Source organism: Rhizobium sp. TRM96647, assembly GCF_025780115.1.
Taxonomy (GTDB): domain Bacteria; phylum Pseudomonadota; class Alphaproteobacteria; order Rhizobiales; family Rhizobiaceae; genus Mycoplana.
Genome location: NZ_JAOXHF010000012.1, coordinates 111,761 through 222,658, shown reverse-complemented (window position 1 = coordinate 222,658; position 110,898 = coordinate 111,761). Strand labels below are relative to the sequence as shown.

At 66.0% G+C, this 110,898-nt stretch carries 95 protein-coding genes, 1 tRNA gene and 1 pseudogene (1 of these 97 running past the window's edge); 55 read left to right on the top strand and 42 right to left on the bottom strand.

The annotated features are described in order from the left end of the window. Positions 1-71: 71 nt before the first annotated feature. Both OCK02_RS20545 and istB read left to right on the top strand, forming a co-directional pair. Positions 72-1,007 (top strand): annotated as a pseudogene (locus OCK02_RS20545) (Mu transposase domain-containing protein); the annotation flags it as partial. Continuing rightward, positions 997-1,809 (top strand): IS21-like element helper ATPase IstB, encoded by an 813-nt coding sequence (istB, locus tag OCK02_RS20540; protein WP_263814629.1) that lies wholly within the window; start codon positions 997-999, stop codon positions 1,807-1,809. The pseudogene OCK02_RS20545 and the gene istB, both read left to right, overlap by 11 nt. A gap of 47 nt (positions 1,810-1,856) precedes the next feature. On the opposite strand, the gene OCK02_RS20535 is transcribed toward istB, so the two are convergent. Then, positions 1,857-4,394: a DEAD/DEAH box helicase gene (locus OCK02_RS20535; protein WP_263814628.1), complete on the bottom strand. Its 2,538-nt coding sequence runs from the start codon at positions 4,392-4,394 to the stop codon at positions 1,857-1,859. Positions 4,395-4,631: 237 nt separating this feature from the next. On the opposite strand from OCK02_RS20535, the gene OCK02_RS20530 reads away from it, so the two are divergent. From OCK02_RS20530 to OCK02_RS20465, 14 genes are all read left to right on the top strand, one after another. Next, positions 4,632-6,737, top strand: coding sequence for a glycoside hydrolase/phage tail family protein (locus OCK02_RS20530; RefSeq protein ID WP_263814627.1), 2,106 nt, complete (start codon positions 4,632-4,634; stop codon positions 6,735-6,737). Positions 6,738-6,754: 17 nt separating this feature from the next. Then, complete coding sequence (locus tag OCK02_RS20525; RefSeq protein ID WP_263814626.1) at positions 6,755-6,964, top strand: hypothetical protein; 210 nt, start codon at positions 6,755-6,757, stop codon at positions 6,962-6,964. Positions 6,965-7,084: 120 nt separating this feature from the next. Continuing rightward, entirely contained in the window at positions 7,085-7,330 is a 246-nt protein-coding gene (locus OCK02_RS20520) for a hypothetical protein (protein WP_230803235.1), read from the top strand. Between the two features lie 153 nt (positions 7,331-7,483). Further along, positions 7,484-8,155: a two-component system response regulator FeuP gene (gene feuP / locus OCK02_RS20515; protein WP_230803237.1), complete on the top strand. Its 672-nt coding sequence runs from the start codon at positions 7,484-7,486 to the stop codon at positions 8,153-8,155. Then, the gene (locus OCK02_RS20510) at positions 8,145-9,566 is read left to right on the top strand and encodes a sensor histidine kinase (RefSeq protein WP_263814625.1); all 1,422 of its coding nucleotides are present in this window, start codon (positions 8,145-8,147) and stop codon (positions 9,564-9,566) included. Before feuP ends, OCK02_RS20510 begins: the two co-directional genes overlap by 11 nt. A gap of 90 nt (positions 9,567-9,656) precedes the next feature. Beyond that, positions 9,657-10,109: a hypothetical protein gene (locus OCK02_RS20505; protein ID WP_263814624.1), complete on the top strand. Its 453-nt coding sequence runs from the start codon at positions 9,657-9,659 to the stop codon at positions 10,107-10,109. A gap of 128 nt (positions 10,110-10,237) precedes the next feature. Continuing rightward, positions 10,238-11,419 carry a c-type cytochrome biogenesis protein CcmI gene (ccmI, locus tag OCK02_RS20500; protein ID WP_263814639.1) on the top strand — a complete coding sequence of 394 codons (1,182 nt, stop codon included), beginning with the start codon at positions 10,238-10,240 and terminating at the stop codon, positions 11,417-11,419. Further along, positions 11,416-11,868, top strand: coding sequence for a cytochrome c maturation protein CcmE (ccmE, locus tag OCK02_RS20495; protein WP_263814623.1), 453 nt, complete (start codon positions 11,416-11,418; stop codon positions 11,866-11,868). Before ccmI ends, ccmE begins: the two co-directional genes overlap by 4 nt. Continuing rightward, entirely contained in the window at positions 11,865-13,856 is a 1,992-nt protein-coding gene (locus OCK02_RS20490; RefSeq protein WP_263814622.1) for a heme lyase CcmF/NrfE family subunit, read from the top strand. The genes ccmE and OCK02_RS20490 overlap by 4 nt, the downstream gene beginning before the upstream one ends. 152 nt (positions 13,857-14,008) lie before the next feature. Continuing rightward, positions 14,009-14,494, top strand: coding sequence for a cytochrome c-type biogenesis protein CcmH (locus OCK02_RS20485; protein WP_263814638.1), 486 nt, complete (start codon positions 14,009-14,011; stop codon positions 14,492-14,494). A 220-nt stretch (positions 14,495-14,714) separates the two neighbouring features. Beyond that, positions 14,715-16,307 carry a Do family serine endopeptidase gene (locus tag OCK02_RS20480; RefSeq protein ID WP_263814621.1) on the top strand — a complete coding sequence of 531 codons (1,593 nt, stop codon included), beginning with the start codon at positions 14,715-14,717 and terminating at the stop codon, positions 16,305-16,307. 119 nt (positions 16,308-16,426) lie between these two features. Beyond that, entirely contained in the window at positions 16,427-17,110 is a 684-nt protein-coding gene (locus OCK02_RS20475; RefSeq protein ID WP_263814620.1) for a response regulator transcription factor, read from the top strand. Between the two features lies 1 nt (position 17,111). After that, positions 17,112-18,557 (top strand): sensor histidine kinase, encoded by a 1,446-nt coding sequence (locus OCK02_RS20470; RefSeq protein WP_263814619.1) that lies wholly within the window; start codon positions 17,112-17,114, stop codon positions 18,555-18,557. Positions 18,558-18,690: 133 nt separating this feature from the next. Next, positions 18,691-21,642 carry a bifunctional [glutamine synthetase] adenylyltransferase/[glutamine synthetase]-adenylyl-L-tyrosine phosphorylase gene (locus tag OCK02_RS20465; RefSeq protein WP_263814618.1) on the top strand — a complete coding sequence of 984 codons (2,952 nt, stop codon included), beginning with the start codon at positions 18,691-18,693 and terminating at the stop codon, positions 21,640-21,642. Between the two features lie 46 nt (positions 21,643-21,688). Here OCK02_RS20465 and OCK02_RS20460 read toward each other — a convergent pair whose 3' ends face one another. From OCK02_RS20460 to OCK02_RS20450, 3 genes are all read right to left on the bottom strand, one after another. Further along, positions 21,689-24,037, bottom strand: coding sequence for a PAS domain-containing sensor histidine kinase (locus OCK02_RS20460; protein WP_412178869.1), 2,349 nt, complete (start codon positions 24,035-24,037; stop codon positions 21,689-21,691). Positions 24,038-24,215: 178 nt separating this feature from the next. Then, positions 24,216-26,864 carry an aminopeptidase N gene (pepN, locus tag OCK02_RS20455; protein ID WP_263814617.1) on the bottom strand — a complete coding sequence of 883 codons (2,649 nt, stop codon included), beginning with the start codon at positions 26,862-26,864 and terminating at the stop codon, positions 24,216-24,218. A gap of 269 nt (positions 26,865-27,133) precedes the next feature. Beyond that, complete coding sequence (locus OCK02_RS20450) at positions 27,134-28,246, bottom strand: methyl-accepting chemotaxis protein (protein WP_263814616.1); 1,113 nt, start codon at positions 28,244-28,246, stop codon at positions 27,134-27,136. 289 nt (positions 28,247-28,535) lie between these two features. Here OCK02_RS20450 and OCK02_RS20445 point away from each other — a divergent pair, with 289 nt between their 5' ends. Beyond that, on the top strand, positions 28,536-29,474 hold the full coding sequence (locus OCK02_RS20445; protein WP_263814615.1) for a DMT family transporter: 939 nt from the start codon (positions 28,536-28,538) through the stop codon (positions 29,472-29,474). A gap of 43 nt (positions 29,475-29,517) precedes the next feature. Here OCK02_RS20445 and OCK02_RS20440 read toward each other — a convergent pair whose 3' ends face one another. From OCK02_RS20440 to OCK02_RS20420, 5 genes are all read right to left on the bottom strand, one after another. After that, positions 29,518-30,813, bottom strand: a complete 1,296-nt coding sequence (locus OCK02_RS20440) for an MFS transporter (RefSeq protein ID WP_230803269.1) — start codon at positions 30,811-30,813, stop codon at positions 29,518-29,520. A gap of 196 nt (positions 30,814-31,009) precedes the next feature. Then, on the bottom strand, positions 31,010-31,153 hold the full coding sequence (locus OCK02_RS20435) for a hypothetical protein (RefSeq protein ID WP_230803270.1): 144 nt from the start codon (positions 31,151-31,153) through the stop codon (positions 31,010-31,012). A 67-nt stretch (positions 31,154-31,220) separates the two neighbouring features. Beyond that, the gene (locus OCK02_RS20430; RefSeq protein WP_230803271.1) at positions 31,221-31,397 is read right to left on the bottom strand and encodes a hypothetical protein; all 177 of its coding nucleotides are present in this window, start codon (positions 31,395-31,397) and stop codon (positions 31,221-31,223) included. Positions 31,398-31,612: 215 nt separating this feature from the next. Further along, the gene (locus OCK02_RS20425) at positions 31,613-32,524 is read right to left on the bottom strand and encodes a uracil-DNA glycosylase (RefSeq protein ID WP_263814614.1); all 912 of its coding nucleotides are present in this window, start codon (positions 32,522-32,524) and stop codon (positions 31,613-31,615) included. A 66-nt stretch (positions 32,525-32,590) separates the two neighbouring features. Next, entirely contained in the window at positions 32,591-33,379 is a 789-nt protein-coding gene (locus OCK02_RS20420; RefSeq protein WP_263814613.1) for an SDR family oxidoreductase, read from the bottom strand. Positions 33,380-33,838: 459 nt separating this feature from the next. On the opposite strand from OCK02_RS20420, the gene OCK02_RS20415 reads away from it, so the two are divergent. From OCK02_RS20415 to OCK02_RS20400, 4 genes are all read left to right on the top strand, one after another. Beyond that, positions 33,839-35,503, top strand: a complete 1,665-nt coding sequence (locus tag OCK02_RS20415; protein WP_263814612.1) for an electron transfer flavoprotein-ubiquinone oxidoreductase — start codon at positions 33,839-33,841, stop codon at positions 35,501-35,503. A gap of 287 nt (positions 35,504-35,790) precedes the next feature. Then, positions 35,791-36,405, top strand: coding sequence for a L,D-transpeptidase (locus OCK02_RS20410; RefSeq protein ID WP_230803275.1), 615 nt, complete (start codon positions 35,791-35,793; stop codon positions 36,403-36,405). A gap of 308 nt (positions 36,406-36,713) precedes the next feature. After that, positions 36,714-37,712: an ABC transporter substrate-binding protein gene (locus tag OCK02_RS20405; RefSeq protein ID WP_263814611.1), complete on the top strand. Its 999-nt coding sequence runs from the start codon at positions 36,714-36,716 to the stop codon at positions 37,710-37,712. A 117-nt stretch (positions 37,713-37,829) separates the two neighbouring features. Next, entirely contained in the window at positions 37,830-38,717 is an 888-nt protein-coding gene (locus OCK02_RS20400) for an ABC transporter permease (protein ID WP_230803279.1), read from the top strand. Positions 38,718-39,151: 434 nt separating this feature from the next. On the opposite strand, the gene OCK02_RS20395 is transcribed toward OCK02_RS20400, so the two are convergent. Next, a complete protein-coding gene (locus OCK02_RS20395) occupies positions 39,152-39,571 on the bottom strand; it encodes a DoxX family protein (protein WP_263814610.1) in 420 nt (139 codons plus the stop codon). Positions 39,572-39,895: 324 nt separating this feature from the next. Next, positions 39,896-41,140: an MFS transporter gene (locus tag OCK02_RS20390; protein WP_263814609.1), complete on the bottom strand. Its 1,245-nt coding sequence runs from the start codon at positions 41,138-41,140 to the stop codon at positions 39,896-39,898. Positions 41,141-41,447: 307 nt separating this feature from the next. Here OCK02_RS20390 and OCK02_RS20385 point away from each other — a divergent pair, with 307 nt between their 5' ends. Next, a complete protein-coding gene (locus tag OCK02_RS20385; RefSeq protein ID WP_263814608.1) occupies positions 41,448-42,386 on the top strand; it encodes a diacylglycerol/lipid kinase family protein in 939 nt (312 codons plus the stop codon). 27 nt (positions 42,387-42,413) lie between these two features. Here OCK02_RS20385 and OCK02_RS20380 read toward each other — a convergent pair whose 3' ends face one another. Together OCK02_RS20380 and OCK02_RS20375 are read right to left on the bottom strand one after the other, a co-directional pair. After that, complete coding sequence (locus OCK02_RS20380) at positions 42,414-43,118, bottom strand: endonuclease/exonuclease/phosphatase family protein (RefSeq protein WP_263814607.1); 705 nt, start codon at positions 43,116-43,118, stop codon at positions 42,414-42,416. Positions 43,119-43,187: 69 nt separating this feature from the next. Beyond that, positions 43,188-44,546, bottom strand: coding sequence for a glutamine synthetase family protein (locus OCK02_RS20375; RefSeq protein WP_263814606.1), 1,359 nt, complete (start codon positions 44,544-44,546; stop codon positions 43,188-43,190). A 225-nt stretch (positions 44,547-44,771) separates the two neighbouring features. Here OCK02_RS20375 and OCK02_RS20370 point away from each other — a divergent pair, with 225 nt between their 5' ends. Next, positions 44,772-46,142 carry an aspartate aminotransferase family protein gene (locus tag OCK02_RS20370; protein ID WP_263814605.1) on the top strand — a complete coding sequence of 457 codons (1,371 nt, stop codon included), beginning with the start codon at positions 44,772-44,774 and terminating at the stop codon, positions 46,140-46,142. Between the two features lie 234 nt (positions 46,143-46,376). Here OCK02_RS20370 and OCK02_RS20365 read toward each other — a convergent pair whose 3' ends face one another. Further along, the gene (locus OCK02_RS20365; RefSeq protein ID WP_263814604.1) at positions 46,377-47,879 is read right to left on the bottom strand and encodes an ArnT family glycosyltransferase; all 1,503 of its coding nucleotides are present in this window, start codon (positions 47,877-47,879) and stop codon (positions 46,377-46,379) included. 1 nt (position 47,880) lies between these two features. After that, positions 47,881-48,888: a glycosyltransferase family 2 protein gene (locus OCK02_RS20360; protein WP_263814603.1), complete on the bottom strand. Its 1,008-nt coding sequence runs from the start codon at positions 48,886-48,888 to the stop codon at positions 47,881-47,883. 153 nt (positions 48,889-49,041) lie between these two features. On the opposite strand from OCK02_RS20360, the gene OCK02_RS20355 reads away from it, so the two are divergent. Continuing rightward, positions 49,042-49,959: a lysylphosphatidylglycerol synthase transmembrane domain-containing protein gene (locus OCK02_RS20355; protein ID WP_318530146.1), complete on the top strand. Its 918-nt coding sequence runs from the start codon at positions 49,042-49,044 to the stop codon at positions 49,957-49,959. Positions 49,960-50,205: 246 nt separating this feature from the next. Here the strand turns inward: OCK02_RS20355 and OCK02_RS20350 are convergent, their stop codons facing one another. From OCK02_RS20350 to OCK02_RS20335, 4 genes are all read right to left on the bottom strand, one after another. Further along, entirely contained in the window at positions 50,206-51,693 is a 1,488-nt protein-coding gene (locus OCK02_RS20350; RefSeq protein WP_230803298.1) for an AMP nucleosidase, read from the bottom strand. Between the two features lie 109 nt (positions 51,694-51,802). Then, complete coding sequence (locus OCK02_RS20345) at positions 51,803-52,123, bottom strand: YnfA family protein (RefSeq protein ID WP_230803300.1); 321 nt, start codon at positions 52,121-52,123, stop codon at positions 51,803-51,805. Between the two features lie 109 nt (positions 52,124-52,232). Continuing rightward, complete coding sequence (locus OCK02_RS20340; RefSeq protein ID WP_230803302.1) at positions 52,233-52,409, bottom strand: hypothetical protein; 177 nt, start codon at positions 52,407-52,409, stop codon at positions 52,233-52,235. Between the two features lie 28 nt (positions 52,410-52,437). Further along, complete coding sequence (locus OCK02_RS20335) at positions 52,438-52,605, bottom strand: hypothetical protein (protein WP_230803304.1); 168 nt, start codon at positions 52,603-52,605, stop codon at positions 52,438-52,440. A 248-nt stretch (positions 52,606-52,853) separates the two neighbouring features. Between OCK02_RS20335 and OCK02_RS20330 the strand changes: the two genes are divergently transcribed. Further along, complete coding sequence (locus tag OCK02_RS20330; protein WP_263814601.1) at positions 52,854-53,555, top strand: glutathione S-transferase N-terminal domain-containing protein; 702 nt, start codon at positions 52,854-52,856, stop codon at positions 53,553-53,555. A gap of 139 nt (positions 53,556-53,694) precedes the next feature. Here OCK02_RS20330 and OCK02_RS20325 read toward each other — a convergent pair whose 3' ends face one another. Then, complete coding sequence (locus OCK02_RS20325) at positions 53,695-54,036, bottom strand: DUF2147 domain-containing protein (RefSeq protein WP_263814636.1); 342 nt, start codon at positions 54,034-54,036, stop codon at positions 53,695-53,697. Between the two features lie 520 nt (positions 54,037-54,556). Here OCK02_RS20325 and OCK02_RS20320 point away from each other — a divergent pair. Further along, on the top strand, positions 54,557-54,826 hold the full coding sequence (locus OCK02_RS20320; protein WP_230803310.1) for an SEL1-like repeat protein: 270 nt from the start codon (positions 54,557-54,559) through the stop codon (positions 54,824-54,826). Between the two features lie 141 nt (positions 54,827-54,967). On the opposite strand, the gene OCK02_RS20315 is transcribed toward OCK02_RS20320, so the two are convergent. From OCK02_RS20315 to OCK02_RS20300, 4 genes are all read right to left on the bottom strand, one after another. Then, a complete protein-coding gene (locus OCK02_RS20315) occupies positions 54,968-56,080 on the bottom strand; it encodes a pyridoxal phosphate-dependent aminotransferase (protein WP_263814600.1) in 1,113 nt (370 codons plus the stop codon). A gap of 212 nt (positions 56,081-56,292) precedes the next feature. After that, positions 56,293-56,721: a PilZ domain-containing protein gene (locus OCK02_RS20310; protein WP_230803313.1), complete on the bottom strand. Its 429-nt coding sequence runs from the start codon at positions 56,719-56,721 to the stop codon at positions 56,293-56,295. A gap of 151 nt (positions 56,722-56,872) precedes the next feature. Beyond that, positions 56,873-57,208 (bottom strand): hypothetical protein, encoded by a 336-nt coding sequence (locus tag OCK02_RS20305; RefSeq protein ID WP_263814599.1) that lies wholly within the window; start codon positions 57,206-57,208, stop codon positions 56,873-56,875. Positions 57,209-57,324: 116 nt separating this feature from the next. Then, positions 57,325-58,545 carry an acyl-CoA dehydrogenase gene (locus OCK02_RS20300; protein ID WP_230803315.1) on the bottom strand — a complete coding sequence of 407 codons (1,221 nt, stop codon included), beginning with the start codon at positions 58,543-58,545 and terminating at the stop codon, positions 57,325-57,327. A 261-nt stretch (positions 58,546-58,806) separates the two neighbouring features. Between OCK02_RS20300 and OCK02_RS20295 the strand changes: the two genes are divergently transcribed. Then, positions 58,807-59,835, top strand: coding sequence for an alpha/beta hydrolase family esterase (locus OCK02_RS20295; RefSeq protein ID WP_263814598.1), 1,029 nt, complete (start codon positions 58,807-58,809; stop codon positions 59,833-59,835). Between the two features lie 3 nt (positions 59,836-59,838). On the opposite strand, the gene OCK02_RS20290 is transcribed toward OCK02_RS20295, so the two are convergent. The 6 genes from OCK02_RS20290 to OCK02_RS20265 form a co-directional block, all read right to left on the bottom strand. After that, positions 59,839-59,994, bottom strand: a complete 156-nt coding sequence (locus OCK02_RS20290; protein WP_263814597.1) for a YodC family protein — start codon at positions 59,992-59,994, stop codon at positions 59,839-59,841. Between the two features lie 85 nt (positions 59,995-60,079). After that, positions 60,080-60,874 (bottom strand): 5-deoxy-glucuronate isomerase, encoded by a 795-nt coding sequence (gene iolB / locus OCK02_RS20285; RefSeq protein WP_263814596.1) that lies wholly within the window; start codon positions 60,872-60,874, stop codon positions 60,080-60,082. Between the two features lie 49 nt (positions 60,875-60,923). Beyond that, positions 60,924-61,841, bottom strand: a complete 918-nt coding sequence (iolE, locus tag OCK02_RS20280; RefSeq protein ID WP_263814595.1) for a myo-inosose-2 dehydratase — start codon at positions 61,839-61,841, stop codon at positions 60,924-60,926. Positions 61,842-61,913: 72 nt separating this feature from the next. After that, positions 61,914-63,764, bottom strand: coding sequence for a 3D-(3,5/4)-trihydroxycyclohexane-1,2-dione acylhydrolase (decyclizing) (iolD, locus tag OCK02_RS20275; RefSeq protein ID WP_263814594.1), 1,851 nt, complete (start codon positions 63,762-63,764; stop codon positions 61,914-61,916). Positions 63,765-64,160: 396 nt separating this feature from the next. Then, positions 64,161-66,095, bottom strand: coding sequence for a bifunctional 5-dehydro-2-deoxygluconokinase/5-dehydro-2-deoxyphosphogluconate aldolase (locus tag OCK02_RS20270; protein ID WP_263814593.1), 1,935 nt, complete (start codon positions 66,093-66,095; stop codon positions 64,161-64,163). 74 nt (positions 66,096-66,169) lie between these two features. Then, the gene (locus OCK02_RS20265; protein ID WP_263814592.1) at positions 66,170-67,105 is read right to left on the bottom strand and encodes a MurR/RpiR family transcriptional regulator; all 936 of its coding nucleotides are present in this window, start codon (positions 67,103-67,105) and stop codon (positions 66,170-66,172) included. A 135-nt stretch (positions 67,106-67,240) separates the two neighbouring features. On the opposite strand from OCK02_RS20265, the gene OCK02_RS20260 reads away from it, so the two are divergent. Next, complete coding sequence (locus OCK02_RS20260; protein ID WP_263814591.1) at positions 67,241-68,362, top strand: Gfo/Idh/MocA family protein; 1,122 nt, start codon at positions 67,241-67,243, stop codon at positions 68,360-68,362. Between the two features lie 119 nt (positions 68,363-68,481). On the opposite strand, the gene OCK02_RS20255 is transcribed toward OCK02_RS20260, so the two are convergent. Then, a complete protein-coding gene (locus tag OCK02_RS20255) occupies positions 68,482-69,516 on the bottom strand; it encodes a calcium-binding protein (protein WP_263814590.1) in 1,035 nt (344 codons plus the stop codon). 220 nt (positions 69,517-69,736) lie between these two features. Here OCK02_RS20255 and OCK02_RS20250 point away from each other — a divergent pair. The 3 genes from OCK02_RS20250 to OCK02_RS20240 all read left to right on the top strand — a co-directional run bounded on the left by OCK02_RS20250 (position 69,737) and on the right by OCK02_RS20240 (position 70,733). Continuing rightward, positions 69,737-69,826, top strand: a tRNA-Ser gene (locus OCK02_RS20250). A 138-nt stretch (positions 69,827-69,964) separates the two neighbouring features. After that, positions 69,965-70,246, top strand: a complete 282-nt coding sequence (locus OCK02_RS20245; protein WP_263814589.1) for a hypothetical protein — start codon at positions 69,965-69,967, stop codon at positions 70,244-70,246. 262 nt (positions 70,247-70,508) lie between these two features. Then, the gene (locus OCK02_RS20240) at positions 70,509-70,733 is read left to right on the top strand and encodes a hypothetical protein (protein WP_183806944.1); all 225 of its coding nucleotides are present in this window, start codon (positions 70,509-70,511) and stop codon (positions 70,731-70,733) included. Between the two features lie 76 nt (positions 70,734-70,809). On the opposite strand, the gene OCK02_RS20235 is transcribed toward OCK02_RS20240, so the two are convergent. Next, positions 70,810-71,088, bottom strand: coding sequence for a DUF2934 domain-containing protein (locus tag OCK02_RS20235; RefSeq protein WP_263814588.1), 279 nt, complete (start codon positions 71,086-71,088; stop codon positions 70,810-70,812). A 280-nt stretch (positions 71,089-71,368) separates the two neighbouring features. On the opposite strand from OCK02_RS20235, the gene OCK02_RS20230 reads away from it, so the two are divergent. Together OCK02_RS20230 and ftsZ are read left to right on the top strand one after the other, a co-directional pair. After that, the gene (locus OCK02_RS20230) at positions 71,369-71,536 is read left to right on the top strand and encodes a hypothetical protein (protein ID WP_230803342.1); all 168 of its coding nucleotides are present in this window, start codon (positions 71,369-71,371) and stop codon (positions 71,534-71,536) included. A gap of 269 nt (positions 71,537-71,805) precedes the next feature. Beyond that, positions 71,806-72,840 carry a cell division protein FtsZ gene (gene ftsZ, locus OCK02_RS20225; RefSeq protein WP_263814587.1) on the top strand — a complete coding sequence of 345 codons (1,035 nt, stop codon included), beginning with the start codon at positions 71,806-71,808 and terminating at the stop codon, positions 72,838-72,840. Positions 72,841-72,984: 144 nt separating this feature from the next. On the opposite strand, the gene OCK02_RS20220 is transcribed toward ftsZ, so the two are convergent. Both OCK02_RS20220 and OCK02_RS20215 read right to left on the bottom strand, forming a co-directional pair. After that, complete coding sequence (locus OCK02_RS20220; RefSeq protein WP_263814586.1) at positions 72,985-74,019, bottom strand: porin; 1,035 nt, start codon at positions 74,017-74,019, stop codon at positions 72,985-72,987. A 31-nt stretch (positions 74,020-74,050) separates the two neighbouring features. Then, complete coding sequence (locus tag OCK02_RS20215) at positions 74,051-74,428, bottom strand: porin (RefSeq protein ID WP_263814585.1); 378 nt, start codon at positions 74,426-74,428, stop codon at positions 74,051-74,053. Positions 74,429-74,875: 447 nt separating this feature from the next. On the opposite strand from OCK02_RS20215, the gene OCK02_RS20210 reads away from it, so the two are divergent. Together OCK02_RS20210 and OCK02_RS20205 are read left to right on the top strand one after the other, a co-directional pair. Then, positions 74,876-75,934: a porin gene (locus OCK02_RS20210; RefSeq protein ID WP_230803346.1), complete on the top strand. Its 1,059-nt coding sequence runs from the start codon at positions 74,876-74,878 to the stop codon at positions 75,932-75,934. Between the two features lie 520 nt (positions 75,935-76,454). Beyond that, entirely contained in the window at positions 76,455-77,558 is a 1,104-nt protein-coding gene (locus tag OCK02_RS20205; protein WP_263814584.1) for a porin, read from the top strand. Between the two features lie 226 nt (positions 77,559-77,784). Here the strand turns inward: OCK02_RS20205 and OCK02_RS20200 are convergent, their stop codons facing one another. Beyond that, a complete protein-coding gene (locus OCK02_RS20200) occupies positions 77,785-78,693 on the bottom strand; it encodes an alpha/beta fold hydrolase (protein WP_263814583.1) in 909 nt (302 codons plus the stop codon). Between the two features lie 217 nt (positions 78,694-78,910). Then, entirely contained in the window at positions 78,911-80,980 is a 2,070-nt protein-coding gene (locus OCK02_RS20195) for a lytic transglycosylase domain-containing protein (protein WP_263814582.1), read from the bottom strand. A gap of 298 nt (positions 80,981-81,278) precedes the next feature. On the opposite strand from OCK02_RS20195, the gene dapA reads away from it, so the two are divergent. Together dapA and smpB are read left to right on the top strand one after the other, a co-directional pair. Further along, positions 81,279-82,163, top strand: a complete 885-nt coding sequence (dapA, locus tag OCK02_RS20190) for a 4-hydroxy-tetrahydrodipicolinate synthase (protein WP_230803351.1) — start codon at positions 81,279-81,281, stop codon at positions 82,161-82,163. Between the two features lie 8 nt (positions 82,164-82,171). Continuing rightward, complete coding sequence (gene smpB / locus OCK02_RS20185) at positions 82,172-82,651, top strand: SsrA-binding protein SmpB (RefSeq protein WP_230803361.1); 480 nt, start codon at positions 82,172-82,174, stop codon at positions 82,649-82,651. 46 nt (positions 82,652-82,697) lie between these two features. On the opposite strand, the gene OCK02_RS20180 is transcribed toward smpB, so the two are convergent. Continuing rightward, positions 82,698-83,120 (bottom strand): hypothetical protein, encoded by a 423-nt coding sequence (locus tag OCK02_RS20180; RefSeq protein WP_263814581.1) that lies wholly within the window; start codon positions 83,118-83,120, stop codon positions 82,698-82,700. 123 nt (positions 83,121-83,243) lie between these two features. After that, entirely contained in the window at positions 83,244-83,825 is a 582-nt protein-coding gene (locus tag OCK02_RS20175) for an NYN domain-containing protein (protein WP_183806955.1), read from the bottom strand. Positions 83,826-84,121: 296 nt separating this feature from the next. Here OCK02_RS20175 and rpoZ point away from each other — a divergent pair, with 296 nt between their 5' ends. From rpoZ to era, 8 genes are all read left to right on the top strand, one after another. Then, positions 84,122-84,526, top strand: a complete 405-nt coding sequence (rpoZ, locus tag OCK02_RS20170; RefSeq protein WP_230803365.1) for a DNA-directed RNA polymerase subunit omega — start codon at positions 84,122-84,124, stop codon at positions 84,524-84,526. A 186-nt stretch (positions 84,527-84,712) separates the two neighbouring features. Continuing rightward, entirely contained in the window at positions 84,713-86,935 is a 2,223-nt protein-coding gene (locus OCK02_RS20165) for a RelA/SpoT family protein (protein ID WP_263814580.1), read from the top strand. 399 nt (positions 86,936-87,334) lie between these two features. Further along, positions 87,335-87,487 carry a DUF3563 family protein gene (locus OCK02_RS20160; protein ID WP_230803369.1) on the top strand — a complete coding sequence of 51 codons (153 nt, stop codon included), beginning with the start codon at positions 87,335-87,337 and terminating at the stop codon, positions 87,485-87,487. 109 nt (positions 87,488-87,596) lie between these two features. Next, positions 87,597-88,175 carry a DUF2062 domain-containing protein gene (locus OCK02_RS20155; protein WP_263814579.1) on the top strand — a complete coding sequence of 193 codons (579 nt, stop codon included), beginning with the start codon at positions 87,597-87,599 and terminating at the stop codon, positions 88,173-88,175. A gap of 43 nt (positions 88,176-88,218) precedes the next feature. Then, a complete protein-coding gene (gene acpS, locus OCK02_RS20150) occupies positions 88,219-88,626 on the top strand; it encodes a holo-ACP synthase (RefSeq protein ID WP_263814578.1) in 408 nt (135 codons plus the stop codon). Between the two features lie 104 nt (positions 88,627-88,730). Next, complete coding sequence (gene lepB, locus OCK02_RS20145) at positions 88,731-89,474, top strand: signal peptidase I (protein WP_230803376.1); 744 nt, start codon at positions 88,731-88,733, stop codon at positions 89,472-89,474. After that, positions 89,471-90,184, top strand: a complete 714-nt coding sequence (rnc, locus tag OCK02_RS20140) for a ribonuclease III (RefSeq protein WP_230803377.1) — start codon at positions 89,471-89,473, stop codon at positions 90,182-90,184. Before lepB ends, rnc begins: the two co-directional genes overlap by 4 nt. Before the next feature lie 116 nt (positions 90,185-90,300). Next, complete coding sequence (gene era / locus OCK02_RS20135) at positions 90,301-91,230, top strand: GTPase Era (RefSeq protein ID WP_263814577.1); 930 nt, start codon at positions 90,301-90,303, stop codon at positions 91,228-91,230. Positions 91,231-91,242: 12 nt separating this feature from the next. On the opposite strand, the gene OCK02_RS20130 is transcribed toward era, so the two are convergent. The 3 genes from OCK02_RS20130 to OCK02_RS20120 all read right to left on the bottom strand — a co-directional run bounded on the left by OCK02_RS20130 (position 91,243) and on the right by OCK02_RS20120 (position 95,708). Beyond that, positions 91,243-92,214, bottom strand: coding sequence for a glycerophosphodiester phosphodiesterase family protein (locus OCK02_RS20130; protein ID WP_263814576.1), 972 nt, complete (start codon positions 92,212-92,214; stop codon positions 91,243-91,245). A gap of 85 nt (positions 92,215-92,299) precedes the next feature. Then, entirely contained in the window at positions 92,300-94,678 is a 2,379-nt protein-coding gene (locus tag OCK02_RS20125) for a putative bifunctional diguanylate cyclase/phosphodiesterase (RefSeq protein WP_263814575.1), read from the bottom strand. Next, positions 94,665-95,708: a spermidine/putrescine ABC transporter substrate-binding protein gene (locus tag OCK02_RS20120; RefSeq protein ID WP_263814574.1), complete on the bottom strand. Its 1,044-nt coding sequence runs from the start codon at positions 95,706-95,708 to the stop codon at positions 94,665-94,667. The genes OCK02_RS20125 and OCK02_RS20120 overlap by 14 nt, the downstream gene beginning before the upstream one ends. 180 nt (positions 95,709-95,888) lie before the next feature. Between OCK02_RS20120 and OCK02_RS20115 the strand changes: the two genes are divergently transcribed. The 3 genes from OCK02_RS20115 to bla all read left to right on the top strand — a co-directional run bounded on the left by OCK02_RS20115 (position 95,889) and on the right by bla (position 100,631). Further along, a complete protein-coding gene (locus OCK02_RS20115) occupies positions 95,889-97,142 on the top strand; it encodes an SAM-dependent methyltransferase (protein ID WP_263814573.1) in 1,254 nt (417 codons plus the stop codon). Between the two features lie 146 nt (positions 97,143-97,288). Then, on the top strand, positions 97,289-99,598 hold the full coding sequence (locus OCK02_RS20110) for a Tex family protein (RefSeq protein WP_263814572.1): 2,310 nt from the start codon (positions 97,289-97,291) through the stop codon (positions 99,596-99,598). A gap of 139 nt (positions 99,599-99,737) precedes the next feature. Continuing rightward, positions 99,738-100,631, top strand: coding sequence for a BKC/GPC family carbapenem-hydrolyzing class A beta-lactamase (bla, locus tag OCK02_RS20105; protein ID WP_263814571.1), 894 nt, complete (start codon positions 99,738-99,740; stop codon positions 100,629-100,631). 38 nt (positions 100,632-100,669) lie between these two features. Here bla and OCK02_RS20100 read toward each other — a convergent pair whose 3' ends face one another. After that, a complete protein-coding gene (locus tag OCK02_RS20100; protein ID WP_263814570.1) occupies positions 100,670-101,242 on the bottom strand; it encodes a GNAT family N-acetyltransferase in 573 nt (190 codons plus the stop codon). 149 nt (positions 101,243-101,391) lie between these two features. Between OCK02_RS20100 and recO the strand changes: the two genes are divergently transcribed. The 7 genes from recO to OCK02_RS20065 all read left to right on the top strand — a co-directional run. Beyond that, the gene (gene recO / locus OCK02_RS20095; protein WP_263814635.1) at positions 101,392-102,147 is read left to right on the top strand and encodes a DNA repair protein RecO; all 756 of its coding nucleotides are present in this window, start codon (positions 101,392-101,394) and stop codon (positions 102,145-102,147) included. After that, positions 102,144-102,653, top strand: a complete 510-nt coding sequence (locus tag OCK02_RS20090; protein ID WP_230803393.1) for a PaaI family thioesterase — start codon at positions 102,144-102,146, stop codon at positions 102,651-102,653. The genes recO and OCK02_RS20090 overlap by 4 nt, the downstream gene beginning before the upstream one ends. A gap of 102 nt (positions 102,654-102,755) precedes the next feature. Further along, positions 102,756-105,674, top strand: a complete 2,919-nt coding sequence (locus tag OCK02_RS20085) for a DUF2339 domain-containing protein (protein WP_263814569.1) — start codon at positions 102,756-102,758, stop codon at positions 105,672-105,674. A gap of 103 nt (positions 105,675-105,777) precedes the next feature. Further along, positions 105,778-106,623: an MOSC domain-containing protein gene (locus OCK02_RS20080; protein WP_263814634.1), complete on the top strand. Its 846-nt coding sequence runs from the start codon at positions 105,778-105,780 to the stop codon at positions 106,621-106,623. Between the two features lie 119 nt (positions 106,624-106,742). After that, entirely contained in the window at positions 106,743-107,975 is a 1,233-nt protein-coding gene (locus OCK02_RS20075; RefSeq protein ID WP_263814568.1) for an MFS transporter, read from the top strand. 171 nt (positions 107,976-108,146) lie between these two features. Next, positions 108,147-109,226, top strand: a complete 1,080-nt coding sequence (gene nadA, locus OCK02_RS20070) for a quinolinate synthase NadA (RefSeq protein ID WP_263814567.1) — start codon at positions 108,147-108,149, stop codon at positions 109,224-109,226. A 232-nt stretch (positions 109,227-109,458) separates the two neighbouring features. Next, on the top strand, positions 109,459-110,898 hold the 5' portion of the coding sequence (locus OCK02_RS20065) for an L-aspartate oxidase (RefSeq protein WP_263814566.1). It continues 159 nt past the right edge of the window; the window shows 1,440 of its 1,599 coding nt (coding positions 1-1,440); the start codon lies at positions 109,459-109,461; its stop codon lies off the right edge, out of view.

Here is a 110,898-nt window from a genome sequence, read left to right as displayed (position 1 = left end):
TTCGAATGTCATGACTTCCTCCTTTAGCTGGCCCTTCATTCTGAAGGTTCGGAGGGAGGCGTCCATCCCATAACATGCGCACGGCGATCGACAAGGTCGGCCGCGGCAAGGAGCGCGACGTCAATGTCCGTTTCCTGGCGATGGCCAGTCACTATGTGTATGAGCCCGAGTTCTGCAATCCCGCGTCCGGCTGGGAGAAAGGGCAGGTCGAGAAGAACGTTCAGGATGCGCGTCATCGCTTCTTTCAACCCGTTCCGCGCTTTCCATCATTGGATGCCCTGAACGACTGGCTGGAGCTTCGATGCAAGGAGTTCTGGGCAAAGACCCCACACGGACAGATGCGCGGCACCATCGCCGACATCTGGGCTGAGGAGGCTCTGGCGCTGATGCCTGTTACCCGCCCTTTCGACGGCTTCGTCGAATATACGAAGCGGGTCACGCCCACCTGCCTCGTCCATCTGGAGCGCAATCGCTACAGCGTCCCCGCATCCTTTGCCAATCGACCGGTGAGCCTGCGGGTCTATCCGGATCGTGTCGTGATCGCTGCGGAGGGCCAGATCGTCTGCGAGCATCGTCGCGTCATCGATCGCTCCCATGATCGACCGGGACAGACGATCTACGACTGGCGGCACTATCTGGCGGTGGTGCAGCGCAAGCCAGGTGCTCTTCGCAATGGCGCACCCTTCATCGAGCTACCGGACGCATTCCGGACCTTGCAGCAATATCTCCTGAAGAAGCCGGGTGGCGACCGGGAGATGGTCGATATCCTTGCCCTTGTTCTCCAGCATGACGAACAGGCCGTGCTATCGGCGGTCGACATGGCGCTGAAGTCCGGAGTTCCGACCAAGACGCATGTGCTGAACCTGCTGCATCGTCTCGTCGATGGCAAATCCTTCACACCGCCCACCATCGACGCGCCTCAGGCCCTGACGCTCACCAATGAGCCCAAGGCCAATGTCGAACGCTACGATGCGCTCAGAAAGACGGAGGTTCGCCATGCGTCATAATCCGGCAAGCGGCGCTATCGTCATTATGCTGCGGCAGTTGAAGATGCATGGCATGGCCCAGGCCATTGGCGAGCTCACCGAGCAGGGATCGCCAGCGTTCGAGGCCGCCATCCCGATCCTGTCGCAGCTCCTCAAGGCCGAGACCGCGGAACGTGAAGTGCGATCGACGGCCTACCAGCTCAAGACGGCACGCTTTCCAGCCTATCGTGATCTGAATGGCTTCGACTTCACCAGCAGTGAGATCAACGAGGCGCTGGTCCGCCAGCTTCATCGCTGCGACTTCCTCGACGACGCCAACAACATCGTCCTGGTCGGCGGTCCCGGCACGGGCAAGACGCATGTCGCCACGGCCATCGGTGTCCAGGCCATCGAACATCATCACAAACGGGTTCGGTTCTTCTCGACCGTGGAACTAGTCAATGCGCTGGAGCAGGAGAAGTCCCAAGGTCGTCCAGGCCAGATCGCCAACCGCCTGGCACACTCCGATCTCGTGATCCTCGACGAACTCGGCTACCTGCCGTTCAGTGCTTCAGGCGGTGCGCTGCTATTCCATCTGCTGAGCAAGCTCTACGAGCACACGAGCGTCATCATCACCACCAACCTGAGCTTCAGCGAGTGGGCCAGCGTCTTCGGCGATGCCAAGATGACCACCGCGTTGCTCGACCGCCTCACGCATCATTGCCACATCCTCGAAACCGGAAACGACAGCTTCCGATTCAAAAACAGTTCGGCCCATGAGCCCAAAGCGATGAAGGAGAAACGGAGGAACTTGACCACCCCAACCACGACGGACGATACCTAAGGCGGGTCACTTCTCGGTGCAAATCCCGGGTCAGTTCTCAGTGCAAATCAACACATGTCGTCTACGGTCATCGTGAGGTCGTTGAAATGGGTGTCATTGCCGACCCTCATCACGATGTCCGAGCCTGCGTTCTGGCTGATAATTCGGATGTCGCAGTCGTAAAGCGGGACTATTGCATCCCCGAACGTGAGATCGATCTTGTCGTCATTCGTGTGCAGGATGGCTTCTGGCCAGCTTATGGCGATCGCGTGCTTGGCTGGCAGGCTGTCGAGCTTTACGGGCTGCACGAGACGGCGGAGAATCCCGTCCTCGGTTATTGTCGAGTCCTGCAATTTCCTGCCGACGTCCTTGCACCAATCGATCCAGCCCGCAAAACCATGGACCGACTCGTAGGACCATATTTTCCCTTTCATCGAGCAGCCAATCGTGGACTTGCCGGCACTCGTGTAGCCCTGACCGAACAGGTTGGTCTTCATGCGGCCGCGATTCGCCGGGTCATCGGTCAGTTGTGGCGCGATGTCGGTACCCATGAACTGGGAATACCGGATTGGCTTCCTGACAGCTTCCGAGAGGCCAAGATGGCTGAGTATGAGGCGCTTGTAGCCGTCGAGGACCCTGAAGACCTGATTGCCCCGAATTCGTTTGACGTCCGATCCTGCGACTTTCTCGGCGAGCCTGGAATGCAGGTCGCTCAGGTCCGAGCTGCTGACGTACAGCAAATTCCGTTCGTCATCCCAGTGGCAGGCATAAAGATGGAAGGCGGTGTCGACCGGTTGCTTCAGCGGCGTCCATCGGAGTTTTTCCTCTTTTCGAAGAACCCAGATCGCAAGCCGTTCTGCGTGGTTGATGGACGGCCCATCAATGATCCAACCAGCGGGATAAGCTTCTTCGATCTTGCTCGGGTCCCATCGGTCACACGACGTTTCGTAGACGACGGCACCAAGCCGAGGATTAAGCTGTTCCAGCGGGAAGGTGGTTGGAGGCTGGTCGAACCCCTCGAAGACTTCCTGCCGCCGCTCCTCACGGGCGGTGTTACGGGTTCCAAGCCCCTCCAGGATGAAGTTCCAGTCCGCGTCTTCAGCATAGAGCGCCTGGAGGCTCTCCTTCATGCCGGCGGCGACCACATTGGCAATGATTGTCGCGTCACCAAGGTCTTTGCGGGTACGGGTAAACCGTCCTACGAACTGGACCGTAATGGCCTCGCTTTTGTGCTTGTCATGTAGCGCCGCGACTTTGAGATTGGGAAGATCGAAGCCTTCGCCAAGCATGTCCACGCAGACGATAATCCTGCTTTCGCGAGCTCGAAGCTTCCTGAGAACCTCGGCCTTTGCCTTTCCAGAGAGCTTGCTGTGTACGACCTGCGGATTGAACTCGGGGACCATCCGACAGTATAGCGCATGCAGCTTGGTCGCGATCTCAATCGTTCTGCATCGGGCCATCGCGAGGTGTAAATGTCCCTTCGCTTCGTCACTGCGCAGGGTATCCCTGACCTCAAGAATGATCTGCTCGTCGCCGGCGTCCCGGTCGAGGCCATACACAGGCTTGAAGTGGATTTTCCGGAAGTACCCTTCGGCATATGCCTTTTTCAGAGGATACGTGTAGATGAATTTCCCATCGACCCGTCGGCTGTCCGTTCGGTACGGCGTCGCTGTGAACTGAAGAACAAGGCTATTGCCGAACTGGGCTTTGAATTCTCGCCATGTCCTCGCGCCGATGTGGTGGGCTTCATCCACGAAGAGATGGCTTGTCAGTTCCGCCATGCGCTGCTGAACAGCGATGTCCGCTTTCGCTACCGCGTCCATGGTGGTGACCACGACGTTTGCACGGAGGAAGATGTCGTCCACCGCCTCCGTGCACTTCGGGATTTCTTCGAGGGTCGCGACGACTGGAAGCTTGGCGGTCGCAGACACACTACCGCATTCCTTCAGGACACCGAGTTCGAGGAATTTATCCGAAATCTGCGTGCGAAGAGCGTCGCCCGGGACGACGACCAAAAGTCGCTCGATCTGAGCGACGACGAGCAGTGCCAACATGGTCTCGGTTTTCCCGGTCCCTGTCGGCATCACGATAGTGGCTGGAATGCTCGACGAGGTCCAGTGGCCGAGGGCAGCGTGTATCGCGCCGATCTGCGGAGTACGAAGCCCCTTTTGCTGGACGACACCATCGACCACGAGTTCTTCGTCGTACCGAAAGGCACCGCGCCAAGACTGTCGGATCGCGGCGAGTTCTTTCTCGAAGTCCGGAACTCTGATAACCATCGGCTCCGCCGCGACAGGTCTCACCCACACGCCGACCTGAGACGACGCGCGTATTGCCGAGAGCGAAGAGGCTTCGGGGTGACGGAGGACTTCCGCTGCGTCTAGTTGGACATCCGTTTTCCGCGGAATAACAGCGATCTCCCGCTGCCCGTCAAAGGATCGAAGAAAAACCCCTTGAAGGCGATTTTGGGTGAATTCATTTGCAGTCAGCGAAACTGTCCGCCTTGGGTGCTTCACCTTCCGGACAACGGCTCCATGCACCTTTCCCGCGAGATCGAACTGCTCCGGAAGCAGAAGCTCGAGTTCCTCTTTGAATAACGTGTCCACCTGATCTCCGGGTCTGCGATCGTATATCGCGCGTGCCTCAATACCTCTGATGGTAGTATCGGATTTTGATGCGGGCAATTCGATTCGAATGCTCGGCAAACTTGTTGACAGGGCGAGAGTCCTTCAGGCCGATTTGAGCCAATGGCCTCACAAATGAATGCCAGAAAACTGGCTGTTTTCAACGCGGGAATGCCAGAAATCTTGCAAAGGATTGCAGGAAACCGATCCTCTAAATCATTGATTTTCCGTCGCCGTCTCACAAAGGTAGGAAGGACGCCACACTGGCTCTATCGCTACAAGGATCTTGAGGGCTGGTGGACCAACCCTCACCGTGAACGCGCGGGCGGGGCCGAACTGCCGGAGCCGACGTCGTGGCAGCCGCGCTCCAAGCCGATCTGGTTCACCGAACTCGGCTGCCCGGCGGTCGACAAGGGCGCGAACCAGCCGAACGTCTTCACCGACCCGAAGAGCGCGGAGAACGCGCTGCCCTATTTTTCCGCCGGCGGCCGCGCGGACGCGATGCAGCGGCGGTTTCTGGACGCCCATCTCGGCTGGTGGCGGGGAGAGGGGCCGGAGCCCGGCATGGTCGATCCGGACCACATCTTCCTCTGGACCTGGGACGCGCGGCCTTACCCGGCCTTTCCCGAAGACGACGCGCTCTGGGCCGACGGCCACAACTGGCAGCTCGGCCACTGGCTGAACGGGCGGCTGGGGGCGACGACGGTTGCCGATGCGATCGCGGCGATCCTGACCGACCACGGCTTTGCGGACTTCGACGTTTCCAGGGTGGGCGGCGACCTGGTCGGCCTCGTGCAGGCCGAGCCGGGCTCGGCGCGCAGCCTGCTGGAGCCGCTGATGGCGGCCTTCCAGGTCGACGCGGTGGAGGAGGGCGCGACGCTCGTCTTCCGCTCGCGGCTGCGGGCAGCGCTTCCGGCGATCGAAATCGACGTCCTGGCCGAACGGCCGGACGAGACCGCATTCGAGGAGGTGCGCGGCCACGGCAGCGAATTCGCCGGCGAGGCGGTGCTGGACCATCTCTCCGACACGGCCGCCTATCAGCGGGTGACCGCACGCTCGCGCCGGACGACGGCTGAAAACGACCGGGTGCTGCGGCTGTCGCTGCCTGTGGTGCTGCATGGCGCGGCGGCGGCGGGCGCGGCGGAGGCGATGCTCAGGGACCACCGCGCCGGCATGCGGCGGTTGACCTTCCGCCTGCCGCCGAACGCGCTTTCGGTGATGCCGGGCGACGTCATGCGGCTTGCCGACGGCCCGGACGGGCGCTTCGTCGTCACGCGCGTGACCGAGGGCGAGGTCCGCGAGATCGAGGCGCAGAGTTTCGCCGGCGGCGACATCAATGCGCCGGTGCCCTTTGCCCGCCAGTCGGCACGCTCGGGGGCGGGGCTGGAGGCGGCGGCCTTCCTGCCGGACGTGCAATTGCTCGACCTGCCGGCATTCGAGGCGGGGCCGGAGGAGAGCTTCGCCCGCGTCGCCGTCCTTGCCAGCCCCTGGCGGCCGGTGCTGGTCTCGTCCTCGCCGGGAGCGGACGGCTACGCGCCGCGCGTGCGGCTGGAGCGGCCGGCGCGAATCGGGCGGCTGGCGGCGGAGCTCGTGGCCGGCGCCTGGGGGCGGTTCGACCGTGCCCATGCCATCGAACTCGACCTGCCCTTCGGCGCGCTGTCGACGAAGGCGCGCGACGCCGTCCTCGGCGGCGACAACAGGATCGCGGTCGCCGCTCCCTCGGGGCGCTGGGAGATCCTGGGTTTCCTCGAGGCGGAAGAGACGGCGCCGCGGCACTGGCGGCTTAGCGGTCTCCTGCGCGGGCTCGCCGGCAGCGAGGACGCGATGGCCGAGGGACATCCGGCGGGATCGGTGGCGGTGCTGCTGGACGCGGCGGTGCGGCCCCTGTCCCTGACCGCCGACGAGGCCGGGCGGAGCTTCAATTTCATCGTCGAGGCGCGCGGTGCCGTGCAGGCGGGCGCACCGGTCGCCTTTGCCGGCGGCATGCGGGCGAGGATGCCGCTTGCGCCGGTGCACCTGCGCGCCCGGCGGCGCGGCGACGGCGACGTCCTCTTCTCCTGGACCCGGCGGGCGCGGCGCGATGCCGACGGCTGGGAGGGCTACGACATTCCGCTCGACGAGCCGTTCGAGGCCTACCGGCTGGAGATCCTGGCCGGCGGCGCGGTGGTGCGCTCCGTCGAGACCGACGGGCCTTCCCATACCTATGCGGCGGCCGACGAGGCGCAGGATTTCGGCGCAGCACAGCCGGCGATCACCATCCGCGTGCGCCAGCTCGGGCTTTCGGTGCGCGACGGCATGCCGGCGAAAAGAACCGTAACAACTTGAGATGAAAGGGAAATTCCATGGAGACGGAGACCAAGGTCTGGTATTTGTCGAGAACGGTCTGGGGCGGCATCCTGGCGATCGCAGCCTCGGTGCTCAATCTGGCCGGAATAGAGATCAGCGGGGCCGACCAGGCCGAGCTGGCGGACAAGATGACGGCGCTGATGGCGGCTGCGGGCGGGATCGTCGCGGTTGCAGGACGGCTTGCCGCCAGCAGGCGGTTGCGCTGAGGGGCGGCCGGTCGCGGGGAAATCATCGACACATTCATTTGCCATTCAGCGTCGTTGCGTTAATTCTGACGCCACGTTGTAAGTGCCATCGAAGTTGTTAGTGCCATCGAAAGTGTGTCCATGACCTCGCCCATCATCATCGCTGCGACAGCGGCCAGCATGGCGTTCCTCGCGCCGCCGGCCGGGGACCGCATGCAGACGGTTGCCGCCGATTGCAGCGACGCGGCACGCCAGGTCATGGCCGAAACGGGCGGCGAGCTGCTGTCGGCGCAGCCGCGCAACGGCGTCTGCGTGGTCACCGTGCTGGTGCCGGGCAAGGGCAATGCGCGGCCGCGCAAGATCACCGTACGCGTGCCGATGGAGTAGCCGGACGGCCGGCGGATCCGAAGAAATGTGGCCGCAAAAGCATCTGGCTGTTTGCGCCCGCGACGTGCGACAATAGAAGAACGCAAGGCGCGCAGGGCGATTCCCCGGGGATGGCGGCGCGCTTGAAGGGGTGAAGGGAAGGGAAGCCGACAGATGCGCATTCTCGTTGTCGAGGACGACGAAAACCTCAACCGGCAGCTTGCCGAGGCGCTGAAGGAGGCCGGCTATGTGGTCGACCAGGCGCATGACGGCGAGGAAGGGCACTATCTCGGCGATGCCGAACCCTATGATGCGGTGATCCTCGATATCGGCCTGCCGGAGATGGACGGCATCACCGTCCTGGAGAAATGGCGGGCGGACGGCAAGCGCATGCCGGTGCTGCTCTTGACGGCGCGCGACCGCTGGAGCGACAAGGTCGCCGGCATCGACGCGGGCGCCGACGACTACGTGGCCAAGCCCTTTCATGTCGAGGAAGTGCTGGCGCGGATCCGCGCACTGATCCGGCGCGCCGCCGGCCATGCGAGCTCCGAGATCGTCTGCGGTCCGGTCCGGCTCGATACCAAGGGCTCGAAGGCGACGGTCAACGGGGTGGCGCTCAAGCTGACCTCGCACGAGTACCGCCTGCTCTCCTACCTCATGCACCATATGGGCCAGGTGGTCTCGCGCACGGAACTGGTGGAGCACATGTACGACCAGGACTTCGACCGCGACAGCAATACCATCGAGGTCTTTGTCGGCCGGCTTCGCAAGAAGATCGGCGTCGACCTGATCGAGACCGTGCGCGGCCTCGGCTACCGCATGCAAGCGCCCGGCGATGGCCGCTAGGGCGCAGGCGGGCGCGCGGTCGCTCACCTTCCGCGTGCTCCTGCTCGCCTCGCTGTGGTCGGCGGTGGCGCTGGTGGTGATCGCGCTGGTGATCTCGACACTCTACCGGCGCAGCGCCGAGGGTGCCTTCCGCGACCTCCTGCGCGCCCAGCTCTACAACGTCATCAACTCCGTCTCCACCGACGAGAGCTTCCAGCTGACCGGCAGCCCGCAGCTCGGCGACCTGCGCTTCTCGCAGCCGCAGACGGGCTGGTACTGGATCGTCGAGCCGATCGGCGACAACTTCCCCTCCGAGCCGATGTCCTCGACCTCGCTCGGCTACGGCAGCATCCCGATCCCCGACACCGAGACCATCCCCTTCGACACGCGCTACGAGCGCTATTATACGACCGAGGACACCTTCGGAAACCGGGTCGAGGTGGTCGAGACCGAGGTGGTGCTCGACCAGGACGGGCGCACGGCGCGCTTTCGCATCGCCGGCAACCGCAACGTGCTGGAAGACGATATCCGGGCCTTTTCCCGCAATCTTTACCTGGCGCTGGCCGGCTTCGGTTTCGGCAGTCTCTGCCTGAACGCGATCGCCATCCTGATCGGCCTGAAGCCGCTCGACCATGTGCGCAAGGCGCTGGAGCAGATCCGCGCCGGCCAGGCCGAGCAGCTGAGCGGCGCCTTCCCGCGGGAGATCCAGCCGCTGGCCAGCGAGGTCAACGCACTGATCGACAGCAACCGCCGCATCATCGAGCGGGCGCGCATGCAGGTCGGCAATCTCGCTCACTCCCTCAAGACACCGATCGCCGTGCTCCTGAACGAGGCGCGTGTGCTGCAGCCGTCGCACGGCGAACTGGTGCGCACGCAGGCCGAGGCGATGCAGAGCCAGGTGCAGTCCTATCTCAACCGCGCCCGCATCGCCGCCCAGCGCGAATCGGTGCTGGCGCGCACCGAGGCGGCCCCGGTGCTGCAGCGGCTGGCCCGGGTGATGCGGCGGCTGAACGCCGACATCGATTTTCCTCTCTCGATCGAGCCGGAGGACCTGATGGTGGCGATGGAGCAGCAGGATCTGGAGGAGGTCGTCGGCAACCTTCTGGAGAACGCCGCACGCTATGCCCGCGACACCGTGGCCATCCGCGCGATGCCGGCCCCCGATCCGGCAGACGGCGCCGACGTGCAGCGCCGCCGCTGGGTGCTGCTCGAAGTGGAGGACAATGGCCCGGGGCTCGAGCCCGACCAGATCCAGGAAGCCCTGAAGCGCGGGCGGCGGCTGGACGAGAGCAAGCCCGGCACCGGGCTCGGCCTTTCGATCGTCCGCGAGATCACCTCGGAGTATCAGGGGACGCTGACGCTGGCGCGCGGACCCCTCGGCGGACTGCTCGCGCGATTGACGCTGCCGGCTGTCGCAAAGGATGTTGCTTGATACCGAAGACAGTGCAAGATAGGTGCCGGCGATGCAACGTCGTCCGCCGCGCTCGATGAATGAGCGGGTAGTCTCGGGAAAAGGCCTGAAATGAATCAGACAGACCGGATGTACAGAAAGTCTCGTGTCGTAACCATTCCGGTAGTCGTCGCTTCGCTCGGGCTTGCAGGCTGCAGCACGACATCGGGGCGTACCGTCACTATGGCCAATGCCTCCGCGGGGGCGGCCGTATCCTCGGAATCCTATATCTCCGCGCTCGACGGCGGGCTCGTCGCGCGCGCTTCGGGAGTGACGCTTTCCGCCGCCGACCGCCAGCGCGCGCTCGAGGCCGAATATCGTGCGCTCGAGGCCGCCCCCGGTGGCCAGCCCGTGGTCTGGCAGGGCCGCGGCGTGCAGGGCTCGGTCGTCGCGGCCGCCCCCTACCAGGTGGGTTCGCAGAACTGCCGGCAATACAAGCATACGGTAACTGTAGGCGGTCGGGAGACGGTCAGCCGCGGCGCGGCCTGCCGCACCTCGGCGGGAACCTGGACGCCGCTGAGCTGAATGGCGGACGCCGCCCGAAAGGCCAGCTGAGCGTTGCCCGGGAGGCGGAATGCGGCGAAACGCCTCAAATCTCCGTCAGAAAGGCTTTTGCAATTGGAAAAGGGCCGGCGTTCCATTAATTGAACGCCATGCTCTTCTGGATCCTTGTCGCCGTCCTGACCGCTGCGGTCGCCATCGTTCTGCTCCTGCCGCTGTTGCGGGCGGGCCGGGACGCCGATAGCGCCGAGGCGCACGATGCTGAGGTCTATCGCGACCAGCTGGACGAGTTGCAGCGCGACGAGGCGGCCGGCCTGATCGGCCGGGCCGAGGCGGAACTCGCGCGTGCCGAGATCGCACGCCGCCTGATCGCTGCCAGCGGCCACGGACAGGCGGCGCCCGAGGCGGCCGCGTCCCCGGCATCGGAGCGGCGCCGCAATCGGCTGGCGCAGGTCGTCGTCGTCGTGCTCCTGCCGGCGATCGGGCTCTGTCTTTACTTGCTGCAGGGCCGGCCGGAACTTCCCGCGCAACCGCTGGCGGCGCGGCTCGCCGCACCCGGCAACGACCTCAACATCCTGCTCGCCAAGGCCGAACGGCACCTGGCCGAAAACCCCGACGACGGGGCCGGCTGGGAACTGCTGGCGCCGATCTACGCCCGTAACGGCCGGCTGGAGGACGCCGCGAACGCCTACAGCCAGGCGATCCGGATCCTGGGCGGTTCGACGGAGCGGCTTGACGGCCATGCCGAGGCGCTGATCGCGCTGGCAGACGGCATCGTCACCAAGGATGCCCGCGAGGCGCTGGAGCAATCGCTGGCGCTGGACGCGCAAAACCCGCGCACGCGCTTCTACCTGGCGCTGGCGCTGGAGCAGGAAGGCAAGCGGGACGAGGCGCGCGGCGCCTTCGAGGCGCTGGCGAAGGATTCGCCGGCCGAGGCGCCCTGGCTGCCGCTGGTCAACCGCCATATCGCCTCGCTCGGGGGCAATGCCGCCGGGCAGGGGGCGGGACAGGATCCCGCCCGGGCGGAAAACGACGCGCCGGGCGGCCCGACCGAGGAAGACGTGGCCGCGGCCGGCGAGATGGACGCGCAGGGCCGCCAGCAAATGATCGAAGGCATGGTCGACAGCCTGGCTGCGCGGCTGAAGGAGAATCCCGACAATTTCGAGGGCTGGATGCGCATCATCCGTTCCTATGTGGTGCTGGATCAAAGACGGGCCGCCGAAGAGGCGCTAGCGCTGGCTCTGAAGAGCTTTCCGCCCGAGAGCGACAATGGCAGGCAGTTGCTGGCGCTGGCGGGCGAGCTTCGGATAACGGCCGGGGGTGACGGACAATGACACGCAAGCAGAAACGGTTGGCAGTCATCGGCGGGGGCGTGGGCTTCCTGGTTGCGGCGGTGCTGCTCGTCATGTTCGCCTTCAGCCAGTCGATCGCCTATTTCTACGTTCCCGGCGACCTGCAGAAGACCGAGGTTCCGCCGGGCACCCGGATCCGGCTGGGCGGTCTCGTCGAGGCAGGCTCGGTCGAGCGCGGCTCGGGCTCGACGGTGACCTTCGTGGTCACAGACACGATCGGCACGGTTCCGGTGACCTATACCGGCATCCTGCCGGACCTGTTCCGCGAGGGGCAGGGGGTGGTCGCCGAGGGCGCCTTCACGGCCGGGAACCCGGTCTTCGTGGCCGACACCGTGCTTGCCAAGCACGACGAGACCTATATGCCGAAAGACGTGGCCGACCGGCTGGAGGCGCAGGGCGTGACGCTCGGAGGCAAGGAGACGATCCGTTGATCATCGAAATCGGACACTACGCCCTGGTCCTGCTGCTGGCGACGTCGATCGTCCAGTCGCTGCTGCCGCTGGCCGGCACGGTCCGCAACGATCCCGCCCTGATGGCAGTGGCGCCCTCGGCGGCGGTCACGGGCTTTCTGCTGACCGCCTTTTCCTTCGCCATCCTCACCTTCGCCTATGTGACTTCGGATTTCTCGGTCGCCAACGTCTGGCAGAACTCCCATTCGATGAAGCCGATGATCTACAAGATCTCCGGCGTCTGGGGGAACCATGAAGGCTCGATGATGCTCTGGCTGCTCATCCTGACCTTCTTCAGCGCACTGGTGGCGACCTTCGGCGGCAACCTGCCGGAACGGCTGCGGGCGAACGTTCTCGCCGTGCAGGGCTGGATCACCACCGCCTTCGGCCTGTTCATCCTCCTGACCTCCAATCCCTTTCTGCGGCTCGACCCGGCGCCGGGCGAGGGGCAGGACCTCAACCCGATCCTGCAGGACGTCGGGCTCGCGATCCATCCGCCGCTGCTCTATCTTGGCTATGTCGGCTTCTCCGTCTGCTTCTCCTTTGCCATCGCTGCGCTGATCGACGGGCGGATCGACGCGGCCTGGGCGCGCTGGGTGCGGCCCTGGGCGCTGATGGCCTGGAGCTTCCTGACCGCCGGCATCGCCATGGGTTCCTACTGGGCCTATTACGAGCTCGGCTGGGGCGGCTGGTGGTTCTGGGACCCGGTCGAGAACGCCTCCTTCATGCCCTGGCTCGCCGGCACAGCCCTTTTGCACTCCGCGCTGGTGATGGAAAAGCGCGAGGCGCTGAAGATCTGGACGGTGCTGCTGTCGATCCTGACGTTTTCGCTGTCGCTGCTCGGCACCTTCCTCGTCCGCTCGGGCGTGCTCACCTCCGTGCACGCCTTTGCGACCGACCCGACCCGCGGCGTGTTCATCCTGACGATCCTCATCATCTTCATCGGCGGCGCGCTGTCGCTCTTCGCCCTGCGTGCGCCGACGCTGAAGGCCGGCGGCCTGTTCGCGCCGATCTCGCGCGAAGGCGCGCTTGTCTTCAACAACCTGATCCTGACGACGGCGGCCGCGACCGTCCTGACCGGCACGCTCTATCCGCTGGTGCTGGAAGCGCTGACGGGCGAGAAGATCTCGGTCGGCGCCCCCTTCTTCAACCTGACCTTCGGCCTCCTGATGCTGCCGCTGCTGCTGGCGGTGCCGTTCGGCCCTCTGCTCGCCTGGAAGCGCGGCGATCTGCTGGCCGCGGGCCAGCGGCTGTTCGCCGCCGTCGGCATCGGGCTCTTTCTCGCGGCGATCGCGCAGTGGTCGCAGGGCGGCGGGCCGGTGCTCGCCTATTTCGGCCTTGCGATCGGCTTCTACATGCTGGCCGGCGCCGTGACCGACCTGGCGCTGCGCGCCGGCGTCGGCAAGGTGACGGCAGGCGTGGCGCGCCGGCGCCTGTTCGGGTTGCCGGGCTCGGCCTTCGGTACTGCACTCGCCCATTTCGGCGTCGGCGTCACCGTGATCGGCATCGTCGCCGTCACCGCCTTCGAGACCGAGCACGTGGTCGAGATGAAGCCGGGCGCGAGCGTTGAGGCCGGGGGTTACACGCTGACCTTCGACGGCATGCGCCAGGGGCGCGGGCCGAACTTCACCGAGGAGAGCGGCCATTTCACCATCGCCCGCGCCGGTGTCTCGAAGGGCGAGGTCTGGTCTTCCAAGCGGCTCTACACGGCGCGGCGCATGCCGACGACCGAGGCCGGCATCCGCACCTTCGGCTTCAGCCAGCTCTACGTCTCCCTCGGCGACGCCATGAGCGACGGCGGCATCGTCGTCCGCGTCTGGTGGAAGCCGATGATCCTGTGCATCTGGATCGGTTCGCTGATCATGATGGCGGGCGGCTTCGTGTCGCTGTGCGACCGCCGGCTGCGCATCGGCGCGCCGCAGGGCGCGCGGAAGGCAAGGCCGGTTCCGGCGCTGGAGGCGGCTGAATGATGCGGTGGTCGCCCCTCCTGTTCCGGTACTTGCCCCTCACCCTAGCCCTCTCCCCGCAAGCGGGGAGAGGGGACGTGCCCCATGCGACGCGATCGTCCTTCTCCCCGCTTGCGGGGAGAAGGTGCCGGCAGGCGGATGAGGGGCGTCGTGGCATATTCGCCAGGCTGGCATTGACCCTCTTCCTGCTTCTTTCGCCGCTGCCGGCCTTCGCCGTCAATCCGGACGAGGTGCTAGCCGACCCGGCGCTGGAGGCCCGCGCGCGGGCGCTTTCGGCGCAGTTGCGCTGCATGGTCTGCCAGAACCAGTCGATCGACGATTCCAACGCGGAACTGGCCCGCGACCTGCGCGTGCTCGTGCGCGAGCGCATCGTCGGCGGCGACAGCGACGAGGCGGTGATCGACTACGTCGTCTCGCGCTACGGCGAGTTCGTGCTGCTGAAGCCGCGGCTGCGGGGCGAGACGCTGCTGCTCTGGGGCGCGCCGATCGTGCTTTTCCTCGGCGGAGCGGCCGCGATGACGCTGTTCGTGCGCCGGCGCGCCGGCAAGTCGGTCGGCGAGCCGCTGACGGCGGAGGAAAAGGCGGCGCTGGAGAAGATCGTCGCCGGGAGCCAGGCAAAGGGTGCGGGCGGGGAAAGCTGAGGCAGCTCGCGCAAGAACGTGCAGCGGTCTTGTGGCAGCGACTTGCGAGAAAACAAGGACTTGAAGCGCAAAGCGAATTCGACGAATCCCGACGCGCTCTAACGCCCGCCTCGCGCAAACATTACCAAAATTTCATGCCGCGGATAGTGCGCGGTAATGTGGACGGCCCTATCTGTTGGTCATCGATCTCCAGTCGATTCCCAAGAGAAAAGGTTCCGCGATGTCCAAGCAAATTTCCCTCCGCCCTTCGCTCAAGACGGTTCTGAAGACTTCTACCGTCGCGGGTCTGGCAGCACTGATGCTTTCGACCGGCATTCCCGCGCAGGTCGTGCAGTCCTTCGCCGAGCCGGTCAAGGTCACCGCGCCGCAGGTTGCAAGCTTCGGCGACGTCGTCGACGCGGTCTCCCCGGCCGTCGTCTCCGTTCGCGTCCAGTCCGACGTCAAGCCGGTCTCCAACGACGGTGACGGCAACAGCTTCAACTTCAACTTCGGCGGCCGTGGCTTCGACGACCTGCCGGACGATCACCCGCTCAAGCGCTTCTTCCGTGAATTCGGCGGCCCCGGCGGCGGCCAGGACGGCCCGCGCGCCGACCGCGGCCCGCACCGCTTCGGCGACCGCGACCGTGACGGCAAGCGCAGGGGGCACATGCGCCCGACCTCGCAGGGCTCCGGCTTCATCATCTCCGAGGACGGCTACATCGTCACCAACAACCACGTCGTCGATGACGGCGCCGCCTTCACCGTCATCATGAACGACGGCACCGAGCTCGACGCCAAGCTGGTCGGCAAGGACAGCCGCACTGACCTCGCCGTCCTGAAGATCGACAACAAGGACAACCGCAAGTTCACCTATGTCAGCTTCGCAGACGACAACAAGGTGCGCGTCGGTGACTGGGTCGTCGCTGTCGGCAACCCGTTCGGCCTCGGCGGCACCGTGACCGCCGGCATCATCTCCGCCCGCGGTCGCGACATCGGCTCCGGTCCCTATGACGACTACCTGCAGATCGACGCTGCCGTGAACCGCGGCAACTCGGGCGGCCCGGCCTTCAACCTCGACGGCCAGGTCGTCGGCATCAACACGGCGATCTTCTCGCCCTCCGGCGGCAATGTCGGCATCGCCTTCGCGATCCCCGCTTCCGTCGCCAAGGACGTCGTTGCCGACCTGATGAAGGACGGCAAGGTCGAGCGCGGCTGGCTCGGCGTGCAGATCCAGCCGGTGACCAAGGACATCGCCGAATCGCTGGGGCTGGCCGAGGCGCAGGGTGCGCTGGTGGTCGAGCCGCAGGCCGGATCCCCGGGCGAGAAGGCCGGCATCAAGAAGGGTGACGTGATCACGGCCCTTGACGGCGACCCGATCAAGGATCCGCGCGACCTCGCAAAGCGCGTCGCCCTGATCGCGCCGGGCACCGAGACCGAGTTCTCGCTGTGGCGCAACGGCAAGTCGGAGACCGTCAAGGTCGAGATCGCCAAGCTCGAGGCCGACCAGCAGGCTTCGGCCTCGTCGGACCAGGCAACGCCGGACGAGCCGCAGTCGAGCGAGGAGGAACTCGCAGACCTCGGCATCGCCGTCAGCCCGTCCGATGACGGCACCGGCGTCACCGTCGCCGCCGTCGATCCGGACTCGGATGCGAGCGATCGCGGCCTGAAGGAAGGCGACCGCATCACCTCGGTCAACAACAAGGAAGTCAAGTCGGCTGACGACATCACCAAGGTCATCGACCAGGCCCGCAAGGACGGCCGCACCAAGGCGCTGTTCCAGGTCGATACCGACAGTGGCAGCCGCTTCCTTGCCCTGCCGATCGACCAGGGCTGACCCGCACAGATCGATCCGGTGCGCCGCGGAATCGCAAGGTTTCGCGGCGCTTGCGTCTTGACGCGGCGCCTGGCGTCGCGATCTGTTCAACGGCGCGTCAACACGTGTAAGGTTCATCCATGAAGATACTGATTGTAGAAGACGATCTGGATGCCGCCGCCTACCTGACCAAGGCGTTCCGCGAGGCCGGCATCGTTTCCGACCATGCCAGCGACGGCGACAGCGGCCTCTTTCTGGCGATGGAGAACGCCTATGACGTGCTTGTCGTCGACCGCATGCTGCCGCGTCGCGACGGCCTCTCGCTGATCTCCGAGCTGCGGGCCAGGGGCATCCACACGCCCGCCCTGATCCTGTCGGCGCTCGGCCAGGTCGACGACCGCGTGACCGGCCTGCGCGCCGGCGGCGACGACTACCTGCCCAAGCCCTACGCCTTCAGCGAGCTTCTGGCCCGCGTCGAGGTGCTCGGCCGCCGCAAGGGTTCGCCCGACCAGGACATGACCTACCGCGTCGGCGATCTCGAGCTCGATCGGCTCGCGCATGTCGTGCGCCGTGGCGGCAGGGAGATCCTGCTCCAGCCGCGCGAGTTCCGCCTGCTGGAGTATCTGATGAAGAACGCGGGCCAGGTGGTGACGCGCACCATGCTGCTGGAGAACGTCTGGGACTATCACTTCGACCCGCAGACCAACGTCATCGACGTGCACGTGTCGCGGCTGCGCTCCAAGATCGAGAAGGACTTCGACCAGCCGCTGCTGCGCACGGTGCGCGGCGCCGGCTACATGATCAAGGACGAGGTTTCCGCCTGACATGGTCGCGCCCAAGAAGGCCTCGGGGGTAAAGGCGCTGTTCCGGACCACGGCGGTCCGGCTCTCGGCGCTCTACCTGCTCCTCTTCGCCGCCTGCGCCGCCTTTCTCGTCTTCTACGTGACGTCGATGTCGCTCGGCCTCTTGCGCGACCAGATCCGCGAGACGGTGGCGCAGGAAGCGACCGAGATCCAGCAGGTCTATGACCGCGGCGGCATGAACGGGCTGCTGCGGGCGCTGGAGCGCCGCGCCCGCCAGCCGGGCGCCAATCTCTACATTATCGCGAGCCCCTCCGGCGAGATCCTGGCCGGCAACGTGCTGTCGCTGCAGCCGGGCGTGCTCGACCAGGAGGGCTGGACCACGGCGCCGTTCCGATACGAGCGCTACGGCGACGAGGGCAAGTCGGAGCGCCATGCGGCGCTGGCCGAGGTCTTCCTGCTTCCCAACAGCCTCAAGATCCTCGTCGGCCGCGACCTCGGCGAGCCGGAGAGCTTCCGCGGGCTGGTGCGCCAGTCGCTGGTCGTCGCGCTCGGCATCATGGGCATCGGCGCGCTGGCGATCTGGTACCTGATCGGCCGTAACGCCCTGCGCCGCATGGACCGCATGTCGGATGCGAGCCAGCGCATCATGGACGGCGACCTGACGCAACGCCTGCCGGTGGGCGGCTCCGGCGACGAGTTCGACCGGCTGTCGGAATCGCTGAACGCCATGCTGGGCCGCATCGAAAAGCTCAACGAGGGCCTGCGCCAGGTCTCCGACAACATCGCCCACGACCTGAAGACGCCGTTGACCCGGCTGCGCAACAAGGCGGAAGCAGCCCTTGCCGGCAAGACCGAACCGGCGGAATTCCGCGAATCCCTGTCGGAGATCATCGCCGAGAGCGACCAGTTGATCCGCACCTTCAATGCGCTGCTGATGATCTCCCGCGTCGAGGCGGGCTCGGCGGTCGCCGAGATGGGGCCGGTCGACCTGACCCAGATCGTTGCCGACTGCGTCGAGCTCTACGAGCCGGCGGCCGAGGATGCCGGGCTTTCGGTGAAGGCCGAGATCGCGCCCGGCGTGCAGGTCACCGGCAACCGGGAACTGATCGGCCAGGCGCTCGGCAACCTGCTCGACAATGCGATCAAATATGCGGAAGGGACGGACGAGGGGCGCATCGTCGTGCGGCTTGCGCGGGAGGGCGAGGCGGCACTGGTGTCGGTGGCCGACAACGGGCCCGGCATCCCGGCCGAGCACCGCGCCGACGCGCTCAAGCGCTTCGTCCGCCTCGACAAGAGCCGCAGCAAGCCCGGCACCGGTCTTGGCCTGTCGCTGGTCGAGGCGGTGATGGAGGTGCATCACGGCACGCTCGGGCTCGACGCCACCATCGGCGAGAACGGGATGGAGCACGGGCTGACGGCGACGATGCGCTTTCCCGCGGGCGCGGCCGGTAGCACCAGCCTGCACTGAACCGGTCCTCACCGCATTTTGCACCGGCATTGCACTGGCATCGGTTTTCCAGACGCGATCGGCCTGCTAGAGCAGGATCGGCATCGACCACGGCTTGTCGTCGGAACGGATGCGCGTCGGGGAGGCGATGACGATGAGCGAGACGGTGCGACTGAGCGAGATGGAGGCCTGCCCGATCCGGCCGCTGAGCCAGACGGAGGTGAAGTCCGTTCTCTCCGACCTGAAGGACATCGCCCGCGCGCAGCCGGACGTCGCAACCCTCCTTGCTACCGAGGGCGCGCTGAAGGACTTCGTCATAGCCGCCCTGTCCCTGTCACCCTATCTTCGCGACACCGCGCGCGTATCGCCGGACCTGCTGGCAGCTGCGATCGGCTCGCCGCTCGTGCCGCAGCTTCGCTATGTCATCGCAGACGCGCGGCGCGCCTGGGATCCTGCCGTCCACGAGGACGCCTCCGAGGCGGCGGTGATGGCACGGCTGCGCCAGGCCAAGCGCAAGCTGTCATTCCTGACCGCGCTCGCTGACCTCGCCAGGCTGATCGACGGCCGCCGGACCACCGCCTTCCTCAGCGACTTCGCCGAAGCCGCCGTCCAGGCGGCGATCGACCATCTGCTCCTTGCCGGGCAGTCGGCCGGCAAGCTGGCCCTCAAGGATGCTGCCCGGCCGGGGGAGGGCTCGGGCCTGATCGTGCTCGGCATGGGCAAGCTGGGCGCGGGCGAGCTCAACTATTCGTCCGACATCGACCTCGTCGTCTTCTTCGATCCGCAGGCCGAAATCGCGCTCGACGGGAGCGAGGCGACGGAGACCTTCGCCCGGCTGGTGCGCCGGCTGATCCGGATCATGCAGGAGCGGACCGCCGACGGCTACGTCTTCCGCACTGACCTGCGGCTCAGGCCCGATCCGGGGGCGACGCCGCTTGCGATCACCGTCGACTCGGCGCTGCTCTACTATGAGAGCCGCGGCCAGAACTGGGAGCGCGCCGCCTTCATCAAGGCCAAGGCGATTGCCGGCGACGTGCCGGCCGGCGACCGCTTCCTGCGCGAACTCGTCCCCTTCGTCTTCCGCAAATACCTCGACTATGCGGCGATCGCCGACATTCATTCGATCAAGCGCCAGATCCACGTGCACAAGGGGCATGGCGAGATCGCGGTGAAGGGGCACAACATCAAGCTCGGCCGCGGCGGCATCCGCGAGATCGAGTTCTTCGTGCAGACCCAGCAACTGATCGCCGGCGGCCGGATGCCCGCCTTGCGGCTGCGCGCCACCGAGCCGATGCTGCACGAACTCGTCCGTGCCGGCTGGATCGACGAGACGACTTGCGACGAACTGACGGAGGCCTACTGGTTCCTGCGCGACATCGAACACCGGATCCAGATGGTGCGCGACGAGCAGACGCACCTCTTGCCGGAGACGGAGCCGGAACTGAGGCGGATCGCCTTCATGATGGGCTTTGCCGATACGGCCGGGTTTTCCGCAGCACTGGTCGAGGTGCTGAAGACGGTGGAGCGGCGCTACGGCGCGCTGTTCGAACAGGAGGCGAAGCTCTCGACGGAGGGCGGCAATCTCGTCTTCACCGGCCAGCGCGACGATCCGGACACGCTGGAGACGCTGCGCACGCTCGGCTTCCGGCGGCCGGAGACGATCTCGCAGACGATCCGCACCTGGCATTACGGCCGCTACCGCGCCACCCAATCGGTGGAGGCGCGCGAGCGGCTGACGGAACTGACGCCGGAACTGCTGAAGGTGTTCGGCGAGAGCAAGCGCGCCGACGAGGCGCTGCTGCGCTTCGACCAGTTCATCTCCGGCCTGCCGGCAGGCATCCAGCTGTTCTCGCTGCTCGGCAACAATCCGCGGCTGCTGTCGCTGATCGTCAACATCATGTCGTCCGCACCGCGACTGGCGGAGATCATCGCCGGCCGGCCGCACGTCTTCGACGGCATGCTCGATCCGCGGCTCCTCGCCGAGCTTCCCACCCGCGCCTATCTGGCCGAGCGGATCGAGGGCTTCGTCGGCGGCGCGCGTCACTACGAGGAGGTGCTGGACCGGCTGCGCATCATCGCCGCCGAGCAGCGCTTCCTGATCGGCATCCGGCTGCTGACGGGCGCGATCGGCGGCGCCCAGGCCGCCCGCGCCTTCACCCATGTCGCCGACCTGATCATCGAGGCGGCGCTCGACGCGGTGAAGCGCGAGATAGAGGCGGCGCACGGAACGTTTCCGGGCGGGCGCGTGGCGGTCCTCGGCATGGGCAAGCTCGGCAGCTTCGAGCTGACGGCCGGTTCGGACGTCGACCTGATCCTGCTCTACGACTATGACGGCGCGCCCTCGGTGGAATCGGGCGGTCCCCGGCCGCTCGACGCGACGCGCTACTTCGCCCGCATGACGCAGCGGCTGATCGCGGCGCTGTCCGCACCGACCGCCGAAGGGGTGCTCTACGAGGTCGACATGCGCCTTCGCCCCTCCGGCAACAAGGGGCCGGTCGCCACCCGCATCACCTCGTTTGCGAAGTACCAGCAGGAGGAGGCCTGGACGTGGGAGCACATGGCGCTCACCCGCGCCCGCGTCGTCTGCGGCGATGACAACCTTGCCGCCGAGACCCGTTCCACCATCGCCGGCGTGCTCGGTCGGAGCTGCGACGTCGCCACGATCGCGAAGGATGTCGCGGAGATGCGGGCACTGATCGACAAGGAGAAGCCGCCGCGCGACATCTGGGACCTGAAGCTCATTCCCGGCGGCCTGATCGACATCGAGTTCATCGCCCAGTTCCTGGCGCTGGTGGCGCCGGCGCGGGGCGTGGCATTGCCGGAGCAGGCGCTGCCGACCGCCGAAGCGCTTTCGGTCGTCGCACGCGGGCAGATGGACGAGAACGACCTCGACACGGTCCAGCAGGCGCTGCGGGTCTATTCCGAGATCTCCCAGATCGTGCGGCTGTGCATCGACGGGCCGTTCGACCCGAAGGAGGCGCCGGCAGGACTGGTCGACCTTGTCTGCCGGGCGGGCGACTGCCCGGATTTGAAGACGCTGGAGGCGGAACTGCGCCGGCTTTCCAAGGCCGTGCGGCGCATCTTTCAGGCCATCGTCGCGAACTGATCCTCGAGACGGCAAGGCGCCGGCGGTCTGATCGCTCTCCCGCGCCTCAGCCCGCCTGGCGGCAGGGGAGCACGACGTCGTCGGCGGCCGGGATGCGGACGGAGATGACGGTGCCCTTGCCCTCCTGGGAGCAGATCCGCATGCTGCCGCCGTGCAGCCGGGTCAGGGAGCGGGAGATGGCAAGGCCGAGGCCCGAGCCGCCCTTGCTCTTGGCATACTGGCTCTGCACCTGCTCGAACGGCTGGCCGATCTTGGCTAGCGCCGCCCTGGGGATGCCGATGCCGCTGTCGGCGATCGTCAGCGTCACCGCGCCGCCCCGCTTCTTCGCCCGCACGTGCACCTGGCCACCGCTGTTGGTGAACTTCATGGCGTTCGACAGCAGGTTCAGCAGGATTTGCTTCATCGCGCGGCGGTCGGCGATCAGCGACAGTCCCGACGACACCTGCTGGTCGACGCGGATGTCCTTCTGCTTCGCCGAGATCGCCGTCAGCCGCAATGTCTCCTCGATCAGCGGCGCGAGATCGATCGCGTCGCAGCTGATGCGCATGTGCCCGGCCTCGATCTTGGACATGTCGAGGATGTCGGTGATGACGTTCAGGAGGTGCTGGCCGCTCTCGTGGATGTCGCGGGCGTATTCGTCGTACTTGTCCGAGCCGAGCGGGCCGAACATCTGGTTCTGCAGGATCTCCGAGAAGCCGAGGATGGCGTTCAGCGGCGTGCGCAGCTCGTGCGACATGTTGGCGAGGAATTCCGACTTGGCGCGGTTGGCGGCCTCGGCGCGCTCCTTCTCCGCCTGGTAGTTGGCATTGGCGATGGAAAGCTCGGCCTTCTGCTTCTCCAGCGTCGCGCGCGAGGCCGACAGGTCGCCGATCGTCGCCACGAGCCGGCGTTCGGAGTCGCGCAGGCGGGCCTGGTGGCGCTTGATCATCGTGATGTCCGTGCCGACCGAGACGAGGCCGCCGTCGCGCGTGCGCCGCTCGTTGACCTGCAGCCAGCGCTCGTCGGCGAGCTGCACTTCCGTCGTCTGCGATCCGGTGTTGCCGCCGCTGTCGGCGATGCGCCGGGCGATCACCGGCCGGGCGGCCGCGGCCAGCACCACCAGCCGCTCGGTGCCCGGCACGAGCACTTCGTCCGGCAGCCCGTAGGCCTGCTGGTAGTGGGCGTTGCACATGACGAGGCGATCGTCCTTGTCCCAGAGGACGAAGATCTCCGAGGTGCATTCGATCGCGACCGCCAGCCTCTGGTCGGCCTCGTGGTAGCGCTGCGCCAGTCTGTGCTGCTCGGTCACGTCCATGGCGATGCCGATCATGTGCGTGCGGCCGGAGCCCATGCGGATCAGCTGGGCGCGGGCGCGCAGCCAGACATAGTGGCCCTCGGCATGGCGCATGCGGAACACCTGGTCGACCTGGCGGGCCTCGCCCTTGGCGATGGCGCGGGCGACCTGGTAGATGCCGTCGTCGTCGGGATGCATCAGCCGGGCGGCATCGCCGAAGGAGAGATAGTCCTCGCGCGGGGTCATGCCGAGCATCTCATACATCGAGCGCGACCAGAACAGGCGCCGGCCGGAAAGGTCGAAATCCCACAAGCCGCAGCGCCCGCGCGCCAGCGCAGTCTCCACCCGCAGGTTGGATTCGGCGAAGATCGCATCGGCGTCGCGCGATCGCTTCGCCTGCAGGAAATAGGCGTAGAGGATGATGCCGAGGATGGCGGAAATGCCGGCAAACAGCGTGACGTTCAGCGACAGTTCGCTGCGCCACATGTCGTCGACCGCGCCGATCGGGCTCGCCACCAGCGCATAGGCGCCGTCCGCAGGCCCGCTGACGATCGAGACGTAGTGCTCGAGGTCGCCGATCCGGGCGCGGATGATGCCGGCGGGATCGCCGAAATAGTGCGACGCGGCCACGTCCGGCGCGATCCGCGCCACCGACATGCCGACGAAGGACGCCCCGGAGAGCGATGCGGCGAACACCCGGCCGCCCTTCTGCACGAACAGCACGAGCGCGCCTTCGGGAAGCCGGTCCTGCGGCAGGAATTCCGACAGCGCCCGCTCCATCCCGGCGCGCTGGCCCTCGGCCATCAGGCGGCCGTCGTCGGCGGCGACGAGCATGGATATGGCCGCCGCCATCAGCGTGGTGCCGTCGCGCATGCCCGTATCCATGCGCTGGTGCTCGAGCATAAGCCCGGTCAGGCGCGAGATGCCGACGACGAGGAGGAAGGCGATGATCAGGATCGGGATCGAACGCTTCAGGACGGGCTCTGCGCGCGACGAGCGGAACGAGGCCGGCCCGGCAAAGATCCTGGCATGCCCTGCCAGGTCCTGGTTCCAGGGTGCCACACCCGGAAATTTGAGACGAATCCGCCCCTCGGCTGCGCGTCCCCGCTGCGCGTCCGCCATATTCAATATCCTGTTTCTTCTGGTGATTCGAAAACGCCGCCGTCCGAATCTAAGCTAATGAATCATTCGCGATTCGCCTTGTCCAGAGGAAAAGGTAACGACTTCTTAACCAGTTCTCATCGGTGGGAAGTTGTAGTCCGGCGACGCGCCGCCGCCGGAGGGGGAAAAGGCTGCGTTCTCAGCCGTTCAGCATCCGCTCGACGATGTCGGAGACGTCGGCCGAGAGTTTGTCCGCCGCAGCGATGCGCCGCAATGCGTTGAGCGCATGCTCGGCGCGAACCTCCTCGAGCGCGCGCCAGGAGCGCATCGAGGTGAGGATGCGCGCCGCGAGCTGCGGGTTCTTCGGATCGATCTCGAGGATCCGCGAGGCGAGGAAGCGATAGCCCTCGCCGTCGGGGCGGTTGAACCCGGTGGGGTTGGAGAAGGCGAAGGTGCCGACCAGCGCACGCACCCGGTTCGGGTTGTTGCCGTTGTAGAGCGGGCTCTCCATCAGGCGCTCGACGCGGGCAAGCGCGCCGCGGCCCGGAATCGTCGCCTGGACCGCGAACCACTTGTCGATCACCAGCGGGTTTTCGGCAAAGCGGGCGCGGAAGCGCTCGAGGGCCGCCTCGGTCTCCTGCGCCTCGGGGAAGCGGTGGGCGAGCACGGTCAGAGCGGCACTCAGGTCGGTCATGTTGTCGGCGGCGGCGAAGGCCTTTGCGGCGCGATCCGGTGTGCCCTCGGCGAGGGCGAGGTAGCCGAGCGCGGCATTGCGCAGCGTCCGCTTGCCGGCGCTGGCGGCGTCGGGGGTGAAGCTGCCCTCGGTGCGGTTGCGGTCGAACAGCGCTGCAAACAGCGCCGCACCCTTGTGGGCGACGACCGAAAGCACGGCCTCGCGGCCGGCGCGGATCGCGTCCGGATCGTTGTCGCTGCCATGCTCGCGGGCGACGTCCGCCTCGCTCGGCAGCGCCAGGATCTGGGCACGGAAGGCCGGCTCCAGCGTCTCGTCGCCGGCAACCGCGATCAGCGTCTCGGCCAGCAGCGGATCGACAGTGATCTCGCCGCCCTCGCGGGCCTTGCGCGCGGCCTCGACGAGGTTCGGCAGCGCGATGTCGCCGAACGCCTGCCAGCGGGCGAACAGGTCGGCGTCGTGGCGGGCGATGTGGGCGAGATCGGCCGGCGCCTGCTCGAAATGCACGTTGACCGGCGCGGAGAAGCCGCGGTTGAGCGTGACGACAGGACGGCCGGTGATGCCAGAGAACGTGACGGACTGGTTGCGCTGGGTGAGGTGCAGCACGTCGCCGGTGACCTCGGCGCCCTCGATCGCCGTCGGCTTCGCCTCGGTTCCGTCGGGAAGAAGCAGGCCGAAGCGCAGCGGAACGTGCATCGGCTCCTTGGTGGATTGTCCCGGCGTCGGCGGCACCAGTTGCTCGAAGGAGAGGGTGAACGCGCCCTTGGCCTGATCGAAGGTGCTGGAGACGGAGACGAGCGGCGTGCCGGCCTGGTGGTACCAGAGCGAGAACTGCGTCAGGTCGCGCCCGCTCGCATCCTCGAAGCACTTGACGAAATCCTCGATCGTCGCCGCGTCGCCGTCGTGGCGTTCGAAATAGAGGTCCATGCCGGCCTTGAAGAGCTGCGGCCCGAGGATGGTCGCGATCATCCGCGTCACCTCGGAGCCCTTCTCGTAGACGGTCGTGGTGTAGAAGTTGTTGATCTCGCGGTACTTGGTCGGGCGCACCGGATGGGCGAGGGGGCCCGCATCCTCCGGGAACTGCTCCGATTTCAGGTGGCGCACCTCGGCGATGCGCTTGACCGCGCGCGAGCGCTGGTCGGCGGAGAATTCGTGGTCGCGATAGACGGTCAGGCCTTCCTTCAGGCACAGCTGGAACCAGTCGCGGCAGGTGATGCGATTGCCCGTCCAGTTATGGAAATACTCGTGGGCGATGATCGCCTCGATATTGGCGTAGTCGGCGTCGGTCGCAGTCTCCGGGTCGGCCAGCACGTACTTGTCGTTGAAGACGTTCAGCCCCTTGTTCTCCATCGCGCCCATGTTGAAGTCGGAGACGGCGACGATCATGAAGATGTCGAGGTCGTATTCGCGGCCGAAGACCTCCTCGTCCCACTTCATCGAGCGCTTGAGCGCATCCATGGCGTAGGCGACGCGCGCCTCCTTGCCGTGCTCGACATAGATCTTCAGCGCCACCTCGCGGCCGGACAGGGTGATGAACGTGTCCTCGACGACGCCGAGGTCGCCGGCGACGAGCGCAAAGAGATAGCTGGGCTTCGGATGCGGATCAAACCAGGCGGCGAAGGCGCGGCCTTCGTCATAGCCGCCGCCGCCGAGGAAGTTGCCGTTCGACAGCAGGACCGGGTTTGTGGCCTTGTCGGCGATGATGGTGATTGTATAGGGCGCCAGCACGTCCGGGCGGTCGGGGAAATAGGTGATGCGGCGGAAGCCTTCCGCCTCGCACTGGGTGCAGTAGACGCCGTTGGTGCGGTAGAGGCCCATCAGCTGGGTGTTGGCCTCCGGGTTGATGAATGTGGTGATCGTGATCTCGAACGGCGTCTCCGCGGGCAGGTCGCGGATCGTCAGGCTCTCGGGGGTGGCGTCGTACTGGCTGGCGGGGACTTCGTTCTGGTCGAACAGCAGGCCGGACAGCGAAAGCTCGTCGCCGTCGAGCACGAGCGGGGCGGCCGGGTCGGCGCCCTCCCGGCGGTGGAAGATCAGGCGGGCGTCGACCTTGGTGTTGGTCGGGTCGAGTTCGAAGGTCAGGTCGACGCGTTCGAGAACGAAATCGGTCGGGCGGTAGTCTGCCAGATGGATGATCCGGCCGTTCTCAGTGCGCATGTTCGGTCCTGCTCGTGTCCTTCGCCTCGTGTCGTTCTAGAGGAACCAGCCAAGGGGGGAAAGGACGATTGGTCTTCGGCTGGTCCCTTCATATGCGTCCGGGCTTAACATCTCATTGCCGGATGCCCCGCCCGCATGCCTTTATGCAATTGACGGCTGTCATCGATGAAGGGAGTGTGCCGAAGGTTGCCGCCGCTGGCAAGCGGCGAGCGCGGCGGCGGGTGCGCGGGCCGGATCGATCGGCCCGGTGGCGCGCGGCGGCGGCGGGCCTACTTCTGCGCTGCGAGCATCGCGCGGATCTCGGCGTCGTTCTCGGTCTGCTGGACGACCACGCCGGTCCAGCCGAGCCCGTCATAGTCCTCGTAGCCGATCGTCCTTGCGAAGGCGACGATGGTGCCGTCGGGGGCATAGTAGCTGCCGCGCATGGCGCCGTTCGGGTTGCTGAGGCCGAAGCTGGTGAAGACCATCGCGGGGCGGTTCGAGGCGATGACGCGGTTGTCGCCGTCGAGCAGCATCACATGGGTCCGTTCGGCCACGTGCGGCGGCAGGCTGGCCTCCTTCTCGACGATCGACTGGCCCTGCTGCTGCCAGTCGAAGTAGACGCCGAGCGTGCCGAGCAGCCGGCCGTCCGGAAGGCCGCCCTCGCGGATGCCCGTGGCGTAGACGATCGCATGCCGCCCGTTGTGCAGGTTGCTGGGCTGGACCCGCTCGACCGCGTAGTCGTCGCCGCTCGCCGTTGCCGCAGCCGCTCGGAACCAGTCCTTGTCGGCAAGGTTCATGCCCCGCACGGAACTGGCATAGGCGGGATTGGCCGACGCCACCACGCGCCCCTCGGCGTCGGTCATCACGAGGTCGAGGTAGACGGTATAGTATTTGGCGATCACCGCCAGGCGGGCGGCCGCGGCGTCGAAGGCGCTGCGCCCGGGCGCCTGCAGGGCCTGCCACAGGGCGGGATCGGTGGCCCACCAGCGCACGTCCGCCGTGCGCTCGAACAGGTTGCGCACGATCAGCTGCACCAGCGTCTGCGCCAGGTCGACGAGCCGGACGCCCTCCATCTGGTCGACGAGCGATTCCGAGACCGAGCGGCCAAGCGCGATGCGGCCGAGCACGTTGCGCTCGAACTGGTGGGCGATCGTGCTGGAGATGTCGGCCAGCCGCTGGACCTCCGAGGCGACGACGGCAAATCCCTTTCCGGCATCGCCGGCGCGCGCCGCCTCGATGCTGGCGTTGATCGCCAGCATCTTGATCTGGCGGGCGATCGAGCTGTTCTCCTCGCTGAAATGCTCGAGTTCGGTGCCGATTCCCTCCGCGATGGCGCGCATCGTCCGGGGCGTGGCTGAAAGCTGTGATTGTACCTGTGCAGTCGCGGGTCTGGCGGACATGACAATCTCGTGAAGTGGCCGGCGGCGCAGGGGTGCCGGTGCGGTGAAATCGATCAAATATTTCTCGATTATGATTAATGCTCAATATTTGAGAAAGGGTTTATAAATCGTATGATAAAACCATTGCGTGCAAATATTCGCTCGCCCATCAATACCTTTTCGGGCACATCACTAAATTTGATCCCCAATCCCCGCGCTGTCGTATAGGATCGGCGAAATCCTTTCCCCCGCCTATGGACGCCGATGCGCTGCGGCCCTGCAGGGCCGCGAACAAGAGACTGTCAGACGCATGGAATTCGCCGAGCAGCAGCCGATGAAGGCGATCTTTCTCAAGGTCTCCTCCGTCGTGATCTTCGTTTGCATGTCCACGCTGATCAAGGCGGCCGGGGAGGGCATCGCCACCGGCCAGATCACCTTCTATCGCTCGGCCTTCGCCATGGTGCCGATCATGGCCTGGCTCGCCGTGCGCGGCGAACTCGTGGCCTCCTTCCGCACGGAAAACGTGCTCGGCCATCTCGGTCGCGGCTTCGTCGGCATCCTGGCGATGAGCTTCGGCTTCTACGGCCTTCTCCACCTGCCGCTGCCCGAGGCGATCGCGATCGGCTATGCGATGCCGCTGATCGCGGTCATGATTGCCGCCCTGTTCCTGAAGGAGACGGTGGGCATCTATCGCTGGTCGGCGGTGCTGGTCGGGCTTGTCGGCGTCGCCGTCATCACCTGGCCGCGGCTGACGCTCCTGGAGCAGGGCGGCGTCGGCACCGCCGAAGCGCTCGGCGCCCTCGCCGTGCTCACCTCGGCCACGCTCGGCGCCATCGCGATGGTGCTGGTGCGCCGGCTGGTGCAGACGGAGAGGACGTCGACGATCGTGCTCTACTTCTCGCTGTCGGCCTCGATCTTCTCGCTCGCGACCCTGCCGTTCGGCTGGGTGGACCTCTCCGGCCGGGCGCTTTTCCTGCTGGCGCTGGCGGGCTTCTGCGGCGGTGTCGCCCAGCTTCTGCTGACGGCGAGCTATCGCTATGCGGACGTCTCCACCATCGCCCCGTTCGAATATACTTCGATCCTGCTCGGCATGGGCTTCGGCTACCTCCTGTTCGACGACGTGCCGACGCTGACCATGCTGGTCGGCACGCTGATCGTCGTCGGCGCCGGCATCTTCATCATCATCCGCGAGCACCGGCTCGGCCTGCGCAGGAAGGCGGCGCGCCGGCACCTGACCCCGCAGGGCTGAGCGACGGCGCGTGCCTGTCCCGCGCCTCGATCCGTTCAGGGGCTCAGGGCTTCGTCCACTGCGGCGTGGTCGTGTCGGCGATGAGTTCGTCCGTTGCCTCGTCGGTGACGGCATCGGCCTGCAGGGCGGCCGCCGCTTCGGCTGCGAGCGGCTGCACCGGCATCGCCTGGTAGTCGGTCTTGCCCACCATGCCGGTCTGGGCGTCGCGCCGCATGATGCGCCAGGCGGCATAGCCGCCGTAGAGGGCGAAATAGAGCGTGAAGACGGCAAACAGCGAGGTCGGGCCGAAGCGGTCCATCACCGGGCCGGCCACCAGCGGGCCGGAGATCGTGCCGACCCCGTAGGTGATCATCATCCCCGAGGAGATCTCGACATATTCGTCCGGCTGGGCGAGGTCGTTCGCATGCGCGACGTTCAGCGCGTAGATCGGGAAGAGGACCGAGCCGACGAGACCGGCGACGAGATAGAGCAGGACCGGCGAACTGCCCTGGACGGCGATCATGGCGAGACTTGCGGCCACGCCGATGCCGCCGCAGACCACCATGACGAGCCGCCGGTCCATCCGGTCCGAAGCCCGTCCGATCGGGATCTGCGCCAGCGTGCTGCCGACGAGGAGGGCCGAGAGCAGCGTGGCGCCCTGCGTCGTCGTCAGGCCGATGCGCTGGGTGAAGACGCCGCCGAGATTGAGCCAGGCGCCGGACAGGGCGCCCGCGAGGAAGGCGCCGACGACGGCGACGGGCGAGCGGCGATAGAGCTTCGGCACGTCGAACCGGGCCTGGGTCGGCGGCGCGGGCAGCGGCGAGGAGGTCAGCGCCGTCGGCAGCAGCGAGACCGAGAAGATGATGGCGCAGAGGATGAACAGCGTCGTGCTCATCGGATCGCCGAGCGGCACCAGATATTGCCCCGCGACGCTGCCGATCATCGTCGTCATGACGTAGAGCGAGAACACGCCGGCGCGGTTGTCGTTGGTCACCCGCTCGTTCAGCCAGCTCTCGATGATCAGGTAGCTGCCGGCGATCGCGAAGCCGGAAATGGTGCGGAACAGGATCCAGGCGCGCCAGTCGACCATCACCGAGCAGAGCAGGATCGCGATCGAAAGCAGCGTCACCAGCGCCACGAACACGCGCACATGGCCGACGGCGAGGATGAATTTCGGGGTGACGATGCACGACGAGGTGAAGCCGAGCGTATAGCCCGTCGCGATCCAGGTGATCGTCTGCGTCGACCAGCCTTCGGCCACCGCCCGCACCGGGATGACATAGCTCTGCAGGCCGAACGCCACCATCATCAGGAGCGTGGAGAGCAGCAGGCTCACAAAGGGGACGAGACTCGCCAGCATGACAGGATTCCGGAGATGCCGCGCACGGCCGAAATGGCGCGCGGGACGTCAAGGACTGTGCCTCTAACGAAGTCCGCTTGCGGTGTCCATTGCGACAGCGATTGGCGCAAAGAACGGAGCGGTATAAAGGAGGGAGTGGCGCGGCTGCGGGCCGCGACGGGGCAACGGCCCTGCGGGCGAACGCCCGCCAGGCCGCTCAGTTCGGCAGGAACGCCTTCAACTGGTCGCTCCGCTGCGCGGCGCCGCGGGGAAGGGAGGCCAGCACGTTGTACTCGCGCGCGGCGTTGACCGCCGCGCGGATGTCGTGCAGGTCGGAAATCAGCTTGCGGAAACGGTGCATTCGGTTTCTTCCCGGTCTTGGAACGGCACTTCGGTCCTGCAGGGGCCGGATGAATGCAAGCGCACTATCAGCGCTGCACGAACTCGGCGTAGATGTTTGCAGGGCGGTTGATGCGAGCATAGCCGGAAGCGGTCATCTGCTCGTTGGCCAAAGTGCGCAGGCCACCGAAGCCATCAGCCGGACGGTAGGCGGCATGGCGCAGCGTCTCGAAGCTCGAATGGATGGGGCGAAGGCGGGCGGTCATGATCGAATATCCTTAATCTGTCCTCCCGTGGCTAATATTGCAGCGCAGCATCAGACTTACAATGCGACATTACGCCCCGCTGATATGCGCAGATCGCATGGCTCTCGTAATATTCTGTTCATGAAGAAGGCAGCGATTTCGGCAGCAAGCGCAACGGTCGCGTTCGCCTGTAACGGCGAATATCGATTAACCTATTGAAATCGATGATTGAAAGATCAGTCGATTCGCTCGGCTGCAGCCGCCAGCCCTGCGCGAAACGCAAGCAGGTCCTGCCAGGCGAGGCGCTTGCTGACCGGTGCGGCGACGAGATCCTGCGGGTGCAGCGTCGCCAGTGCGGCAATTTTTCGCCCGCCGATCTCCACCTGCCGCCATTCCCCGCGCATCTGATGGATGGTTTGCGTGCCGCCGAAGAAGAACCGGGCGGCGAAATTGCCGAGAATGAGCAGGTGATTCGGTGCCGCCAGCGCGATCTGGCGTTCGATGAAGGGGCGGCAGATGTCGCTTTCCGGCGCCGAGGGCACGCGATTGCCCGGCGGGCGCCAGGGAATGACGTTGGACAGCAGCACGTCGGTGCGGACAAGGCCGATGCCGGCGAGCATGCGGTCCAGCATCGCGCCCTGACGGCCGGAGAAGGGGAGCCCTTCGCGGTCGTCGTCCGCATTGGGCATCGGCCCTATCACCATGATCGGGGGCTGCGGGTTGCCTTGCGCAAAGACCAGCCCGCGAGCGCTGTTCTTCAGGTTGCAGCCGCCGAAGCGCTCCATCGCCGCCCTGAGTTCGTCGAGCGTCGCAGCTCCGGCTGCCGCAGCGGAGGCCTCGGCCACCGCCTGCCCGTCGGGCATGGCAACGGCGGGGGCCGCGATCTCCCGCGGCGCGGCGCGTGCGGCGTTGCGCGTGCCGGCGCTGCCGGAAGGCGCCTGTCGTCCCTCCGTGTTCCGGGCGGCCGCGTCGCCGCCGCCCTGGTCCTGTCGTTGTCCCTGCCGGGCGGCATGGGCAGCCCGCATCGCCTCGAATTCGGCAATGCGGTCGACGGGCCAGTCCTCGAGCAGCCACTCGACACCGGCGTCGGCGTGGAACGCGAGCAGGGCGGCCAGTTCGGCGGCTTGGAGGTCGGCGGCGGAGATCATGCCCTAGCCATACAGGAACGCCCGCACCTGCCGCAAGGCCGCGGCAGGGTCGGGCGCGCCCTTCGCTCAGGTCGATCGCGCAGCGCCGCCGTCGCAGCGCACGAGCGAGCCGGTCACGTAGCTGGCTGGCTCGCTGCAGAGGAAGGCGGCGGTGGCGGCAAATTCCTCCACCCGGCCGTAGCGGCGGGCGGGGATCTCCGCCTCGGAGGCGGCCTGCACCGCCTCGATCGACCGGCCGCTGCGCCTGGCTGCGGCCGCGTCGAGGCTTTCCAGCCGGTCGGTGCGGATGCTTCCGGGCAAGAGCATGTTGGCGGTGATGCCGTATTGCGCAACTTCGCTGGCAAGCGTCTTCGACCAGCCGGCAAGGGCCGGGCGCAGGGTGTTCGACAGCGCCAGCCCGGGGATCGGCTCGATCACGCCGGAGGAGGCGACCGTCAGGATGCGGCCCCAGCGCTGCGCCTTCATCTGCGGCAGGAGACGGTTGGTGAGCGCAATCAGGCGCAGCACCATCGCGTTGAAATGGTTTGCAAGCGTCTCCGGCGTCATGTCCTCGGTCGATCCCGGCGTCGGGCCGCCGGAGTTGTTCACCAGGATGTCGATCCCGCCCAGTTTCTCGGCGACCGCCGCCTCGAGCTTTTCGACCACGTCCGCCTCGAACAGGTCGGCGAGTACGAACGAGGCGCGCCCGCCACCTTCGGCGTTGATGGCGGCGCAGTTTGCCGCAAGGTCTTCGGCGTTGCGTCCGCACAGCAGCACGTCCGCGCCTTCGCGCGCCAGTGCTGCGGCAATGCCCCGGCCGAGCCCCCGCGACGAGGCGAGCACCAGCGCCCTCTTACCCTTGATGCCGAGATCCATCTGTCTTCTCCTGCTGGAATTGTTCTTCGGGAGCCGTGCCGATTGGTGCCGCGTCCATGGTTCGTCCACGCGGGCAGTCGTCGGCCGGCCAGTCGGCATATGGCTATAGTACGCCCGTCACGGCTTGCCAAACCGTCCGCCATGTCTTCGGCCGGCAGGGGAGCGCCGATCCTGTCAAGAATGGTTCCGCAATCGTCAAGAATGCTCGCGCCGTTGGCCATAGGCTGCGACATGCCCATCGGACGCAGGCGCCCGCCGGGCAGGGGAGGAACGGTATCGCGGCCACATTCTCTATTGACGTATACGTTAACGTAAACAAATGTCCGCTCTCGAGCATGACGTCATGCGCAAATGCGGACATTTCCTGTCGTCCCTTGGCTCGACAGAGACTTGCGCATTTGCCATGAGGGCCGCAATAACAGTCAGCCGTCAAGGGGATGGCAGCGGAGGCAGGAACGGATGAGCGAAGCGATGGAACTTCCCGAACGCGAGAGCATGGAGTTCGACGTGGTGATCGTCGGCGCGGGGCCGGCGGGTCTTTCGGCGGCGATCCGGCTGAAGCAGGTCGACCCCGAGCTTTCCGTCGTCGTGCTCGAGAAGGGGGCCGAGGTCGGCGCCCACATCCTCTCCGGCGCCGTCGTCGATCCCATCGGCATCGACCGCCTGCTGCCCGACTGGCGCGAGGACGACAGCCATCCCTTCAGGACCGAGGTGACCGACGATCACTTCCTCGTCCTCGGCCCGGCCGGTTCGGTGCGCCTGCCGAACTTCGCCATGCCGCCGCTGATGAACAACCACGGCAACTATATCGTCTCGCTCGGCAACGTCTGTCGGTGGCTGGCGACCAAGGCGGAGGAGCTCGGCGTCGAGATCTATCCGGGCTTTGCCGCGACCGAGGTGCTCTACAACGACGAGGGTGCGGTGATCGGCGTCGCTACCGGCGACATGGGCATCGAACGCTCCGGCGAGCCGGGACCGAACTACACCCGCGGCATGGCGCTTCTGGGCAAGTACACGCTCATTGGCGAAGGCGTGCGCGGCTCGCTCGCCAAGCAGCTGATTGCGAAGTTCGACCTCTCGAAGGGCCGCGAGCCGCAGAAGTTCGGCATCGGCCTCAAGGAGCTCTGGGAGGTGAAGCCGGAGAACCACAGGCGCGGACTCGTGCAGCATTCCTTCGGCTGGCCGCTCGGCATGAAGACCGGCGGCGGCTCGTTCCTCTATCACCTGGAGGACAATCTGGTGGCCGTCGGCTTCGTCGTCCACCTGAACTACAAGAACCCCTGGCTCTATCCCTTCGAGGAGTTCCAGCGCTTCAAGACCCATCCGGCCATCCGCGGCACCTTCGAGGGCGGCAAGCGGCTTTCCTACGGTGCGCGCGCGATCACCGAAGGCGGCTACCAGTCGGTGCCGAAGCTGTCCTTCCCCGGCGGTGCCCTGATCGGCTGCTCGGCCGGCTTCGTCAACGTGCCGCGCATCAAGGGCAGCCACAATGCGGTGCTGTCGGGCATCCTCGCCGCCGAGAAGCTGGCGGACGCGATCGCAAGCGGCCGCGCCCATGACGAGCCGATCGAGATCGAGCGCGGCTGGCGCGACAGCGCCATCGGTTCGGACCTGAAGAAGGTCAGGAACGTCAAGCCGCTGTGGTCGAAGTTCGGCACGGCGATCGGCGTGGCGCTCGGCGGGCTCGACATGTGGACGAACACGCTGTTCGGCGCCTCCTTCTTCGGAACGCTGAAGCACGGCAAGACCGATGCGCAGAGCCTCGAGCCGGCCGAGAAGCACCAGAAGATCGACTACCCGAAGCCCGACGGCGTGCTCACCTTTGACCGGCTCTCCTCGGTGTTCCTGTCGAACACCAACCACGAGGAAGACCAGCCGGTCCACCTGCAGGTGAAGGATCCGGAACTGCAGAAGACCTCGGAACTCGACGTCTATGCCGGCCCCTCCACCCGCTACTGTCCCGCCGGCGTCTATGAATGGGTGCAGAAGGATGGCAAGGACGTCTTCGTCATCAACGCCCAGAACTGCGTCCACTGCAAGACCTGCGACATCAAGGACCCCAACCAGAACATCAACTGGGTGCCCCCGCAGGGCGGCGAGGGGCCGGTCTATCCGAATATGTGAGGGGCGGGGGCCACGGTCACTCGGACGGCCCCCAACTGCCATCGGGGTTCCATCTTTTTCGCGGCGCTGCCTTCGCCGCGGGATCGCTTCCGCCCAACTGGTTCAGTCGCTGTGCAGCTTTGCGCTGGATAAGCGCCACGGGCGCTGCCGCCACCAAGCAACCGCGGAACGTGCGCACACCCCAATTGACGCATTCGTGATCACGATCCCCAATCGCGCTTTATCAATTCATTAACCATAAACTCAATAAACCTTGGTCATATTATTGACTGACCAAGGACACATTCATGTCGATTTCCCGCCGAGGCCTCCTCTTGGGCATGTCCGCCCTGCTTGCCGGTTGCTCCACCAGCGCTCCGAGCCATGTCGCCAACTACGCGGCCGTTCCCGACGAGAAGTTTCCGCTGAAGGCGATGCCGCTCGACAAGATCAAGCCGGAGCTGCGCCGCCAGGAAGTCGCCTATGCGGGACCGTACAAGGCGGGTACGATCGTGGTCGATACGCCGGCGCGCCGGCTCTACTACGTGCTCGGCGAGGGCAAGGCGATGCGCTACGGCGTCGGCGTCGGCCGCGAGGGGCTGGCGCTGGCCGGCAACGCCTATGTCGGGCGCAAGGCGGAATGGCCGCGCTGGACGCCGACGCTCAACATGCAGCGTCGCGAGGAGCGCTACCGCAAGCTCGCCGGCGGCCTGGAAGGCGGTCCGTGGAACCCGCTCGGCGCCCGCGCCATCTATCTCTACCGCGGCGGCAACGACACCCATTTCCGCATCCACGGCACCAATCAGCCCGAATCGATCGGGCTCGCCATGTCGAGCGGCTGCATCCGCATGCTCAACCACGACGTCATTGACCTTTACGAGCGCGTCAATTCCGGCGACCGGGTCGTCGTGCTGCAGGCCTGATTCTCGGCGGCCTTGCGAAAAAGCTGAATGCTATCATCCGATTAGCGCCGCACCCGCATGACGGGCGGCGCTGGTCGCGTTGCAGCCGGCCGGTCATGGCGAATTGATGGCGATGGCGCAATGGGACCAGTCCCGGACGCATTCTGAGCGACATTCCCCCGCACGCCTGCAAAACTCTTGGCTGTGCATCCGACCGGTCCGGCGCCCCGCCGTCGGTCCGGTCCGGTGCTTCCAATCGCGATTCCGGTTGCGGCGGTGCAGTCGGACATTGGGGCGAAATCACCGCCGGATGATAGAGGGAACCGACAATGAAGAAGCTTCTTGCAACCACGTGTCTCGCCTTCGGCCTGTTCGGCCTTGCGGGCGCGGCAAACGCCGAATGCGGCGACGTGACGATCGCCAGCATGAACTGGCAGAGCGCCGAGGTCCTGGCGGCCCTCGACAGCATCATTCTCTCCGAAGGCTATGGCTGCAACGCAGAGGTCATCGTCGGCGACACCGTTCCCACCATCACCTCGATGATCGAGAAGGGCGCGCCCGATCTGGCGCCGGAGGGCTGGGTCGACCTTCTGCCTGACGTCGTCAACCGCGGCCTCGAGGAAGGCAAGCTCGTCGGCGCCGCCGTGGCGCTTTCGGACGGCGCCGTCCAGGGCTGGTGGATCCCGAAGTATCTCGCCGACGCCAATCCCGAGATCAAGACGATCGACGATGCCCTGAAGCATCCCGAGCTGTTCCCCGATCCGGAAGACAGTTCCAAGGGCGCCGTCCACAATGGCCCGCAGGGCTGGGGCGGCACGGTCGTCACCGCGCAGCTCTTCAAGGCCTATGGCGGCGAAGCCGCCGGCTTCAGCCTGATCGATACCGGCTCTGCCGCCGGCCTCGACGGCTCGATCGCCAAGGCCTATGAGCGCAAGGAAGGCTGGGTCGGCTACTACTGGGCCCCGACCGCCCTGCTCGGCAAGTACGAGATGGTCAAGCTCGAGCACGGCGTCCCCGCCGACATGGCCGAGTGGAAGCGCTGCAACACCGTGGCCGATTGCCCGGACCCGAAGAAGAACGACTGGCCGAAGGACAAGGTGCAGACGCTGGTGACGAAGAGCTTCGCCGACCGCGCCGGTTCCGATGTCATGGACTACCTCAACAAGCGCGCCTGGAGCAACGACACGGTCAACAAGCTGATGGCCTGGATGACCGACAACCAGGCGAGCGGCGAGGACGGCGCCAAGCACTTCCTGCAGGAAAACGAAGCCCTCTGGACCCCCTGGGTTTCGCCGGAAGCGGCAGAGAAGATCAAGGCTTCGCTCTGATCCTGTAACTGTTAAACTCGGCGGCGCGTCCGGCAAGGGCGCGCCGCCTGCCGGTTTTCCGGCGGCTGCCGGCAGCACGGCCGGTGGCGCAGAGAGGCCAGAAGAAGGGGAACGGGCATGGAATGGCTCACCAAATTTCCGCACATGAACGACAATTCGCTGCGCGATCTGAAAAAGGCGATCGACGAGGGCTTTCGCGCGTTCACGCGTGCCTATGGTGACACGATCGAGAGCTTCTTCGATCCGCTGCAGTTCTTCCTCATCCAGTCCGAACGGCTCCTGACGCGCACGCCCTGGCCGATCGTCATCCTCGCGATCGCCCTGATCGCCTGGCTCGCCAGCCGCAACTGGAAGATCGTCGCCGGCTGTATCGGCACGCTCCTGGTCATCGGCTATTTCGACATGTGGGACGACACGATGAAGACGATCTCGATGATCTTCGTCTGCACCGTGCTGTCGATTGCGGTCGGCATTCCGATCGGCATCGCCATGTCGCGCTCCGACCGGCTCCAGAACGTCATCAACCCGATCCTCGACGTGATGCAGACCATGCCGAGCTTTGTCTATCTCATCCCCGTCGTCATGCTGCTCGGCATCGGCAAGGTCCCGGGCCTGATCGCGGTCGTCATCTACGCCATTCCGCCGATGATCCGGCTGACCAATCTCGGCATCCGCCTCGTCGACAAGGACGTGCTGGAGGCTGCAGACGCCTTCGGCTCGTCGGGCTGGCAGAAGCTGAAGAACGTGCAGATGCCGCTGGCGCTCCCCACCATCATGGCCGGCATCAACCAGACGATCATGATGGCGCTGGCGATGGTGGTGATCGCCTCGATGATCGGCGTCCAGGGCCTCGGCCAGCCGGTGCTGAAGGCGATTTCCAACCAGTATTTCACCCTCGGCATCTTCAACGGGCTGGCCATCGTCGGCATCGCCATCATCTTCGACCGCGTCAGCCAGGCCTACGGTAAGCGCCTGCAGCGCCACCGCGAGATCGTGCACGGCTGAGCGCAGGGTCGCCCGCAGGAACGAAAAGGAGGCCCCGGTGCATCGCGCCGGGGCCTTTGTCTTGTCCTCGTGTCCTCTAGACCCTGCGATCCGATCCGATCGGGGACGCCGCCCCGGGAGTTGGGGGGCGGGACGGCGTCCCTTTGCCGCTCCGCCGCAGCGGCAAACCGGTCAGGATGGGCGATGTCACGAGGACGGTATCGAGGGATCCGAACCGATCCTGCATCGGAAGCGGAATGCGATCGGGGACGCCGCCCCGGGAGTTGGGGGGCGGGGCGGCGTCCCTTTGCCGCTACGCCGCAGCGGCAAACCGGTCAGGATGGGCGATGTCATGAGGAAGGTATCGAGGGATCCGAACCGACCCTGCATCGGAAGCGGAATGCGATCAGGACGCCGCCCCGGGAGTTGGGGGGCGGGGCGGCGTCCCTTTGCCGCTACGCCGTAGCGACAACCGGGTCGGGATGGGCGGATTTCCAGGTCACCACCATCAGCGCTCCGATGACGGTCACGTGCTCCATCACGATATAGAATTCGAGGGTGCGGAACGGCTCTTCCATCGTCCAGAAGGCGTGTGCGATCGGGATGGTCAGAGCGGTGAAGACCGCGAGCATGCCGGCGCCGAGCCAGGTGAAGCGGTTGGCGATGATGAAGGCCGATCCGAACAGCTGCGTCAGCGCGACGGCGGCGGTGAAGAACGGGGCGGGCTCCAGCCCGAAATGCGCCATCTCGGCGACGCCGGCATCGAAGTCGATCAGTTTCGCCAGACCGCTCATCCAGAACATGGAGGTCAGCACCGTGCGGGCGAGGGTGCCGAACCAGTCCGAACCGGTCAGGGAATCGATAAAGCGAGGCATTTCAATCTCCAGGTCACATGTTCGATCTTCCGGCGCCGTACCGGCTTCCGGGCGACCCGCCCCGCTCCTTTCGGTTCGTTCAGCGGGCCGCTGGAGACATCTCTACCAAAGCGGGTGCCGCAAGGTGTCACCTTGGTAACACCCCTGTAACCTGTCGTGATTGCAGGCCGCGGCGCACAACCGCGCAAGGTCGCGCGCGCCCGGCTGGCCTGCGGGCCGGGCGCCGGGAGGGGAAAGGGACGAGGGAGGGAAGAGGAGATCGACAGGCGGCCGCGCGCCGCATGGCTGCGGCTGCGCGTTCAAGGGCGGCTGGAGGTCAGCCGGTCATTCCGCCGGAACGATGGCTGTCGGAACCTGACGGTCGCGCCGGTCGAGTGCCACGGACGTCGCAAACACCAGCATGCCGCAGACGGCCATGATCGCGCCGACGAAGCCCATCGAGCCGTAGCCGTAGCCCAGGTCGATGGCGATGCCGCCGAAAAGGGCGCCGAGCGCATTGGCGACGTTGAAGGCCGAGTGGTTCAGGGCCGCGGCCAGCGTCTGGGCATTGCCGGCGACGTCCATCAGGCGCGTCTGCAGCGCCGGCCCGACGACGAAGCTGCAGCCGATCAGGAAACAGCAGGCAAACAGCATGGCGGGGATGTGGGCCGTCAGCGAGAGCGTGACGAGCACGAAGAAGTAGACCGTCAGCGACCAGCCGATCGTGCGCATCAGCGACAGGTCGGCAAGCTTGGCGCCGAAGATGTTGCCGACGATCATGCCCGAGCCGAACACGGCCATGATGACCGGGACCATGGAGAGGTCGAGCCGGGCAACCTCGGTCACGATCGGCGAGATGTAGGTGAAGACGGCGAACATGCCGCAGAAGCCGGTGGCGGCGATGCCGAGCGTAAGCCAGACCTGCTTGCGCTTCAGGGCTTCCAGTTCGGTGAAGGCGTTGATGCCGACCGGCGCCTTGTCGCGCGGCAGGAAGACGGCGATGAGGACTGCGGTCAGCGCGCCGGTGAAGCCGACGGCGGCGAACAGGAACTGCCAGTCGAGCATCTGGCCGAAGAAGGCGGCGAGCGGCGTGCCGATCAGGGTCGCGAGCGTCAGGCCCAGCATCACCTTGCCGACGGCCTGCGTGCGCTTGTTGGCCGGCACCATCGAGGCGGCGACGAGGGCGGCCACACCGAAATAGGCGCCGTGCGGCAGGCCGGTCAGGAAGCGCATCGCGATGAAGCTCTCGAAGGTCGGCGCCAGCGCGCTGGCGATGTTGCCGATCGCAAAGACCGCCATGAACGCCAGCAGAAGATCGCGGCGGCGGAAGCGTGCCCCGATCACTGCCAGCACCGGCGCCCCGACGACCACGCCGAGCGCATAGGCGCTGATGACATAGCCGGCCTGCGCGTTGGAGACGCCGAAGGTCGTGGCGACATCAGGCAAAAGCCCCATGATGGCGAACTCGCCCGTGCCGATGCCGAAGCTGCCGACCGCAAGCGCGAAGACGATCAGCGCCACCGTGAGCGGCGAGACGCGGACCTGGTCGGCGGGGGAAAGGGCGGTTTCGGCAAGGTGGAGGTCGGACACGGCATTTCTCTATGGACGGCGCATGGAACAGGGTGGGAGCGCGCCCGGCAGCCTTCCTCCCTGGCTGCGGTGCAGACGATCCGGCCAACGGCCATGCACGAAGAATCATCAGGATAGAACCGGCAAGGCATTTGCCGGGAAACTCCGACGTTAGCATCGTCCGCAGGTTTGACTATCCGCATTTTTGCATGGCAGCCGCGTTCGCTGCGCGTAAGTGAGATGTGATCGGCCACGCTGTTATTTCGCCGCTTTGCAACTATCTAATGCGGAGAACGTTTGGGGAGGGCGAGAAGGACCGGAGAACCCGATGCGGATTCAGGCGATATTCAACAAGGATGGCGGTACTTTCCGCACCACCGACATGGAAGCCTATGTCCGCCACGCCGAAAGGGTGTTCGGCGATGCCGGCCACCATCTGGACTGCGATGTCGTCGAGGGCGCTGATATCGAGATGGCGCTCAGGCGCTGCGCCGACCGCTCCGATCTCGACGCCATGCTCGCCGGCGGCGGCGACGGCACGATCTCGGCGGCGGCCGGCTTCGCCTGGGAGAGCGGCATCTCGCTGGGCGTCGTCCCGGCCGGTACCATGAACCTCTTCGCCCGCACCCTGCGCATACCGCTCAACATCTGGCACGCGCTCGACGCGCTCGCCGAAGGCACCGTGGCCGAAGCCGATATCGGCAGCGCCAACGGCCGCGCCTTCGTCCACCAGTTTTCCGCCGGCATGCATGCGCGCATGGTGCGGCTGCGCAATGCGATGACCTACCGCTCGCGGGTCGGCAAGATGGCCGCGAACGTGCGCGCCGCTGTCGGCGTCATGCTGGATCCGCCGGATTTCGAGGTCGAGTTCGACGTCGACGGCGTGAAGGAGCATCGCCGCGTCTCGGCGATCAACGTCTCCAACAACCGCTTCGGCAATGACGGGCTGCTCTATGCCGACGACGTCACCGGCGGCCATCTCGGCTTCTACGTCGCCAATCCGCTGACGTCCCGCGGCGTCGCCAGGCTCGCCACCGACATCCTGCGCGGCAAGCTGCGCGAGAACGCCGACGTGACCGAGATGACCGGCAGCGCCGTCGACCTGCATTTCCCCAAGATCGACCGCGCCGTCAATTGCGTCATCGACGGCGAGCTCCTGCCGATGGGCAAGGACGTGGCGCTCCGCTTGCACGCGGGCGAACTAAAGGTGATCGTCCCGCGCGTCGAGGCGCAGCAATCCTCCCCTAGGAACGAGGCGGCCGCCTGAGCCCGACCGGCCGCCTCAGATCCGCGGTTATGCAGCTTCGATGTCTACTGCGAGGCCGTCATGGTCGCTGATTGTCAGCCCGTCGAATACCTTCGGATATCCGTACATTCGCGCCAGAGAAAAATGTTTGCTGCCTCCAATGTGGCAGACCGGCGGGTGCTCCAACCCCGGTACGGCTCCCGTCGTCCAGATGTCAAACTGTTCTAAGGTTGCCGTAAGCTGGGAATAGAGCTCGACCGGGCTCCGGCGCCGGGGCAGGCGTTGATTGAAATCGCCGATGATGAGGGTCGGTATGTCGGGCACCGCAGCCACAACCGAGCGCAGCCCGTTCAGATATGAAGCGTGATCTTCCCAAGGTTGTCGATTGCGATTTCCGGTGCGGACGTGTGCGTCCTTCCAGGGTATGCAGACGCCAATAACGCGAACGACGCCAGTGCTCGTTGCCGTCGTGCCAGCGACGAAGCGTCCGCCAGGCAATCGGCTTGACCCGACGCAATCCACGTCCGACCAGCCCGTTCTGCTCCAGAGCGTGACCTTATGCCGCCCGGGCATTATCGGATAACCGTAATCCGGCTCGCTGAACAGGCCGTGCCATCCTTCGGGAAGGAAATCGTCGAATGCCTCGGGGCAACACACGATCTCCGGATCATCACGCAGCAGTCGTTCGATGATCCTTGCGCCCTTGCGGGTAGAGGACGGGTGCCATTGCGCATTCCAGCAGGAGACAATCATCGATGAATGAAGCCTCGCTGGATGCAAGCAGCGGTGATGGTGGAGAAGGATTTTACGTGCGCCAAAGACTCAGATCCGCGGCAGGTAGGTCTGGTAGTCGAAATCCGAGACGGTGCGCAGGTAGGTGATCGCCTCTTTGCGCTTGATGTCGCCGTAGAGCTTGCGGTAGCGCTCGCCGAAGACGTCGGCGATGAAGGGCGAGGCGGAGAACTCGTCCACGGCGGTGAGAAAGTCGTGCGTCAGCCGCGGCACGCCGACCGGGTCCTGGCCCGGTTCAGTCGCCGGCCCCGGATCGCGCTCGTGGTCGAGACCGAGCAGGATGCCACCGAGGATGGCGGTCAGAAGCAGGTAGGGGTTGACGTCGGCGCCGGCGACGCGGTGCTCGATGCGGGCGGCCGGGCCGTCCTTGTCGGGAATGCGGATCGCCGTGCCCCGGTGGCCGAAGCCCCAGTCGATGTCAACGGGCGCGAACGAACCCGGTTGGAAGCGCCGGTAGGAATTGGCGAAGGGGGCGAAGATCAGCTGCGCCTCGCGCATCGTCTTCAGCATGCCTGCCGTGACCGACTTCAGCCGCACCGGATCGCCGCCCTTCGCATCGAGCACGTTGCGGCCGTCACGGTCGATGATGCTCGCATGCACGTGCAGGCCCGATCCCGCCTGGTCGGCATAGGGCTTGGCCATGCAGGTGGATTTGAGCCCGTGCCGGCGCGCGGCCTGTTCGGCGACGCGCTTCAGGTAGATGCAGTCGTCGGCGGCCGCGAGCGCATCCGGCCGGTGCAGCAGGTTGATCTCGAACTGGCCGTGGCCGAATTCGGCGGTCGTCGCATCCGCCGGCAGCTCCATCTCGCGGGCATAGGCGCGCACGGTCTGCAGGTAGTCGTCCAGCGCGTCGACGGCGCTCATGTCGTAGAGCTGGAAGCCGTTCGGCTGGTCGCGGTACATCAGCCGCTCCGGCGGCCGCGGCCGGCCGGTTAGGCGCCAGTCGTCCTGCACCACGTAGAATTCCAGCTCGGTCGCCACCACCGGCGTCAGCCCGCGCTCGTCGAAGCGCTTGAGGAGATTGGCGAGGATCGCGCGCGGGCACATGAAGCTCGGCGTGCCGTCGAGCTCGTGCATCGTGGCGAGCACCTGCTTCGAGCCGGCCGGCGCCCAGGGCATGGCGGCGAGCGAGCGGCGGTCGGGAACGCATTCGCCGTCGGGATCGCCGACCGAAAGCGACAGCCCGGTGATGTCGTCGTTGTCGTCGCCCCAGATGTCGAGCGACTGGGTGGAGGAGGGCAGGCGGACGGTGCCGTCCCAGACCTTCTTCTCCGCTTCCAGCGGGATCTGCTTGCCGCGCAGGTCGCCGTTCATGCCGACCAGCAGGATTTCGATGCGGGGCGGGGCATTGGCGGGCACGGCGGTGCGCGCCGGGATGTCGTTGGTCATGATCTGTATTCGCCTCGGGCAGGTTCGTGCAGGGCATCCGGCGAGGCGATTCTTGCGCCGCTCTCTTGCCAAATGCCTGTTACATGGGCATTTTTCTAGCCTATTCTGACCCGCCGTTCAATGAGCGCGGGCGCTTTCGCGGGCTTGGAGGAGAAGCCGGCGAAACCCCGCAACATCACAGCAACATCCCCGTGGGCATCCGCCTGAAGACCGAGGAAATCTTCCATGTCGAACCTGTCTGTCGCAGCCTCCAATCTCGGTGCGCTCGATGCCGCCCACCACATCCATCCCTTCTCGGACATGAAGAAGCTGAACGCCGCCGGCACCCGCATCATCGAGCGCGGCGAGGGCTGCTATATCTTCGACAACCACGGCAAGAAGTACCTGGACGGCTTTGCGGGTCTGTGGTGCGTCAATATCGGCTATGGCCGCAAGGAGATCGCCGAGGCGGTGGCGCGGCAGATGAACGAGCTGCCCTACTACAACGCCTTCTTCGGCACCACGACGCCGCCGACCGTGCTTCTGGCGCAGAAGATCACCTCCCATGCCGGCCCGAACATCAACCGCGTCTTCTTCACCGGCTCCGGTTCCGAGGCCAACGACACCTGGTTCCGCATGGCCCGCGTCTACTGGGCGACCCTCGGCAGGCCGGAAAAGAAGATGGTGATCGCAAGGCGCAACGGCTATCACGGCTCCACCGTGGTCGGCGCCTCGCTCGGCGGCATGAAATACATGCACGAGCAGGGCGCGCTGCCGATCGAGGGCATCGCCCATATCGGCCAGCCCTACTGGTACGGCGAGGGCGGCGATCTTTCGCCGTCGGACTTCGGCCTGAAGGTCGCGCGCGAGCTGGAAGAAAAGATCGACGAGCTCGGCGAGGACAATGTCGCAGCCTTCGTCGCCGAGCCGATCCAGGGGGCCGGTGGCGTCATCGTGCCGCCGCAGACCTACTGGCCGGAGATCACCCGCATCTGCAAGGCGAGAAACATCCTGCTCGTCGTCGACGAGGTCATCTGCGGCTTCGGCCGCACCGGCCACTGGTTCGGTCACCAGCATTTCGGCGTCGAGCCGGATCTCGCGCCGATTGCCAAGGGCCTGTCGTCCGGCTACCTGCCGATCGGCGGCGTCATGGTCTCCGACCGCGTCGGCGAGGTTCTGGTGAACGAGGTCGGCGACTTCAACCACGGCTTCACCTATTCCGGTCACCCGGTCTGCGCCGCGGCAGCACTGGAAAACCTGCGCATCATCGAGGACGAGAAGCTGGTCGAGCGCGTCCGCGACGACGTCGGCCCCTATCTCGCAGCCGGCCTGAAGTCGCTGGAGGACCATCCGATGGTCGGCGAGACCCAATGCGTCGGCCTGATGGCGGCCGTCCAGCTCGCCGAGGAAAAGGCGGACCGCAGGCGATTCGAAGACAAGGAGAGGGCCGGCGTCGAGGTCCGCAACCACTGCCTCGCAAACGGCCTCGTGCTCCGCGCCACCGGCGACCGCATGCTCTATTCCCCGCCGCTGGTGATCACCCGCGCCGAGATCGACGACATGATCGCGATCACCCGCAAGGGGCTGGACCATGCGTGGAAGGTGGTGCGGGAGTAGGGGGTATTCGGAGCGTTTTGCCTCTTGGCTGAGAATGCCCATACTCCGCCGTCATGCCGGCCCCGAGCCGGCATCCAGCCGCGCAAGTCCTTGCGCGATAAAGCATTTCTCGCGCCGCGGACGCGGCGCTGCTGGATCCCGGCGCGGGGGCCGGGATGACGGAGTGGGGGCGAAGCGGCCGCCCGACCGGCGTACCGTCGGGCGTATACACGCGGTCGCGGACCGTTCCGGGGCCTATTCCCCCGCCGGGTACACCCACGCATAACTGAAGCTGTAGCGGTCGCCGTCGCGGCCGTAGTGATAGGGCAGTTCCACCCGGTGCAGGTCCGGCGCGGCTGCCGGCGGGCCCTTGCCGAAGCGTATGGCGTCAGTGAGAAGCTCCTCCGACACCTCGGCCGGTGAGCCGTCCTCGTTGCGCCAGACGACCATGACAGGCGCCTGCGCGCTCCAGGTGATGTCAGGCGCGAAATCGGCATAGTTCTCGGAAAAGACGGGCGTGCCGGGGAAGTGCAGGCGCAGGTTGCCGGCGAGCTGCGTGTCGTCGGTGAAGATGACGGCCGGTGCCACGCCTTCCTGAGCGACCTGTCGGGCAAAGGCGTCATACGGCACATTCAGTTTCTGGTAGTCGCCGGTGAGCCCGGCGGCGGCGACGCGGCCGAACAGGATCGCCGGAACCGCGATCATCACTGCCGCCGCGATCGGGACAAAGCGCTTCAGCTGTAGCGGATCGGCACGACCGGCGGCCTCGATCTTCAGGCAGAGATAGAGCGGCAGCACCAGAAGCAGCGGCGTCAGCCAGCGGTCCTTGATGTGCGCGGCGCCGGCAAAGAGGATCAGCAGCAGCAGCGCCAGCAGGAAGAAGGCCATCATCGCCTCGATCAGCCCCGTCCAGCGGTTTCCGGCCTTCAGCGCCGTCCACAGGCCGCCCCGGAAGACGATCGCGAACACCACGACGGTCACCGCCGAGAAGCCGAGGACCGCCGTGACGAGCGACAGCAGGCCCTCGAGAATCTGCGAGGAAATCCCGGTGTCGCCGTCCGACAGCTTGTCCATCGTGCCGCCGGAGGCGAGTGCCAGATGATCGAAGAGCCACAGCGCATGCGGTGCGACGATGACGAGGGAGGCCCCGGCCGTCAGGAGCAGCCGCCAGTCGAACAGCCGCTGCCGCCATTCCCGGTCGAACAGGATGGCGAGAAGGCCCGCGGCCGGAAGCAAGGCGAAATTGTACTTGGCGATCATGCCGATGCCGATGGCGACGCCGGCGACGAGATAGGAGAGCGCGGTCGGGGCCGCGAGCGTGCGCAGGAAGCCAAAGAGGAAGAGCGCTGCGGCGAAGACGACGGCGACGGTGTGGGTGAGGTCGCGCTGCGCCTCGAAGGCGATCTGCGGGATCGTCAGCAGCGACAGGGTGGCGATGATCGCAAGGTCGCGGTCCTTCAGGACCGTGCGCGCCGCGAGCCCGTAGGCGAGATAGGCGGCAAACAGCATCAGGTTTTTCAACAGGCTGATCGCGAAGACGCTGGGGCCGGTGATCTGGATCAGCGCATATTGCAGCCAGTTGTAGAAGGGCGGCTGGGTGTCGTAGCCGGCGGCGAGCCATTGCGACAGCAGGACCTGCTGCGCCTCGTCGCGCTCCAGCGAATCCGGCAAGGCCATCCGCACCAGGAAATTGACGGCGAAATAGGCCGCCAGCAGGATAAAGACGGCGTTCGGCGAGGCGCGCAGGAAGCGGGTCATCTCACGGACCGCGGAAGGTCTGCCGCACGATGTAGTTCGGCGTGTCGTCGTCGCGGAAATAGGTCCGGGCGATCATCTCCGACAGGATGCCGGTGGTGATCAGCTGGATCGACGACAGAAACAGCATGACGCCGACGAGCAGCAGCGGCCGGGTGCCGATGTCGTTGCCGAAGGCGAACTTGTCGACGAACAGATAGGTGAGGATGAGAGCGCTGAGCGCGCCCGCCACAAGCCCGATCGAGCCGAAGAAATGCCCCGGCCGCGCCTTGTAGCGCATGAAGAACAGGACGGAGAGAAGGTCCAGGATCACCCGGAAGGTGCGCGAAATGCCGTATTTCGAGGTGCCGAGCGTGCGCGGGTGGTGGGTGACGACCATCTCGCCGATGCGCGAGCTCGGCACGACGCCGGCGACCCAGGCGGGGATGAAGCGGTGCATCTCGCCCATCAGCTTGACCTGTTTGATGATCGAGGCGCGATAGATCTTCAGGCTGCAGCCGTAGTCGTGCAGGCGCACGCCGGTGATCCGGCCGATCAGCGCATTGGCGCACCAGGAGGGGATCTTGCGCAGGAAAAGGCCGTCCTTGCGGTTCTTGCGCCAGCCGACGAGCAGGTCGAGCTGCCGGTCTTCGAGCGCCCTGGCCATGGCGCGGATATCGGCCGGATCGTTCTGCAGGTCGCCGTCCAGCGTGGCGATCAGCCGCCCGCGGGCGGCGTCGATGCCGGCCTGCATGGCTGCCGTCTGGCCGAAATTGCGCTGGAGCTCGACGATCGCCATGTTCAGGTCGGGCAGGGCGAGCGCCTCGCGCGCCTTCAGGAGCGTGGTGTCGGTGCTGCCGTCGTCGACGAGGATCAGTTCCCACGAATGTTCGTAGCCCGCCATCGCCTCGCGGATGCGCGCGATCAGCGGCCCGACGCTCTCTTCCTCGTTGAACACGGGAACGACGAGCGAAATCTCGATGCCGGCCGGCTGGAGCTCGACCGCGGCGATGGTGTCTGGATTTTCCTGCAACGCTTCTTTCTCCACTCCGGCGGAGTTCTTTCATCATGCGGATCGTGATAACACGCGCCCGCAACCTGACGAGGGAAACCCAGCACTTATATGAGTTCCGCGCCGAATTCCAGCCGACCATCCGGGCTATCCCGTCTGGCGCGCCGCCATGCCATGACGCTGCTGACGCTCGCCTGCCTTGCCGCCTATCTCGCCTTCGTCGAGTGGCAGTGGGGCTGGAGCCGGCTCCTGTCGCAGTGGCAGAAGGTCGGCGCATGGACGACGCTTGCCGCCCTCTCTCTGTTGACGGCGACCTATCTCGTGCGCACCCAGCGGATCTACGACTACTTCCCGGCCGAGACGGGGGGGCATTTCCTCAAGCTCTTCCGGCTGACCCAGGTTCACAACCTCCTCAACATCATGCTGCCGTTCCGGGCCGGGGAGACGAGTTTCCCGATCCTGATGCGCTCGCAGTTCGCCGTTCCCCTGCCGCGGGCGACGGCGGCGCTTTTGGTCATGCGGTTGCTCGATCTGCACGCGCTCTGCGCCGCCGCCGGCATCGGGCTCGTGCTCAACGCCGGCAACCATGCGCTCGCCTGGCTGCTGTGGGCGCTGTTCCTCCTCTCGCCGCTCGCCTTCTTCGCCGCCAAGGGCCCGATCTTCCGGCTGCTGAGAGGCCATCTGCCGGGCAGGCTGGAGCGGCTGCTGGACGAGGTCGAGGCCGGCATCCCGGCCGACAGGCGCGGCTTCGTCCGCGCCTGGGCGTTCACCGTCCTGAACTGGGGCGTCAAGGTGCTGGTGCTCGCCTGGGTGCTGGGCCTGCTCGGCGTCTCCCCATACGCCGCCACCTTCGGCGGCGCGCTCGGCGGCGAATTGTCCTCGGTTCTTCCGGTGCACGCGCCGGGCGGTGTCGGCACCTATCCCGCCGGCATCACCGCCGGCGCCATCGCCTTCGGCGCCGAGGGCGGCCGGGCGGCCCTGTCACGGATGGCCGAAGCCGCGATCAACGCCCACCTGATGATCGTCGCCAGCGCCTGCCTCGGCACGGCGCTGTCGGTGGTGCTGTCGTGGACCCCGGCGAGAGCCGACTGACGGCACAGCTTTTCGGACCTTGGCAATCCACGCGGCGGCTGCACTTACCCCCCCTCTGCCCTGCCGGGCATCTCCCCCTCAAGGGGGGACCGAACCGCGGCACCGTCTCGCCCAAGACAAGTCTTGCTATCGGAATGGCACCGGCGCGCCTTGCTGATCTCCCCCCTTTGAGGGGGAGATGCCCGGCAGGGCAGAGGGGGGTATTTCCGAATTCGTCGTGTACCGTGGAACTTCCCGATTTCGGGACTACTGGAACGCCGTCTCGAAAAAGCTCCTGAGCTTGCGCGAATGCAGCTTTTCCGTCGGCATGCCGGCGAGCTTCTCCAGCGCCCGGATGCCGATCCTCAGGTGCTGGTTGACCTGGGTGCGGTAGAAGGCCGTCGCCATGCCCGGCAGTTTCAGTTCGCCGTGCAGCGGCTTGTCGGAGACGCAGAGCAGCGTGCCGTAGGGCACGCGGAAGCGGAAGCCGTTGGCGGCGATGGTGGCCGATTCCATGTCGAGCGCGATCGCGCGCGACTGCGACAGCCGCTTCACCGGGCCGCGCTGGTCGCGCAGTTCCCAGTTGCGGTTATCGATCGTGGCGACGGTGCCGGTGCGCATGATCCGCTTCAGGTCGTAGCCCTCGAGCCCCGTCACCTCGGCGACCGCACTTTCCAGCGCCACCTGCACCTCGGCAAGTGCCGGGATCGGCACCCACACCGGCAGGTCGTCGTCGAGCACGTGGTCCTCGCGCACATAGGCGTGGGCGAGCACGTAGTCGCCGAGCGTCTGGCTGTTGCGCAGGCCGGCGCAATGGCCGAGCATCAGCCAGGCATGCGGGCGCAGCACGGCGATATGGTCGGTGATCGTCTTGGCGTTGGAAGGGCCGACGCCGATATTGACCAGCGTGATGCCGCCATGGCCCTTGCGCTTGATGTGGTAGGCCGGCATCTGCGGCAGCCTTGCGAGCGTCAGGTCGGTGTCCGGCTTGTCGTTGCCGGCCTGGGTGACGACGTTTCCGGGCTCAACGAAGGCGGTATAGCCGTTGCCGCCCTCGGCCATCTGCAGCCGCGCCCAGGCGCAGAACTCGTCGACGTAGAACTGGTAGTTGGTGAAGAGCACGAAGTTCTGGAAATGGTTGGCGCTCGTCGCCGTGTAGTGGCTGAGCCGGGCCAGCGAATAATCGACGCGCTGGGCGGTGAACGCCGCCAGCGGCGAGGGCTCGCCGGGGCCGGGCTCGTAGGAGCCGTTGGCGATCTCGTCGTCGGTGTTGGTCAGGTCCGGCGCGTCGAACAGGTCGCGCAGCGGCACGGTGATGTTCTCGGCAACCTCCGCCTCGACATAGGCGCCTTCGCCGAAGGCGAAATGCAGCGGGATCGGCGTCGCCGATTCGGAGACGGTGACGACGACGCCGTGGTTGCGCATCAGGTGGCCGAGCTGTTCCTTCAGGTAGTGGCGGAACAGCTTCGGCCGGGTGACGGTGGTGGAATAGATGCCGGGCGAGGCGACATAGCCGTAGGACAGGCGCGAATCGACATGGCCGAAGCTCGTGGTCTGCACGCTCACCTGCGGATAGCAGGCCCGGTAGCGGCAGTCCGGCGCGCCGATCTTCGCAAGCCCCGTGAAGGCGTCGGTGAGAAACTGCGTGTTGCGCGCATAGAGCGCCTCGAGGCAATCGACTGCGGCGACCGCGTCGTCGAAGGTGCGGGGCTCGAAGGGCTCGGGCGTGGAGAAGGGAAGGGCGGTGGGCGACAAGTTGCTCTTGCTCGTGAATCGTTGAAGTCCTGCCAATTCTGCACGCAAACGCGACGAAAGTAACGCCCGCGCACGGCAATCGGCATGTTTTCGGCGGGATTGTCGGCCCTCAGCGCGGCGCGGCGAGGATCACCAGCGTGCCGGCCAGCGCGATGCCGGCGCCGGCAAGGTCGAAACGGTCGGGGGAGACGCCTTCCGCAAGCCACAGCCACAGCAGCGAGGCTGCGATGTAGACGCCGCCATAGGCCGCATAGGCCCGGCCTGCCGCGCTGGTGTCGATCAGCGTCAGGAGCCAGGCGAAGGCGGCCAGCGCCGCCATGCCCGGGATCAGCCACAGCGCCGATTTCTCCAGCCGCAGCCAGGCCCAGAAGGAGAAGCATCCGGCGATTTCGGCAAGGGCGGCGGCGGCATAGACGAGGAAGGACTGCATGGCGGCTCCGTGGAACTGGAGCCTGATCCTTAGCGGAAGCCGGCGGAAAGCGGAAATCGCTTTCGCGTGCAGGCGGGAAATTTCCGCAACCCGATGGAGCGGGAGCCCGTCAGATCATCGCCTGGCGCTGCAGGGTGACGAAGAGGACGAGGCCGGCGCCCTGCTTGCCGATGCCGAGGCTGGTGCCGTTGGCAAGGGAGACGGCCGCCAGCGGCGCGACCATCAGGGTGGCAAGGAGGAGGATGCGAAGGCTGACGGCGAGACCGGAGACGAGCGCGAGCGGCATGGGACGCATCCCTTTTGGCGGTTGAAAGCTAGAGTGCTGCGGGGCAGAGCGCGGGAACGGTGCAGGCGCTGGCCGTGCCGTAGCGCTGCATCTGCTCGTGGCGGCGGGCGTCGGTTTCCACGGCGGCGGCCACGGAGACCGCGAATATGGTCATGAGCAGCGAGATGATCGTCAGTCGGCGGGCCAGAATTTCCATCGTCGTTCCCCTTGGGTGTCATGTGATGATGGCCTTTTCGCATGGTGCGACTGAATGTGTCCTGAGAGGTCGGTTCATCTGGCGTTCAGGAAAGGTGCCGCCGGCACCTTGAAGAGGCCGTGCGCGGCTTCTAAGTCAGTCAGGCCCTTGCCGCGCAGCACGCCTTCTGCGCCCGGGCACAGGAGCAAGATGAACGCGTGCAGGACGCCGCCGGAGCCTTCCGCGACGGTGCCTCAAGGGAGAACCGGATGACCAAGCCGATCGAACTGTTTTTCTGGCCGACGCCGAATGGCTACAAGATCACCATCATGCTGGAGGAACTCGGCGTTCCCTACGAGGTGAAATACATCAACATCGGCAAGGGCGAGCAGTTCGCGCCGGATTTCCTCAAGATCGCGCCGAACAATCGCATGCCGGCGATCATCGACCCGGACGGCCCCGGCGGCGCGCCGATCTCGGTCTTCGAATCCGGCGCCATCCTGCAATATCTCGGCCGCAAATACGGCCGCTTCTACCCGAAGGACGAGCGCGCCCGCGTGCAGGTCGAGGAATGGCTGTTCTGGCAGATGGGCGGGCTCGGCCCGATGGCCGGCCAGGCGCACCATTTCCGCCAGTACGCGCCGGAAAAGATCGCCTACGGCATCGACCGCTACACCAACGAGGTCAACCGCCTCTACGGCGTCATGGACCGGCGGCTGGCGGATCACGACTATCTCGCCGGCGACTATTCGATCGCCGACATGGCCAGCATCGGCTGGGTGCGCCCCTACGAGAACCAGGGCCAGACGCTCGAGGATTTCCCCAACCTCAAGCGCTGGTTCGAGGCCGTGCTCGCCCGCCCCGCCGTCCAGCGCGGCATCGAGGTCGGCCAGGAAGAGCGCGCCCGCCAGGCAAGCCTCGCCGACGACAAGGAGGCCCAGAAGGTCCTGTTCAACCAGCGGGCACGCTGAGGCGGCGATGGGCGTTGCGCGGCAGCCGCAATGGACGAGCGTAGCCCGGCGGTCGCCACCGCCGGGCATGCCGGTGACGGAATGCTGAAGGCCGGGTGACGGAGTGGGGGGGCGGACCAGCCCCGGAATCACGTGCCGCTCAGATCCGCGACCAGGTCTGCGACTTGCAGAAGACCTTGAGCATGCAGCCCTTCATCGTCAACGAGTTGCCGTTGACCGCGCCGGATCCGCTATAGGTCTTGTCTTCGACGGGATCGGTGATCGACCCGCTGTAGGTGCTGCCGTTTCCTTCGAGTTGGCCGATCCGCTTTCCGGCGAACTTGCCCGACCTGAGCGTGATGCAGAAGCTGCCGCCGCATCTTTCGATGGCCGCGGTCTCGCCGCTTGCGGTCTTCCAGTTTCCCTCTATCGGCTCGGCCGCGAATGCGCCGCCGCAAACGCCAAGGCACAGCGCCATGGCCGCAACAAACCTGCGTGTCATCATCGTCCTCCCGGTTTCGGGCCGCCTGCGTCGAACGGCGCGACTGTCGCGCGCCTCCGGCCCGATGCCGCGAAAGCTATCTGACGCGAACGTAAAGGTAAATTGCCTAGGGAGCGCTATCCGCCGGTTTTTCGGGATGCTCCCGGGTGCGCCTCGGGTCAGGTCGCGCCGGCATTTTCCGGACGATGAACAGGCCGACCCGTTTGCGTGGTTAGCGATCAGTTTAAATCGCCGGTTGAATTTTTCGTAAATTTTGAAGCAAATCCGCTGCATTCCAGCCGGTCCGATGCTTAACGAAAACCCAAGTTTACCAAGCGTTTGAACTTTGTTTGTCGCAAATTAAGCATGCATTTTAAGCGTCCCTTGAAGGCCCGCTGGCATAGTGGAGCCATAAGACGAGCACGGAAGAAAACCGGCCGGACAAACCTTCGAGGATCAACGACCGCAAAGACGGAAGGGCTTCGAAAGGCAGATAAAACAGGGCGATACGAGAAGAAGAAACAAGGACAGGGACAAGAAAATGGCACGCTTCGAAATCCACGACTCGGAAAATGCCGCCATGACCGGCGGCGAGACCCGCACCGATGCGCTGCGCGAGATGGGGTTGATGTATGCGACCGGTCGCGGCTGTGCCGTCGACCTCGTCGCAGCCCACAAGTGGCTCAACATCGCAGCCATCAAGGGTTGCGACCGGGCCGCCGAACTGCGCGCCGACCTCGCAGCCACGATGAGCAAGACCGATCTTGCCCTGGCGCTGCGGGCCGCCCGCGAATGGATGACGGTGCATTGAGGAAGAAGGCAATAGCCAATCGGCAGTAGGCAGTAGGGTTGATCAAGAACAACAAAGCTTGCGGAAGATGATGCTGTCCGCGACCCTACTGCCTACTGCCTACTGCCTACTGCCTACTGCCTACTGCCTACTGCCTACTGCCTATTTTGCCGCTTTCAGCACCTTCGGCAACACTGCCTCGAACAGGTCGAGATCCGCATCGGGCCCGACGCTGACGCGGATGCAGCGGTTCAGCGGTGCGACGCCGGGCATGCGGATGAACACGCCGTGCTCCATCAGCCCGTCGACGATCGCGCGTGCACGCACGCCGTCGCCTCCGCAATCGATCGCCACGAAGTTGGTGGCCGAGGGCAGGGGTGAAAGCCCGTTCTGCTTCGCGATCGCCGCGATCCGTTCGCGCGCAGCGGCAATGCGCCCCACCACGTCGGCCAGATACGCCTGATCCTCCAGCGCTGCCAGGGCTGCGACCGTGGAGATGCGCGCCATGCCGAAATGGTTGCGGATCTTGTCGAAGGCCTGCGCATTGCCGAGCGTGCCGATCGCATAGCCGACGCGGGCGCCGGCCAGCCCGTAGGCCTTGGAAAAGGTACGCATCCTGAGCACGTTGGGCTGGCCGATCAGCGCGTCGATTGGTGGCGTGGAGCCGGCCGGCGCCGTCTCGCAATAGGCCTCGTCGAGAATGAGCAGGCTGCTGTCGGGCAGGGCCCGCGCAAACGCCGTGATGCTGTCGGCATCCCACCAGCTTCCCATCGGGTTGTCCGGATTGGCGAGGTAGACGAGCGGGGCGTCCTCGCGCTTCGCCGCCGAAAGCAGCCCGTCCAGGTCCTCGCGGTCGCCTGCATAGGGCGTGGTGACCAGCCGCCCGCCATAGCCGTTCACATGGTAGTTGAAGGTCGGATAGCCGCCGAGCGAGGTGACCACCGGCGTGCCCGGCTCCACCACCAGCCGCACGATCTCGCCGAGCAGCCCGTCGATGCCGCAGCCGATGGCGATGTTCTCGCGCGAGACGCCGTGATGAAGCGCAAGCGCCTCGCGCAGCTCGAAACTCTCCGGATCGCTGTACATCCAGGTCTCGCCGGCGCGCTCGCGGATCGCCTTGAGGACCGAGGGAGCGGGACCGAAGCCGCTTTCGTTGGCGCCGATCCGCGCGCGCACTTTCCGTCCGCGCTGGCGCTCGATCGCTTCCGGTCCGACGAAGGGAACGGTGGACGGTAGCGCATTGGCGAGGGGCGTGAAGCGGGAAAAGCCGGACATGACTGCAAACCTTCGATCGAGCGGCGCGGGAGGGTGCGCAGGCGACGCTCGGCCGCCCGGCACATGCGGCGGGCACCCTACTGCAGATTATGGAAAACGGGAATTGGAATTCGGCGGGATAGTGCGCGGAATTCAAGGCGTTACATTTCGCGCCCGAACATGCGGCGGGCGCTTATGGCCGGGGAAACGCCGCGCGCGGTCCCCGCTGCCGGTCAGTTGCGCTCGAAGGCGAAGCGCGGGCGATCGACGCCGCGCATGTAGGTGGTGGGCGCTTCCTTCTTCTTGGTGGCCACGCCACCGGTGAAGTAGTCGGCGCGGACGATCTCGTGCAGCAGTTCCTCGTCGATCTCCTTGATGAACTGCACGCCGATGCGGTGGTCGTTGCGGTAGACCTCCGCGCAGCCGACGCGGGCCATCAGGCCGACCACGGTGAGATAATAGTGCGGGCCGAGACCGATCGTGGTGGTGACCGAGAAGCTGGCGCCGCCCTGCGAGATATCGAGGATCTGACAGCTCCTGACCTTGGGGAGCGCGAGATCGAAGCCCACCGAGAGCAGCATGCCCTGGCGGTTGATCCTGAACCGTTCCCACTTGCGCTCGTACAGGCCGCCGCTCTGCCGCTTGTCAACCAGCTCCACCATTGCAACTCTCCAGAAAGAAGCAGGACGTCATGCCCGCCACGATAGTGTTGCAACTATGTGTTGGAATTGGCTGAAGGCAATTCCTCAAAATTTACACACCATTTCATTGGGGTCCGGGCGTAACGGTTGGGCAGCTTCGGGCAAGGCCGAATCAGCGCGACATCACCAGCCTGAGATAGTCGGCATCGAGGAACATGTTGAAGCGGACGACCCTTTCGTCGCCCACCTTCCGGACCTGGGTGCAGCCGATCTCATCCTGCATGCCGCCGATGCGCAGGAAGAAGCTGTCCGGAAGCTCGATCCTGCCGCTGAGGTCGATGATGGCGCCGGCCGACGAGATCGTGCGGACGATGCAGTCGTATTCGGTCGTGGCACTCAGGTGATGGCCGACGGGGATGACATGGCTCGGCCTGTCGATGCGATGCTGGACGAAGCTGCGCTTCTGGTTCTGATGCCTGACATGCTCCTGTGCGCCCTGAAGGGACATGGCGTCCTCCCGACCGATGACCTGACAGACTCTAGCCGGGGCGCGGTTGACGAAATGCAAAGACGGCGCCCCGCTTTTCGCGGGCCGCCGTCCTGGCGATATCGGGGAGGGGCGGGTTACTGGAAGGCCTGCAGGCCCGTCTGCGCCCGGCCGAGGATCAGCGCATGCACGTCGTGCGTCCCCTCGTAGGTGTTGACCGCCTCGAGGTTCATGACGTGGCGGATCACGCCGTATTCGTCGGAAACGCCGTTGCCGCCGTGCATGTCGCGGGAGACGCGGGCGATGTCGAGCGCCTTGCCGCAATTGTTGCGCTTCATCAGCGAGATCAGCTCGGCCGAGGCGCGGTGCTCGTCGAAAAGCCGCCCGAGGCGCAGCGCGCCCTGCAGGCCGAGCGCGATCTCCGTCTGCATGTCGGCGAGCTTCTTCTGGATGAGCTGCATCTGCGCCAGCGGCTTGCCGAACTGCTTGCGGTCCATCGTATACTGCCGGGCGGCGTGCCAGCAGAACTCGGCCGCCCCCATCGCACCCCAGGCGATGCCGTAGCGGGCGCGGTTGAGGCAGCCGAAGGGGCCGGCAAGCCCGGCGACCTCGGGAAGCAGGTTTTCTTCCGGAACGAACACGTCCTGCATCATGATCATGCCGGTGATCGAGGCGCGCAGCGAGAACTTGCCCTCGATCTTTGGCGTCTCGAAGCCCTTCATGCCGCGCTCGAGGATGAAGCCCTTGATCTTGCCGTCATGCGCCTCCGACTTGGCCCAGACGATGGCGATGTCGGCGATCGGCGAATTGGTGATCCAGTTCTTGGCGCCGGAGACGAGATAGCCGCCGTCGACCTTTTTTGCCCGCGTGATCATGGAGGAGGGGTCAGAGCCGTGGTCAGGCTCGGTCAGGCCGAAGCAGCCGACCCAGTCGCCGGAGGCGAGTTTCGGCAGAAAGGTCTTGCGCTGCGCCTCGGTGCCGTAGGCGAAGATCGGGTGCATGACGAGCGAGGACTGCACCGACATCGCCGAGCGATAGCCGGAATCGATCCGCTCGACCTCGCGGGCGACGAGCCCGTAGGAGACGTAATTGGCGCCGACGCCGCCATACTCTTCGGGGATGGTCGGGCCGAGCAGGCCGAGCGCCCCCATCTCGGTCATGATCTCGCGGTGGAAGATCTCGTGGCGGTTGGCCTCCGTCACCCGCGGGGCGAGCTTGTCGCGGCAATAGGCGCGCGCCGCGTCGCGGATCATCCGCTCCTCGTCGGTCAGCTGGTCCTCGAGCAGGAAGGGATCCTCCCAGTCGAAGGCGGCCATCTTGGCGCGAGCCTGTTCCGGGGTCGCTTTGTGTGCACTCATCGCAGGGTTTCCTCTCGCCGTCGCAGTCTTCGGACGTTTCTCGGACAAGTGCTACATCAGGATGGCGCCGGCCGGAAGGGCGGGAACAAATCACGGGCCCGCACGCTTTACCTCTTTCCGCATGGCTTCATGCGCCCCACGAATGAAACGACAGGCCGACCCCGATCCGAGATTTCACGCCGTCGTCATCAATATGTCCACTGCCGGTGGCACGAGGCTCCTGCCAATTGTCGACCTGCCAATTGTCAAGGAGACGCGAACGTGCGTGACCGCTTCAAGCGATCGATGGAGAATTTCTTCTTCGATCCGGAACGCCTCGGCGAACTGTTCCGGCCCTTCATCCCCGATTTCCACCAGAAGGCCACGCCCGCCCGCCGCCGCCGCAATGCGGGGCCGGACCTCGCCGAGGTGATCGGTTTCGGTTCCAATCCGGGCAATCTGCGGATGCTGGAATACGTGCCGGCCGGGTTGCCGGCCGGTGCCGCCCTCGTCGTCGTCCTGCACGGCTGTCGCCAGACGGCCGACAGCTACGACCGGGCGGCCGGCTGGGCGGCGCTGGCGCGCGAGCACGGCTTTGCGGTGCTCTATCCCGAGCAAAGGCAGGCGAACAACCCGCGCCGCTGCTTCAACTGGTTCCGTCCGAGCGAGGTCACGCGCGACCGCGGCGAACTGGCCTCCATCCGCCAGATGATCGAGCATATCCGAACCCGCACGTTCGCCGATCCCGCCCGCATCTACATCACCGGGCTTTCGGCCGGCGGGGCGATGACGGCGGCGATGCTGGCCAGCTATCCCGAGCTCTTCGCTGCCGGCGCGATCATCGCCGGCCTCCCGTTCGGCGCGGCGCGCGACGCCCGCCGGGCAATTTCGGCCATGGAGCAGGTGCCGGCGCGCGACGCCCGCGAATGGGGTGAACTGGTGCGCGCCGCAGCACCCGCGCAGGGACATTTGCCGCCGGTCTCGATCTGGCACGGCACGGCCGACCGGACGGTCTCGATCTCCAATGCCGAGGCGCTCGTCGCCCAGTGGCTGGACGTCCACGGCCTCGATCCGGTCAATTTTTCCGAGACCCGCGCCAGGGGGCGCCGCAGCCGCCGCTGGCGCGACGCCGACGGCCGCAGCCTGGTCACCTTCCACCGCATCGCCGGCCTCGGCCACGGCACCCCCGTCACCCGCGGCAAGGGCGGCGGCTATGCCGCCCACTCCGAGCCGTTCATGCTGGACGCCGGCTTTTCCTCGACACTGGAACTCGCGCGGGAGTGGGGGCTGTTGCGGCGACGGCCGAACTGACCGTCATTCCTTCTCGAGTTGAGACACCGTGAAACTGGCTCCGCGATTTTCCTTGCCGTCGAACCATTCGCAATAGGCTTGCCCATCCTCGACCCAGCGAATCGTCATCAGGGGTCCGCCCGATTTGAGCCTGACGACGTCTCCCGCGGAAAACTGCATGTCTCGCTCCCTGTTGCCGCTCCGGTTTATGCGGCTTCAGGGTTAGCGAGGGCCTGCGCCGTCTGCAACCAACCGGCTGCAACCGCTACTTGAGCAGCCATTCGTGCTCCGCGGCATTGTGGAATTTCCACACCCGCTTCGGCCCGGCCATCACGTTGAGATAATAGAGGTCGTAGCCGTGGCAGGTGGCGCAGGGGTGGTAGCCTTTCGGCACCAGCGTCACGTCGCCGTCCTCCACCGCCATCGCCTCGTCGAGCGAGCGGTCGTCCGTGTAGACGCGCTGGAAGGCGAAGCCCTGCGGCGGGTTGAGGCGGTGGTAATAGGTCTCTTCCAGCAGGCTCTCGTTCGGCAGGTCGTCGCGGTCGTGCTTGTGCGGCGGATAGGAGGAGGTGTGGCCTTCCGGCGTGATCACCTCGACCACCAGCAGCGAATGCGCGGCACCGTCGTCCTCCGGCATGATGTTGGTGACGTGGCGGACATTGCTGCCCTTGCCGCGGACGATCTGCGGGTGCGTACCGGGCGGGATCGCGCGTGCCTTGTGGCCTCCGCCGCCCGGCGCCGAACAGACCGCAAGCTCCAGCTCCGTCTCTGCCGTCACCGACCAGTTGGAACCGGCCGGCACGTAGAGCGCATGCGGCTGGCCTTCGAACACGCTCATCCGCTCGCCGAGCACGCCGAAGCTCTCCCCGCCCGCCGTTGCCGTTCCCTTGCCGGTGACGAACACCAGGCAGATCTCACGGCTGCCGGTCTCTGCCGCCACGATCTCGCCGGGCTTCATCCGGTGCAGGTCGAAGCCCACATAGGTCCAGCCCGCTGTCTCCGGCGTCACATGCGTCACCCGGCCATGGGTTCCGTTCGGCTTGACGAGCAGTTTCGGCATGGGCTTGTTCCTTTCATCCGGCATTCGCGTTCAGGCGGGCAGCAGCGCGCTATCCTTTCGGAAAGCCTTGCGTTTCCACGGTATAGCCCGCGGCAGTCATGACGCGCATCAGTTCCGCATGGCCGATCTCGGCCATTTTCTGCGGCGGGGCCTTGCGCGGGTCCTGTTCGGCCTCGACGACGAACCACCCCTCATAGCCATGGTCCGCCAGCCGCTGGACGATCGCGCCGAAATCGAGCGAACCGTCTCCGGGCACGGTAAACGCCCCGAGCGCCACCGCGTCGAGGAAGGATTGCCGGCTGCGATCGAGCCCGTCCACCACGGCCTTGCGGATATCCTTGACGTGGACGTGGTTGATGCGGGCGTGATGGTTGTCGATGGCGCGCAGCACGTCGCCGCCCGCAAAGGCCAGATGGCCGGCATCGAGCAGCAGCGGAATGCCTTCGCCCGATGCGCGCATGAAGGCGTCGAGCTCCGGCTCGGTTTCGACGACGGCGGCCATGTGGTGGTGATAGGAGAGCGGCATGCCCTGCTCGGCGCACCATTCGCCAAATTCCGTGACGCGGCGCGCATAGGCCTTCATCTCGTCGTCGGCGAGGCGCGGCTTGGTCGAAAGCGGCTTTGTGCGATCGCCCTGGATCGAACGGCCCACTTCGCCGTAGACGATGCAGGGCGCATCGACCGCCTTGAACAACGCGATCATCGGGGCGATGCGATCCTTGTTGGCGGAAAGCTCCTCATCGACCAGCGTGCCAGAGAACCAGCCGCCGCAGAGCGTGACGTCGGCGGCGCGCAGGATCGGCAGCATCACCGCCGGGTCCTCCGGGAAGCGCCGGCCCTTTTCCATGCCGGTAAAGCCCGCGCCGCGCGACTGCCTGAGGCACTCTTCGAGGGACACGTCGTCGCTGAGGTCCGGAAGGTCGTCGTTCCACCAGGCGATGGGCGACATGCCGAGTTTGGCTTTCATCGATAGTCTCCATGGGATCGGAAATCCAGGCAACGGCCTGTCCGAACAGGTGAACTCATAGGGGGCGGGCGCCTAGCCGATGCGCTGCGCAGCCAGCGCCTTCACATAGGCTTCACGGGCCTTGTTGACCGCTTCGCGGGGGCTGACCTCGGGGACGACCACGTCCCACCAGTGGCCGCCGGCTTCGGTCGTGACCAGCGGATCGGTGTCGATGACGATCACCGAGGTGCGGTCGTTGCCCTTGCTCTGCGCGATCGCCGTCTCTAGGTCGGCGATGGAGGAAACCTTCACCGCCACGGCCCCCATGCTTTCAGCATGCGCGCGGAAGTCGATATCGGGCAGCGTCTCGATCCGCGCGTCCTTCAGGAGATTGTTGAAGTTGGCGCCGCCGGTCGCCATCTGCAGCCGGTTGATGCAGCCGTAGCCGCGATTGTCGAGCACGACGACCGTCAGCTTCTTTCCCAGCATGATCGAGGTCGAAAGCTCGGAATTGGCCATCATGTAGGAGCCGTCGCCGACCATGACGACGACATCTGCCTCAGGTCGCGCCATCTTCACGCCGAGCCCGCCGGCGATCTCGTAGCCCATGCAGGAGAAGCCGTATTCCATGTGGTAGCTGCCCGGATGGCCGGCCTGCCAGAGCTTGTGCAACTCGCCCGGCAGCCCGCCGGCGGCGCAGACGAGGATGGAGTTCTCGCCGCCGATCGCGCGCTGCACGGCGCCGATCACCTGGCCGTCGGAGGGAAGGGCGGCATTCGTCGCTGCCGTCGCCTGCCGCGCGGCCTCGGTCCATTCGGCCTTGCGCCTGGCGGCGGCCGCCTCGACGGTGGGCGGCGCGTTCCAGCCGCCGAGCGCTTCGGAGAGCAGCGTCAGCCCCTCGCGCGCATCGCAGACGAGCGGCAGCGCGTCATGCTTGGCGGCGTCGAAGGCGGTGGTGTTGAGCCCGACGATCCGCGCGCGCGCGTTCTTGAACAGCGCCCAGGAGCCGGTGGTGAAGTCCTGCAGGCGCGTGCCGACGGCGAGGATCAGGTCGGCTTCCTCCGCAAAGGCGTTGGCGGCCGACGTGCCGGTGACGCCGATCGAGCCCATGCACAGGGGATGGTCGTCCGGGATCGCCGACTTGCCGGCCTGGGTGACGGCGACGGGAACGCCGTGCATGCCGGCGAACGCCTTGAGTTCCGCGGTCGCGCGCGAATAGAGCACGCCGCCGCCGGCGATGATCAGCGGCTTCTCGGCATGCCGGATCGCCTCCAGCGCTGCGGCGAACTCGTCCGCATCCGGCCGCGGCCGCCGTTCCTTCCAGACGCGCTCGGCAAACAGGCTTTCCGGATAGTCGTAGGCTTCGGCCTGCACGTCCTGGCAGAGCGACAGCGTCACCGGGCCGCAATCGACGGGATCCGTCAGCACCTGCATGGCCCGCTTCAGCGCCGGGATGATCTGCTCAGGCCGGGTGATGCGGTCGAAATAGCGCGAGACGCAGCGGAAGGCATCGTTGACCGTGACGGTGCCGTCGCCGAAATCCTCGATCTGCTGCAGCACCGGGTCGGGAATGCGGTTGGCGAAGACGTCGCCGGGCAGGAAGAGGACGGGGAGGCGGTTGACATGCGCCACGCCCGCCGCCGTCACCATGTTCAGCGCGCCAGGGCCGATCGAGGTGGTGCAGGCCATGAAGCGCTGGCGGAAGCTCGCCTTGGCATAGGCGACCGCCGCATGCGCCATGCCCTGCTCGTTATGGGCGCGGAAGGTCGGCAATTCCTCGCGCACCTGGTAGAGCGCCTCGCCCATGCCGGCGACGTTGCCGTGGCCGAAGATCGCAAAGACACCGCCGAAGATCGGCACCTTCTTGCCGTCCACGATCGTCATCTGGTTTTTCAGGAAATGCGCGACGGCCTGTGCCATCGTCAGCCGGATCGTCCTCGCCATCGGGTCCTCCACCCAGTGTCAGTCACTTGTTCCATTTTCCCCTCCCTGTCAGGGATGGGCAAGAGCGTCGGGCGCCCCTTAGTCGGCCGCTCGGGCCACCTTCTGCCCGGGGGAGAGGGAAGCGCCGCAACGTCCCAGATCCTCCTCTCCCCTCGGGGAGAGGTCCGCCGAGCGCAGCGGAGGCGGGGTGAGGGGGCCACTGTCTACATTTTCCCCTCTCGCCTTTGGATCTTCCCTCCCCAACCCCTCCCCACAAGGGGGAGGGGCTAACCTCGGGCGACCGCCCTGCCAAACGCATCCTCGCTTCATGTCCAGAGGTTGCGGAAGGGGCAAGGACGGTGCCGCGGGCCAAGCCCCTCCCCCTTGTGGGGAGGGGTAGGGAAGGGGACTTTCTTTCTACTTCAACCCCCGCGTCTCCAGCCAGGCATCCGTCAGTTCGCCGAACCGCCCGGCCATCTCGGTGATCGCCGCCTCGTCGTCGATCCGGCCGGCGAGCCATTCGCGGGCGGCGTCGGCAAAGATCGTGCGGCCCACCGCGAAGCCCTTCACAGAAGGCGCCGCCTTCGTCGCCTCGAAGGCCTTCACCAGCTCGTCCTTCGGCGCCTCGAGCCCGAGCAGGACGATGCCGCGGCAATAGGGGTCGTTGCGTTCGATCACCGCCTGGATGTTCCGCCAGGCCTGCGCGGAGGCCTGCGGCTCCAGCTTCCACCAGTCCGGCTTGATGCCGAGGGCGTAGAGTTCTTCGAGCGCAGTCGAGACCGTACCGGCTTCCAGCGGCCCACTCTTGCCGGCGATGATCTCGATCAGAAGTTCGCGGCCCACCCGCCGCGCCGCCTCGAACAGCGTCCGCAGCTTTTCCTGCTGCTCCGCCTTCAGGGGCGCCGGATCGTCGGGATGATAGAAGCACAGGCACTTGATGCAATGGCCGACCGGCCATTCGACGAGCTGCGAGCCCATGTCCTGGCTGAATTCGAAGCGCAGCGGCCGCGAGCCCGGCAGTTCGACCGGGCGGCCAAGCCAGGAGAATCCCTTGCCGGCGGCATCGAAGAAGGCGTCGCGGCCGAAGCGCTCGTCGATCAGCATGCCATAGCCGGGCCGGCCGCCGGCGACGCGCGCGGCGGCCTCCACCGTCAGCCTCTTGAAGGCGGAGATCTTCTCATGCGGCGCGCCGGCCTCGTCGGCGAGATCGACGAGCTGCATGCGGTGGTCGCAGGCGAGCGCCATCAGAAGCGGGATCTCGCCGCGCCGCGTCGTCGCCCAGTGGATGTTGTTGATCGCCTCGTCCTTGCGCAGCGCCCTGTGCGGGCTTCCGTGCTGGAGGAAATGGGACAATTCGGCAAAGGTCGGATATTCGGGCGAGCAGAGCAGGCGGGAGACGGCGAAGGCGCCGCAGGCATTGGCCCAGGTGGCCGAGGTCGCGTGGTCCTCGCCCGAAAGCCAGCCGCGCAGGAAGCCGGACATGAAGGCGTCGCCGGCGCCGAGCACGTTGTAGACCTCGATCGGAAACCCCTGGCCGACGATGCCGTCCTCGAGGTCGTCGCTGATCGGCCCGTCATAGACGATGCAGCCCATCGCGCCGCGCTTGAGCACGATCGTCGCCGCCGAGACGGCGCGGATCGCCTTCAGCGAGGAGAGCACGTCGTCCGCCCCCGACGCGATCATGATCTCCTCCTCGGTGCCGACGATCAGGTCGCAGTCCGGCAGCACCGATTTCATCACGGCCGAGACGCGCTCGGACTTGACGTAGCGCTCGAAGCCTTCCGCGTGGCCGGCAAGGCCCCAGAGATTGGGGCGATAGTCGATGTCGAAGATGACCTTGCGGCCGGCATCCCTGGCGATGCGGATCGCCTTGCGTTGCGCGGCCTCCGTGTTGGCCCTCGAAAAATGCGTGCCCGAGACGAGGACGGCGCGCGACGAGCGGATGAAGGCCTCGTCGATATCGTCCTCGCAGAGCGCCATGTCGGCGCAGTCGGTGCGCACGAAGATCATCGGCGAGACGCCCTCGGCCTCGATCGCCAGCAGCACCAGCGCCGTCAGCCGCGCCGGGTCGGTGACGATGCCGGCGGTGGCGACGCCCTCGCGGCCGCATTGCTCGCGGATGAAGCGGCCCATCTGCTCGTCGCCGACGCGGGTGATCAGGCCGGATTTCAGCCCGAGCCGCGCTGTGCCGATGGCGATGTTGGCCGGGCAGCCGCCCACCGACTTGGCGAAGGAACTGATGTCCTCGAGCCGGCTGCCGAGCTGCTGGCCGTAGAGGTCCACCGAGGAACGGCCGATCGCGATGACGTCGAGCGTCGTGTCCGCCAAGGTGTCTGGGTCTTCTGTCGGCATGAGGTCCTCCCGTCGGCGCGACCCGGCTGACCGGTTCCCGCACGCCGAAATGAAACATCAATTCCAGACGTCAGTCAATTCGGAATATTTGTTCCATTGCGGTTTGCCCCACCCGGAGCCCCGCTTTTGCCGCCGCGTCCGCGCTGGCGGCGCTTTTCGGCGATCGCGACCGGCAGCGCCATGGCGAGCGCCATCGATGCCGACAGCGAACGGAAGCCGCCATAATCCGCCTCCGTGACCTCGAACCAGTGCGTGGCGCAGCCCGAAAGCGGCGAGAAGGCCGAATCGGTGATCGCCACGATCGGCACGCCCCGCTCGCCGAGCGCCTGCGCCTGGCCGAGGCTTTCGGCGGCATAGGGCGAAAAGCTCACCGCGATCGCCGCATCCCGCGGCGTCGCAAAGCCTGCAAGCTCCGCATCGATCCCGTTCGGCGAGGCGATCATCTGGTGGCGGATGCCGAGCTTGCCGAAGGCATAGGCCATGTGCGCGGTCAGCGGGTAGGAGCGGCGCTTGGCGACCAGATAGATCGTCTCCGCACCGGCGAGAAGCTCGACCGCCCGGGAGAAAACGTCCCGGTCGATCGTGGCCGAAAGCCGCGCCACGGACTGGCTGGCGGCCGCGATGAAGCCCGTCAGCAGTTCATCTTCCGCATCCGCAGCAGAACCCTGCTCCAGCGTCGCCAGCCGTTCCTCGTAGGAGAGCGTGCGATCGCGCAGCCGTTCCCGGAAGACGGTCTGCAGGTCGGAAAAGCCGTCGAAGCCGAGGTGATGGGCGAGGCGGACCAGCGTGGACGGCTGCACCTCGGCGGCGGAAGCGATGCTGGCCGCCGTTCCGAAGGCGATCTCGTCGGGATGCCCGAGCGCATAGGCCGCCACCTGCGCCAGCCGCTTCGGCATCGCCGCCTTGCGCTCGATGATGACGCTGCGCAGGCTGTCGAAGTCGCGCGGCACGCGGATCGGCCCCTCCTGCCTGGAATCCCCGTCCTGATGATCGTCCCGATGGTCGTCCATATGCGATCCAAATCCCCGGTGCAGCGTCGTCATAGCGAAAGTGAAACATTTATTCCATGAAATGTATGAAATGTCACTTTCATTCCGAAATGTTCAGGTCCATCATCCGGGACATCGTCAGGAGGAGGAGAGAAGATGACAGCCATCGGCGTCGGATTGATCGGTACGGGATATATGGGCAAGTGTCACGCGCTCGCCTGGAACAATGTTGCGACCATCTTCGGCGATGTCGAGCGTCCGCGCCTGGTCTATCTGGCCGAACGCGACGCCGGGCTTGCGCAGGCGAGGGCGCGCGAGTTCGGCTTTTCCCGGGCCACCTCCGACTGGCGCGACCTGCTGTCCGATCCCGAGGTCGACGTCGTCTCGATCACGACGCCGAACCAGTTCCACGCCGAAATGGCGATCGCGGCACTTCAGGCCGGCAAGCACGTCTGGTGCGAAAAGCCGATGGCGACCACGCTGGCCGACGCCGAGCGCATGGCGGCGGCGGCACGGCAGTCCGGCCGGGTCGCGATCATGGGTTACAACTACATCCAGAACCCGGTGATGCGCCACATCCGCGCCCTCCTCGACGAGGGCGCGATCGGCACGGTCAACCAGGTGCGCGTGGAGATGGACGAGGACTTCATGGCCGACCCGGACGCACCGTTCTCGCCGCGCAGCGAGAAGGCCTCGGGCTATGGCGCGCTCGACGATTTCGCCGTTCACACGCTGTCGCTCCTGTGGAACCTGTTCGGCCATGCCGAACAGGTCATGGCGGATCTCGGCAAGCCCTATGCCGATCGCCCGCTTCCGGCCGGCGGGCGGCGCGCCGTCGAGAACCACGACCAGGCCAATGTGCTGCTGCGCCTTGCCGGCGGCATCTCCGCCGTCCTGATGGTCAACCGCGCCGCCTTCGGCCGCAAGGGGCGGATCGCGCTGCAGATCTTCGGCTCGAAGGGCGCGATCCTCTACGATCAGGAGCGGATGAACGAATTCCAGATCTACCGCGCCACCGACCGCGCCGGCGAACAGGGCTTCGCCACCGTTCTCGCCGGCCCGCAGCACAGCCCCTATGGCCGGTTCGTTCCCGCCCCCGGCCACAGTCTCGGCTTCAACGACCTCAAGGTCATCGAATGCCGCGAGCTTCTGGCCGCGATCGCGGGCGAGCCTTGCCGGGCGGTGGATTTTTCCGAGGGGCTGCGGATCGAGCGCTCGGTCCACGCCATGGCGCAGTCCTTCGCCGAGCGCCGCTGGGTGGACGTGGCCGCCGGGTGAGGCGTTCTCGCCGGACTCGCGGCCGTCGTCATCCGCAGGCGCGACGGCGTGGACCCGCGGATGAAGGGAAAAAAGCGGGGCAGGGCGCCGGTCTCCACCGACGTCCTGCCGCAGTCGGCTCAGAGGATGAAGTCGCTCGAATAGTACTTCGTCAGGTTGGCCTCGATCTGGAAGTCCGCCCGGCCGTCGCCGTCGACGTCACCGGAGATGATGTGGCCGGAGTAGCGCAACTCGCCCGCCTTGTCGTGGAAGGACTGGTTGCCGATGAAGGTGAAGGACTGGTTGCCGCTCCTGTTGACGTTGGCGTCGATGTTGCTGAGATCGATCCTGTCGTTCTCCGAGCGGTGGAAGTCCTCGATCACGTCGCGCTTGCTGCCGACGACGGAATCCTTGATCGAATCGAAGATGAAGTGGTCGGCGCCGTAGCCGCCGTCGAGAATGTCCATGCCGCGGCCGCCGACGAGGTCGTCATTGCCGTTGCCGCCCAGAAGTTCGTCGCTGCCCGAGCCGCCGTAGAGATAGTCGTTGCCGCTGCGCCCCGACAGGATGTCGTTGCCGCCGCCGCCTTCCAGGTCGTTGGCGCCGGAATTGCCGCGCAGCGTGTCGGCATAGCCCGTGCCGATGGCGTTCTCGATGCTGGAGAAGGTCTCCTTGTACGAGCCGACCTTGGCGTATTTGCTGTTGAGGTCCACGAAGACGCCGCGACCTTCCAGGTCGCTGTCGTCCTGCAGTTCGTAGCTCAGCGTGTCGTTGCCGGAACCGCCGCTGAAATAGTTGTAGTAGCCGGCCGAGAGGAACGTGTCGTCGTCGTCGCCGCCGTAGTAGTCGCTCTGCAGCGTCAGCACCTCGAACCAGTCGTCGCCCGAGCCGCCATAGACCTTGTCGTAATAGTCGTCGTCGATGGCATAGCCGTTGTGAATATAGGTGTCGTTGCCGGAGCCGAGGTAGATCTTGTTGCCGCCCTCGAACCAATTCTTCACATAGTCGTTGCCGCTGCCGGCCTCGACATAGTTGAAGCCGCCGTAGGAGCTGACGAGGTTGAGGTAGATCTTGTCGTTGCCGCCATAGGTGAAGATGTCCACTTCGTCGCGGCCATCCTGGTAGACGGTATTGCGTCCGCTGGTGCCGTAGTAGGTGTAGCCGTTCCAACCCATCGTGCTCGTCCTCTTCCTTGCAATGATTCGTTGCTGGAGGGGAGCTTATGCATCTTTTCTGAATGTGCGTTGAATGGAACGTTCACGTCCGGTTGATGGCACGACCCCGCCGCCACGGCCTTCCCGCTGCGGCCCACACGGGCGCAGCGCGAAAATTCCGCAGCGCTGCTGAAAGCAGTTGATTAGCGCGCTTCTTTTCTTTATCAGCGCCAGCGTGGACGGAGAGGTGGCCGAGTGGTCGAAGGCGCTCCCCTGCTAAGGGAGTATACCGGGAACGGTATCGAGGGTTCGAATCCCTTCTTCTCCGCCATCCACAACTCCTGATCGGACCATCGATTTTTCTGGTGATCCGGAGCAATATAGGCGTCAGACTTCCTTTTCCGGGCTTCTCCCGCGGCGCGTTGCGCTTTTCGGGCGGGCTGTGTCATGTGCTGCGGAGCGACGGCCGATGAGCAAGCGAGATCCGAAAATCGTCAGGTCTGCATTGTCCTGCAAGTTCACGGCCGATGGAATGACGATCGACGTCGAGATCTACCAGCTGGAGGGCGCAGTCGGCTGGGTGCTCGAACTGGCCGAGCCGGACGGCAGCTCGACCGTCTGGGAGGAGCTGTTCCCCACCGACCAGGCGGCATGGGAGGAGTTCGAGCAGGGCGTCCGGGAGGTCGGGCTGACCGCGCTCCTCGATGCCGAGGAGGACGAGGACGACGACGGGCCGCCGACGCTGCACTGACCGGCCGTTCCGCGCGATGCCCGGACGCGGGGGCGTGCCGGTGCTTCCGGCCGCGTCCCCAGGGGTGCGTGGCGACCCTGCGGATTGGCCTTGTGCGCCTCGGGTTCCTGTCTTTTCGCAAGCCGCCGGACACGTCTGCGCGACCGTGTGCCGCGGGCCGTCGATGCCGGATCGACGGAACGTTTCGATGTGATACACTTGTTGATCGCTTGTGCCGCCAGGGCGGAGGGCGCACTATTTTCCACCAGACAGGGAGGTGTCGATGATTACGCGCTTTATCCGAGCCGACGATTTCGTCGGGCCGGGTGATCTAGCCATGCTGCAGCGGGTCTTTGACGAACTCTGCAAGGAGTGCCTGCTGTCGCAGAGGTCGGCTGCCGCGGACGAACTCGCAAGGCAGGTCATCCAGCTCTACAAGGCCGGCGCCCGCGAGCCGGAGAAGCTCATCTCCATGGCCGGCAACCGCCTGCGGCGCCCGACCGGCTGAACCGACAGGCCGAACGCACGGAGCCGGCCCCTTTGGCCCGGCCCGTCTGCGTATCCGAGTGCGTTTGAGGTTGGCTTCAGGCGGGATCCGTAGTCGCCTTGGTGCGGCGTTTTGCTGGTGCCTTCCCCGTGGCCGGTTTCGGGGCGGCGGTCTTCGCGGATGCCGGCTTCGGGGCCGCAGCCTTTGTCGCTGCCGCCTTCCGCGTAGCGGGCTTTGCGGCCGGTGAAGACGTCTCGATCTCGGCCTCGGCCTGTTGCCAATGGCGCTCGTCCTGTCCGTGCGGGCGTCCTTCCGTCTCCCAGATCGCATAGGCCTTCTTGCGGATCAGGTCCTGCTTCTCGCTGCCGTTCGTCATTCGCTGTCTCCTAGTTTCCCAAGACACGTAGTTTCCAAGACACGGTTTCACCTCAAGAGCGCCGCACTGCAACAATGTTCCATGCCGCGCGATCCGTCCACCGTTTCGATGTCGCAGCCGGGCACTCGCCGACACGGCGACAGGCCCTCGCATCGCGCCTGGCATCGAGGGGCAGGATGCGGGCGTGTTCACGAAACCGTTACCTTCGGTTGCGACACAAATCCGCGTGTCTCGCCCGTCTACTTTGAGTGGGTGGCTCGAAATGGGGCAGGAGGTAGTCTTGAGAAAGAACAACGGTCCGGAAAAGGCGGTCACGGTCGTCCAGCAGAGCGGCAAATGGGTCGTCACGGTGCGTGTCGACGACAGTACGGTGCATACGGCGTTCATGAGCGAGGACGAGGCGCGGAAATACGAAGCCTATCATCGCAACAGGCTGGGTCTGCGGTAGCGCGCACACTCGCCCGTCCGCGTCACGGCCGGTGCCCGGCCGCGCCGTCAAGCGCATTTCCCTGTTCATAGGCGGCGACGCGGCCCCTCCTGCCGGCAGAAAGTCACATTTTTCCGCTCTCTATGATTCGTGCGCGACTCGCTGGAGGGAACTGCCGGTTGCGTTCATTTGCGGCGGACATCTGTTATCCAATATCCACGAACAGGGATGCGGTGATTCGCGATGCGAGCAGGCGCGTGACGCCCCCCGATGCTACGAGGAGACGAGACATGACGAATGCCCGGGTCCATGAGGTCGCGGAAATGCGGCCGAAGATCACCGTGATCGGCGTCGGCGGCGGTGGCGGCAATGCGGTGAACAACATGATCACCGAAGACCTCCAGGGCGCCGATTTCGTCGTCGCCAATACCGATGCCCAGGCGCTGACCATGTCGAAGGCGACGCGGATCATCCAGCTCGGCTCCGACATCACCGGCGGCCTCGGCGCCGGCGCGCACCCGGAGATCGGCCGGGCCGCGGCGGAAGAATCGATCGACGAGATCATGGACCACCTCTCCGGCACGCACATGTGCTTCGTCACTGCCGGCATGGGCGGCGGCACGGGGACGGGGGCTGCGGCCGTCATCGCCGAGGCGGCGAAGAAGGCCGGCATCCTCACCGTCGGCGTCGTCACCAAGCCGTTCAGCTTCGAGGGCCGGCGGCGCATGCAGATGGCGGACGAGGGCATCGCCCGCCTGCGCGAGTGCGCCGACACCGTCATCGTCATCCCCAACCAGAACCTGTTCCGCGTCGCAACCGCCAACACCACCTTCGCCGATGCCTTCGTCATGGCCGACCGGGTGCTCTACTCCGGCGTCAGCTGCATCACCGACCTGATCGTCAAGGAAGGCCTGATCAATCTCGACTTCGCCGACGTTCGTGCGGTGATGAAGGACATGGGCCGGGCGATGATGGGCACCGGCGAGGCGAGCGGCGAGGGCAGGGCGATGAAGGCAGCCGAGGCGGCGATCGCCAACCCGCTGCTGGACGAGGCCTCGATGAAGGGCGCCCAGGGCGTGCTCATCTCGATTTCCGGCGGCACCGACATGACGCTGTTCGAAGTGGACGAGGCCGCCTCGCGCATCCGCGACGAGGTTCATCACGACGCCAACATCGTCGTCGGCGCGATCTTCGACCAGGACCTGGCCGGCACCTTCCGCGTCTCGGTCGTGGCGACCGGGCTCGGCGCCGGCGAGATCGAGGAGGCCCAGCCGGGCACCGGTGCGGCCGTTGCACCCGGCATGGTCGTCAATTTCCAGCGCTGACTGCGAACCTCGGCACAGACAGGAGGCCCGGTCCCGCCGGGCCTCGACGGCGCCGGGATCCACCCGGCCGGAAGGCGCATTGCTCCGTCCTTCCTGAAACGCTCCCCCGGCACTGACTGACCACCCAACGCCCCGTATCGGGGGTCAGAAGCCGCGCTGGACGCGGATCACGGCACCCCAGTCCTGCGCCTTCGGGCCGGACTTCTCGTCCATGCGGTTGCGATAGTTGAGTTCCGGCGTGACGGTGAAGCCGGGGACGACGGTGTAGCTTAGGTTCAGCGCGGCTTCCGCGTCGCCGCCGTCGTCGAAGTTGGCGGATGCGTTCATCGTCGCCTTGTCGGTCATCTTGAACGAGCCGCCGACCCAGAGCGCCCAGTCGCCGTCCCAGCGGGCATAGTCGTTCGGCTCGCTGCCGCCGATGTTCCAGCCGCCCATGGCGAAGAGCTCGACCGGGCCGAGCATGCCGTCCACCCTGACCTTGGCGGCGCCCGCCTCCATCTGCTCGTCATAGCCGCCGGTGGCGCGGATCCGGAAGCTGTCGGTCCCGTAGCCCACGGCCGCGACCAGGTCTGGCATGTAGCTGTCGGTCTCATCGTTGTCCTGGTTGCTGCTGTCCTCGGCGGAGAAGGCGAAGCTGAAACCCTTGGCGCCGCCGCGGGTGTAGCGGATCTGCGTCCGGCCGAAATCCCCGTAGTCGACGTCGTAGAAGTCGTTGATGGTGTTGCCGGCGTCCCCCATGAACTCCGAATAGAGCGTGTCGGAGAAGCCGACGCGCAGGCCGCCGAGCTCGACATAGGCGTTCTCCAGGTTGATCTCGGTCGGGCCGTTGTCGTCGTTCTGGATCTCGGCCTCGCTGTAGGTCGTCAGCGCGCCGTATTCGGTATCGCTCGCCGTCGACAGGCGCAGCGCCAGCCGCGAGCGCGTCGACCAGGAATCGCCGCCGCCGCCGGGAAACGTATCCTGCTCGTTGGCGTCGCCCCCCGACGCCTCGACCCGCAGGTAGCCGCCGATCTTCAGGCAGGTCTCGGTGCCGGGGATATAGAAGTAGCCGGCGCCGAAGGCGTCGCAGACGCGGACATATTCCATGGGGCCGGCGTCTGCCGCGACGATCGCGTCCGCGGCCCGGGCGCTCGCCGCCGCGGCTGCGGCCAGAAGGACTGCAGCGAATAGACGCTTCATGCACATCGCGTTTGTCCCGCGCTGGCGGAAATCAGTCTCTGGACGGCGCGCGGTCGCCCGACAGGTCGCCGCCGCCGGCGTCGAACCGGACGCTGCCGCCGATCTTCATGCAGGTCTGCGTGCCGGCAAGCCTGAAATAGCCGGGGCCGAAGGACCGGCAGAAGTCCGTCTCGGTCGATTCGCGCGCGTCACCGGGCGCGATCGCCTCGTCGGCCATCGCCACGGTTGCGGCCAGAGTGATGATCGCGCCGGCCAGCACGTAGAATTTGACGCTTCCGCGGCCCATGCGCGTCGAACCTTCAGCTTTCCGATGCCGTTTCCAAGTCATGTTCGCCGATCCTTTGGCCATAGGCAAGGCCGATCCACTGCCGCGAATCTGCCGCCTCTTCGCCGCCATGCCGTATTTCACCCGGCCCTGCTCCGGAGTACGGGGTTCCCTTCTGGTGTATTCTTATGAATTTTAGTATTTATAAGTATAAAATGGGTGTTTCGATCATAAATTACGGGAAAATTCTCAATAATCTAATTTTTGTAGCTTGCATTCATAATAAAGATAAGGAACAAACATGATACCGAGTATAAAATATGTTATCAATTTCTTCCGAAAATCCGATAAGAATCCGATAGATAGCCGAATTCCACTCAGAATGGACGTGTTATTATTGCAACAATTATGACAATCTATTTTAAAACGCGGGAGCTTATTCAATTTTGTTGGTTGCGCGGCGGCGGTCCGGCTGCAATGTGGCTGCAGCAGGTCAGGGCTTCCCGCCCCGGGCATGCGTCAGTCGGACGGATGGACGAGGAGTTCGCCCGCCGACGCAATCGGATCAGAATGTTTGACTGGAGGTCAAAAATGAACATCAAGAGCCTGCTTCTTGGCTCCGCTGCGGCACTCGCAGCAGTTTCCGGCGCACAGGCTGCCGACGCTATCGTCGCTGCCGAGCCGGAGCCGATGGAATACGTTCGCGTCTGCGACGCGTTCGGCACCGGCTACTTCTACATCCCCGGCACCGAGACCTGCCTGAAGATCGGCGGCTACGTCCGCGTCGACGTTTCCGGCGGTGACGTCAACGGCCAGGACACCTTCCCCGGTGGCGGCGGCGACTCCTGGCGGAGCCGGACCCGTGTAGCCCTGCGTCTGTCAACGGCGACCGACACCGAATACGGTGCGCTGAAGACCTTCACCGAAGTTCGCTTCGATCGTGACGACAACAGCGATTCCGACACCTATCTGCAGGAAGGCTACATCGAACTCGGCGGCTTCCTGGTCGGTTACACCGACTCGGCCTATTCGAGCTTCACCGGCTTCGGCAACAACAACATCAACGACTACTATGACGTTGACTACGGTGACTTCCAGGCCACGCAGCTGACCTACAAGTACGACACGGGCGCCGGCTTCACCGCCGTCATCTCGCTCGAAGACGGCAGCGACAGCAACGACGACGGCTACAACACCTACACCGACTATGACAGCTACGTACCCAACGTTATCGCCGGTCTCGGCTACAACGGCGGCGTATGGCAGCTCCGCGCGGTCGGCGCCTACGACGATTACGCCGAAGAAGGCGCAATCAAGGTTCGCGGCGATGTGACCTTCGGCCCCGTCTCGCTCTTCGCAATGGGTGGCTGGAACACGGACGGCGACGTCCGGAACAAGTACGCTCGCTGGGACGGCGACTGGGCTGTCTGGCTCGGCGGCACCTACACGCTGACCGAAAAGGCGACCATCAACGCCGGTGTCAACTTCGACGACGGTGAAAACGTCGAAGCAGCGCTGAACGTTGCCTACCAGGTCGTTCCGGGCTTCACGATCATCCCGGAACTCAACTACCGCAGCGACATGGACGAGAAGGCCGGCGCCGATGCCGAAGACTGGGGCGGCGTCATCCGCTTCCAGCGCAACTTCTAAGATCGCTTCGAATCAGACTGGAAAGCCCGGCCATCGGTCGGGCTTTTCGCCGTCCCCGGCTGCGGCGATTCTCGATTCGGGACAGAATCGGGCCCGGCCGGCGGAGGCTGTCCTGTGCGCTTGCGGCCGGTCGCCGGCCTCCGAATGCGCTTGCGCGCCCCTCCCGGCAACGGTTCCCCGTGTGAATCAGCCCTTTCACGGTCCGCCCATGGCGTCGTCCGAACGTTTTCCACGCTCCGCTAAGTGCTGGGATCGTAAGGCCTTTTATTAACGTATCGTAAATTTTTCTGTACCCCGGTTACAGTTTTGTGTCCTTTGCGCAACACGGTAACCGGAAGGGTGTGCCAAACGCTTGCTTCCGACGGTTTCAAGATTGCACCAAGTTCCCCGTTTTGTATTTTCAACTCCGGAAGCAGGGGCGGTGATCGTCCGCTTCCTGAAATTGGGGATGGGGCAGGGAACGCTGTCCTTCAGCAAAAAGACCCAGACCCGAATGAAACTTTTGACTGGAGGTCAGAAAATGAACATCAAGAGCCTTCTTCTCGGCTCCGCTGCTGCTCTCGCAGCAGTATCCGGCGCTCAGGCTGCCGACGCGATCGTCGCCGCCGAGCCGGAGCCGATGGAATACGTTCGCGTCTGCGACGCGTTCGGCACCGGTTACTTCTACATCCCGGGCACCGAAACCTGCCTCAAGATCGGCGGCTACATCCGCGTTGAGTGGAAGGGCGGCGACGTCCAGGGTACCGGCCAGAACACCTTCCCGGGTGGCGGCGGCGACTCGTGGAACACCCGTACCCGTGCAACTGTCAAGTTCTCGACGGCTACGGACACCGAATACGGCGCCCTGAAGACCTACGCTGAAGTTGAGTTCCAGAAGGATAACAACAACGGCGGCAGCACCAACCTGGCGCACGGCTACATCGAATTCGCCGGCTTCCTCATCGGTTACACCGACTCGCTCTTCGCAGGCGGCTACATCGGTGGCGGCAACTCGAACAACGACTACATCCTCGTCAACTACGGTGATACGGCTCGCAACCAGATCCGTTACACCTACGGCGACACGAGCAACGGCTTCTCGTTCACGGCCGCTGTTGAAGACAGCAGCGACGACCATGACGACTTCCTCGGCTCGCACAGCAACGTCGACACCTACGTCCCGAACGTAGTCGGCGGCATGAGCTACTCGACCGGTGGCTTCCAGGCATTCCTCGTCGGCGGTTACGACGGTGTTGTCGAAGAAGGCGCCCTCAAGGCTCGTATCAACGCTACCTTCGGTGCCTTCAGCGCATACGTCATGGCTGGCTGGAACACCGACGGCGACTACCGCAACGACTACGCACAGTGGTACGGTGACTGGGCTGTCTGGCTCGGCGCAAGCTACCAGTTCACTGAAAAGCTCGCTATCTACAGCGACTTCAACTTCATGGACGAAGGTGCAACCAACGCTGCTGGCGACTTCACCGACGCTGGCAAGTTCGAAGCTTCGGTTGGTCTGAACTACGCCGTCGTTCCGGGCTTCCGGATCCGTCCTGAAGTCAGCTACGTCTCCGACTACGGCGACATCGCTGGCGACAAGGCTGAAGATTGGGGCGGCATGATCCGCTTCCAGCGCGACTTCTAATCTGATCTGACCTCGGTCATTTTGGAGGGAGCCCGGCCGCAAGGCCGGGCTCTTGCCGTTTCAGGGGTGTCGCATTGGGTTCCTGCCGTTCGATGGCGTGCGGGAAACCGCCGCAAGCTCGGCCGAACGGAACTCGGCGGAGTGAAAGCTCTCATTCGGCGGCAGGCAAGGCGGCGGTCGGATCGCGGAGTGCCGGGTTATGAGCTGCACTCTTCGGCGATCGGCCTCAGACGGTCCGCAGGAAATCCCGGATCGCCGCAAGCACGTCCGGCTTGTGCAGGATCGGCGCGTGCCCCTGGCCACGTGCCGTGACGGTGGCGAGCCCCGGATGACGCCTTGCCATTGCGGCCAGCGTTTCCGGCGACAGCAGCGAGGAGTGCTCGCCACGGATCGCCAGCACGGGGAAGGGGCGGAAGGCGTCGAACTGGGCCCAGAGGTCGGGCAGCGGCTTTGTGAGGTCCGCCGCCAGCAATTGGCGGGCGATCGCCGGGTCGAAGTCTGCGACGATCGCGCCGCCGCGCTCCACATAGATCGCCTGCGCCATGTCCTGCCAGTCGGCTTGCGACAGCGCCGGAAAGGCCGCGCTATGCGTCCCGCGCAGGATCACCGTGGCTTCCTCCCAATTGCCCGGCGCCTGCGGCCGGTTGAGATAGGCGGCGATTTCCTGCAGGCCCTTCGGCTCGATCACCGGCCCGATGTCGTTCAGGACGACGCCTTTCAAGCGGTGTGGCGCGGCTGCGGCGAGGAGGTGAAGGATGAGCCCGCCGCGGGAGGTGCCGACGAACACCGCGCTCTCGATACCGAGCGCATCCAGCGCCGTCTCGACGTCGGTGCATTCGACGGCAAGGGTGTAGTTCGCCTTGTTGGCATCCTCCTCCGAACGCCCCCTGCCGCGATAGTCGAGCGCCACGACGCGTCGGCCGGGCTCGTCGGCGATCGCGCAGGCAAACTGGTGGAAATCGCGCGCATTGCGGCTCAGTCCGGGAAGGCAGACGACCGGCGCCCGGGTGTCGCCCGCCGTGTTATCCTGTCTGTCATCCCGGATGGCGGGCCTGTAGTCGCGGGCATGAAGCCTGAGGCCGTCTCGGGCGGCGAAGAAGCGTTCCTGATAAGGCTGCGAGGTCTCGGTCGTCATTCGGTCTCCGCCAAACGCCTGTCGCGCTGAAATCTGCAGCGACTTTGCGACGGCGTCAGGCACAAGTCAAAGGCCCGGCGGGCGGAGCGCCCCTGAAAGATTCGCGACGTATTTCAGGCGCTGCACGTCGCCCGCCATGCCGCACGGCCGGCTTGCCGCACAGCCTCCGTCGGCAAGCATTGCCCCCGGATCGATGCCGCGGTGCCGCGGGCGGCGGCTACGACCGGCCGACGCGCAGGTCGTGGACGATGTCGGCCTTCTGGCCGAGCCGCGTCTTGTAGACCTGGTAGTTCTCCATCACGCGCTGGACATAGCTGCGCGTCTCGGAGAACGGGATCTTCTCGACCCAGTCCACCACCTCATCGATCGGCTTTCCGCGCGGATCGCCGTAACGCGCGATCCATTGGCCGACGCGGCGTGGGCCGGCATTGTAGGCGATGAAGGTCAGGATGTAGGAGCCGTCGAAATCGCTGATCTGCTCGCCAAGGAAATGCGCGCCCAGCGTCGCATTGTAGGCGGCGTCGCTCGTCAGTTTCTCGGCCGAGTAGGCAAGCCCGTAGCGCTTCGCCACGCCCTTGGCGGTTCCGGGCAGAAGTTGCAGCAGTCCGCGCGCATTGGCCGGCGAGACGGCTGCGGGGTTGAAGGCGCTTTCCTGCCGGGCGATCGCATAGGCGAGCGCCTTGCCGGAGCCGGAGATGTTCGCACTGGCCGGGATGACGCCGACAGGAAAGGCAAGCGCGGCAACGTCGATGCCCCGGCCGAACGCGATTTTGCCGATTTGCAGCGAAAGCTGGTGATCACCACCGGTCTCCGACCGGGCGGCCAGCAGCGCCAGTTCGCCGGGGCTCTGCAATTCCTCTGCCAGCGCGCGGTAGAGGCTTGCGGCCCGCCATCCGTGCCCCGCCATGGCCAGCCGGTCGATCGCGCGGACGGCCTCGCGCGACTGGAAGCGCGCCCGATCCTCCGGGCTGGGGGTCGGATAGGCCACGTTCAGCCCGGTCTGCCCGATCCGGGCTGCGGCGAGTTGGCCGTAATAGGTGCCGCCGAAGTTCGCAGCCTTCACGAAATATTCGTTCGCCTGGCCGGAGCCCTCGGCCTCCGCTGCCCGGCCCATCCAGTACCAGGCGCGGGAAACGGCCAGCGGCCGGTTCGAGATGCGCAGGATCTTCTGGAAATGCGTCGACGCCGTCTTCGGGTCTTTCAATCCCCGCAGCGCATACCAGCCGGCATGGAATTCCGCCTCGACGGTATCGGTCTCGCTCTTGGCGGCGTGATGGGCGACCAGCCGGTAGGCGGCCGCGTAATTGCCCTGCTCCGTAAGCCCACGGCTGGCGATGCGCTGTTCCACCCACCAGGCCGAAGAGGCGGCCTTGTCGTCCGTTCCTGGCGCGCCCTTGGACAGAAGTTCCGCGGCGAGCGCATATTTCTCGGCCCGGTTGGCGAGCTCCGCCCGCAGGAACGCATAGGCCGGATCCTTGTGCCACGAGGGATCGACGGCCTTGACCAGCGCGTCCGCATTCTTCGCCTTGCCGATCACGGCGGCCCAGGCGCGGTAGAGGGACTGGCTTTCTGCGAGATCGCCGAAGCGCTGCGCCTGCTGCGTCCGCTCCCGGTAGAGCAGCATTTCCATGCGCCGGCGGTGGTCGGCCACCGTCAGGAGCGGGCCGAATTCGGTGAGGATCTTCGTTTCCGTGTCGCGGTCGAGCGCATCGGCGTGCCAGTAGGGCCGGAGCGTGTCGAGCGCCGCCACCTGGTCGCCCTTGGCGATCCTGGCGCGGGCCAGCGCCATGGCGCCGTCCACCGTCTCCGCCCGCGTCGTGCCAAAGGCGGCGATGACGGCGTCGGGGGCGGGATTTTCGCGTGCCAGCGCCCGCTCGGAATTGGCGCGCAGCGATTTCAGCCCGGGCCAGCCCTTCAGGGTCTTCTGTGCGGTCGCGATCTCAAAGGAGGGCACGCCGCTCTGGCCGGATACGGCGATCGCCCATGTCAGGATATGCCGGTCGAGGCTGTCCTGCTGCAGGGTGTTGCGGATGCGCAGCGCCTCCGCCGGATCCCGGTTCGAAAGCGCGTCGAGGCCGTCCTTCAGCTGTTCGGAGACTGCGTCCGTTCCGGTGACGCTTTCGATCGCGCCCATGGCCTCGTGCGCCGGCATGCCGGCAGCAAAGCCGAGCGGTCGGGTGCGGGGCAGGGGCAGCCTGTCGTCCGGAACGGTGCCGGCCTGCGCCGACGAGGCGATCGCCGCCGTCGCCAGCAGGATGATCGCCGCATAGCTGGTGGTCCTGGTCATGAGGCGTCCCGCCCGCTGATTGTCCCCTGCGCGAAAGGCGCTTGCGAATCCGTCTTTGATGATTAGCGTCCCGTTTCGTTAATGAAGGGTTACCGGAAGTTTCGGGACCATGTGAAGACGCCCGTCGGCCGCCCGGCTTTCCGCCGCAGGCGAGGCCGTCCGCGCCTCCGGAGGGAGTGGGAAAACGCCGCATCCGCCGCTTGCCGCCCGACCGCCACATGATTATGGTGCGGCACCATTAATCAAGGAATACGGCCAAAGGATGGGTCGCCGCGCCCCCTGGCCTCAGGAGTTCTCGATGTTCAAGGGGTCCATGCCCGCTCTCGTTACCCCCTTCGCCGAAAGTGGCGCGGTGGATGAAGCCGCTTTCGCAGAACACGTCGAGTGGCAGATCAAAGAGGGCAGCCACGGCCTGGTCCCGGTCGGCACCACCGGCGAATCGCCCACGCTCTCGCACGCCGAACACAAGCGGGTGGTCGAACTCTGCATCGAGGTCGCGGCCAAGCGGGTGCCGGTCATCGCCGGCGCGGGCTCGAACAACACCCGCGAGGCGATCGAGCTTGCCCAGCACGCCGAGAAGGCTGGCGCGGACGCGATCCTGGTCGTCACGCCCTATTACAACAAGCCGACGCAGAAGGGCCTCTTCGCCCACTATGCGGCGATCGCCGAAGCCGTGAAGCTGCCGATCGTGATCTACAACATTCCCGGCCGCTCCGTGGTCGACATGACGCCGGAAACGATGGGCGCGCTTCACAAGGCCCATCCCTCGATCATGGGCGTCAAGGATGCGACCGGCAAGCTCGAGCGCGTGTCCGAGCAGCGCATCGCCTGCGGCAGGGAATTCGTGCAGCTGTCGGGGGAGGACGCCACCGCGCTCGGCTTCAACGCCCATGGCGGCGTCGGCTGCATTTCTGTGACCGCCAACGTCGCCCCGCGTCTCTGCGCCGAGTTCCAGATGGCGACGCTGGCCGGCGACTATGCGAAAGCACTCGAATACCAGGATCGCCTGATGCCGCTGCACAAGGCGATCTTCCTGGAACCCGGCCTGTGCGGCGCCAAGTATGGCCTGCACCGCCTGCGCGGCATGAACCGCAAGGTGCGCTCGCCGCTGCTGTCGACGCTGGAGCCCTCGACCGAGGCCGCGATCGATGCGGCGCTGCGGCACGCCGGCCTGTTGAACTGAGGTAAGTGATGGCGCTCAAGGCCAAGCCTTCGACGGTGAAGAAGGTCGTTGCGGAGAACCGCAGGGCCCGCTTCAACTACGAGATCATGGATACCTACGAGGCCGGTCTGGTGCTGACCGGCACCGAGGTCAAGTCGTTGCGCGAGGGCAAAGCCAACATCGCCGAATCCTATGCCTCCGACGAGGGCGGCGAGATCTGGCTGATCAACTCCTACCTGCCGGAATACCTGCAGGCCAACCGCTTCAACCATGAGACCCGCCGCCGCCGCAAGCTGCTCCTGTCCAAGCGCGAGATGCACCGGCTGCAGAATGCCGTCAATCGCGAGGGCATGACGCTGGTGCCGCTGAAGATCTATTTCAACGATCGCGGCCGGGCGAAGCTGGAACTGGCGCTGGCCAAGGGCAAGAAGCTGCACGACAAGCGCGAGACCTCCAAGGAACGCGACTGGAACCGCCAGAAGAGCAGGCTCCTGAAGGACCGCGGCTAGCCGGCACGTCTCCCGGTAGACATCGCCCTCTCACGGCGGAAATGCGTCAGAACTGGCGGTAGAACTGGCTGATCAGCGGTTCCGGAGTGGCGGCATCCGCATGCGGCTGCACGCCCGCATCTGCCTGCTTCGCAGCCGCGGCGCCGGGCGCCATCAGCGACGACAGCAGCGCGGTCACCTGGGTGCTCTCCATCGCAAGCCGTGCGGAGGCGTCGCCGCCATCGGCCGATTGCGACGCCGTGCCGGTCTGTGCCGGCGGCGGTGCTGCGGGTTGCCCGTTCGGTCCGTACAGGAAGGCCAGCGCCTGGCCGCCATCGTCGGCGCCGTCCGACACCGACGGCACCGGGCGCACCGGCGCAAGCGCAGCGATCGCCGCCGCGGCGGCGTCGGTACGCGCGCTGCGGGGCAGCGGTCGCACGTCCGCCGGCGGATAGGCGGCTGCATAGAGGCTTGGAACGGCGCTCAGCATCTTTCCGGGTGTTTCTCCTGTCCAGAAGGGCTGCATAGCACCCTTTCATGGAAAAAGGATGAGCCGGAAGCTTCACATTTTATCGATCTTCTGCCGCACGGGCGGAAGGAAATGCGGCCGGGCTCAGGTCTGCACGTCTTCCGCCGGATGCGGCTCGGTCTGCCGCGGCGGGCGTTCGGACGGGTCGCGACCGATTTCCGCCTTCAGCGAAACGAGGTCGATGAAGTAGTCGGCCTGCCGGCGCAGGTCATCGGCGATCATCGGCGGCTGCGTCGACATGGTCGAGACGACCGAAACCTTGCGGCCCCTGCGCTGCAGCGCTTCCACCAGCGTCGTGAAGTCGCCGTCGCCGGAGAAAATCACCAGGTGATCGACGGTTTCGGACTGCTCCATGGCGTCGATCGCAAGCTCGATGTCCATGTTGCCCTTGATCTTGCGGCGCCCGAGGGAGTCGGTGAACTCCTTGGCCGGCTTGGTCACGACCTTGTAGCCGTTATAGTCCAGCCAGTCGATCAGCGGACGGATCGAGGAATATTCCTGGTCCTCGATCAGGGCGGTGTAATAGTAGGCGCGCAGGAGGTATCCACGCTTCTGGAAGGCCTTCAGCAGCTTGCGGTAGTCGATGTCGAACCCGAGTGTGCGCGATGCGGCATAGAGATTTGCGCCGTCGATAAAGAGTGCGATCTTCTCGCGGGGGTCAAACATTCATTCCTATCCTTTTTCTTGGAAAGCGCTTGAAATATCTGCGCAAGTCGGGACGTGGCCACAAATATCCACATCCCAAACATTACGAAGCGATGATATACAGGAATTAGGGCAGACCCTAGAAATTTCCAAGCAAACTTAGGTTGAATGCGCTGAAATTGCGCGTCGATCCCCGTGCGACCTTGTCGTCCTCGGCCAGCGGAGGTGCAAGGTCAAGGAAAAACTTGAATTCGCCGGCCATTGATTGTATCGGGGCATCCAAGCTCCAGAATTTCCAAGACCGCAAAGGACAGGCAATGGCCCGTGTCACCGTTGAAGATTGCATTGACAAGGTAGACAACCGCTTCGAGCTGGTTCTCCTTGCAAGCCACCGCGCCCGCCTCATCTCGCAGGGCGCATCGATCACCGTCGACCGCGACAACGACAAGAACCCGGTCGTGGCGCTGCGCGAGATCGCCGACGAGACGCTGTCGCCCGACGACCTGAAGGAAGACCTTATCCACTCGCTGCAGAAGCATGTCGAGGTGGACGAGCCGGAACCCGATGCCGCCTCGATCGCCACGGCCGAAGAGACCGGCTTCGTGGTCGCCGAGGAGGACGAGGACCAGCCGGAAGTCGTGACCTTCGACCGCATGTCGGAAGAAGAACTGCTCGCCGGCATCGAGGGCCTTGTGCCCCCGGAGAAGAGCGACGATTATTGATGACGGCCTAGCCGTTACATATATGTGAAATGTGCAGTGCGCCGTCCTCATGATCGGCGCACTTTTTCGTTGCCGTGCAGGACCTGGAGAGCGACGGATCGGCTCTTCGGGCGATGTGCAAGACAGGGGAAGCGACTGCGCTCCTTGCCGTCCGCGGACGCCAGGCGCAGAGGGAGCTCAAGCCGGATGATGCGCCAATATGAACTCGTCGAGCGGGTTCAGAAATACAAGCCCGATGCGAACGAGGCCCTGCTGAACAAGGCCTACGTCTATGCGATGCAGAAGCATGGCCAGCAGAAGCGGGCGAGCGGCGATCCCTACATCTCCCATCCGCTCGAAGTGGCGGCGATCCTGACCGACATGAAGCTCGACGAGTCGACGATCGCGGTCGCGCTCCTGCACGACACGATCGAGGACACGACGGCGACGCGCGCCGAGATCGACGAGATCTTCGGGGAGGATATCGGCCGCCTCGTCGAGGGCCTGACCAAGATCAAGAAGCTCGATCTCGTCTCCAAGAAGGCCAAGCAGGCCGAAAACCTGCGCAAGCTGCTTTTGGCGATCTCCGACGACGTGCGCGTCCTGCTCGTCAAGCTCGCCGACCGCCTGCACAACATGCGCACCCTCGATCACATGTCGCAGGAGAAGAAGGCGCGCATCTCCGAGGAGACGATGGACATCTATGCGCCGCTCGCCGGCCGCATGGGCATGCAGGACATGCGCGAGGAACTGGAAGACCTCGCCTTCCGCCACATCAACCCAGAAGCCTACGACACGGTGACGCGCAAGCTCGCCGAAATGTCCCAGCGCAACGAGGGGCTGATCCGCAAGATCGAGGCCGAGCTCGGCGACCTCTTGGTCGCAAACGGCCTTCCGACGGCAATCGTCAAGGGCCGCCAGAAGAAGCCCTATTCGGTGTTTCGCAAGATGCAGTCGAAGTCGCTGTCGTTCGAGCAGCTCTCCGACGTCTATGCCTTCCGCATCCTCGTCGACGACGTGCCCTCGTGCTATCGCGCGCTCGGCATCGTCCACACCCGCTGGCGCGTCGTCCCCGGCCGCTTCAAGGACTATGTCTCGACGCCGAAGCAGAACGACTACCAGTCGCTCCACACCACCATCATCGGACCCTCGCGTCAGCGCATCGAGCTGCAGATCCGCACAAGGCGCATGCACGAGATCGCCGAATACGGCATCGCTGCGCATGCGCTCTACAAGGACCCGGAGGCGGTGGCGAACGGCGAGAAGCCGCCGTCCAATGCCTATGCGCTCCTGCGCCGCACGATCGAATCGCTGGCAGAGGGTGACAATCCGGAAGAATTTCTCGAGCATACCAAGCTGGAGCTGTTCCAGGACCAGGTCTTCTGCTTCACGCCGAAGGGCCAACTGATCGCGCTGCCGCGCGGGGCGACGCCGATCGACTTCGCCTATGCCGTCCACACCAACATCGGCGACACCTGCGTCGGCGCCAAGATCAACGGCCGGATCATGCCGCTGGTGACGCGGCTGAACAATGGCGACGAGGTCGAGATTATCCGCTCCGGCATCCAGGTGCCGCCGCCGGCCTGGGAGGAGATCGTGGTGACCGGCAAGGCGCGCGCCGCCATCCGCCGCGCCACGCGCGCTGCCGTGCGCAAGCAGTATGCAGGCCTCGGCTACCGCATCATCGAGCGCACCTTCGACCGCGCCGGCAAGCCGTTCTCGCGCGATGCGCTGAAGCCCGTCCTGCACCGGCTCGGCCAGAAGGACGTCGAGGATGCGATCGCCGCCGTCGGCCGCGGCGAGCTTTCCTCGCTCGACGTGCTGCGGGCGGTCTATCCCGACCACCAGGACGAGCGCGTCACCGTCAAGCCGAGCCAGGAGGAGGGCTGGTTCCCGATGCGCAGCGCCTCGGGCATGGTGTTCAAGCTGCCCGGCAAGTCGAAGGCCCAGCTCGACGCGGCGATGGCCACGGCAGGCCCCGAGGCGCTGCCGATCCGCGGCCTCTCCGGCAATGCCGAGGTGCATTTCTCCGCCGGCGGCGCCGTGCCCGGGGACCGGATCATCGGCATCATGGAGAAGGACAAGGGGATCACCATCTACCCGATCCAGTCGCCGGCGCTGCAGAAGTTCGACGACGAGCCCGAGCGCTGGATCGACGTCCGCTGGGATCTCGACGAGGCCAACAACACCCGCTTCATGGCCCGCATCGTCCTCAACGAGCTGAACGAGCCGGGTTCGCTGGCCGAGGTGACGCAGGTGCTGGCGACCGGCGACGTGAACATCCGCTCGTTGACGATGAACCGGATCGCAGCCGATTTCACCGAGGTGCAGATGGATCTCGAGGTCTGGGACCTACGCCAGCTGAACCAGATCATCGGCCAGCTCAAGGAACTTCCCTGCGTCTCGACCGTCAGTCGCGTCTTCACCTGAGGCAGCTTCCGCCGGCGCAGGCTGCCACCGGCCTGTCGCGTTGAGATGCGTCAATGCCGGGGCGGTCGGCGCCGGACTATAGTTTTCTCGGCGTCATCGAAGCGCATCGGTTCTGCTTCCCGCTCAGCGCATGGCAGGTCGTCATTTGCGTGCAGGGGTACCGCTGCAATGCGCGCCGGCGCTTCCGCCGGTTTGCCGGTCCGGCCGCGGTGTGCCGGATTTTCAGCTGTTTTCCGTGCAGCCGGCACTGCGCCTGCCTGCGAAACATGCACGATTGCCTAAATGTTAGCGCAAGATATGCGCCTGCAGCATGGCTGAGGTCTATTCCTGGCGCTGGTGGTTTTTGCTGCTTTTACTATCTTTGTACTCGGGAGGTCGAACCGAACAAGGGTTTTACCGATGTTGAAGCAGATCAGAAATTTCACCCGCGCCCTGCGCGTACCGAATGCCGCCGAACGCGAGACGGCCTACCTGAACGGTGCGATCGACCGCATCGATCTCGAATACCGCCAGCGCCAGATCGACCGCGGCCTCTTCCGCAAGTACTACTAAGTCCATGCCGCTCCGTGGCGCAACGACCTGATTGCGCCACCCCTTGGCCGCGTGCGGTTTCGCGTCGCGGTCATTGAAATGCCACCAATCGATCGGCTATGTCTGGACCATGCTGTTTAGACGCCGCAAGCCGGCAACCTGGCGCGACCGGGTCCGAGATCTGTTCTGGCCCAGAAAGGGCCTCAGCCGCCCGTTCCGCTATCTCGGAAAACGGATTCTGAGGCTGTCCTCCTCTCCGCATTCCGTGGCGACGGGCGTCGCCGTCGGCATGTTGTCGGCGCTGACGCCGTTTCTGGGGCTCCATGTCGTCATGGCGGTCGCCGTCTCCTACCTCCTGTCCGGCAATGTCGTTGCCGCGGCCCTTGCGACCGCCGTCGCCAATCCGCTGACCCTGCCGTTCATCTGGGCCGGAACGTTCCGGACGGGCGAACTCGTGCTCGGGGTCGCCCCGGAACACGGCGGCAGCCTCGTCGACCTTGCGCACCTGCTCGACCATCTGACCTTTGCAGACCTCTGGGCGCCGGTCCTCAAGCCGATGCTCGTGGGCTCGCTCGTGCTCGGGGTGCCGCTGGCCGCCGCCGCCTATCTCGTCACGCGGGTCGCCGTCCGGGCCTTCCGCAGGCGCCGTCTCCAGAGGGTGCCGGGCCGCAGGCCGGAGGCGAGCCTGCCGCCGGCTTCGTGGAAATGATGCGCCCGGCAATGCAACCCCGCACCGAAACAGGAAGAAGAGCATGATCATCGGCATCGGCAGCGACCTGATCGACATCCGTCGCGTGGAAAAGTCGCTCGAACGCTTCGGCGAACGTTTCACCCATCGCTGCTTCACCGAGATCGAGCGAAGGAAGTCCGATGCCCGGAAGAACCGCGCCGCCTCCTATGCCAAGCGCTTCGCCGCCAAGGAGGCCTGCTCCAAGGCGCTGGGCACGGGGCTGGCGCAGGGGGTGTTCTGGAAGGACATGGGCGTCGTCAACCTTCCCGGCGGCAAGCCGACGATGAAGCTCACCGGCGGGGCCGGGGAGCGGCTGAAGGCGATGACGCCGCCCGGCCACGCGGCCCATATCCACATCACCATCACCGACGATTTCCCGCTGGCGCAGGCCTTCGTCATCATCGAGGCGCTGCCTGTCACAGCACCGTGATCGGGCGCCGGCAACGGGCAGGCGGCATTTTCGCCGCTCGCATTTCAATTCGGCAGGACTTGGTTTAAGAGGGCGGCATGGTTGCACAAGAGGACAAATCAGGCGTGACAGAGAAGACTAAGAAGGCCGAGAGCGGCCTGTGGGAAAACGTCAAGGTCATCATCCAGGCGCTCCTGCTCGCGGTGGTCATCCGCACCGTCCTTTTCCAGCCCTTCACCATTCCGTCGGGATCGATGATGCCGACGCTGCTCGTCGGCGACTACCTGTTCGTCAACAAGTTTTCCTACGGCTATTCGAAGTATTCGCTGCCGTTCTCGCCCGATCTCTTCTCCGGGCGCATCTTCGGAAGCGACCCGGAACGCGGCGACATCGTCGTCTTCCGCTTCCCGCCGAACCCGGACATCGACTACATCAAGCGCGTGATCGGCCTTCCCGGCGACCGTGTGCAGGTGCGCGACAGCGTCCTCTACATCAACGACAAGGCCGTGCCGCGCCAGCCGGCCGGCTTCTTCCGCGCCGACGGCCAGTATGACAACGGCGAGAACATCCCGGTCTTCCGCGAGACGCTGGACAACGACGTCTCCTTCGATACGCTGGATACCCGCATCGGCACGATCGGCGACAATACCCGCGAGTTCATCGTGCCCGAGGGCCACTACTTCATGATGGGCGACAACCGCGACAACTCGGCCGACAGCCGCTTCGACGTCGGCTTCGTCCCGGCCGAGAACCTGATCGGCCGCGCCAGCCTGATCTTCTTCTCGCTCGGCAACGACACCGCCTTCCGCGAGATCTGGAAGTGGCCGACCAACCTGCGCTGGGATCGCCTGTTCAAGGTCGTCGAATGAAATCGGCCAAGCCGCTGAACGAGGAGAATCGCGGCCGTCTCGAGGCCGCGATCGGTTACGCCTTCGCAGCCAAGGACCGGCTCGACCGGGCGATCACCCATGCGAGCGCCCGGCCCGCCAAGGGCAGCAACTACGAGCGGCTCGAGTTCCTCGGCGACCGCGTTCTCGGCCTGTGCGTGGCGGAAATGCTGTTCCAGACCTTCCGCGAGGCGAGCGAGGGCGAACTGTCGGTGCGGCTGAACCATCTCGTCAGCGCCGAGACCTGCGCGAAAGTCTCCGACGATCTTGGCCTGCACCAGTTCATCCGCACCGGCGCCGACGTAAAGAAGCTGACCGCCAAGCCGATGATGAACGTGCGCGCCGACGTGGTCGAGGCGCTGATCGCGGCGATCTATCTCGACGGCGGGCTGGAGGCGGCGCGCGGCTTCATCCTGCGCAACTGGCAGGACCGGGCCAGAAGCGAGCACGGCGGCCGGCGCGACGCCAAAACCGAACTGCAGGAATGGGCGCACGCGAAGTTTTCGACGACGCCGGTCTACCGCATCGACGAACGCACCGGCCCCGATCACGATCCGCGCTTCACCGTGACGGTCGAGATTGCCGGCGCGGCGCCGGCGACCGGCTCCGAGCGCTCCAAGCGGGCGGCCGAGCAGGCCGCGGCGACGAAAGTGCTGGAGCGGGAAGGTATCTGGCAGAAGCCGGAAGACTGAACCGCGGCCGGGGCAGGGGCGTCCGCCGGCCGAATGCCATTGGAAACGATTGAGTGCGGCCGCGACCTGTGCGCATCATGAGGTGCGGCGCGAGCAGCCAGAGAGACGGATTTGTCATGACAGAACAAGAAACCGAGGCCACCGAGGGCGGTGCACCGACCCGTTCCGGCTTCGTCGCCCTGATCGGCGCCACCAATGCCGGCAAATCGACGCTGGTCAACCGCCTCGTCGGCGCCAAGGTCTCGATCGTCAGCCACAAGGTGCAGACGACCCGGGCGATCGTGCGCGGCATCGCCATCCACGACAATGCCCAGATCGTCTTCATGGATACGCCCGGCATCTTCAAGCCGCGCCGCCGGCTCGACCGCGCCATGGTCACGACGGCCTGGGGCGGGGCCAAGGATGCCGACTTCATCATGTTCCTGATCGACAGCGAGCGCGGCCTGAAGGGCGATGCGGAGACGATCCTGGAAGGGCTGAAGGAGGTCAGGCAGCCGAAGATCCTGGTCCTGAACAAGGTCGACCAGGTTTCGCCGGAAAACCTCCTGACGCTGGCCAAGACCGCCAACGACGCCGTCGCCTTCGATCGCACCTTCATGGTCTCGGCGTTGAACGGCTCGGGCTGCGACGATGTCATGGATTATCTGGCCAAGGCCCTGCCGGAAGGCCCTTGGTACTATCCGGAAGACCAGATCTCCGACCTGCCGATGCGCCAGCTCGCAGCCGAGATCACCCGCGAGAAACTGTTCCTGCGCCTGCACCAGGAGCTTCCCTACTCCTCTCACGTGGAGACGGAGAAGTGGGAGGAGCGCAAGGATGGCTCGGTCAGGATCGAGCAGGTGATCTATGTCGAGCGCGACAGCCAGAAGAAGATCGCGCTCGGCAAGAACGGCGAGGCGATAAAGGCGATCTCCATGGCCTCGCGCAAGGAGCTGTCGGAGATCCTCGAGCAGCCGGTGCACCTCTTCCTGTTCGTCAAGGTCCGCGAGAACTGGGGCGACGACCCGGCGCGCTTCCGAGAGATGGGGCTCGAATTCCCACAGTGACGGCGGACGGCGTCACTGCTGCTGCGGATGCAGGAGTGGCGCTGTCTCGACGATCCGGTTCGTCCAGATGTAACCGGGAAAGGGGGAGGGCAGGGCCGCCACGTCCTCCGGCCAGTCGACGCCGGCATTGGCGTCGCCGCCATAGGGGCCGAACACCACCACCTCGCTGCCGGCCTCCTGCATGCGCTGCACAAACCGGTTCGGCCAGCCCCACAACAGCCAGGCATAGTTCTGCGGCACCGGCACGATCGTGTCGCGGCAACTCTCGGGGACGAAACCGATCCAGCCGGTGGCGAGATAGCCGAGCAGGCAGGATTTGGCCGATGCGGCGGTAAATCCCGGCAGGCCGTCGATCTGCGCCAGCGCCGCCTCGGTCGGCTCGCCGCCGCCATAGACGGCCCAGATCGCCGGCCGCCAGTCCGGCCGCGCCTGCAGGAGTGCGGCGAGCGCCTCGCCTTCCTCGGCCCGTCGGCTCTTGAAATTGACGATGAAGCGGCCATCCGGAAACGCCTCAAGCACGTCGTCGAGCGTCGGCATCAGCCCGACGCCCTTGCCGCGGAAGGGGAAGGTCTTGCCGCCATCGGCAGTGTAGCCATAGCCGATGTCTAGCCCCTTGAGCACCGCCATCGAGGTCTCTTCGGTGACCCCCCTGCCGTCCGTCCGGCAGTCCAGCGTCCAGTCGTGGAAGACGGCGAATTTCTTGTCCGGCGTGAGGTGCACGTCGAGTTCGACGACGTCGGCGCCGGCGTCGAATGCGGCCCGCATGCTGTCGATGGTGTTTTCCAGATAGGCATTTTCCGGCGGCAGGATCCGTGTCGCGGTGCAGGAGTCGTTGTCGATACCGTCTGGGGAAAAGATCTGGTGGACGCCACGGTGGGCGATGAGCCGCGTCTCGCCCTCCGGCATGTCCGCAATCAGGTTCGAATTGAAGGACCACACGAGGAGGCCGCAGCCGCCGAGGAACAGAAGGACATTTCGGAACATCACTCGTCTTTCGTGATCTATGAAACACGCATGACGTGCAGCGCGAATCGGCGAAATTGCGGCAGGTGGCCTGAAATCGGCCGCCTCACGCCCGGCTAGACTTGCGTCCCTTTGCGGGCGCCTTCGCGCCGGCATTCTCACGCGCCTGTTCGAGCAGCCGCTGCATCGCCCAGATGCCGAGATCGTCGACGGTGCGCGGCTCGCTGATCAGGTAGCCCTGGTAGAGGTCGCAGCCCGCAGCCGCCAGCAGCGACATCTTGTCCGTCGTGTCGACGCCCTCGGCCACCACCTGCATGTCCTGTGCGTGGCAGAGCGCGATCAGCGCGCGCAGCGTCGGCAGCGCTGCCGCATTCGTCAGGCTCTCGACGAGCGCCCGGTCGAGTTTGATCGTCTCGGCCGGATAGTCGATGATCTGCTGGACCGAGGTGTAGCCGGCGCCGAAGTCGTCGATGGAGATGCGGAAGCCTTTCGACCGGAGCATGTCGATGTTGCGCTGCGACTGGTCGCCGAGCTTGACGGCGAAGGTCTCGGTCAGCTCGATCTCGATCGAGCGCGCCTCGAGCGCGTGCCTTGCCAGCGCGTCGCCGAATCGATCGGCGATCGACCGGTTGTAGAGCTCCGCCGAGGAGATGTTGATGCAGAGGATGGTCTCCGCGCCGAACAACTGCTTGATCCGGTGGCAATTGGTCATCGCCGTGTCGATGACCCAGGAATCGATCTTGCTGAACAGGCCGGTGGTTTCCGCGATCGGGATGAATTCGTCCGGCGTGACCCTGCCGAGCAGGGGCGACGTCCAGCGCAACAGTGCCTCGCAGGCCGTCACCTTCCCGCGGCCGTCGACGATCGGCATGAAGACGAGGTGCATCTCGTCGTCCGGGTTCATCGCCCGCAGTTCTTCCTCGATCAGCCGCTGCCGCGTCCGCGTCTCGTGCAGCGAGCGCGAATAGCGCGCCGAGCCGTTCTTGCCCTGCGCCTTGGCCTGGTACATGGCCGCATCCGCATTGGCGAGGAGTTCCGGCAGGTCGGCAGCGTCCTCCGGGAACACCGCGATCCCGATGCTGGCGGTGACCGGATAGGACTGTTCGAGCACTTCGAAGCCGCCGTCGAACAGCCGCACGATCGCCTCGGATATCTCGCTGACGGTGCCGTCGCCCGGATGCGACTGCACCATGATTGCGAACTCGTCGCCGGACAGACGCGCCACCAGCGCATCCGGCAGCACGCGGCGCTCCGTCACCGCCTTGACGCGCATCTCCAGCCGTGCTGCGAGCGTCGTCAGCAGTTCGTCGCCGACCTTGTGGCCATATTTGTCGTTGACGAACTTGAAGTTGTCGACGTCGATGAAGAGCAGCGTGCAGCCGGCACTGGAGGCGCGCGCCACCTCCAGGATCTCGGTGGAGCGAGCGTTGAAATGCGCCCGGTTGGAGATGCCGGTCAGCGTGTCGGTCCAGGACGCGGTTCGCACCAGCCCGAAGGATTCGACCGCATCGTCGTGAAGCTGCTTCATGTTCATCGAAAGCCGGCCGATCTCGCCGAGCTCCTCGACCGGCGTCAGCTCGCTGCGCTGGCCGGACATGACGTCGGTCAACTGCCGGTCGAGGCGCGCGATCGGATTGGTGATGAACCGGCGCACCAGCAGCAATACGAGGCCGATGGTGAAGAGGCTGAGGCCGATGGCCCCGACCGCGAGCAGCGCCTTCAGGTTCGTCAGCTTGTCCTCGACATGGCCCTGCTGCGGCGTCAGGCGCGCATAGAGCGCCGGGCCGAGCCTGGCGGTGGCGGACACCGCACCCGTTGCAGCCAATGGATGCGTCGAGATCTCGACCTCGGCACCGTATTCCTGCTCGAGCTTCGCCTTCATTTCGAGGAACTGGCGAGGACGCACCGCCGTCTGGATCAGGATCGAGCTGGCCTTGGCGCTGGAGACGGGGCGATTGAAGGTGTGCTGGTCAAGAAATTCCGAATGGACGATCAGCGGCTCCGCACCTTCCGGCTTCAGATAGGTCCAGTCGGAGAGCTTGGGGCTTTCGAACAGCCGCCGCGCGTGCTCGACCTGCACCTTCGGAATTTCCGCGAACGGATCGTCGCTGTTCTCATAGTAGTAGTCGATCGAAAGCGGCGGGCGGATGACGGTCAGCGAGACGAAGCGGGTCGGATCCTCCGACAGCGATCTGATGCTCTGCTGCATCATCACGCCGATGGCGTTCGAGCGGTAGCTGGCATCCGGTTCGTTGACGAACAGCCGCACCGCTGTCCCTTCGACCAGCGAATAGATCAGGCTCCTGTTCTGCGTCACGTCGTTCTGGAACACCGCATCGAGCAGGCCCAGCTGCTGCCACAGGCGCGCCCGCTCGAGCGCCCGGATGGAGTCGCTCTGGCTCATGTAGAGCAGGGTGGCCGCGACGACATAGCCTGCGAGGACGACCGGGAAGATGAGAAGGAAGGCGCGCTTACCGAGTGTCACGGAACTGGACCAGGCTGCTGATGATGCGACGGCGGGATTGCACCGAGGAAACGCTGAGTTCCTCCTGATACTGGCTCTTCGCCAAGATTTCGGGTGCGGTGTAGATTTCGGCGTTCTCCCGCATATCGGCGGGGATGAGGTCGAGGGCCGCCCGGTTCGCGGTCGGCATCTTGAGGGCGATGGCGTTGCGCGCCGCACTTTGGGCGCCGGCGATGTGGTTCAGGAGATCCAGCGCGGCTTCGCTATGCTTGGAGCGGGTGCTGATCGCCATGCAGTCGAGCCAGAAGAGCGTCCCCTCGGACGGCACGGCATAGCGCCACAGCCGCTCCTTGCCCGTCATTTCGTTCAGGACATGCTGGTCGCCGCTGTAGCCGAGCGCCATGTGCACGCCGGGGCCCACGTCCGGATTCTGGATCGAGGTGATGACGTAGTCATAGGTGAGCACGTAGGGCGCCTGCGCCTTCATCGTCTGGAAGGCCTCCCGCAGCGTCGGCTCGTCGTTGGCGTTGATCGACTTGCCGAGCAGGATCAGCGCCGGCACGAAGGCCTCGTTGTGGTCGTCGAACATGGCGATATGGCGCCGCATCGGTTCGCCGGGCTTCATCAGGTCTGCCCAGGAGGTCGGCGCCGTGGCGACGGCGTCCGACCGGTAGAGGACGCCCATGGTTCCCCAGAGATAGGGCACGCCGTAGCCGCCGCAACGCCTGGTCCAGCTTTCGTCGTACTCGCTGAGCGAGGGAAGCGTGTCGGGCGAGAGCGCCTTCAGGATGCCGCAGTCGCCGAAGAGCCTGGCGCCGTTCTCGCCGGTGACGACGAGATCGATGTCGCTGCTGGGATTGGACAGAACCTCGTCGCGCGCGTCGCCGCTGTCGTAATAGGTCTGGTGGACGTCGATGCCCGTCCGCGCCGTCCAGTCCGACAGGATCGATGGATCGATATAGGCCTGCCAGATCAGGAGATTGATCGTTCCGGCGGCCTCCGCAGGTGCCGACGTCGACAGGGCGGCCGCCGCTGCTGCCGCCATCAGCATGGATCTTCGCATCCGCAAGCCCCGCGTTGCATCAAGAAGGTCAGGATAGGCAGCAAGAATTGAGGAACTGTTACAGGGAAACCGCACGTTGCGCCTATCTCGGCTCCGGTGCGGCTTGCGTCGCGCCGGCAGATCGCTAGGCTCGCCTTCGCATCGATGCCGAGGGCAGGGGAACGACAGATGGCTTCCGACTTTTCCGCAATGCTTGGCCGCGTGATCAGGATCGGCCAGTTGCAGGTCGTCGACGCGGACGGGAGCGTGGTCACCTATGGCGACGGCACCGGCCGCCCCTTGCGCATCCGCCTTGCCGACGACGCCGTGGGGAGCGAGATCGCCGCCGACCCGGCGCTGAAGCTCGGCGAGGCCTATATGGACGGGCGGCTGGTCGTGGAGGAGGGCGACGTCTTCGAGTTGCTTTCCCTTCTGCGCCGCAACGGCATCCGCCGCGCCGCGACGCCGGGCCTCAAGGCGAAGTCGGTACTGAGGCTGCTGGCCTACCAGGTCTCCGCCCGCGTGCCCGTCAACCGCAACCGCCGCAACGTCGCCCATCACTACGATCTCGACGCGCGGCTGTTCGATCTCTTCCTCGACCATGACTGGCAGTATTCCTGTGCCTACTTCGAGCCGCGCGGCATCTCGCTGGACGAGGCGCAGACCGCCAAGAAGCGGCACATCACGGCAAAGCTCCTGCTTCAACCGGGCCAGCGGGTGCTGGAGGTCGGCTCCGGCTGGGGCGGGCTCGGCATGTACATGGCCGAAAGCTCCGGCGTCGACGTTACCGGCATCACGCTCAGCGAGGAACAGCTTGCGGTCTCGCGTGTGCGGGTCGCCGGGCGCGGCCTGTCCGATCGCGTCCGCTTCGAGTTGACCGACTATGTCGACCTGAAGGGCGAGTTCGACCGGATCGTTTCCGTCGGCATGTTCGAGCATGTCGGCCTTGCCAATTACGGCAGGTTCTTCAAGACGATGGCGCGGGTTCTTAAGAAGGAAGGCGTGTTCGTCCTGCACTATATCGGCCGGGTGAAGCCGGCCCGCGCCATCAATCCGTGGATCGAGAAATACATCTTTCCCGGCGGCTACCTGCCGGCCCTGTCGGAGGTGCTGCCGTCGATCGAGCGCGCCGGCTTCCTCGTCAAGGACATCGAGATGCTGCCGATGCACTATGCCTGGACGCTGAAGGCCTGGCGCGAGCGCTTCGTCGCCCGCTGGGACGACGCGGCCAGGCTCTACGACGAGCGTTTCTGCCGCATGTGGGAGTTCTATCTCGCCGCCATGGAGGCCGCCTTCCGCCACGATCGCCTGCCGATCATCCAGCTCCAGCTCGCTCGCCACCAGGACGCCGTGCCCTACGCCCGCGACTATATCGGCGAGGCCGAGACCCGGCTACGCGCCTTTGAAGCCGCCCGCCCGCCGCTGGATCCGGTGCAGTTCTGACTTTCCTGGCTTGCGATATCCTGTGGACCCCGCCCGGTCCGGCGATTGGCGGGCGGGCGGTGGCGCACTATGGTCGCCGCCCGCCGCAGCGTTTGACCGGCAACGGCCGTCATCGTCTGCGCGCAATCATCGCATAGGAGACGTTCATGGCCGCCACCCCGCTCAAGATCGCCAACATGATCGCCGCCGAGATCAAGGCGAGTGCCGCGCAGGTCACCGCCGCCGTGGGGCTTCTGGACGAGGGGGCCACCGTGCCCTTCATCGCCCGCTACCGCAAGGAAGTGACCGGCGGGCTCGACGATACCCAGTTGCGCACGCTCTCCGAACGACTCGTCTATCTGCGCGAACTGGAAGCCCGCCGCGCCGCGATCCTCGATACGATCGCCGGCCAGGGCAAGCTCACCGACGAGCTTTCCGCCAAGATCGCCGCTGTCTCCACCAAGGCCGAGCTCGAGGACATCTACCTGCCCTTCAAGCCCAAGCGCCGCACCAAGGCGGAGATCGCGCGCGAGCGCGGGCTCGGGCCGCTGGCCGAGCAGATCCTTGCCGAACGCGAAAAGGTGCCTGCGGAGCTTGCCGCCGGCTTCCTCTCCGCCGACGTGCCCGATGCCAAGACAGCACTCGAGGGTGCGCGCGACATCGTCGCCGAACAGATCACCGAGAATGCCGATCTTCTCAAGCGGCTGCGAGAGTACATGAAGGACAATGCCTGGCTGCGCTCGCGCGTCGTCGACGGCAAGAAGGAGGCGGGCGCCAAGTTCTCCGATTATTTCGAGCACACCGAGCGCTGGTCCGGCGTCCCGAGCCATCGGGCGCTCGCCATGCTGCGCGGCTGGAACGAGGAGGTGCTGTCGGTCGATATCGTCGTCGACCTCGACAACACCGATGCCGTCAAGCCCGTGGAGCGCATCATCGCGTCCTTCTATGCACTCGGCCAGAAGCCGGGCGACAAGTGGCTTTCTGACGTCATCGGCTGGACTTGGCGGGTGAAGCTCTCCATGTCGCTGTCGCTCGACCTGATGCGCGAGATGCGCGAGCGCTCGGAGGAAGAAGCGATCCGCGTCTTCGCCCGCAACCTCAAGGACCTGCTGCTCGCAGCCCCCGCCGGCACCCGCGCCACCATGGGCCTCGATCCGGGCATCCGCACCGGCGTCAAGGTGGCGGTCGTCGACAACACCGGCAAACTGCTGGAGACGACGACGGTCTATCCCTTCCCGCCGAAGAACGATATCCGCGGCACCCAGGCCGAACTCGCCGCCCTTGTCCGCAAGCACAAGGTCGAGCTGATCGCCATCGGCAACGGCACCGGCAGCCGCGAGACGGAGAAGCTGGTCGCCGACATGCTGGCGCAACTGCCGGCGCCGAAGCCGACCAAGGTGATCGTGTCCGAGGCCGGCGCCTCGGTCTATTCGGCCTCGGAAACCGCGGCCGCCGAGTTCCCGAACCTCGACGTCTCGCTGCGCGGCGCCGTCTCCATCGCCCGCCGCCTGCAGGATCCGCTGGCCGAACTCGTCAAGATCGAGCCGAAGTCGATCGGCGTCGGCCAGTACCAGCACGACGTCGACCAGGGCCGGCTGTCGCGCTCGCTCGACGCCGTGGTCGAGGATGCGGTGAACGCCGTCGGCGTCGATCTCAACACGGCGTCGCCGCCGCTGCTCGCCCGCGTTTCCGGCCTCGGCAGGTCGTCGGCCGATGCGATCGTCGCCCATCGCGATGCCAACGGCCCGTTCCAGAGCCGGCAGGAACTGTTGAAGGTCTCCCGCCTCGGCGCGCGCACCTTCGAGCAATGCGCCGGCTTCCTGCGCATCCCGAACGGCAGGGAGCCGCTGGATGCCTCCTCCGTCCATCCCGAAGCCTATGGCGTGGCCAAGAAGATCGTCGCCGCCTGTGGCCGCGACGTGCGCGCCCTGATGGGCGACAGCGCGGCACTGAAGACGCTCGACCCGAAGCTCTTCGTCGACGATCGCTTCGGTCTGCCGACGGTGAAGGACATCCTGGCCGAGCTGGAGAAGCCCGGCCGCGACCCGCGCCCGGAGTTCCGGACCGCGACCTTTGCCGACGGCGTCGACGACATCAAGGACCTCAAGCCCGGCATGCTGCTGGAGGGCACGGTGACGAACGTCGCCGCCTTCGGTGCCTTCGTTGACATCGGCGTCCATCAGGACGGGCTCGTCCACGTCTCCCAGCTCGCCGACCGTTTCGTCAAGGATCCGCACGAGGTGGTCAAGGCCGGCGACGTGGTGAAGGTGCGGGTGACGGAGGTGGACGTGCCGCGCAAGCGCATCGGCCTTTCCATGCGCAAGGACGGCGGCGCGCCCGCCGCCCGCGACAACGGCCCGCGCAACGATCGCAACCAGCCGGCAAAGCCGAAGTCCGGCCAGCCGGCGCCCAGGCAGCAGGCGCCTGCGCAAGGCGCGTTCGGCGCGGCGCTGGCCGAGGCGATGAAGCGGAAATAAGCCCAAGTTTCCCTAATGGCTGCCGACAGAAATCGTCGTTTGCCCTGATCGAATCCATCACCGATAGTCGCGGTGTGGGCGGGCTCAAACGAACCGGTGATGCCAGGCAGGCCGGTGTCCGACAGACAGGAAATTTGACATGACGATTACGATTTCACGCCGGCAGGCCATGGCCGGCGCACTCTTTGCCATTCCCGCGGTGTCCGCGCTTTCGGCCGGCGCCAGCGCCGCCGCCGGCGGCAATTTGGAAGCGCGGCTTGCCGAACTGGAAGCCAGGCATGATGGCCGCATCGGCGTTGCCATACTAAATCTCGCGACGGGCGCCCGGCTCGGCCACAGGACTGATGAGCGCTTCCTGATGTGCAGCACCTTCAAGGCGCTGCTGGCGGGACATATCCTCGCCCGGGTGGACCGGGAGGAGGAAACGCTGGACCGGCGTATCGTCGTTCGCGAGGCGGACCTCGTGGACTGGGCGCCGGTGGTGGAGAAGAACGTTGGCGCAAGAGGCATTTCGATTGCCGAGCTTTGCGAGGCGACGATCACGCTCAGCGACAACGCCGCCGCCAACCTGCTGCTTGCGGCCTCCGGCGGGCCGCAGGCGGTCACCGGCTTCCTGCGCGGCTTCGGGGACGGTGTGACGCGCCTCGACCGCACCGAGCCGACCCTCAACTACCACGAGAGCCCGGACGACGAGCGCGACACCACGACACCGGCCACTATGGTGGAGACGCTGCGCAAGCTGATCTTCGCCGACGTGCTGTCGGCGCGCTCGAAGGCGCAGCTCGCGGCCTGGCTGGTGATGAACAAGACGGGCGACACGCGGCTGCGGGCCGGCTTCCCGGCCGGCTGGATGACGGGCGACAAGACCGGCACGAACGGTGACACGGCCGGCAACGCCAATGACGTCGCCGTGGCCTGGTCGCCGGATCGCGGCGCCGTCATCGTTGCGGCCTTCTGCGAAATGCCGGGCATTTCCGGCGACGAGCGCAATGCTGTCATCGCCGAGATCGGGCGCATCGCGGCCGAAGTCTGATCTGCGGGAGCGCCGCTGCCGTCGCGGCGGCGTCCCGTTCAGCGCAACGCCAGCCGCATCACCACCCGGTTGGAGGAGGGCCGGTCGATGGCGTGAAAGCCGGCCCGACGGAACAGCGCCTCGGTCCCCACCTGCCGGTCGGCGTTGCCCGTCCGGCCAGTGAGCGGAAATCCCTCGATCGCGGTGGCGCCGCTTTGCCGGGCGAGCTCGACGGCTGCGGCCAGCAGCAGTCCGGAGATCGCCTGGCCCCTTCGCTCCGGCCGGACGAACAGGCACGGGACGAGCCAGACCGCGGCGTCCTCCGCCCTGTCGGTGGCCTTCAGCGTCGGCGTCTTCACCGCGCGGGCATAGCGCGCCCGCGGCCCGGCGGCCACCCAGCCGACCGGTTCGTCGTCGTCGAAAGCAAGGAGACCGAGCGGCAGCGGCGAGGTCTCGCCGAGTGCCGCGAACGCGGCCTTGTTCGCCGCCGCGCCGCCGGCATGGAAGTCCTTCACCCGGCGGATGAACCACATGCACCAGCAATGGGCAGCCGAGCGTTCGCCGGAAAGAAGCCGGCCGAAGGCTTCCATATCGCGCTGCATGTCGTGCTGCGCCAGCGGGCGTACCTGCATCGTCGTCCGTCGCTCCGTCTTCGTCGCACGAAGTCTGACCGAAGGCGGGCATGATGACCAGCCCGGCCGCCGGCGGCAGCGATCCCGTCGCGACCCGCGCCGCGCTGCATCGCTTGCCGAACCGCCCCGCCGGGGGTAAGGCTTTGCCCATGCAGTGGACCGATGAGGCAATCGTGCTCGGCGTGCGCCGCCATGGCGAGACATCCGTCATCGCGGAGATGATGACGCGCAGCCATGGCCGCCATCTCGGCGTGATCCGCTCCGGGCGCTCGCGCACCATGCAGCCGGTGCTCCAACCCGGCAACACGGTGGAGGCGACCTGGCGCGCCCGCCTCGACGAGCACATCGGCGAGTATCGCGTCGAGCCGCTGGAACTGCGGGCGGGCAGGCTGATGGAGGCGGCGATCGCCGTCTATGGCGTGCAGGCGATGGCGGCACTCCTGCGCTTCCTGCCTGAGCGCGATCCGCATCCGCACCTCTTTGAAATGTTAGGCGTGATCCTGGAGCACCTCGAAGATCCCGCCGATGCCGGCGAACTTTTCGTCCGCTTCGAGCTGGCGGTGCTGGAGGATCTCGGCTTCGGTCTCGATCTCGCCCGCTGTGCTGCGACCGGCGAGGCGGACGACCTCGTCTTCGTCTCGCCGAAATCGGGCCGGGCCGTCTGCCGTACCGCCGGCGCCCCCTGGGCCGACCGGATGCTGGCGCTGCCGGTCTTCCTCGGCGCGGGTGGCAGCAGCGCCGCCGACGGTCAGGCGCTCTCCGACGGCTTCCGGCTGACCGCCTATTTTCTCAACCGGCACGTCTGCGAGCCGCGTGGGCTTGCGCTTTCGAGCGCCCGCGACGGCTTCGTCCAGGCGACGCTCAAGGCGCTTGCCGCCGCCAATCCACCGGAGACCGTTTCATGAATGTCGAACTCTATCCGGGCCTTGCCGTCTCGGGCATAGGCACGCTGCCGCTCGACGTGGTCGCGCGCGACGGCGGGCTGAAGGTGATGCAGGCGATGCTTGAGGGGCTGCTTCCGGCGCCGCCGATGGCGCAGACGCTGAAGTTCGGCATGACCGAGGTCGAGGAGGGCAGGGTGGTCTTCAAGGGCCTGCCGGACGAAACCCACCTCAACCCGCTCGGCACCGTCCATGGCGGCTGGACGGCGACGATCATGGATTCGGCGCTCGGCTGCGCCGTGTTCTCGGCGATCAGTCCGGGCGAGGCCTATACGACGGTCGAGTTCAAGGTGAACCTCGTGCGCCCGGTGCTGCCGGGAATGGGCGAGGTGACGTGCGAGGGCCGGCTGGTGCATCGCGGCCGCACCATCGCCACCTCCGAGGCCTGGCTGCGCGACGGCGCCGGCAAGCTGCTCGCCCACGGCACCGAGACCTGCGCGATCTTCCCGATCGCCAATCTCATGCGCTGATCGCAATCCATTTTAAAAAGCCGGCATGCGGGTTAGGGTTGTGCCGGATCGTCCGGGGCAGGGCGACAGGCAAGCGCTGGCGGAAGGATCAGGCGGAGAGATATGGCGGAAATACTGGCTCTGGTCGCCATCGTACTCGCGATCGCCGCGATGAACAGGAATGGCAAGAACACGGCGAAACTCACTGAAGAGATTCGCAAACTTCGCCAGGAACTCGACACGATCAGGGCCGGCGGCCCCGTGTCCGCCGCGCGTCCCGCCGAGGGCGGCGAGGCGGTCGCGTCGGCGGTCGCGGAAGCGAGCCCGGGCGACGTGGATGAGGCGACCGCCGAGCCGCCGTTCCCAAGCCCGTGGTTGCGCGGGCGTGCAACGGCGGGCGAGGCCGGGAGCGCTACGGAGACGACGACGCCCGAAGCTGCCGCTGCCGGTGCCGAAGCGCTCGCCGCCACTGCAACCCCGCCGGAGCGTGAGAGCCTGGAAAGCCGGATCGGCGCGCGCTGGGCGGTCTGGGTCGGTGGGCTGGCGCTCGCGCTCGGCGGCGTCTTCATGGTCAAGTATGCGGTCGAAAGCGGCGTCCTGAGCCCGGCCGTCCGGCTGGCGCTGGCGGCCCTGTTCGGCCTCGTGCTCGTGGCGGCCGGCGAGGTCATCCGCAGGCGCGGGCAGCCGGCGCAAGCCGTCCCCTTCGGCAACGCGATGATCCCCGGCGTGCTGACCGCGGCCGGCGCGCTGACGCTGTTCGGCGTCACCTATGCCGCCCACGGCTTCTACGGCTTTATCGGCGCGCCCCTGTCATTCCTGACGCTGGCGGCCATCGCGCTGGCGACGATCGCGCTGTCGCTGCTGCACGGGCAGGCGCTCGCCGGCCTCGGCCTGCTCGGCTCGATGGCGACGCCGCTTCTCGTCTCCACCGCCGAACCCGATCCCTGGCGCCTGTTCGCCTATCTTTCGATCGCCTGGCTTGCGACGGCGGCAGCCTCGCGCCTGCGCCGCTGGCGGGCCGTGCCGGCGCTCGCCAACGTCGCCATCGGCCTGTGGGCGCTGATCTACCTCGCCGCGGCCGAGCCCATCGAGACGCTTCCGGTGACGCTGGCGCTCCTCGTCATGCTGGCCGGTGCAGCACTGCTCTGGCCGGGCGGCGGCACTGATGTCGCCGCGGCGACAGACCGCGCCGCCGGCGCGGGCAGTGAGACCGCGGTGCCGGACGGGGAAGCCGGGCACACCGCCGCCGCCGTCGCAGACGGGATCCCCGCAACCGCCGCGCCCGGCGCCGGGAGCAGCAGTGCCGTATCCCGCTGGCGGCGGGTGCTGGCGCCCGCCTTCCTGTCCGTCTCCCTCAGTGCAGCGCTGGCCGTGTCCGTCCCGGCCATCGTGCTCGCCTTCCTGCACCCTTTGCCGCTCTCCGCTGCGGCGGCCTTCGTGGCCCTGGTCCTGGCGCTGGCCGCCCTCGGGGCAGGGCGGTCGTGGGCGCTCTATCCCGCCGTCCTCGGCAATCTCTGCGCCCTGGCCGGAACGATGGTGCTGGCGGGGATCTCCGGCCGGCTGGCGCTCGGGGCGCTGGTCGCGCTGCCCGGGCAGCCGGATTTCGATACCGCGGTGCCGGTCGCCGCAGGCGCCGGCCCGGTCGACCTGATCCTGCTTCTGGCCGCGGGCCTGTCTGTGGCCGGCGGCGGCGCGATCTGGCTGTGGAAGGACAGGGCGCCCGCCCATGCGTCGCTCGGCGGCGTGCTGATGGCTGTCTTCCCGGCCGCGATTGCCACGGTCAGTTTCCTCGCCTTCGGCAACCTCACCTTCGACCTGCGGCACGGCCTGTTCGCGCTGGTGCTGGGGCTCGCCTATCTGGGCGGGGCGGAGGTCCATTCCCGGAGCGTTCCGGAAGGCCGCGCACCGGTACCGCAATGGACGCTCGTGGCGGGCGGCTTCGCCTTTCTCGTGCTCGCGCTCTTTGCATGGACGGACGGGCTGGCGACGACGCTGCTCGTCGCCTTCCTCGGCTTCGCCATGGTGCTTGCGACGCGGGTGCGGCCGTGGGCGGTTCTGCCCTGGATGATGGCGGGTGCCGCCCTTGTCGTCGCCGTCCGCATCGGCTGGGAGCCGACGATCGTCGGCGCTGCGAACCTGTCGAAGACGCCGGTCTTCAACCAGTTGCTGCCCGGCTACGGCGTTCCGGCGCTGCTGCTTGCTGGGGCGGCCTGGCAGCTTCGTCGCTGGCCCGGCGAGCGGGTGCGAAACCTGCTGCAGGCGCTGGCCTGCCTGTTCGTCCTGCTGGCCGTCGCCATCCTCGTCCGCCACGCCATGAACGGCGGCGTGCTCGACAGCGCGGCCCCGACGCTCGGCGAGCAGGCGATCTATACGCTTCTCGCCGCCGGCGCCTCCGCCGTCCTGATGACCTTCGACCTGAAGCAGCCGAGCCCGGTCTTCCGCTACGGGTCGATGGTCATAGGCGTGCTGTCGATGCTGTCGATCCTGTCGGCGCACTTCTTCGCGCTCAATCCCTATTTCAGCGGCGAACTGACCGGCCGCTGGCCGTTCTTCAACCTGCTCCTCATCGGCTACCTGCTGCCCGGTCTCGCCTTTGCCGGCCTTGCCTGGTATGCGCGCGGCAGGCGCCCGGCAGCCTATGTGACGCTGCTGGCGCTGACCGGCGCCCTGCTCGTCTTCGCCTGGGTGACGCTGTCGGTCCGCCGCTACTGGCACGGGGAAGGCATCGCCAGCTGGAAGGGCTTTCTCGAGGGCGAGACCTATACCTACTCGGTCGTCTGGCTGCTGCTTGGCGTGGCGTTGCTGGCGCTCGGTTCGCGCTTTGCGGCCAGGAGCTTGCGCCTGGCCTCGGCGGCGCTGGTGCTGATCGCCGTGGTCAAGGTGTTCCTGGTCGATATGTCCAACCTGCAGGGCATCCTGCGCGCGCTCTCCTTCATCGGCCTCGGCGCCGTCCTGATCGGCATCGGCCTGTTCTACCAGCGGATCCTGTCGACAGGCACGGGCAACGGGACATCGCGCCAGCCGGCGCCGCCCCCGCAGTAGCACACGCGCCCTGTTCCGGCCGGCGCCGAAATCGGCTAGAGCATGTTGCGCAACGACACACGAGGATCAGCACATGGCGACCCGGAACGCGAAGGCGGAAGACATGACGGTCGCCGGCTTGAACATTCATCCGCTGAAGAGCGGCCGCGCCATCCCGCTGCAGGCGGCGTCGGTCGGCCTAGACGGTTTCGCCGGCGACCGCCGCTTCATGGTGACCGAGCCGGACGGGCGCTTCATCACCCAGCGCGAATTGCAGGCGCTGGCCCAGGTCGAAGCCCATCCGATGGATGGCACCGTTCGCCTTGCCATGAACGGCCGCGAACTCGTCCCCGCCTTCGACGCCGGCCGCCGCCTTCCGGTCACGGTCTGGGACAGCGCCGTCGACGCAGCCGTTGCCGACGAGGCGGCGAATGCGACGCTGTCGGACTGGCTCGGGCGCGAGGTGCGGCTGGTCCACATGGACGGGCAGGCGAGCCGCCACGTCGGCGAGAAATGGGCTGGCAATCCGGTGCCGGTCGGCTTTGCCGACGGCTTTCCGGTGTTGATCACCACCACCGGTTCGCTTGCCGACTTGAACCGGACGCTGGCCGAGAAGGGCCAGGAGCCGGTCGGCATGGACCGCTTCCGCACCAATATCCTGGTCGAGCACGACGGCGCCTGGGACGAGGACCTGTGGGAAGCGGTCGAGATCGGCGGCATCGTCTTCGATCTGGTCAAGCCCTGCGCCCGCTGCATCATGACCACGCAGGACCAGATCACCGGCGAGCGCATCGGCGGCAACCCGATCCAGGGGCTCGCCGAAAAGCGCATGTCCGCCGATCGCAGCGTCGCCGGCGTCCTGTTCGGCTGGAACGCCGTGCCGCGCGGCGAGGGCGAATTGCGCCTCGGTGATGCCGCCAGGGTCCTGCGTGAGCGGGCCGATCGCTGGCCGATGAAGGTGCGCGCCTGAGGCGGGTCGCCGGCGTCCCGGCATCCATCAAGGCTGCTGATGGATCGCCGCAAATTAATTCACTTTCTGACATGGGTCGGCGCGGCTATCTTCGCGGCTGACAAACCGGAGCAGAGCAGATGTCCGCCCCCACCTCGACCCTAGCCGCAGGCCGCGCCCACATGCCCTGGATGATCATCGCGGCGGGGTCGATCGTCGCCATGCTGACCTTCGGGCCGCGCTCGGCCATGGGCTTCTTCCAGTTGCCGATGCTGCAGGATACCGGCTGGGACCGCACCACCTTCGGCCTCGCCATGGCGATGCAGAACCTCTGCTGGGGGCTCAGCCAGCCGATCTTCGGCGCCATCGCCGACAAGTACGGCACCTGGCGGGTGCTCGCCATGTCCGGCGTCATCTATGCCTGCGGCCTCTTTCTGATGTCGCTCGGCGGCGCGCCCTGGACGCTGCATGTCGGCGGCGGCGTGCTGGTCGGCCTCGGCGTCGGCTCCGGCTCCTTCGGCATCGTCCTTTCCGCCTTCGCCCGCAACGTCACGCCGCAGCAGCGCTCCATGGCCTTCGGCCTCGGCACGGCGGCAGGCTCCGCCGGCATGTTCCTGTTCGCGCCGCTGAGCCAGGGGCTGATCTCGGCGCTCGGCTGGTCGGACAGCCTTGTCGTGCTCGGCGCGCTGATGCTGCTCGTGCCGCTGTTTGCGATCCCCCTGCGCGGCAATTCCGCATCGGGCATCCAGCGGGAGGCGGAATTCAAGCAGACCGTCGGCCAGGCGCTTTCGGAAGCCTTTGGACACAGGAGCTATCTCCTGCTCGTCGCCGGCTTCTTCGTTTGCGGCTACCAGGTCGCCTTCATCACCGCCCATTTCCCCGCCTATATCGGCGATATCGGCATCGACGCGCGCTATGCAGTCATCGCGCTGGCGCTGATCGGCTTCTTCAACATCATCGGCTCGCTCGCCTCCGGCGTCATCAGCCAGCGCTATTCCAAGCCCTATTTCCTGGCATACATCTATCTCGCCCGCTCCGTGGCGGTCGCCGCCTTCCTGCTTCTGCCGCAGTCGCCTCTGTCGGTGATCATCTTCGCCATCGTCATGGGACTCCTTTGGCTTTCGACCGTGCCGCCGACGAATGCGCTGGTGGTGATCATGTTCGGCACGCGCCATCTCGGCCTGCTCGGCGGCGTCGTGTTCCTGTCCCACCAGGTGGGCTCGTTCCTGGGGGTCTGGATGGGCGGCTATCTCTACGACCGCTTCGGCACCTACGATCCGGTCTGGTGGTTCGGCGCAGCCCTCGGCATCTTCGCGGCCGTCGTCCACTGGCCGATCCGCGAGCAGGCGGTCGCCCGTCCGGCCGCGGCCTGACGACGCATACTGCACGGCGCGGGCAAAAATGTCCGCGCCGGCTCCTTGCAAACTGTCACAAAACTTTCTAAATCACCCGGGCCGGCCTTGCCGGTTTTATTTGACTCCAGTTATGCTCAATGTGAGCAAATAAGGGCGCCGCCGATGGGCGGACAGTCAAGGGAGGGGTTCATGACCCAGCTTGCCACCGGTTCGAGTGCCGCACGGGAAGCCGCGCCGCTTTCGGCCGCCGAGCGCTTCGGCGTCGTCGACATGCCCGATCTCGCCTTCACGCCCGCCGTGGCCCGGGAGACGGAGCATCTCTACGAGCGGGTGAAGCAGTTCATCCCGGCGATCGAGTGGCCCGTCTATGCGCCCTACGTCCATGCCATCAACCGGCTGAAGAAGGAGCGCGGCGCGGTCATCCTCGCCCACAACTACCAGACGCCGGAAATCTTCCACTGCGTCGCCGATATCGTCGGCGATTCGCTGCAGCTTGCCCGCGACGCGACCAAGGTCGATGCCGAGATCATCGTCCAGTGCGGCGTCCACTTCATGGCCGAGACGTCGAAGCTGCTGAACCCGGAAAAGACCGTCCTCATTCCGGATGCGAAAGCCGGCTGCTCGCTGTCGGAATCGATCACCGGCGCCGACGTGCGCCTGTTGAAGCAGCGCTATCCGGGCGTCCCCGTCATCACCTATGTCAACACCTCCGCCGACGTGAAGGCCGAGACCGACATCTGCTGCACTTCCTCCAACGTGCTCGCTGTCGTCGAGAGCCTGGAGAGCGACACGGTGCTGTGCATCCCCGACGAGTACCTAGCGATGAATGTCGCCCGCCAGACCAACAAGAAGATCCTGACCTGGAAGGGCCACTGCGAGGTGCACGAGCGCTTCACCGCGGCCGAACTGCTGGCCTACAAGGAGGCCGATCCTTCGATCGAGATCATCGGCCATCCGGAGTGCCACCCCGACGTGATCGCGGTCTGCGACTTCTCCGGCTCGACCGCCGGCATGATCAACTACGTCAAGGACAACCGCCCGCCGCGCGTCCTCCTCGTCACCGAATGCTCGATGGCCTCCAATATCCAGGCCGAGGTCGAGGGTGTCGACTTCATCAAGCCGTGCAATCTCTGTCCGCACATGAAGCGCATCACGCTGCCGAAGATCCTGGAGAGCCTGGTGAACATGACGGATGAGGTCCTGGTCGATCCGGCGATTGCCGCCCGCGCCCGCCTCGCCGTCGAGCGGATGGTGAATTTGAAGCAGTGACGTGGGGGACATCCCGCGCAAACAGTTTGGAGAGAGGCCGCTTAACAGACCGTTCCGCCATATCCTTGTCCTTGGCCGGCATGGCCCCTCATCCCCCCTGCCGGGACCTTCTCCCCGCAGGCGGGGAGAAGGAGCAAGGCGGCGCGCCCATCGCTCCTCGCCCCGCCTGCGGGGAGAGGATGCCGGCAGGCAGGTGAGGGGCGGTCGTGAGCGCGCGGAGGAGGAATAGGACATGCCATCGGAGAGTTTTCGTCCCCAGTCCTGGAACGCGATCGATGATATCGTCATCGTCGGCGGCGGGCTCGCCGGCCTGTTCTGCGCGCTGAAGCTCAGCCCGCGGCCGGTGACGATCCTGGCTGCGGCGCCGATCGGGCAGGGAGCCTCGTCGGCCTGGGCGCAGGGCGGCATCGCCGCCGCGATGAGCCCCGGCGACACCTTCGACAAGCACGTGGCCGATACGCTGGAAGCCGGCGCCGGCATCGTCGACGAGAAGATGGCGCGCTCGATGGTCGCCGAAGGCCCGGCCCGTATCGCCGACCTTCTGGAGTACGGCGTCCCCTTCGACCGCGATCTCGAAGGCAAGCTGCTGCTGTCGCGCGAGGCCGCCCATTCCGAGCGCCGCATCGTCCGCGTTCGCGGCGACATGGCCGGCAAGGCGATCATGGAGGCCCTGATCGCGGCCGTCCGCAACACCCCCTCGATCCGCGTGCTGGAAGGCTATGTCGTCGAGGAACTGGTGCGCGAGGGCCGCTTCGTCACCGGCGTCGTCGCCCGTCCCGATGCCGGCCAGTCAAAGAAGCGCGTGCATTTCCCGGCGCGTGCCGTCGTGCTCTGCTCGGGCGGCGTCGGCCATCTCTATGCCGTCACCACCAATCCCTGGGAGGCCTGCGGCCAGGGCATGGGCATGGCCGCCCGCGCCGGCGCCATCATTGCCGATCCGGAATTCGTCCAGTTCCATCCGACCGCGATCGACATCGGCCGCGATCCCGCGCCGCTGGCGACCGAAGCGCTGCGCGGCGACGGCGCCCATCTCGTCAATGCGGCCGGCCACCGCTTCATGCCCGATATCCATCCCGACGGTGAACTCGCCCCCCGCGACATCGTCTCGCGCGGCGTCTTCGCCGAGGTCCAGGCCGGCCGCGGCGCCTTCCTTGATTGCACCAGGGCGGTGGGCAAGCACTTCCCGGAGATGTTTCCGACCGTCTATGCCTCCTGCATGGCCGCCGGCATCGATCCGGTGACGCAGCCGATCCCGGTCGTGCCGGCGGTGCACTACCATATGGGCGGCGTGCTCACGGACGCGGAGGGCCGCACCTCGATCGACGGGCTGTGGGCGGCAGGCGAGGTGACCTCCACCGGCGTCCACGGCGCCAACCGCCTGGCCTCCAACTCCCTGCTCGAGGCGGTCGTCTTCGCCGGCCGCATCGCCGACAACATCAAGGGCATGCTGCCCGAACCCAAGACCGGTGACTGGGGCCAGAACGCCGGCGAGAGCGACGACCTGGTGACGCTGGAGGACAGCCCGGCGCTGACCCGGCTGCGCCGGCTGATGAGCGCCCATGCCGGCGTGATCCGCAGCCGGGAAGGGCTGGCCGAGGCGATCGGCATGATCGCCACGCTGGAGCGCGAGAACACCCGCATGCGCTTCCACAACATCGTCACCACCGCCAAG

What these genes read in the sequence shown, in the direction of transcription:
- OCK02_RS20175 (WP_183806955.1), bottom strand. Translation starts at nt 83,825, where the DNA reads ATGTTTGACCCCCGCGAGAAGATCGCACTCTTTATCGACGGCGCAAAT.
- OCK02_RS20470 (WP_263814619.1), top strand. Translation starts at nt 17,112, where the DNA reads ATGGTCGCGCCCAAGAAGGCCTCGGGGGTAAAGGCGCTGTTCCGGACC.
- OCK02_RS20435 (WP_230803270.1), bottom strand. Translation starts at nt 31,153, where the DNA reads ATGCACCGTTTCCGCAAGCTGATTTCCGACCTGCACGACATCCGCGCG.
- istB (WP_263814629.1), top strand. Translation starts at nt 997, where the DNA reads ATGCGTCATAATCCGGCAAGCGGCGCTATCGTCATTATGCTGCGGCAG.
- OCK02_RS20440 (WP_230803269.1), bottom strand. Translation starts at nt 30,813, where the DNA reads ATGCTGGCGAGTCTCGTCCCCTTTGTGAGCCTGCTGCTCTCCACGCTC.
- OCK02_RS20165 (WP_263814580.1), top strand. Translation starts at nt 84,713, where the DNA reads ATGATGCGCCAATATGAACTCGTCGAGCGGGTTCAGAAATACAAGCCC.
- OCK02_RS20260 (WP_263814591.1), top strand. Translation starts at nt 67,241, where the DNA reads ATGACAGCCATCGGCGTCGGATTGATCGGTACGGGATATATGGGCAAG.
- OCK02_RS20460 (WP_412178869.1), bottom strand. Translation starts at nt 24,037, where the DNA reads ATGGCGGACGCGCAGCGGGGACGCGCAGCCGAGGGGCGGATTCGTCTC.
- ftsZ (WP_263814587.1), top strand. Translation starts at nt 71,806, where the DNA reads ATGACGAATGCCCGGGTCCATGAGGTCGCGGAAATGCGGCCGAAGATC.
- ccmI (WP_263814639.1), top strand. Translation starts at nt 10,238, where the DNA reads ATGCTCTTCTGGATCCTTGTCGCCGTCCTGACCGCTGCGGTCGCCATC.
- OCK02_RS20410 (WP_230803275.1), top strand. Translation starts at nt 35,791, where the DNA reads ATGTCGATTTCCCGCCGAGGCCTCCTCTTGGGCATGTCCGCCCTGCTT.
- era (WP_263814577.1), top strand. Translation starts at nt 90,301, where the DNA reads ATGACAGAACAAGAAACCGAGGCCACCGAGGGCGGTGCACCGACCCGT.
- OCK02_RS20445 (WP_263814615.1), top strand. Translation starts at nt 28,536, where the DNA reads ATGGAATTCGCCGAGCAGCAGCCGATGAAGGCGATCTTTCTCAAGGTC.
- ccmE (WP_263814623.1), top strand. Translation starts at nt 11,416, where the DNA reads ATGACACGCAAGCAGAAACGGTTGGCAGTCATCGGCGGGGGCGTGGGC.
- OCK02_RS20370 (WP_263814605.1), top strand. Translation starts at nt 44,772, where the DNA reads ATGTCGAACCTGTCTGTCGCAGCCTCCAATCTCGGTGCGCTCGATGCC.
- OCK02_RS20315 (WP_263814600.1), bottom strand. Translation starts at nt 56,080, where the DNA reads ATGTCCGGCTTTTCCCGCTTCACGCCCCTCGCCAATGCGCTACCGTCC.
- OCK02_RS20195 (WP_263814582.1), bottom strand. Translation starts at nt 80,980, where the DNA reads ATGACCAGGACCACCAGCTATGCGGCGATCATCCTGCTGGCGACGGCG.
- OCK02_RS20505 (WP_263814624.1), top strand. Translation starts at nt 9,657, where the DNA reads ATGAATCAGACAGACCGGATGTACAGAAAGTCTCGTGTCGTAACCATT.
- recO (WP_263814635.1), top strand. Translation starts at nt 101,392, where the DNA reads ATGCAGTGGACCGATGAGGCAATCGTGCTCGGCGTGCGCCGCCATGGC.
- iolD (WP_263814594.1), bottom strand. Translation starts at nt 63,764, where the DNA reads ATGGCGAGGACGATCCGGCTGACGATGGCACAGGCCGTCGCGCATTTC.
- OCK02_RS20115 (WP_263814573.1), top strand. Translation starts at nt 95,889, where the DNA reads ATGGCTTCCGACTTTTCCGCAATGCTTGGCCGCGTGATCAGGATCGGC.
- OCK02_RS20345 (WP_230803300.1), bottom strand. Translation starts at nt 52,123, where the DNA reads ATGCAGTCCTTCCTCGTCTATGCCGCCGCCGCCCTTGCCGAAATCGCC.
- OCK02_RS20480 (WP_263814621.1), top strand. Translation starts at nt 14,715, where the DNA reads ATGTCCAAGCAAATTTCCCTCCGCCCTTCGCTCAAGACGGTTCTGAAG.
- OCK02_RS20465 (WP_263814618.1), top strand. Translation starts at nt 18,691, where the DNA reads ATGAGCGAGACGGTGCGACTGAGCGAGATGGAGGCCTGCCCGATCCGG.
- OCK02_RS20200 (WP_263814583.1), bottom strand. Translation starts at nt 78,693, where the DNA reads ATGACGACCGAGACCTCGCAGCCTTATCAGGAACGCTTCTTCGCCGCC.
- OCK02_RS20520 (WP_230803235.1), top strand. Translation starts at nt 7,085, where the DNA reads ATGACCTCGCCCATCATCATCGCTGCGACAGCGGCCAGCATGGCGTTC.
- OCK02_RS20475 (WP_263814620.1), top strand. Translation starts at nt 16,427, where the DNA reads ATGAAGATACTGATTGTAGAAGACGATCTGGATGCCGCCGCCTACCTG.
- OCK02_RS20090 (WP_230803393.1), top strand. Translation starts at nt 102,144, where the DNA reads ATGAATGTCGAACTCTATCCGGGCCTTGCCGTCTCGGGCATAGGCACG.
- OCK02_RS20330 (WP_263814601.1), top strand. Translation starts at nt 52,854, where the DNA reads ATGACCAAGCCGATCGAACTGTTTTTCTGGCCGACGCCGAATGGCTAC.
- OCK02_RS20265 (WP_263814592.1), bottom strand. Translation starts at nt 67,105, where the DNA reads ATGGACGACCATCGGGACGATCATCAGGACGGGGATTCCAGGCAGGAG.
- OCK02_RS20405 (WP_263814611.1), top strand. Translation starts at nt 36,714, where the DNA reads ATGAAGAAGCTTCTTGCAACCACGTGTCTCGCCTTCGGCCTGTTCGGC.
- OCK02_RS20415 (WP_263814612.1), top strand. Translation starts at nt 33,839, where the DNA reads ATGAGCGAAGCGATGGAACTTCCCGAACGCGAGAGCATGGAGTTCGAC.
- OCK02_RS20075 (WP_263814568.1), top strand. Translation starts at nt 106,743, where the DNA reads ATGTCCGCCCCCACCTCGACCCTAGCCGCAGGCCGCGCCCACATGCCC.
- dapA (WP_230803351.1), top strand. Translation starts at nt 81,279, where the DNA reads ATGTTCAAGGGGTCCATGCCCGCTCTCGTTACCCCCTTCGCCGAAAGT.
- OCK02_RS20395 (WP_263814610.1), bottom strand. Translation starts at nt 39,571, where the DNA reads ATGCCTCGCTTTATCGATTCCCTGACCGGTTCGGACTGGTTCGGCACC.
- OCK02_RS20245 (WP_263814589.1), top strand. Translation starts at nt 69,965, where the DNA reads ATGAGCAAGCGAGATCCGAAAATCGTCAGGTCTGCATTGTCCTGCAAG.
- bla (WP_263814571.1), top strand. Translation starts at nt 99,738, where the DNA reads ATGACGATTACGATTTCACGCCGGCAGGCCATGGCCGGCGCACTCTTT.
- OCK02_RS20220 (WP_263814586.1), bottom strand. Translation starts at nt 74,019, where the DNA reads ATGAAGCGTCTATTCGCTGCAGTCCTTCTGGCCGCAGCCGCGGCGGCG.
- OCK02_RS20180 (WP_263814581.1), bottom strand. Translation starts at nt 83,120, where the DNA reads ATGCTGAGCGCCGTTCCAAGCCTCTATGCAGCCGCCTATCCGCCGGCG.
- OCK02_RS20240 (WP_183806944.1), top strand. Translation starts at nt 70,509, where the DNA reads ATGATTACGCGCTTTATCCGAGCCGACGATTTCGTCGGGCCGGGTGAT.
- OCK02_RS20375 (WP_263814606.1), bottom strand. Translation starts at nt 44,546, where the DNA reads ATGACCAACGACATCCCGGCGCGCACCGCCGTGCCCGCCAATGCCCCG.
- OCK02_RS20205 (WP_263814584.1), top strand. Translation starts at nt 76,455, where the DNA reads ATGAACATCAAGAGCCTTCTTCTCGGCTCCGCTGCTGCTCTCGCAGCA.
- OCK02_RS20355 (WP_318530146.1), top strand. Translation starts at nt 49,042, where the DNA reads ATGACGCTGCTGACGCTCGCCTGCCTTGCCGCCTATCTCGCCTTCGTC.
- OCK02_RS20255 (WP_263814590.1), bottom strand. Translation starts at nt 69,516, where the DNA reads ATGGGTTGGAACGGCTACACCTACTACGGCACCAGCGGACGCAATACC.
- OCK02_RS20120 (WP_263814574.1), bottom strand. Translation starts at nt 95,708, where the DNA reads ATGCTGATGGCGGCAGCAGCGGCGGCCGCCCTGTCGACGTCGGCACCT.
- feuP (WP_230803237.1), top strand. Translation starts at nt 7,484, where the DNA reads ATGCGCATTCTCGTTGTCGAGGACGACGAAAACCTCAACCGGCAGCTT.
- OCK02_RS20335 (WP_230803304.1), bottom strand. Translation starts at nt 52,605, where the DNA reads ATGGAAATTCTGGCCCGCCGACTGACGATCATCTCGCTGCTCATGACC.
- OCK02_RS20110 (WP_263814572.1), top strand. Translation starts at nt 97,289, where the DNA reads ATGGCCGCCACCCCGCTCAAGATCGCCAACATGATCGCCGCCGAGATC.
- OCK02_RS20130 (WP_263814576.1), bottom strand. Translation starts at nt 92,214, where the DNA reads ATGTTCCGAAATGTCCTTCTGTTCCTCGGCGGCTGCGGCCTCCTCGTG.
- OCK02_RS20380 (WP_263814607.1), bottom strand. Translation starts at nt 43,118, where the DNA reads ATGATTGTCTCCTGCTGGAATGCGCAATGGCACCCGTCCTCTACCCGC.
- OCK02_RS20325 (WP_263814636.1), bottom strand. Translation starts at nt 54,036, where the DNA reads ATGACACGCAGGTTTGTTGCGGCCATGGCGCTGTGCCTTGGCGTTTGC.
- OCK02_RS20510 (WP_263814625.1), top strand. Translation starts at nt 8,145, where the DNA reads ATGGCCGCTAGGGCGCAGGCGGGCGCGCGGTCGCTCACCTTCCGCGTG.
- OCK02_RS20385 (WP_263814608.1), top strand. Translation starts at nt 41,448, where the DNA reads ATGCGGATTCAGGCGATATTCAACAAGGATGGCGGTACTTTCCGCACC.
- OCK02_RS20100 (WP_263814570.1), bottom strand. Translation starts at nt 101,242, where the DNA reads ATGCAGGTACGCCCGCTGGCGCAGCACGACATGCAGCGCGATATGGAA.
- rpoZ (WP_230803365.1), top strand. Translation starts at nt 84,122, where the DNA reads ATGGCCCGTGTCACCGTTGAAGATTGCATTGACAAGGTAGACAACCGC.
- OCK02_RS20320 (WP_230803310.1), top strand. Translation starts at nt 54,557, where the DNA reads ATGGCACGCTTCGAAATCCACGACTCGGAAAATGCCGCCATGACCGGC.
- rnc (WP_230803377.1), top strand. Translation starts at nt 89,471, where the DNA reads ATGAAATCGGCCAAGCCGCTGAACGAGGAGAATCGCGGCCGTCTCGAG.
- OCK02_RS20420 (WP_263814613.1), bottom strand. Translation starts at nt 33,379, where the DNA reads ATGGATCTCGGCATCAAGGGTAAGAGGGCGCTGGTGCTCGCCTCGTCG.
- OCK02_RS20155 (WP_263814579.1), top strand. Translation starts at nt 87,597, where the DNA reads ATGCTGTTTAGACGCCGCAAGCCGGCAACCTGGCGCGACCGGGTCCGA.
- OCK02_RS20400 (WP_230803279.1), top strand. Translation starts at nt 37,830, where the DNA reads ATGGAATGGCTCACCAAATTTCCGCACATGAACGACAATTCGCTGCGC.
- OCK02_RS20310 (WP_230803313.1), bottom strand. Translation starts at nt 56,721, where the DNA reads ATGGTGGAGCTGGTTGACAAGCGGCAGAGCGGCGGCCTGTACGAGCGC.
- OCK02_RS20430 (WP_230803271.1), bottom strand. Translation starts at nt 31,397, where the DNA reads ATGACCGCCCGCCTTCGCCCCATCCATTCGAGCTTCGAGACGCTGCGC.
- OCK02_RS20270 (WP_263814593.1), bottom strand. Translation starts at nt 66,095, where the DNA reads ATGCCGACAGAAGACCCAGACACCTTGGCGGACACGACGCTCGACGTC.
- OCK02_RS20290 (WP_263814597.1), bottom strand. Translation starts at nt 59,994, where the DNA reads ATGCAGTTTTCCGCGGGAGACGTCGTCAGGCTCAAATCGGGCGGACCC.
- OCK02_RS20210 (WP_230803346.1), top strand. Translation starts at nt 74,876, where the DNA reads ATGAACATCAAGAGCCTGCTTCTTGGCTCCGCTGCGGCACTCGCAGCA.
- OCK02_RS20450 (WP_263814616.1), bottom strand. Translation starts at nt 28,246, where the DNA reads ATGTCCGCCAGACCCGCGACTGCACAGGTACAATCACAGCTTTCAGCC.
- OCK02_RS20340 (WP_230803302.1), bottom strand. Translation starts at nt 52,409, where the DNA reads ATGCCGCTCGCGCTCGTCTCCGGTCTCGCCGTCAGCCTTCGCATCCTC.
- iolB (WP_263814596.1), bottom strand. Translation starts at nt 60,874, where the DNA reads ATGCCGAAACTGCTCGTCAAGCCGAACGGAACCCATGGCCGGGTGACG.
- OCK02_RS20235 (WP_263814588.1), bottom strand. Translation starts at nt 71,088, where the DNA reads ATGACGAACGGCAGCGAGAAGCAGGACCTGATCCGCAAGAAGGCCTAT.
- pepN (WP_263814617.1), bottom strand. Translation starts at nt 26,864, where the DNA reads ATGCGCACTGAGAACGGCCGGATCATCCATCTGGCAGACTACCGCCCG.
- iolE (WP_263814595.1), bottom strand. Translation starts at nt 61,841, where the DNA reads ATGAAAGCCAAACTCGGCATGTCGCCCATCGCCTGGTGGAACGACGAC.
- acpS (WP_263814578.1), top strand. Translation starts at nt 88,219, where the DNA reads ATGATCATCGGCATCGGCAGCGACCTGATCGACATCCGTCGCGTGGAA.
- OCK02_RS20525 (WP_263814626.1), top strand. Translation starts at nt 6,755, where the DNA reads ATGGAGACGGAGACCAAGGTCTGGTATTTGTCGAGAACGGTCTGGGGC.
- OCK02_RS20300 (WP_230803315.1), bottom strand. Translation starts at nt 58,545, where the DNA reads ATGAGTGCACACAAAGCGACCCCGGAACAGGCTCGCGCCAAGATGGCC.
- smpB (WP_230803361.1), top strand. Translation starts at nt 82,172, where the DNA reads ATGGCGCTCAAGGCCAAGCCTTCGACGGTGAAGAAGGTCGTTGCGGAG.
- OCK02_RS20160 (WP_230803369.1), top strand. Translation starts at nt 87,335, where the DNA reads ATGTTGAAGCAGATCAGAAATTTCACCCGCGCCCTGCGCGTACCGAAT.
- OCK02_RS20080 (WP_263814634.1), top strand. Translation starts at nt 105,778, where the DNA reads ATGACGGTCGCCGGCTTGAACATTCATCCGCTGAAGAGCGGCCGCGCC.
- OCK02_RS20085 (WP_263814569.1), top strand. Translation starts at nt 102,756, where the DNA reads ATGGCGGAAATACTGGCTCTGGTCGCCATCGTACTCGCGATCGCCGCG.
- OCK02_RS20365 (WP_263814604.1), bottom strand. Translation starts at nt 47,879, where the DNA reads ATGACCCGCTTCCTGCGCGCCTCGCCGAACGCCGTCTTTATCCTGCTG.
- OCK02_RS20425 (WP_263814614.1), bottom strand. Translation starts at nt 32,524, where the DNA reads ATGATCTCCGCCGCCGACCTCCAAGCCGCCGAACTGGCCGCCCTGCTC.
- nadA (WP_263814567.1), top strand. Translation starts at nt 108,147, where the DNA reads ATGACCCAGCTTGCCACCGGTTCGAGTGCCGCACGGGAAGCCGCGCCG.
- OCK02_RS20305 (WP_263814599.1), bottom strand. Translation starts at nt 57,208, where the DNA reads ATGTCCCTTCAGGGCGCACAGGAGCATGTCAGGCATCAGAACCAGAAG.